Here is a 115,343-nt window from a genome sequence, read left to right as displayed (position 1 = left end):
GTGTTGTCTTTGGCCGGGCAGCATGGTTAGGTCAAGCACAGTCGTAAAAATAGAAAACGTTTTTTAGTAGTAAAATTATTAATTTTTTAGAATGGACACTTTAAGTTACAAGACTATTTCCGTAAACAAGGAAACAGCTAAGAAAGAGTGGGTCGTTATTGACGCGAGCGATCAGGTTGTAGGTCGCCTTTGCTCTAAAGTAGCTAAGCTTCTTCGCGGAAAGTACAAGCCAACTTTCACCCCACACGTAGATTGTGGTGACAACGTAATCATTATCAATGCAGCTAAGGTTGTATTCTCTGGTAAGAAGGAGACTGATAAGGTTTACACACGTTATACTGGTTACCCTGGTGGTCAGCGTTTCAACACACCTGCACAGCTTCGTACTCGTAAGAACGGTATTGACAAGATGATTCGTCATGCTGTTAAGGGTATGTTACCAAAGGGTCCTTTAGGTCGTCATCTGTTGGATAACCTCTATGTTATCGAAGGTACAGAGCTCAACGGTCTCGAGGCACAGAAGCCAAAGGCAATTGATATTAACCAGTATAAATAATAAGGAGAAAGATGGAAGTAATTAATGCAATTGGTCGCCGTAAGAGCGCTGTAGCGCGTGTTTACCTCTCAGAGGGCACCGGTAAGATCACAATCAACAAGAAAGATTTAACTGAATTCTTCCCATCAGCTATCCTGCAGTACGTGGTTAAGCAGCCACTGCAGTTGCTCGGTGTAGAAGGTCAGTATGACATTAAGGCCAACCTCGATGGTGGTGGCTTTACTGGTCAGAGCCAGGCACTGCGTCTTGCTATCGCTCGTGCATTGGTTAAGGTTAACGCTGAAGATAAGAAAGCACTTAAGGACCAGGGATTCCTGACACGCGACAGCCGTACTGTTGAGCGTAAGAAGCCAGGTCAGCCAAAGGCTCGTGCTCACTTCCAGTTCAGTAAGCGTTAATATTTTCCTTTGGAACTTGGAACTTGGAACTTTGACCATTGAAGTTGGAACATTGAACAGTTGACATTGAACATTGAACTTGGAACATTGAACTTTATGATATGTTTTGTTTGATAAAAGAATAAAACGAAGCAGAAAGGTAAAAGTTCAAACAGAAAGCTGAAAGGCTAAAGCTCAAATTTCAAAGCTCAAAGTTCAAAGGAAAAGGGTTTAGTATCTAAACTGACGCGATTCCTTATCGGGGGACTACCCGTCAGTTGATTCTAACAAAGCGTGGTGAAGCTCATTCGCCAAGAAAGAATTAAAAAGAAAGTAAACAAGTAAAAACAAACAAAATGTCAAGAACAAATTTTGACCAGTTATTGGAGGCAGGATGTCACTTTGGCCACCTCCGTCGCAAGTGGAATCCAGCTATGGCTCCTTACATCTTCATGGAGCGCAATGGTATCCACATCATCGATCTTCACAAGACTGTAGCTAAGATAGACGAGGCAGCAGAGGCACTCAAGGGTATCGCTAAGAGTGGTAAGAAGATCTTGTTCGTCGCTACTAAAAAACAGGCTAAGGAAGTTGTAGCTGAGAAGGCTGCAGCTGTTAACATGCCATACGTAAACGAGCGTTGGGCTGGCGGTATGCTGACCAACTTCCCAACTATCCGTAAGGCTGTGAAGAAAATGACGAACATCGACAAGTTGATGAACGACGGAACATTCTCTAACCTCTCTAAGCGTGAGCTTTTGCAGATTTCACGTCAGCGTGCTAAGCTCGAGAAGAACCTCGGTTCTATCTCAGATTTGACTCGTTTGCCATCTGCACTCTTCGTTGTAGACGTAATGAAGGAGCACATCGCTGTTAAGGAGGCTAACCGTCTCGGCATTCCTGTATTCGGTATCGTTGATACCAACTCTGATCCAAAGAACATCGACTATGTTATTCCAGCTAATGACGATGCTAAGGATTCAGTAGAGGCTATCCTCGCTGCTTGCTGCGGTGCTATTGCAGAGGGTCTTGAGGAGCGTAAGGCTGAGAAGGCTGACGAGAAGGCTGCTGCAGAGCAGGCTGAAGAGGCTGCTGAGGCTAAGCCAAAGCGTGCTGCTCGTAAGGCAGAAGAAGCTCCAAAGGCAGAGAACGAAGCACCAGCTGCTGAGTAATTAAAAGAAACATAGTGGGCGCTGGTGAGTGCTAATGAGCTTCTATATTATTTATAATACGTGAAGTTTATTATCCCTCATCAACGCCCACAATATTTAATAATATTAGAAAGGAAAACAAAAAATGGCTATATCTATTGAAGATATCAAGAAGCTCCGCGCTATGACTGGCGCAGGTCTGGCTGACGTAAAGAAGGCACTCACAGAGGCTGAAGGCGATTACGAAAAGGCAAAGGAATTGATCCGTGAGCGTGGTTTGGCTATCGCTGCTAAGCGTTCTGACCGTGAGACATCAAACGGTTGTGTACTCGTTAAGCAGGTAGATGGTTTTGCTGCTATGGTTGCTATCAAGTGTGAGACAGACTTCGTTGCTAATGGTCAGGACTTCATCGCCCTCGTTCAGGAGATTCTGGACGCTGCTGTTGCTAACAAGTGCAAGAGCCTTGATGAGGTTAAGACACTTAAGCTCGCTAATGGCGAGGATGCTGCTACAGCAGTTCAGCAGCGTTCTGGTGTTACTGGTGAGAAGATGGAGCTCGACGGCTACAACTTCCTTGAGGGTGAGAACTTGTCTGTTTATGACCATATGAACAAGCACACTCTCGCAACTATCGTTCAGCTCAATGAGAACAACGAGGAGGCTGGTCACAAGGTAGCTATGCAGGTTGCAGCTATGAAGCCAGTAGCTCTTGACGAGGCATCTATTCCACAGTCTGTTAAGGACGAGGAGTTCAAGGTTGCTGTTGAGAAGACTAAGGAAGAGCAGATTGAGAAGGCTGTTGTTGCTGCTATCAAGAAGGCAGGTATCAACGCTAACCTCGTTGACAGTGAAGACCACATCGAGTCTAACATCAAGAAGGGTTGGTTGACACGTGAGGAGGCTGACAAGGCTATCGAGATTCGCAACACTGTTGCTGCTGAGAAGGCTGCAAACCTCAACGAGGATATGATTCAGAACATCGCTAAGGGTCGTCTGAACAAGTTCTTCAAGGAGAATTGTCTCGTTGATCAGGAGTTCCAGTTCGGTGATGGCGACAAGCAGAGCGTTAGCGAGTGGCTTAAGGCTCAGAGCAAGGATCTTAAGATTGTTGCTTACAAGCGCTTCACTCTCGCTGCAGAGTAATCACAGAGCTTCATTAGAAGAAAGATATGGGAGTTGCAGGATAGCCATTAGGCTCCTGCAACTCTCTTTTATTAGAAGTTAGGGCTTATTAGACTAATTGGGCTAATTGGACTAATAAGGCTAATAAGGCTAATTGGGCTAATAAGACTAATTGGGCCAATAAGCCCAATAATTTCCTAAAACTACCAACAATGAAAATCTTTGCAGTCGGCATGAATTATGCCGAACATAATAAATCGCTAAACGAAACGTTATCTAAAAAGGAAGGACCAGTAATCTTCACTAAGGCAGACTCTGCCCTACTGAAAGATAAAAAGCCTTTCTTCATTCCCGATGACCTGGGAACGATTGAATATGAAACGGAACTCGTGGTGCGTATCTGTCGATTGGGGAAGACCATCTCAGAGCGCTTCGCTCATAGATACTACGATGCTGTGACAGTTGGTATTGACTTCACAGCTCGCGAATTACAACAAAAGCTAAGAGCGCAAGGACTACCATGGGACCTCTGCAAAGGATTTGATGGTTCGGCTGCTTTAGGCGAATGGATATCAAAGGATAAATTCCTTGATGTACAACGACTCCGCTTCCACCTTGACATCAATGGACAGACGGTTCAGGAAGGATGTACAACTGACATGCTATACAAAGTAGATGAAATCATCAGTTACATTAGTCGCTACTTTACCCTCAAGACTGGCGACATCATCTATACAGGCTGTCCATCAGGTTGTGGACTTGTACATATCAATGACCATATGGAAGGATACATTGAAGAGAGAAAGGTTCTCGACTTTAATTGCAAGTAAAATAAGGAGAGTAAGTGAAAGACTTCTAAACGATTACAACATAGATTTCTATACTCTCCAATTAAGGAACTCAAATAATCAACCGAACAGAGGGAATAACTGACAAAAAGACTTAAGAAGGAATACATCAATAAAATGACGAAAGGAATCAACAAGCTGTTAATGAAACGTTCAGCAATACTCTGCCTTATACTTCTGTTGGGTTGTATAAAACTATCAGCTCAACAGCAAAGATTTTTCAACCTAACGGTTCAAGATGTGACAATAGACTCGCTATTGCCACTTTTCCGTTATGCTATCCCTGTTGGTGAACAGTACGCTGATTCTATCTACGAATTGGAGATACGCTATCCTGAGTTTATGGACATGAGCAAGGCAGACATTGAACGCTACAATGCATTGACAAGTGTTGTCCCTCCTGCATTACCAGAGATACATCAGCAGATGACTGTGGAACGTAAGCGTGGTGTATTAGAGATATCTCTAATGCCTATCGTTCAGCGCAATGGAAAGAAGCAGTTCCTCGTCAGTTTCATGATAGCGCTTACATCTCGTCCTAAGAAAACAACGACGAAGAAGACAAAAGGTATTGAGACTCGTACCGGTGGCATATCGGTATCTACTGTCTCAAATCGCTACGCTGCACATTCCGTTCTTGCAAGTGGTAAGTGGGCAAAGATACGTGTTCCTGCTAATGGTGTCTATCAGTTGACCAATGATCTAATCCGTCGTGCCGGCTTCTCTAATATTGACAAAGTCAAAATCTATGGCTATGGTGGAAACTTGCAGAAGGAGGTTCTTACAGCTGACGACATCACTTCATTTGATGATTTAAAAGAGGTACCAACCTATAATAGTAATGGTAGACGGCTCTTCTATGCACGTGGACCTGTTAGTTGGGAAAGCAACACATCGGTAAAGAGAATCCGCAACCCTTATTCTAACTATGGTTATTACTTCCTAACAGAAGACAACAACAGTGCTCCTGCAACTGTTTCAGATAGCACAACCTTCCTCAACAGTTTCTATCCATCAGCAGGTGACTATCATAGTCTGCATGAGGTAGATAACTTCAGTTGGTATCACGGAGGTCGAAACCTCTTTGAAGAGACTCCATTAAAACTGAACGAAGGTAAGGTGTTCACCTTGGCAAACAAAGCACGTGCTACAAGTGCAAAACTAACGGTAGCCGTAACAACAGGTACCTATACTTCAGTTGTAAAGGTAGAAGCAAATGGTCAATATCTTGGCGACATAAGAGTCACACCACAAGAATCCTTTGACAAAGGATATGAAGAAGTAAGAACCTATACCCTCAACACCCTCCATGCAGTTGATAGCATCAAACTGACAACCCTATCTGGTGGTCCAGCACGTCTTGACTACCTCATCATGACTTACTCTACTCCTGCGCCAGCACCTTCTTTGAAGGCTTCTTTCCCTGCCCCAGAGTATGTTTACAACATAACCAATCAAGACCATCATGCTGACGAACCTGTCAACATGGTGATTATCATCCCTACAAGTCAGAAGTTATTAGCCCAGGCAGAACGATTAGCCGACTTCCATCGTACACACGATAATATTTCTGTACGTATTGTCCCAGCAGACGAACTCTATAATGAATTCTCCAGTGGGACACCTGATGCAATGGCTTACCGCCGTTATATGAAGATGCTTTACGACCGTGCTACCAGTAACAATCTCCCACAGTCGCTCCTACTCTTTGGCGACTGCGTATGGGACAACCGTATGGTTACCAGTGCTTGTCGTAACCTTAACCCTGATGACTATCTTCTTGCCTACGAGAGTGAAAACTCATTCAGCGAGACCGACTGCTATGTCAATGATGGTTGGTTTACGTTGATGGATGATGGAGAAGGTGGAGACTTGTTAAGACGCGACAAAGAAGACCTTGGAGTTGGGCGCTTTCCTGTGACAGAGATATCAGATGCAAAGGTATTAGTTGATAAGACAATCGGATATGCTGAGAACAAGAATGGCGGAAGTTGGGAGAATATTATCATGTTCATGGGTGATGATGGAAACAATAATCTCCACATGCACGATGTCAATGAGACCGCAGAAACCATTATGTCGACCTATCCTGACTATCAAGTAAAGAAGGTGATGTGGGATGCTTACACCCGTATATCGTCTGCAACTGGTAACACCTACCCTGAGGTAAGTGCTATTATCAAGCAGCAACAGGCACAAGGTGCACTTATCATGGATTATGCTGGTCACGGAAAGGAAGACCAGATCTCTCATGAAGCAGTACTCCGCCTCAACGACTATGCCAACTTTACCAACGCTAATCTACCACTTTGGATTACCGCCAGCTGTGATATTATGCCATACGATGGTACTATCCCAACTATCGGTGAAGCAGCAATGCTAAACAAGAAGGGTGGCTCTGTTGCTTTCTGGGGTACTACTCGTACGGTATATGCTTACTATAACAAGGCAATCAATACCGCCTTCCTCAAGCATGTACTTAGCTTTACAAATGGTAAACCAACCACATTGGGCGAAGCACAGCGTTTAGCTAAATGTGAGTTGATTAATTCTAACAGCGACCTCACACCAAATAAACTGCAATATGCTTTATTAGGCGACCCTGCTCTCTCACTGAACCTCCCAACATTAGAGGTAAAAGTGGAGACAATCAATGGACAAACACCAAGTACGACAGGTTCTGTTGTACTCAAAGGTGGCTCCGTTGTAACTGTCAAAGGTTACATTGCAAAGAATGGTAGTAAGCAAGGTGACTTCAAGGGGCTACTCACTGCTACCGTACGTGACACAAAAGAACTTATTACCTGTAAGAAGCAAGAGGATACATCCGCAAGTGCGTTCCAATATTACGATCGACAGAAAGTGCTATACAATGGTACAGACAGTATCAAGAATGGTGAGTTTACATTCACCTTCGCCGTACCACGTGACATCAACTATGCAGCAGGAACAGGCTTGATGAACCTATCTGCCATTAACGACAACCACACCCTCATGGCACAAGGACATGAAGATGGCTTCACGATTGATGGTTCAGAGATTGTATACAACGACTCTATTGGTCCATCAATCTATGCTTATCTCAATTCTCCTTCTTTTGTCAATGGTGGTGAGGTCAATAGTACTCCTTACTTCTTTGCACAGATAACGGATAAAGATGGTATCAACGCTTCTGGTAATGGTATCGGACATGACATGCAGTTGACCATCGACGGCAAGTTGACGCAAACCTATATTCTGAATGATAACTTCCGATATGACTTCGGTAGCTATACATCAGGAACAACAGGCTTTAGTCTGCCTGAGCTTTCTGAGGGACCACACACTCTGCAGTTCCGTGCGTGGGACATACAGAACAACCCTTCAACCGTTACATTACAGTTCAAGGTTGTAAAAGGACTGGCACCAGAAATCTATAGTGTCAATGCTTCTAAGAATCCTGCCACGACAGAGACGACATTCATTGTTACGCACAACTATATTGGTTCAGATGTCGATATTGACATTGAAGTATTCGATATGAGCGGTCGCCTCCTATGGCACCGCAGTGAGACTGGTGTTGCATCGGGCAATGCCATTACAGCCAACTGGGACCTTACCGTTGAGAGTGGAGCAAGACTCAAGACAGGTGTCTACCTCTATCGAGTACGCCTCAGCAGTAATGGTGCGACAAAGGTATCGAAAGCTAAGAAACTAATTATCTTAGACAATAAATAACACAGAACGAACGTTTCAATCCATATAGCAACATTTAATAAGCAATCCAATTAAAATAGAATGATTAATAAGCTTCGTATAGCCATCCTCTCACTGACGGTATTTGCCTCATCTACCGTTTTCGCTCAGGATAAGAAAGACATTTTTAATCCAGTCAACACATCTGTTACCTCACAGACTATCGCTCCTGATGCACGTGCTGCAGGTATGGGTGACGTTGGTGCTGCTACCGACCCAGATGTGAATTCACAGTATTGGAACCCTGCAAAATATCCTTTTAATATTTCTCGTGCGGGTGTTTCACTAAACTACACTCCTTGGCTTCGCCAGTTGGTGAGTGACATCGACTTGGCTTATCTTTCTGGTTACTATCGTATCGGTGATTACAGTGCAGTCTCAGCTTCTATGCGCTACTTCTCTTTGGGTGAAGTACAGATGACTGACGGATCTAACATGACCATTAACCCTTATGAGATGTCAATGGACGTAGCCTACTCTCTGATGTTGAGTGAGCATTTCTCATTAGGTGCGGCTGTACGTTGGATATACTCTGACCTTACCTATAACTATACCGATGATACCGCGCCAGGTTCTGCCTTTGCAGCCGACTTGTCTTGCTATTATCAGAACTATATCAATATCGGTGAGCGTGAGTGCCAGTTGGGCTTAGGTATGAATATTTCAAACATCGGTTCAAAGATTACCTTCGGTGGTGATAATCGCTCTGAGTTCATCCCAACCAACCTTCGTTTAGGTGCTTCGTTGATGATTCCTATCGATGAATTCAACCGTTTTACCATTGCTGCTGATGCTAATAAGTTATTAGTCCCTACCTATCCAAAGCGCAAGGCTGATGAAACACAGGTAGACTATGATAACCGTCTTCAGAAGGAATATTATGACGTATCTTCTATCTCTGGTATCTTCAAGAGCTTCGGTGATGCACCTAATGGTGCTTCTGAAGAGTTACAGGAGATTCAGTGGAGCTTAGGTGCTGAATATACTTATAATGATAAGTTCTCACTCCGTGCTGGTTACCACCACGAAAGCGAAAACAAAGGTAACCGCAAGTACTTCACTGTCGGTGCAGGCTTCAAGATGAATGTCTTCTCACTGGATGCCGGATATGTTATTGCAACAGCTAAGAACAACCCACTTGATCAGACCCTCCGTTTCTCTTTATCATTTGACATGGATGGTATAAAAGATTTGTTTAAGAGGAGGTAAAGACCTCCCCCAGCCCCTCCGAAGGAGGGGAGAACCTAATGGGAAACTATTAGAGCAGACTTAGTTATCCGCTTCTTACCTTATTCATTAATTATTTAGCATTAACTCTCAACCAACCTTCTGCTTATCTATTTGTATAGACATCCCCCTCCTTTGCAGGGTAACAGGAAGGTTCTCCTTATATAAGAATATGACCAATTCTACCCTATCCATCCCATCTTTCCGTGTCGGAATGGGATACGACGTACACAAACTCGTTGAAGGACGCGACCTATATTTAGGTGGTATCAAAATTGAGCATACCCTTGGACTCCTTGGACACAGTGATGCTGACGTACTCATTCACGCTATCTGTGATGCCCTACTCGGTGCTGCTAATATGCGCGATATTGGTTATCATTTCCCCGACACCTCTGCTGACACACTCGATATGGACTCAAAGGTCATTCTTCGCAAGACCATTGACCTCTTGGCAACAAAGGGTTATCGAGTAGGAAACATCGATGCTACGGTATGTGCCGAGCGTCCAAAGATAAACCCACATATCCCTGCTATGTGCAAATGTCTGTCTGATATCATCGGTTGTGACATCGACGCCGTATCTATCAAGGCTACCACTTCCGAGCGCATGGGCTTCGTTGGTCGTGAAGATGGTATGGCTGCATACGCAGTTTGTATGATTGTAAAGGCATGAGATAATTGAAGCATAGTATTTTAGCATTATCCTCATCATATAGGAAAAGACATAAACATCTAAGCATACTATCATCTCTCATTGATAATAAAGACTAAAGGCTGAAATCCTTCATTGGGTTTCAGCCTTTTTTTTAAAACCCAAATCAATCAAGATAGAGCTTTTTACTTCTAATTATAACGGCATTTTTTAATTATAACACGCTTTTCTATTATGATGCAGGTGCCCAGCACATATTGTGCAGATCGTTAACACCAATGGTGCAAACGCCTCGCACCAGACGAAATGTTAATATGATAGAGGCAATTCATACTTAGATCTAAGAGCATTATATACACAAGTTCGGAATAAGAAAAAGCTTGTAAAAGTGTAGAGACAACCATTGACCAAGCGTACTGGGGATACTAACAGCTTTAGAGGTTAGTGTATGACGTGTAAAAACATGAAATAAAAGTTGCTGTCACTCCTGTCACTCCAATAACTCTTGCATATGATTACTTAACAAGAGGTTACGAGAAGTGTTAAAAGTGACAGCAAACTAAATAAAAAAGAAATTAGGTTATTGAGATAGAGATTCTATATCAATAACCTAATTTCTTTATGCCAAAGTATTCTCAGCTTAGCTCATAGAAGATTCATGTCTGATTCTTATAACAAACGCTCAATCTCCTGCTCAAGATTCTTAATCTGTGATGGGTTCTTCACAATATTGTTACCTCTATCAATGAGATAGATGATTGGAACCGTCTGTGCAGGAGCTGTATAAGCTTGACTGATACCAGTATCATCATAGACATTAATCCATGGCAGATTAGCCACCTGCTCTTTCCAGAAATGAGCATTATCGTCTAATGAAACCATATAGATTTCGAAGCCACGGTCATGGTACTTATTGTAAAGTTCGCGCAGTTGCATAATATATTCTGTAGAACCCTTTGCTGCAAAGACATGGAAGTCGAGCAGAACGACCTTACCTTTCAAATCAGTAAGATGGCGTTCTACACCACGGTTGTCACGTAATGGAAGGTCGACAACACCTAATTCCTTAGCTTCTATCTCCACTGGCTTATTCTGTGCCTTCACAATGCGCTCATCCTTCATACCCTTAATCGTGATATTATGGAGATTCTGCGTACGCTCTGAACCCGGATAATAGGTATCCCAACTGGTTGCAACAGCACCGAACACCTTATTGTCAGCTACGTCTCTTGATGGATCAAATATCAAATGTGCTTGATTACCTATTACAATATACTGGAACAAAGCAAAATAGCTATAGGCACGCATTGGCTCCTTGAAGATATAGTTGCGTGATACATCCTGCTTATAGTCGCTCATCAATACTGTGATAATTGAATCAGCAAGGTCAGGACGTTCTGCAAGAATAGACTGGCAACGTGCTTGTAAGTCAATTTGCTTCAGTGCCAATTCCTTGATTTTCTCATTCTCATAGGAACCCTTCACACTATAATCGGTAGCCATCTGCGGATAAGTAGCCTTCACATCAACTGTCTCTGTAGAATCAATACCAATATTGATAATCTGTCCAGCAATGCGAAGTCGATAGAACTCTGGATTATCCACCTTATCACCTGAGAACGAAAAATCGCCCTTTTCATCGAGTTTAACAGAGTCAACAGTAGAAAATCCATTGAGTCCGTTATGCTCAAAATAGAGCAAAGAGTCCTTGGCATTTGCAATAGAACCTGTCACATGGAACTTTTCTCCCGCACAACTTGCCAGTGCAGCGAGTCCAACAATCGCAAAGCCTGCCGCCAAAATGTTTCCGATTTTATGCTTCATTGTTTAATAGATATTACGTTTTTATCTTATCTTCCTTGCAAAGGTAACGTAAAATGATAAAACTGCAAAGCAAATATCGTCAAATATTATCAAATTCACTATACTTAAACAAAACTTCCTCCAGCCACTAAAAAGAGATAACATTGATTACTTATAGCCGTATCTTAAACCCAAATCTACTTTTTAAAGAAACACTGAGATATATGTGCATAGAGGGCTGAGCAGACTATTATTTCATCTCTTTTTGATAAAAATTTATCGATTTCATCGAGATTAATCAAATAAGAGTAACACTTATAAACCAAGTGACTTTATAAATAATTGGATGCAAAAAGGGCTTATATCAAATGACAACATTGATACAAGCCCCTTATATATTTTTGTATTCATCTACCCTCTTTCACGATATTATCAACATTTGGTAATTACAATGTAACAGCCTATTTGATGTATAACATCAGGGTTTCAGAATACTTTTCTAACGTAGCAAGATAATCCATAGTACCATGTTATAGATACCTTGCTCGTAGTTTTGTTATCTACTAATTTATTTTACCAGAACCTTCTTACCATTAATAATGTAGATTCCTGGATTTAATTTCCCTTTATCGTTCGCATCTCTTACTTTCATTCCATTGATAGAATAGACAGTACCATCATTTTGATTCGCGGAGTCTATCTTGTCTATAGCAATACCTGTAACAGTGTTATTTGACGTATGACTCGTACCTATAATGTTAACACTACGCAAGTAGTACCCCAGTCCAGTTACCACCAAGCCATTCTGTTTTAACTCTTCGATAACCTTAGGTTCGAGGTCAAGACTATAGGTCTTTTCATCTTTCCCACTATCCAAGTTGATAATACTACCATATTGTGCGCTAAACGAGAACTTAGGTCTTTTTGAATCAGTAGGATTCTTTTTATTCTGGCGTAAGAAAATCTTTCCACCTGGATTAACATCTCTCACCACAAACTCAAGTTTTTGTCCTTCTCCTAAATTCGCAAACAACTCTGCTGGGATAATTGTTTCACCCCACTGGATTTCTTTGAAGCCACTCCATATAGCATCCTTCTTTGATGAATGACAAACGGTGTATAAACGGATGTTCTCACATTTCAGTACACAGCCTTCACTCTTTAGTAACTTACTAAGTGCTTCTGTCACAACGAAAGTTACCTGTGCGTCATTCTTAGCAAGCTCTGGCTTAAGCGTTGTGATAGCTTTTCCACTTTTATTAAAGATATCAAGACTTGCTTTTTGATTAGGGTCGCAGACCTCAAGGTCCATTACCAACTGATCACCAGGCTTTATGTTAGTAAACTTCTCTTTTGCAAGTTCAAGACTTTTCTTCTGATTCTGTCTATATTCTGGTAAGTTTCCAATCCATAGTAGTTCATTTGCTCGTTTAAAAACGCGCAACCAGTCAATTTCTGTAACGAACTCCTTAGGGACCTTATTAATATCACCTCCATACTTCGGATTTAATTCCGGGTAGAGAGTTCCACCAAATCCTTCATATGGATACATACTTGGTAGTATTTCTGTATTAGCCTTCCATGCCTTACCACCTACTTGTCCTGTGATAGCAACGTCCCAAACACGGTCCTCTCCATACTTTGAAAGGTTTTGTGCTAAGAGTGCATTATAACGATATGGATACTTCGAGTTTTTTGATTTATATCGATTATCCTTTGTACGGAAAACGGATCTAACTCTTCCATCTAAGAGGAAAGTTACGGCTAAGTGCATTGGATCACCTGGCTCTGGGTCAATCTGTGCGCCATAAACATGGAAATCTTTTCCTGGGTCGAAGTCAATTTCCCTTACACGATCTCCATAGTCATTATGGTTATAAGTATTATTGGGGTATCCGTTTTTCCAACCGGCATCGTAGTCCATTCCATGGGTAGTTTGATGCAGATAAAAGCCTTTCTCTTTCATTGCATCTTTTCTGTCCTCATTAACAAAGAACTCTTGTAAATCAATCTCAAATGTACTTGCTCCATTACAGTGACGGAGCCATAGTGCCATCCAAGTTCCGAACTCATATGGAATCTTAGCCTTTACCTCTATACGTGAGTAGAGAGGGTAGTAAGTTCCATGTTCTAACCCTTTAGCTTTCACCAAGTCTGCTCCGTTAGCATTACGACTGGAGAGTGCACCAGACCACCAACCGTATTTACCAAAGTCATGTTTAGGTTTAAAAGGTGGTTGTACCTTTACGCTGTAATCGGTCCCAGCAGGGTCTTTTTTAGCGTCAGGACGACGTCCTGTTAAAAGAGGTTCACGTGAAGCAGTAATATATGCCACACCATTCTTTACCTTAACCATATCGGCACGATAATACTGAACACCTCCTTGCCCTTCTGTATTACCGTAATCATCAAACTTGTAATTATACTTTGGATCACCATAGACGCCCCATTTAGATTCGTCAATCTTGTTTCCATTAAACTCATCGCCACCATAGTAATTCCAACCAGCCATGGACGGTACGGCGTTCTGTGTTACTTGTGCAGATAGGTTAGAGAAGCCTAAACACAATCCACAAAGTATTAGTCCTGTTGTTTTCATGTTGATTTTGTTTAAAAAGTAGCCCTATGCCACTCATGTTATTTAATTAGATAAAGGTAGCTTGATATTAAACAGGGATACTAAAACATCTTGTAAAGCTATCCTGTTATAATTCTTGAATCTAATCATTAGCTAACCTTCGGCTGCAAAATTACACTATTTACCGCATATTTACATGCTTTGTGGCTCAGGTAGAGTGCAAAATAACTGTAAGGTATTGTAAACGTATTCATTTTTTGTTGAAGAATATGAAATGAACACGCCTATTGTTTATTTATGTTTCGTTTTTATCTCAATGCGTCTCAACGAAATAATCCTTTGAAAAATAGTTACGTATTAAAAACAAATCTCTAAGTTTGCAATTCATGTTGCAAAATTAGAGATTCGGGTTAAAAGTCGTCTATATTCTTAATCTCTATATAATCATGGATTCTACCACGCATCATACCTTTTTCTTGTTGGTCATTCAGTAGGGCAATAAGACTATCCCAAAAGCCCTGCACGTTGACTAAGGTAACCTTCTTATGATGATAACCAATAGAAGCAGAGGCTGCAACAGTGAAAATTTCATCAATTGTTCCGATACCACCTGGTAAAGCATAGAACTCATCAGAGCGTTCCATGATGATTGCCTTGCGATCAGTAAGGTCCTCACAAGGAATCTCTACATCTACATAGTCGCTAACTCTACGTCCTTCCTCTAAGATGCGAGGGATAACTCCGATAGTACGTCCACCAGCTTCGTGTACAGCCTTACCAATACACTCCATCAATCCACTGTTGGCTCCACCATAAACGAGCGTATGCCCATTCTCTCCAATCCATCGTCCCAACTCTTCCGCAGCACGGAAGTAGTCGGGAGCAATGTTATTATTTGCAGAACAAAATACTGCTATATTCATTTTATTCTTCTAAAAGTTTTGCAGCCATTTCGCGTCCTAAGCGGTTGCACTCTTCCTTAATCTCTGGTGTGAGTGCCTGCTTCATCTCTACTGGCTCACCCACTTTTTCAAAGTGAAGATGGTTCTCATTCCATTCGCCAATGGCAGCAACAGCCTTTGAAGCCCAAGAGTAAGAACCAAACCAACCAATAAGATGGTTCTTGATATCGCGATTAGCAACCTCCTGCAAGAGTACATCCATCTCGTGATAGAGTCCTGCATTGTAGGTAGGAGCACCAACAATCAAGCCACGGAAGCGGAAGATGTCTTGGAGAATATAGCTGTGGTGTGTCTTAGAAACATTGTACAAACGAATATTCTTCACACCAGCAAGCGATGCTGCACGTGCAATCTGTTCTGCCATGCGCTCTGTATTGCCATACATTGTACCATAGCAAATCACCAGACCAGGCTCTGTTTCGTACTTAGACATACGGTCATAAAGTCCGATAACCTTGTCAACATACTTATGCCATACGGGTCCGTGAGTAGAGCAGATATAATCAATATGAATACCCGCAAGCTTCTTCAATGCGTTCTGAACAGGTGTTCCGTACTTTCCAACGATGTTAGAATAGTAGCGAACCATCTCTAACCAACACCAATCTGTATCAATCTCTTGATCGATGAGACCGCCATTTAATGCACCAAAACAGCCGAATGCATCACCTGTAAAGAGGTGGCTGACCTCACCTTTACAGAGTGTCATCATTGTCTCTGGCCAATGAACCATTGGAGTCATAAAGAACTGTAAGGTATGATTACCTAAGCTCAACTCCTCACCATTCTTAACCTCTAACGTATTATCCTTGACACCATAGAATCCTGACATCATATCAAAGGTTTTCTTATTACCGATAACTTGGATATTAGGATAATATTTACGCAGCAAACCTATTGAACCAGAGTGGTCAGGCTCCATGTGGTTGATGACTAAGTAATCAATCTGTCGGTCGCCCAACACCTCACGAAGTCTCTCAATAAACTGTGTAAAGAAGTCTACTTCTACTGTATCAATAAGGCAAACCTTCTCATCATCAATGAGATAAGAATTGTAGGTAACACCATAAGGCAGTGGCCATAATCCTTCAAAAAGGTTCTTATTACGATCGTTAACTCCTACGTAATAAACTTTATTGGCAATTTCTATCATTTTATTTTTGAATTTATGTAGTTTCTTTTGTTAGCTTATTGGGCTTATTAAGCTAATAAGGCTTATTACAAAGCCTCCTCCTTCATCTTCTCACCAAAGTCCTTACTTACATAGTTGAAGATGTCCTTGCAGCAGTCTGCAGAGAACGCCAAGGCATAGTTGATAAGTTTGTCCCATTGCTCTTCTGTCAGCCCTCTTTCGAGATCAGCACGAGTGATACCATGCTTCAACATACCGAAGATGAAACCTGCATTAAAGTTGTCACCGGCTCCGATTGTACTGACAACATTCGTGTCGAGAACAGGATAGGACTTCTTCAATTCCTTACCACTGCGCACTTCAACAGGCTGACTTCCCTGTGTATAGATAAACTGCTTGCAATAAAAAGAAATCTCCGCATTATAGACCTTATCGGCATCTTCTTTTTTATAAATCGTTGCGAAGTCCTCCAAACTACCACGTACGATATCCGCATAATCAAGATTTTCTATCAGATTAGGGGTAATCTTAATAACATCATCCTTATGTGCAGGACGGAAGTTAACATCGTAGTAGATGATTGCACCACGTGAACGTGCATAATCAAGTAGTCCTACCACCTGCGGCCGAATCACCGGATTCACCGCATAGAAGGAACTAAAAAGCACGATATCATCGGGTTGTATATCAGGGAATGTGAAATCTAATTGAACGTGTGGGTGATCTTTATAGAAGATATACTCAGCATCATTCTTTTCATTGAGGAAAGCGAGTGATACAGGCGACTTAGAATCAGGGAAGGTTGAAATGTTATCAGCATTCACACCATTGTCCTTCAAGAAGTCGATAATATATTTTCCAACATGGTCATTACCCGCCTCAGAGATAAATGATGTGTTGACTCCGCAGCGTCCTAACGACGTAATGGCATTAAAGGTAGAACCACCTGGAACTGCCTCAACTGGTTTATTATCCTTAAAGATGATGTCTAAGACGGTTTCACCGATACCTATAACTTTCCGCATTTTATTGTGAATTATGTTGTTTCTCGCTTTAGTTGTGCAAATATACAGAAATTTAGGCGGAACACAAAATGAATCGAGTTCTTTTTTCTTTGTCTATTAAAGTCTATTAGTTTTCATTCTTTTTTCTTAATTTTGCACCCTATGACAAGATATCAGACTGCAGTCTTAGAGAATGGACTGCGCATCATTACCCTTCCAACGACCTCACCAGTGGTCTATTGTGGGTATCAACTCAACGTCGGGACAGCTAACGAGCTACCTGACGAGGAGGGTATTGCTCATTTCTGCGAGCATGTTACCTTCAAAGGTACTACTCGCCGAACAGCAATTGATGTTATTCAATGTCTTGAGCAAGTAGGAGGCGATCTCAATGCTTTCACCACCAAGACCGATACGGTTTATTATTCAGCTATTCTGAAGGACCATCTTCCCCGAGCGATAGACCTACTGACAGATATTGTTTTTCACAGTATCTATCCACAAAAAGAGATTAACAAGGAGGTAGAAGTTATTTGCGATGAAATCGAGTCTTATAACGATAGTCCAGCAGAGTTGATATATGATGAGTTTGAAAATATCATCTTCCGTGGACATCCTTTAGGACATAGTATCCTTGGTACGGCAGAGCGTGTCAGGAAGTTTACTACCGAGGATGCACTTCGTTTCACTCAGAAGCACTACCAACCGATGAATTCGGTGTTTTTTGCCTATGGTGATGTGGATTTTGATAATCTACTTAGCCTTTTAGAGAAGGAAAATCACTCGAAAGTAAGAATAAAGGGTGAAACTGAAAAGCCAATAGAAACGCCGCTTCCTGCATTGAGTGAATATCAGCCACAGACAGTTAAGATAGATAAGCATACTCACCAAGCCCACGTGATGATTGGTAATCGTGCCTATAGCATACATGATAAAAGACGTATGGCACTTTATCTACTTAATAACATCTTAGGTGGACCTGGTATGAGTGCCCGGTTGAATCTTGCACTTCGTGAACGTCGCGGACTCGTTTATACGGTAGAAAGCTCTATGGTGAGCTATTCTTTAACAGGTATTTGGAGCATTTACTTTGGCTGCGACGCAGATGATTTGGACGAATGTATGCGCCTTGTACGTGCAGAACTTGACCATTTCATCGACATTCCATTAACAGATGACGAGTTGTCTATAGCTAAACAGCAGATTAAAGGACAGATAGGCATAGCTTGTGACAACCGAGAGAACCTTGCTTTAGACTTCGGTAAAGGTTTTCTCCACTATGGTTGGAAGAAAGATATATCAGCACTTTATCGCAATATTGACGCTACCACTGCTGAAGAGGTGCAAGCTGTTGCACGCGAACTCTTCCCAGAAGAACGACTTACAAAACTGATTTATATATAAACGGAATAACTTTTCCCTTAGCAAAGAATACCTCTGGCACGATTTTCTCTGTAAGAAAGAAAAGGAAGTAGACATATAAAAGAAAACAAACATAAATAAAAGCAGGATAATGAAAGCAAACATTGAACACACTGACAAAAAAAGAATCGTTATTGTTGGTGGTGGATTAGGAGGTTTGGAATTGGCCTTCAAATTAGTAGACGATGACTATCAAGTAGTATTAATAGATAAGAATAACTATCACCAGTTCCCTCCATTGATTTATCAGGTGGCTTCGGGTGGTCTTGAACCAAGTAGTATCTCTTTTCCTTTCCGTCGACTCTTCCAAGGTAAAAAGGACTTTTTCTTCCGTATGGCAAAGGTAGAGTCGGTGAATACGGATAAAAAGATAATCAATACGACTGTAGGTGAGATAGATTACGACTATCTTGTAATGGCGTTTGGCGCAAAGACAAACTTCTTTGGTAATAAGGATATCGAAGCAACGACCCTCCCGATGAAATCGGTTAGTGAGGCTATGAGACTTCGTAACACTATTCTCCGTAATCTTGAACTTGCTCTAACAGAAGAAGACCCAGCACGCAAACAAGCTTTAATGAATATTGTCGTTGTTGGTGGTGGTGCTTCAGGTGTAGAGATTGCAGGTGCTGTGGCAGAAATGAAGAAGAACATTATTGCTCGTGATTACCCCGACCTTGACTCTTCACAGATGCATATCTACCTTGTAAACGCTGCTGACCGTCTGCTATCAGCTATGGACCCAGTATCATCAAAGCGAGCAGAACGTGATTTAAAGGAGTTGCATGTTCATATCCGTCAGCCTCAGTTTGCTACTGAATACAAAGATGGTATTCTGAAAACCAGTGCTGGCTTAGAGATTCCTACACAGACCGTTATCTGGGTGAGTGGAATCTGTGCAAACACCGTCGAGGGTTTTCCTGCAGAAAGTATTGGTCATGCTGGTAGGTTCTTAACCGATCGTTTTTGTCGTGTGAAAGGTGTAAAAGATGTCTATGCTATTGGTGATGTGAGTCTTGTCGAGGGTGATGAGGAATATCCACTCGGTCATCCACAGTTAGCGCAGGTTGCTATGCAGCAAGCAAAGACAGTAGCAAAGAACTTTAAAGCAATGTCGAAAGGGAAAGAACTAAAGCCTTTCAAATACAAAAATCTCGGTGTAATGGCAACTATTGGTCGTAATCATGCCGTAGCCGAAATCTCTGGAAAGAAGTTTGGAGGTTTCCCTGCTTGGGCGTTGTGGCTCGTTGTTCACCTTCGCTCTATCCTTGGTGTAAAGAATAAGACGTTTATTCTGCTCAACTGGGTATGGAACTATATTAATTATAAGCAAAGCCTCCGTTTGATTTTGAAGGCAAAATAAAACATTCAGTTCCCTACTCTTGAGAACTAAATGTATTCCCTTCCCCTATTGGTTCGTAGCTATTCGAGCAATAGGGGAAGCTCTTTTTATTCATAAAAATAGACTATTATTATATTGTTTATAAGTTATTATTATCATTATTCTTTATTACCCCCTCTTCAGTTCACTCTCTTTCTTATCCTAATTTATCACTAATCCTCGACTTCTTGTCGTGAAAACAATTTGAAACTACTTCTTTAAAAGGGAAAAACCGGATTCAAAATGACAATTAGATGATGTTAAAGCACAATAGAAGGGCACAATAGAAAGAATTGTAAGTATCGAACACAAACATAACAAAGACTATCAGCCGTCTACCCTTTTATCATCTTCTGCCATAGAATCCCTTTTCTTTTTAATACTTCAAAAACACAAAAAAGACCATGAAAATTCATTACATGAATTCGAATAAAACATCTGAAAACAAAGATAAAAACCCGTGTAAAAAGTAGGTTCGTAACCAACAGGAAATCAATTTGTTATGAAGTAGCAAAGTGAAAGGTGCTTTATTGGACTTCAAAAGGGCGTTACTTAGACCTCAAAAGGGCACCTTTTGCAAGTCAATTAGGCGTCTTTTAGAAGCCCAAAGAGCATGTATTGGTTTTGTACTATGCGAAAATAGTTTACAAACACATCCTAATAAAGGAATAAGTTGTTTGTAGAAGACGAATAGACATCGTAGCTATTTCCCCTTTCTACATTTCAGCTTACAATTTATCCGCCTTTGTAAGACCATCTAATTTGGGGAGACTAATACTATATAAGTGTATAAGACTTTATTCTATTTTCAATATATGACCTTAAAGAAGGACTTTAAGAAGACTTAGGACTCACTTACTTATCTCCTAATAAAACATTTTACCCCCAATCAGTCATTAGTAACTTACCCTTCACAGGCAGTGAACGTTACTAATAACCAATTGGGGGTAATACTGAATCAGGGGCTAATTACTTCTTTACCAGTTTCTTTCCTTTATGGATATATATCCCTTTCACAGGATGATCAACCTTAATACCAGACACGGTATAATAATCATCACGTCCGTTATCAATTACATTAGCAATCCCTGCGGTAACAGGAACTAAAGGTAATGACGGCTGCAAAGTTTTTCCTATAGTAGCAGGAAAAGAGAGATAAGCCTCTCCTGCTGGCACAGTATTATTAGATGCCTCTTGAAAAGATTCGCCATGAAGAACATAGTTTCGAACCTCTGATGCACTATTATCCAGCTTATTACCATGCTCTACTACAACCATAGTCCAATACTCCAGAGAAGGAAGAGTAAATGTTACCTTACCATTATTCTGCTTAAAAACAACTTCTTGTGGGGCACCACCAAAACAATCAGGACTTGCTACCCATATACGTGACACAGAAGTAGCATCATCAAGAACTATCTTCTTATTAAGCAAGACATTAGGCTCTGGCATTGTCTCCTTCAAATCACGAACATTAAAGTTGTCTCTTGACACATTACTATAATTAAGTAACTGGATAGCTGTCACGTTTCCTTTCTTAGTACTGTAGGTATTCACACAATAAGGCTTTGGTCCAATCGTCTGATTTGCAGCATCTGCAATACTTGGATTAGGATCAGACAAGTCCCATGCAGCCACGTTAACACCATCCATTGTCATATTAACAGAGGTTTCAGCATTGCCATCTCGCAAGTAGTTTTCATAGGCAACAAGGAAGTCATAATAGTGAATGATTGACTTTTGCAACTTGTCTGACATTTTTCGAGCATCATCAGGGAAGTACTCTGTAAATAACATGTGGTCACCACTCAACTCAATACGAGAACCACCAAGTGCGAAAATAGTAGCATTGCCAAACAACGCACTGCTTGTATGGAACTGACCACCATTTCCATTGCGACAGTGTAGATAAGCTGCAAAGACAGTATTAAAAGTATTCTTGCCATTATTACGACGGTTGTCCTGTATAATCTTACGATAGTTCCACAGATAATCGTCGTCACCCCACATCTCATTATAGCCGAATTCAACGTTCTTTGTACCAACGATTTTGGAACCTCCGAAGGTTGAGACAGCATTCATAACAAGGCTCTTATTATGATTGTCAGCCTTCATACGATTGATGAAATTGGCAAAGTAGCCTTCAAAGTCATGTGTATCACGGCGGTCACCATCAGTATACACTTTCTGACCATTTACCTTCTTACTCTTCAAGTTGACGTAATAAGCATCACGCTGGTGACCTAACTGATCGATATGAAAACCATCGAAGGCAAGGTTCTGATAGACCTTATTGATAGAACCAGAAAGATAGTTAACCCAGTCCTGATTACCAGGATTCATCACATAAATGCTTGGCCAATCACCAAGAGGATACTGCACCTGACGAAGATCATAGCCACCACCTTTCTTTTCATGCAAGTCTATCCAACCCCAATCACTACTAATACCGTCATGCCCATCAAAGTTATCAACTGTTTCAGGCTTACCATTAACCACTCTTCCAGTCACACCATACACTAAGTCATAGAACATACACTTACTTCCTACGACATGTAACTGATTAATGTAGTTCTCTATTGACGACTTATAGACATCACGCAAACCAATATCTTTCCACTTTGTAGAGTCCTGAGGGAATGGTATATGATGCTTCCACTGCCAGTCATAGAACTGAATACCAGTCATATGGTAACGATTAAGCATATCTACTTCCTTTTTAACCTGTTCAGGTGTCTTATCAGAGCCATAGTGTGAGACGAAACCATAACGTGGGAAACGACCCCATTCGGTAGAAACATCCACACCGATTGTAGCGAGAGTCTGCTCGGCAATACCATCAGCAACATAGATTTCAGCCATATATCCGGTGAAATTATCTGCTGGTACTTTCCAATCCCAACGCTGTTTTCCACCGATTTCATCGGTATTCACGACAGTATTACCATGTAAGTAACGCACCTTTGCATTGGCTGGGAGAACATTCTTTGATGTAAAAACAACTGTGTTTCCAGGCTCATAACGCACCTTATCCGTTGTCAGTTCTACAGGAGCATAGAGATAAGTTATATCTTCTTTTAACTTTAATGTTGTTGCACCAACGGTTTCTCCTGTTGAAACACGAAGAGCATTATCATCATAATAAACTGCATTATCAGCCAAACGGAGCTGATAAATAGTGTTAGGAACAGCCTCTATAATAAGACCTGTTCCTGCACTTACAGCAGTCACAGGTGCTAAAGCAACAGAAGTTCTCCCATTACTTTCCTTTGCAATATAAGCTTTCAGCCCTGTAGCAGATGTAAAATCTACATCAAAAGGACGAGAGAAAGTGGTGTACTTACTAACTTGCTGATAAGGAAAACTATCCTTTACCTTGTCAGAAACATAGGCTATTCCTTGCAAAGCAGACAGAACTGATGGCTTTACATAGAAACCAAAAGTATCGGAAACATCGGCAAAAGTGTTCTGACCAAGGCTTGGACAACTGCTGCCTAAGTAATAAACAGCAGACAAATTACGACATCCATTGAAGGTTCTGTCGTTGAAATTCGTAACGGAGGCTGGTATAACAACTGACTCAAGGGCTAAACATGCATAGAAGGCACCCGTCCCTAAGGTTGTTACAGATTGAGGGATTTGCACCGTCTTCAGGCTCTTACAACCCTCAAAAGACCATTCGCCAACCTCCTTTATCCCCTCAGGAAGTTCTAAAGAAGCCAAGCCACTATTCTTAAAAGCATGGTCCTTTATAGTCTGAAGACCTTTATTAAACTCTACGTTTGTTAGTTGGAGACAATCTTGAAAAGCCTCACCACCAATCTCCTTCACGCTTGCTGGTAAGACAAGACGTGTCAAAGCGGTACCTGCAAAAGAGCGATAGCCAATCTTTTGTAGCGTTCCAGATAAGGTTACGGAAGTTAGATTTGAACAATCAGTGTACTCAAAGCCTTGCATCTCGGTGACACGTGAGGCGTCCATCACTCGTCGCAAGCCCTTACAACTATTGAATGCACTGTAGCCAATGGTACTAACCGAACTTGGAATTGTCACAGCAGTAATAGCATTGTTGCCTTCAAAGGCATTGTGTTCAATGGAAGTAACGACATAAACTTTGTTTTTGTTGCGAACGTCAAAAGGGATAATTACCTCCCCACTCGCCCTCTTTCCATCTACTACAGTCACCGAATTGTCGGAGTTTGTAGTATACTTAAGGTTGTCATAAACAAAGTCATCAGCAAATAACATCGATGCTGACGACAGCGTTACACACAAAATAAGCAATCGTTTTAATCTCATGGTTTTTAATTTTATTGGTTAATATTAATGTGCCTTATACGGCTACTTTATTCTTTAGGTTAATATGGTTAGGCATTACCACAGTCAGACTTTCTCAAGCCAAGACTTGGCAATGCCATCGTTGTAAACAATATTAGTAGTTATTCATCCCAAAGTGAGTTCATACCAATACCAATCTCACCGTTAGATGTAACACTCAACGCATCATCAGCCTCATCGTCTGAGGTATCTCCACAAAACTCAACCTCATTCTCTGTTGAATTTTGTGATACGAACTTCTGAATACTAAACAATATACCACCATCAATAAACAAATTTGCTTTTCGAACTTGATCATTGATCTGATTCTGAGCAAAAGTAGCAATCGAGGTGAATGCAAGTAATACTAAAAGTAAATTTCGCTTCATTTTTTTATTTATTTGATTCGAACAATATATGGTAGACTACTTGACAATTGCTTCGGAGTAAATAGTTATCCTTTCATTCTTTGTCTCTTCGTCATCCTTAAATGCACTATTGTTTTCTGATTTGCTTTATGAAATAAAAGTTATATCTTAGTTTCAAACATCAAATAGGAAAACAATTGCAAAGATAAACAAATAAATTGCTCATTAGACTTATAAAATGACAAATACAAGTTATCAAAAAGTCTATTAAACACAGTAACAACAAGTTATACAAACTCCAACAAACTATAATACAAACAAAATATAATGCAAAATGAAGTTTATCAAAGAATAGTCAAACTAACAAGATACACTTATCTGAAACTCGTCACACTCTTTGATAAAACAAAATTATACCGATAGAACCGTCAATATTATAAATAAGAGCTGTAAAACAAAGACTGGCACAGAAAAGTATTAGTTATATATCAAACGATTTCAACTGAGAAACAATCATTTTTAGCGATTACCAAAGAGAAAGTTATAAAGCTTACCAAAGTCAGAGGTTCTTCAATGTGAGAAACGAAAGTACTCAAAGAATTCTATCTCTACCTTACGCTTAAAGAAAAAGAATCAGTCATCACCTTGCAAAAATATAACCTTATCACTATCATAACTTTAAATTCAGTTTGCTGTCACTTTTAACACTTTCAACAAACAAACTGTAAAACAAACTGTTAGAAATTTATATCGAATGATGGCAGTGACAGGAAATCTTATTTTCAACATAAAGAGGGTGTGTCAAAGTAAACGCTTTACCATAGAAGACAGAGATTTAAAATGAAAATAACATAGCATATTACATCACAAATACATTCTTTGAAGAAGTATCAAGCAGTCGTATCCACATTAAGTTCATACCTTAAATCCATTTTCTCCATATAAGACATAGAATCAAAGTAAATCTTGCTAACTATTCCTTATCAACGTATAGAGGCTTAGCACACATTGTGCGAAGGCCCAACACCAATGGTGCTGAGCGTAAATACTAATCAGTTTAAAGATTTATAACCATACAAATAGCCTACTACACTTAAACAGGAAAGGGTATTAAACGTGAGAATAAGCCACAGTTCTTATGACTGTAAATAATAAAAAATAAAACGTGCGACAACTCTATGTATAAGAACATTGAATTGTCGCACGTGGATAGTTTTGTAGTCGGTAAATTATAGATAGTACACAGACAACTATATTTTTAATACCATTTCATCGAATTTATCAGGATCAATAGACTTTAGACGCACACGAGAACGGTAAGCATAGACCGTTGCCTTTGAGCAGCGAAGGAAGGAACAGATAAGCTCATTCTCACTTACACCGAGACGAATGAGTGCAAAGATGCGAAGATCAGTAGAGAGATGCCCCGCTTGTTTAGGAATAATCCTCTCTTCTGGTTTGAGTAATGCGTTGAAATCTTCTACAAAGTTAGGGAAAAGACCAAGGAAGGTTTCATCAAAACTTGAATAGAAAGAATCCAACTCACGGTCGATTATCTCCTGTGATTTCAATGTGTTCAGCAGTTCTGTACGTTTGTTAGCTGTAACAAGACGATAAATCTGTTTACGATAGCTGTCGAGTTTGTCGATGTAAGCAGAACACTCGCTAAGGAAGCGAGTGATATACTCATCCTTAATATTATTTGATTCTTTCAGCAATTCGTTTGTGTTAGAAAGACGCGCACGAATAGCACGCAATTCTACAACACGACGACGCGTATAGATAATCATAACCAACAAGAAGACAGATAAGAGACTTATCAGCACAAGAGCGGCTGTAAGTTTGAGTGTACGACTCTTTGTTTCACGCTCATGTGACTTTTCTATTGCCGGCCAAACGTCAGCCATAGCAATTGTACGCTGACGTGCATTACAGAATACGGCATCGTTCATAGCGTGGTCCATATAGGCATAAGCGCGTTTTGTATCACCCTCTTCAAAAAGGATCATAGCCAATTGCTGCAGGGCAAGGTATTCCTTTACCGAGTTGCGTATATCAGAGATAGCAGCTGCAATAAGGTATTGCTTTTGGGCCTCCACATTCTTCTCCCTACCATAAATATCAGCAAGCGAGATTGACACAAATGCTGTTTGGCGGTCACCAGGTTTCAAGTGGTGATAGGCATCAAGGAGAATTTTCTTTGCTTGTTCATACTGTTGGCGATTAACAAGCTGTTCAGCACGTGACCAAATGTCGGGAGATTGGTTATTATCTACGACAGAATCGTTACAAAGTTTCTCCATTTGCTTGTATTGCTTCCTCTGCGAAGGGATTAAAGCGGCATCAGCAAGTGTACGATAGAGCGTCTTTCGCGTTGAGAAATAATAGAAAGACAAGTCTTGGTTTATCTCACTTCGAGGAATGGAGTTAATAATATCGCTTGCCTCCTTGAGTTCTCCACCCCTTATCAGGAGGTAGGCAAGATTAAGTTTTGCATCATTTACCTTACTCTGATTGCCCATTGCCTTTGCTATTTTCTGCTTTTCCATAGCATAGACAATAGCAGAGTCCACAGAATAAGATGTGTAAAGATTGAATAGTTTGTCGGATAATTCGCAACGAGCCTTCAAGGTCTTAGCGGCATGAAGTTGCTTCTTTACACTGCGTATAACATTTTCATATTGTTTGTCATACTGAGATGACATGGCTATCTCATGGTCGAGATCGTCAAGTGTTGGTATTTGGGTCTGTGCATTAATAAGTAATGGCGTACATAAAATTACACAGATGATTGCAATTCTTTTCATTTGCTTTATTCTTATTTGGGGACATGATATCATCTCTTATGTAACGTTACAATTAATGGTTTTAGTATGTAGTAATGTAAGTAAGTAAGACGCTTCGTGTAAGAGATAGAATATCCGCAGAGAAACGTAGCCATCTTTCAAAGAATATAACCCTTTGATTTTCTGAGTAATCACGCTTCTCTGCGGCACTTCTATCTTATATTATGTTGATATCGGTTAATACCGAAAACAATTAATGGCTTAAAGTGCTTTCAAGCTGATGGCAAAACCACCTCCACGAACCTGCTGAAGCTTGAGAACATCACCCTTCTTAACAGTGCGCTTAGTAATGGTGTAAGCCTTTGGATTCTTCTCGTAATCAGCATCTTTAGCATCTGCGTAGATGGTTGCCTCATACTTACGACCCTTATCAAGGAAGTCGAGTTTGAGAACACTAAGGTGTGGTGCAAGACCTGTCTTTCCTCCTACGAACCAGTTGTTAGTGCCTTTTGCCTTACGAGCAACTGTGATATAACGTGCTGGCTCTGCCTCAAGATAACGACTATCATCCCAGTCGCAAGCAACATCCTTAATAAACTGGAAGGCATCGTTATACTTCTGATAGTTCTCAGGAAGGTCGGCAGCCATCTGAAGTGGACTATACATCGTTAAATAAAGTGCAAGCTGACCCACGAGAGTTGTATGTACATAGCTCTTATTATCACACCATGTTGAGAGCTGAGTCTCAAGAATACCAGGGGTATAATCCATTGGTCCACCCTGAAGACGAGTAAATGGAAGGATAACAGTGTGGTTAGGATCACTACCACCGAATGCTTCATACTCTGTTCCACGTGCTGACTCGTTACCAACAAGGTTAGGCCATGTACGACAAAGACCCGTAGGACGAGTTGCTTCATGTCCATTCACCATTATATGATGCTTAGCAGCTTCCTTTATAACATGGAGATAATGGTTGTTCATTGACTGTGAATAGTGGTGGTCACCACGTGGGATAATGTCACCCACATAACCAGTCTTCACAGCGTCATAACCATACTTATTCATCAAATTAAAGGCATCTTCCATGTGACGCTCATAGTTCTGTGTACTTGAAGAAGTCTCATGATGCATCATCAACTTAACACCCTTAGAGTGTGCATACTCATTCAAGCCTTTCAAATCAAAGTCTGGATAAGGAGTAACGAAATCGAATACATAGTCTTTCCAGTGACCAAACCAGTCTTCCCAACCGATGTTCCAACCTTCTACCAACACTTGATCTAAGCCGTTAGCAGCAGCAAAGTCGATGTATTTCTTCACATTTGCGGTGTTAGCAGGGTGATGTCCGTTAGGCTTTGCATGTGCATAATCAGTCTGACCAAGCTTCACTGAACTAAATTCATCAGTATAAGCCCAAGACTTACCACCTGCAATCATCTCCCACCAAACGCCACAGTACTTGGTTGGATGAATCCATGACGTGTCTTCAATCTTACAAGGTTCGTTAAGATTGAGGATAAGGTTATTAGCAAGCATATCACGTGCATCATCGCTAACCATCACCGTACGCCAAGGAGTTTCGCAAGGAGTCTGCATGAATCCCTTCAAACCAGTAGCGTCAGGAGTAAGCCATGACTCGAAGGTCATTGTTTTGTCGTCCAGATTCAAGTGCATTGTAGCATAATTTGCACATGCTGCCTCATGAATATTAATGTACAAGCCATCATTAGACTTCATCTGTAAAGAGGTCTGAACACCCGTCTCTGAGAATACAGAAACAGATGAGTTGTCCCAGTTTACAGCATCGTGGAAACGCTTACGGATTTCAGAAAGCTTTGATTCCTGTGTCTCCTGCTCCTGTGTATCATAGTCTCCAGGAAGCCACCAAGCTGTATGATCGCCAGCCATAGCAAACTGTGTATGCTCATCCTTTATAACAAAGTAGTTCAGTTCTGGCTGTTGTGGGAATTCGTAACGAAGGCCCATTCCATCGTCATAAACACGGAAACGGATAACAATGTTACGCTTGCTGCTTGGCTGATTAAGGTCTACTTCCAACTCATTGTAGTGGTTACGAATGGTAGCAGTCTCACCCCAAACAGGCTTCCAAGTCTCATCGAAAGTTGTAGTCTTGGTAGCTGTCTTCTCGAAACCATCCATAAGACTGGTTTCGTTCATGCCCTTGCTGGCATGTTTGTTCTTAGCTAATTCCAAACCTAAGTGCGAAGGCTTTACAACAGCCTTACCCTTATAAGTCATCTCATAAGTAGGCACTCCATTCCCTGTTAATGAGAAAGTAACTGCAACATTACCGTTAGGAGACTTTACAGTCTGCGCATTCGCAATGCTTGCCCACCCCATTAGTAGCCCAATAAGGGCAATATTGGTTTTCTTCATTGTTTTGTTAAAGTATAAAAATGATTATAATTTCTATTTAAAGATTGTAAGAGTAATTATTTGATTTTATGCAAAGATAGTAAAAAAGAGTTGAAGTAACTACCGATAGTAGTACTCAAGTAGATGAAGCTATGTTGTTATTAATTATAAACAACTTATTATCAACATTTTAAATAATAATAATAATTTATTGAAGTAGATGTCCTCTATTTCCAAGTAAAGTATTATCTTTGTACTCATTAGTAATTAAACGATGAAAAGAAGCTTATTATATATACTCTTCTTGCTACTGCCAACGACATTATCTGCTGGTAGTAAGACACAACAGCTACGACAAAAGTTAGACAATTTGTTGGAGCAACGCAATGCACTTATCGATAATAAGAATAAAGATATCAACCGACTAAAGAAGAATCTCACAACCAGCGAGAATACGCTTAAACGTCTACAGACCTACGAACAGCTATTTGAAGAATACTATGTCTTCCAATTTGACTCTGCGATGACATACCTAAACGAAGGTATCAAACTTGCAAAAGAGACGCAGAACACCTACTATTACAATAGTAATACCATCAGTAAGGCAGAGCTATTATCCATTGGTGGCTTATATAATGAGGCTATTCATGAAATAGAACAGGTGGACACAACCGTTCTTGACAAGGCACAACACTTTGAATATTACTTCTCTCTCTTCCGTATTCACACCTATTGGGCAGACTTCTGTAACGATAAGACCTATACGCCTACACACCGATTAAAGGCGCAAGAGTATCTTAAGAAGGCTATGCCTTTTTGCGATGAAACCGATAAAACTTACGAGTATTACCTCGGTGAATACGCTGTTTTTGTATTGAATAATCCACAAACAGCACGTGCTCATTACATCAAAGCCATAAAGCAGTTACCCCAAAATTCCCGATTCTATGCCATGTCGTGCTTTGCTCTCTCTGGTAGTTATGGCAACGAGGGAAATACAGAAAAGCAAGAAGAGTTCCTTTTATTGTCGAGTATTGCAGATATAGAGAACTGTACGATGGAGAACTTTGCCCTCCAAAACCTTGCAATGTACATCTTTGAACACAACAAAGATGAGCTTGACCTTGCACAACAATATATTCAGACAGCACTCGAGGATGCTCATTTCTATAATAACAGACTCCGCATTATTGAGATATCAAGCAAGTTACCAGTGATTGTAAGTAGCTATCAGCAGACGCTTAACCAGCGCAACAAAGTGCAGATGACAGCCATCATCGTTATCTCGCTACTTCTACTCTTCCTGCTTTCTGCAGTCTTTTATATCGTTAAACAGACCAAACGCCTTAGTCTTCAGCAACAGGAATTGCAAAAGAATAACAACCAACTCTCTGAACTGAACAGACAACAAAAAGAGTTGAATACGCAGCTACACGCCCTTAATGCGTTACTTGTTGATACCAACAGCAAACGCGAAAGATTAGCAAAATTGTATATCGACCTTTGTGCAAAGTATATTGCCCGACTCAAGAAACAACAGACATTGGTTAAAAGAAAGATCAAAGCCAATCAGACAACTGAATTGCTTAGTCAGCTTTCATCAGAACGATTATCAGAAGAAGACGCAGCCACTTTCCTCTCTCGCTTTGACAAGGCGTTCCTCGATCTCTATCCAGACTTTACTGAGGAGTTAAACAGCCTACTCTTACCAGAAGGGCAGATTCAGAACAAAAGCACCGATGAACTCACAACAGAACAGCGCATTATGGCACTCATCCGATTAGGCGTAAAGGAAAGTGCCGAGATAGCCGACCTGCTGTTCTACTCTCCACAGACCATCTATAACTATCGTTCTGTCCTAAAGGGGAAAGCCATTAACAAAGAAACCTTCGAGGAAGAAGTGATGAAGCTCTGTCGAGTAATTGGTAAATCAACCTCCACACAATCTAAATCCGAATAGGTTATTTGACCACAATATGTATTGTTTTTATAACTATGAAATTGTTCCCTAACATCTTTTATTTTCTTATCGCCATCTTGTCTATCTTTTTAACTTGACGTAACCCGCTACGCCTACGCCCTAAAGACAGCCAATCTGATCGATAATAAAACAAAATATGTTTAGGCTCTAATAACCGACTCGGGTTTAAATAAGCGTTAACAAAAGCGTTTGTTATGTCAAAAACATTAACTTATCAAGTTAAAAACACCAAACATTCAATATCATAAAATAAAATTATTTCTTAATAAAAATAAGAGTGTTATTTTTGTAGACATAAATTAAACCGCTTAGTAATAATAGATTAATATTCACCAAATAAACTAATTTGAAAGTTATGAAAACAAAAGGAATCAAGTCTATGGTTGCCCTCTTGCTTGGCGCAACACTCATGAGCTCATGTGTAGGTTCATTTGCTTTATTCAACAAACTTGCAAAGTGGAACAAGCACGCTACAAAGTCTAAGTTCCTCAATGAGATTATCTTCCTCGTAATTTCTCCTGCCTACGCATTCTGTAGTGCTGCAGATGCACTCGTACTCAACAGTATTGAGTTCTGGACAGGCAATAACCCTGTAGCTAACCGCGTTGGTAAGACTCGCAACATCAAGGGTGACGATGGTTTGATTTATGCTGTAAAGTATCTCGAGAATGGTTATCAGATTACAAAGCCAGATGGTAGCGTATTCTACTTCACTTACAACAAGCAGGAGAACACATGGTACATGAATGCTGAGGGTAAGGAACAGAAGATTATTCACTTCAATGGTGATGGTTCTGTAAAGGCTTTCCTCAACAATGGTTTGACAGCAGACGTTACACTTGATGCAAATGGTGTATACGAGGTTCGTCAGATGCAGGCTGGTACAAGCTTCTTCATGGCAAGAAGATAAGATTCATTCTTGCTACATTACAATATCAAATAGGGGCACAGACGTGTCCCTATTTTTGTTTCTATAAGGAGTTTCAGCAGTCATATAAAGCGTTTTATGCAGTCTTGATAAGTATCATTCGCTGTCCAATCATTAGTGTTTTCTCTGGAAATATACGACGAGAAAGCATCAATATTCTCATCGTCACCATTCGTGTTAACGCTCCGCACCAATAGTGCGGAGGCTTAGCACACATCGTGCGGAGCATGAACACCTATAGTGCGAAAGCCTAAACACACTTCTATCTATTCTTATAATAAACACTACATACTATTAGAAAAGAGCCATACAATCGAAGAGAAGCATTCATTACATGATAAAGACTATTCATCCCTACCCTACAGAAAAAGGGCTTGCACAAGGTATAATCCCTTGGCAAGCCCTTTTATATTAATGTTTTGTTTACAGATTCTTCTTACTTCAACTTCAAGTCGTAGTTCATATCCTTTGTATTTACTGCTGGCTCCTCGAAGTCAGAGTTAACAAGACGAAGTGTAGAATCGTTTACTACGAGGAAGTTGGTCTTGTTGTCCTTACCCAACTCGAACTGGTAGTAAGTATTTTTCTTACCCTTAACGTCCTTCTCTACAACCTGATATTTACCTGTATAGTTGTAAACAGTATCAGTCTCAGAAGCAGACTTCATGTAAGACTCAGATACGCTGAAACCATTTGATGAATCCTTTGCCAAAGCAACACGATACTTGATACCAGCAACATCAGCTGCAGGTGTCAAACCCTCGTAAACAGCAGAGTCGCCAGCAGCAGCTGAATCCTGAACTGCAGAATCTGCACCCTCGTTGTTTGCAGTAGTCTTGCCATTGTTACAAGCTACCATAGCTGCACAAGCAGCTACCAAAAACATAATCTTTTTCATAATCATTTTAGTTTTATATTGTAAACTCTATTTTAACTCTCGCGGTGCAAAGATATTGTATTTAGAATTAAAAACAAGAATGTTTTAACCTTTATTTATCTTTATCGTACAAGTTTTATTTTATTTTTATGGCTATCATACGTAAATCTAATCCACCAATAATAAAACAAAATATGTTTAGCCTCTAATGACTGATTTAGGTTAAAAAGGCAGGAATACACGTGGTATCCCTGCCTATACCTATATAAACGATGCGCTTATTATCAAAGAATCTTCATTCCCTTTGCTTATGGAAGATGAATGATATTGGTGTAATAAGACATATCACGGTAGCGTTCTGGTCTATTCCCACTTCCACCATCTTTATAATCCACGAATGGTATGAACCTACTATCATAATCATTAAAAGTTCCAAGGAAGTTTAATCCACTTGTTTCTATTGGCATATAATACCATCCCTTTGGATTAAATCCATTATAAGGAGCATTAAAAGGTGTCTCTTTTGAACGAATAAAATCCCTCTCTCCTAAATAATAATTATAATAAAAACCATTGCTGCCATTCAACAAATAGGCTACTTCAACACCAAAATTGTCTACTATATTATTGTTAGGGTCTTTCAAATCGATGTTCCAACCGTCTTTACAAATATACTTTGAATAGTGTACACCACCCGTAACAGCTGACGGAGTAGACACTCCAGACCCTGTATTAATAACCTGATAAGCCTTATTCTTAGCAACAACTTCTGCATAACCTGTGCCCGCAGCTAAGCAAATAGACTTTCCTGCAGGTATCGATGTTGTTGAGTTTCCTGGCATACCAACACTACTGCTTCCTCGGCTCAATGCTTTGAGGTCAGTCAGATTAGCGACATATAATGCTCTATAAGGTTCCACATTCCATGGGTTTGGACTCACAAGATAATATCCTTTCAACGATACAGTCTCTCTTGAAGCATTTGTTATCTCAATCCAACTGTTCTCTCCATTTTGTGCAGAAGAATGGTAATACTCTGTTATCATCAATGCTCCACGTGTCTCTTTCAGACTTGCATTAATACTAAAGTTATACGTATCACCATCTTTGAAGTTTACAATATCTTTCGCTTCACGATAGAATCGATTACGCATAGACAAGAAATCAATCTGTGGAGCTACTGCTCCTGTCTTGCTATCAGCCTCACTGCGGAGGATAACTCTTGCTTTTGTCGTACTGGTTGCGCCTGGTGTAGCCTTTACCCAGATATAGAAAGGCTTGGTATACTTGGTTGTTCCTGCTCCATCAGCCTCACCACCAATAGCGAAATTATTAACTCTAATCGTGTCACACTCGTCCACTATCGTATTATGGCGAGCATTGAAACTGATCCTGTATTTGTCTGCTTCCCATACAGGAGAAGCTTTTGACAGATCGAATTTTCCATCCATGTGGAGCACGTCAGACTTCAAAGCAATAGAATAAACATTGCTCTTGTAATACATATCCGACTTTGCTCTAACGCCAATCCAGCTTCCTAACATTAAAAACTGAACTTTAGCATGCTTTGTAGCAGGGTCTACTTTCGTTAACTTCGAATAAAGTGGGATGTTATAATCGTATGAACTTGCATCTATAGCCTTTGGTCCAAAAACTCTCATGACACCATCATAGCCTATACCTATTGTCCATGCACCATTTTCTACACCGTCTTCCTTACCCGTAGCCGATGCCACTTGCAGTTTAGACAAGTCAAAATAGGATGGTACAGAGAATGTAAAGTAACCCTTATGGGCTGAGATAACCTGCAAACCTTTGTCAAGTTTGTAACTTTTTTTGTATTTTCCATCAGTGATATAGACGAATAAAGGAATCGTACTACCAACCCGCCAGTTATAAGTCAATGACCCTTGCTTATCGTAAGTAATAGGAGTACGGGTCGTAGCAGGCTGTTCAGTATCCCATACATTTGTCATCTGCTTTGCGTTCACCATATCCTCTACATTCTTGTCTAATGTAACATCAACGGTGAAAGTAATTTCTTCTTTTGCTTTCTGTCGCTCAGTTGAATTGATATCTTCCTGCGAGCAGGCAACAAGTCCAAGTGCTATTGTTGCGTAAATGAATGCTCTTACAATGTAATTCATAATTTCAGTTATTTCAAGATAAGATTGATTTATGTTTAGCTGGGACACTGGGAGTAGCTGGAGGGTCCACCTCATACTCCTCGTCTTCATCATCCACGCTATGCCCTTCGGAACCTTCAGGGAGATTACCAGTGGCTGAATATAAGATAGAAAGTTCCTCTATGATTGGTATTACAACCATAGCGGGGGAAAGATAATCTTTCTTCATTTTAGTGTTAATTGTTTGGTTAAATTAAAAATAGGTTCTATGCTATCTCACTCGATGCAAGATAGATGTGGTTTTTACCATTTAGGCTATATGGTTTGTACAGTCAGGTAGAATTGGGTTTGTAGTCTACTTGGCTTTGTAGATAGAGAAATAAATCCCCCAGCAAGCTTATAGGCTGCTTCTGGGGGATTATAGTATTATAACAAACGATTAATCGTTGTTCTCAAATTCATTGTTCTCACGACGTGGACGACGCTCATCAAAGCGACGCTCACCGTCACGACGTGGACGACGATCACCACGTGGACGACGCTGTGGCTCAACATATCCCTCTGGTTTCTCAAGCAAAACGCGACGTGAAAGTTTGTACTTACCTGTCTTAGGATCAATCTCGAGGAGTTTAACCTTAATCTTATCGCCTTCCTTGATACCTGCCTCTTCAACAGTTTCAAGACGCTTCCAGTCAATTTCTGAGATGTGAAGTAAGCCGTCCTTACCTGGTAGAATCTCTACGAAGCAGCCATATGGCATGATAGAACGTACTGTACCCTCGTAAACCTCACCAATCTCTGGAACTGCAACGATAGCCTTGATCTTACCCAAAGCAGCGTCGATTGAATCCTTATTAGGTGCAGAAACCTGTACTTTACCAACACCATCAGTCTCCTCGATAGTGATAGTAGCACCTGTTTCCTCCTGCATCTGCTGGATAATCTTACCACCAGGACCGATAACAGCACCGATGAACTCCTTAGGAATCTCCAACTGAACGATACGTGGAACCTGTGGTTTCATCTCAGCACGTGGCTCTGCAATAGTCTCAGTCATGATGTTGAGGATGTGCTCACGAGCAGCCTTTGCCTGCATAAGCGCCTTCTCAAGAATCTCGAATGACAAACCATCACACTTGATATCCATCTGAGTTGCGGTCAAACCGTCCTTTGTACCGGTTGTCTTGAAGTCCATATCGCCCAAGTGGTCCTCATCACCGAGGATGTCACTCAGTACAGCATACTTATCTTCTCCTGGGTTCTTGATAAGACCCATAGCGATACCTGACACTGGTTTCTTCATTGGAACACCTGCATCCATCAATGCAAGTGTACCTGCACATACGGTTGCCATAGAAGAAGAACCATTAGATTCGAGAATCTGACTTACCAAACGAACAGTGTAAGGGAAGTCAGCAGGAATCTGACCCTTCAAACCACGCCATGCAAGATGACCATGACCAATCTCGCGACGGCCTACACCACGCTGAGCCTTAGCCTCACCTGTACAGAATGGAGGGAAGTTATAGTGAAGGAGGAAGCGCTGGTAGCTCTTCTCCAAAACGTTATCAACCATCTTCTCATCCATCTTTGTACCAAGAGTACAAGTAGAGAGAGACATTGTTTCACCACGCTGGAAGAGAGAACTTCCGTGTGGCATTGGTAGTGTATCAATCTCGCACCAAATAGGACGAATCTCATCTGTTGCACGACCGTCCATACGCTTACCCGTATCAAGTACGCTACGGCGCATTGAGTCACGCTGAACATCAGCAAAGTAACGGTCAATAAGAGTGTGTTTTTCTTCGAGGTCGTCTTCTGAAAGGTCTGTGTGAGCTGCGTCATAAGCCTCAGTGAAATCAGACTTAATCTTGTCATAAGTCTCCTCACGGTGCTTCTTATCATCGTCACCGCTCTGAGCCTGAGCGTAGCAAGCGTCGTATGTAGCCTTACGGAGCTCCTCACGCAACTCCTCATCATTGACTTCATCTTCGTATGCACGCTTAACATCTGTACCGCAAGCCTTTGAAAGCTCTTCCTGCATTTCACACATAGGCTTGATTGCCTCGTGTGCAGCCTTCAAAGCACCGATGAGATCCTGCTCAGAAACCTCGTCCATCTCACCCTCTACCATCATGATATTGTCCTTGGTAGCACCAACCATGAGGTCCATATCAGCTTCCTTCATCTGCTCGAAAGTTGGGTTGATAACGTACTCGCCGTTAACACGTGCAACACGAACCTCTGAAGTAGTATGCTCGATTGGAATATCTGAAGCTGCAAGCGCTGCAGAAGCTGCCAAACCAGCAAGTGCGTCAGGCTGATCAACGCCGTCAGCAGACAGCAACATTACCTGTACATAAACTTCACAGTGATAATCTGATGGGAAAAGTGGACGAAGAACACGGTCCACAAGGCGTGATGTTAGGATTTCGTCGTCATTGGCTTTGCCTTCGCGCTTGGTGAAACCACCTGGGTAACGACCTGCGGCAGCATACTGCTCGCGATAATCAACTTGCAAAGGCATGAAGTCTGTTCCCGGAACTGCCTCTTTAGCTGCACAAACAGTGGCAAGAAGTACTGTGTTACCCATGCGGAGAACTGCTGCACCATCGGCCTGCTTTGCAACCTTTCCGGTTTCAATTGAGATGGTTCTTCCATCTGGCAATTGAACTGTTTTCGTAATTACGTTCATCTAAAATTTTAAAATACTTATTGTTTTGACCAACATCTTTGGGAACCAAAGTGGTAACTCTTTATAGGCTCGAATGCCTTGACGTTTACCTTCTCACGCGTCCCGAAAAAATTAATCCGTGCAAATTTACCTATTATATATGTAACACCCAAATAAAAACGAATTTATTTTAGGTCTGCTAATTATCAGATGTTAAATCGCTTAACTTGCTTTTCTTTTCCTTTTAATCCCCTTTTATCATTTTTGGAGGTCATTTTCCGTTCAATGTGTAGATTGTACTTCGTATAGTCTTAACGGAAGAAATGAAGTTACTCATTAAACAAACAACATAGCTAAGACGTTCAGCTAACTATTCTATGGTTATCTTCTGCCATAGAAAACTCCTTCAGTTTAATACTGCAAAATCACAGACAACGCGCAGAAAAATCATTACAAAACTTCAAGTAAAAAAGCTATAAATAACGATAAAAATATGAATAAAAGACAATCTTATAACCAACAGGAAATCAATTGGTTATAAAATAGCAAAGTAAAAGGTGCTTAATTGGACTTCAAAAGGGCGTTAGTAAGGGTCTTAAAGGGCACCTTTTGCAAGTCAATTAAGCGTCTTTTAGAAGCCCAAAGAGCATGTATTGGATTTGAGCCACATGAAAATAATTTACATACAGCTATAAAGTGAGAATAAGATATTTGAAGATTACGGATAGCGATAATATCAAATTGCATATTATCTTGCAGTTTTTCCATTTGTAAAACCATCTAATTTGAGCATATCCACACCACGCCAATGCGTAAGCTTTGACACTATTTCCAACCCATGCATTTAACAGAAGCCGCCTCTTTACATATAGAATAAAAGAAGAAAGGCTTCGCATCACTGCGAAGCCTTTCGTTTAACATCAAACTTACTCACGTAAGTTTTGTGTCCTTGTACTAACTCAAATAATTAACTTTAATAACGACTATTTTTCTATTTGACATTGCAAAGTTACAAAAAAAACACATAAAAAAAATGTAATTCACGAATATTCGATGACACTTTTAGACTTTATAACAGTACAGGTGTTTTCGTAGTATTTTTTTAATAGCTTATGATAAAATACTTAAATCTATCAACTTTTTTTTAGAATTCTCATCGCCTCCTCTGTGCTCTATCCGTTCTTTTTCTTCCATTCCATTGATTTATAAGAGGTTTTATTTGCTCATCTCAACTTCTTAACGTACCTTTGCAGCCAATTAAAGGTAACATACCACCTGAGAGTCTGCGTACTGACTGGTTGAAGCCCGTCGCAGGCAAGTGTCTTTTTAGTGGGTTCGTTTGGTGGTGAGCTTACCTTTTATATAGGATAATAAATAATAAACAAACGAATTTGAAGACATTTGAAGAGTTAGGTGTGAGCGAAGAGATTCGTCGCGCCATTAGTGAGCTTGGATTTGAACATCCAATGCCTGTACAGGAAGAAGTAATCCCTTATTTACTTGGTAATCGTAACGACGTCATCGCACTGGCACAGACTGGTACGGGTAAGACGGCTGCATTCGGTTTGCCTTTGCTGCAACGTATTGATACAAGCAGCAAGGAGACGCAGGCTATCGTACTTAGTCCTACGCGTGAACTTTGTTTGCAGATTGCCGATGACCTAAAGGAATTCAGTAAGTATATCCCTCATTTGCATATCGCAGCTGTCTATGGTGGTGCATCTATCGACACACAGATTCGCCAGTTGCGTCATGGTGTACAGATTATCGTGGCTACACCGGGCCGACTGATTGACCTTATGCACCGTGGTAAGGCTCGTCTTGACAAGGTTAGAAACGTTGTTTTGGACGAGGCTGACGAGATGTTGAACATGGGTTTCCAAGAGAGTATCACTGAGATATTGACCGGTGTACCTGAAGATCGTAACACATTGTTATTCTCGGCTACGATGAGTCGTGAGGTAGAGCGTGTTGCAAAGGGTTATCTACATGACTATAAAGAGATTGTAGTGGGCAGCCGTAACGAGGGTGCTGAGAGTGTAAACCATATTTATTATATGGTGAATGCACGCGACAAGTACCTTGCCTTGAAGCGATTGGTTGACTTCTATCCAAAGATTTATGCGATTGTATTCTGCCGTACAAAGGTTGAGACACAGGAGATTGCTGACAAGTTGATTAAGGACGGATACAATGCCGAGGCGTTGCATGGCGACCTCTCGCAGCAGCAGCGTGACCTCACGATGCAGAAGTTCCGCTCACATCTCACACAGATTCTCGTCGCTACAGACGTTGCAGCACGTGGATTGGATGTGAACGACTTGACACACGTTATCAACTATGGTCTCCCTGATGATATCGAGAACTACACCCACCGTTCTGGCCGTACGGGTCGTGCAGGAAAGAAGGGTACTTCTATCTCGATTATTCACTCACGCGAGAAGTATAAGGTACGTAATATTGAACGCGAAATCAGTAAGGACTTTGTTGACGGAACACTGCCTTCACCAGAGGAAATCTGCAAAAAGCAGCTGTTTAAGACAATGGATGACATCCTGAAGACAGACGTTGATGAGGACCAGATTGCACCTTATATGAAGGATATCAACCGCCAATTCGAGTATATCGATAAGGAGGTTGTCATCAAGAAGATTGTTTCTGCAACCTTCGGTCGCTTCCTTGACTATTATAAGAATGCTCAGGAGATTGAGAAGCCATCATCACGTAGTGCACGTGAAGATAGCCGTGGCGCAAGAGGTGAAGGCAGAGGAAGCCGCAGCCGTGGTCCACGTAAGGCGGAGAGTGGTTATAAGCGACTCTTTATCAATCTCGGTAAGGCAGATGGTTTCTATCCGGGTGAGGTGATGCAGTTTGTCAATAAGAACGTGCATGGTAAGCAGGCAGTAGGACATATCGACCTCCTTGCTAAGCAGAGCTACATCGAAGTGCCAGAGCAGGACGCACAGAAGGTGATGCAATCGCTGGACGGTGCAACCTATAAAGGTCGTAAGGTGCGTTGTAACGATGCCGAAGAAGGTGGTCATGGTCGTTCGTCTAATAGCCGTTCAGCAGGTGGCAACAGTCGCTCTGCGGGTGGACGTGGCGGTTACGGCAGCCGTGGCGAAGGCCGTCAAGAGTCTCGTGAGCGCAAGGGCCGTGGTCGTCGCCAGTATGATGATAATCCTTTCGGAGGACAGCATAAGTTCAAGAAAGATGATTGGAAGGAACTTATGAAAGGTGGTCCTGCTAAGTTGAAAGGCGAAGAGCCTGACTTTTCTGAGGAAGGATGGGCAAGACGCAGACCAAAGAAGTAAATACCCCACCCCGACCCTCCCCAAAGGGGAGGGAGACTTAGCGTATAACATTGGAGAGGTTTTCGATAAATTGGCTATACATCAATCATATATTGTATAGCGCATTACTATCTTCATGAGTGGTGTTAAGCCTCAGCACCATTCGTGCGGAGCATCAGCACGAGTAGTGCGGAGCCGCAACACGACAGCTAAAGGGGGAAAGAGAGAAGGCTATTACCGGTATCTTATATCGTGAGGTATCACTCATACGAAAGCAGTTTCTCAGTTTACCAGCAATAACTATGTACAAAATCATAGCCAGTTTATACCGTTTTAATATGAGAGGGGCTAACAGAAGCATTCCTTATTTTGCTACCTTGACAAACCTTCTCGCACTGTTTATACTTTGTTTATTTATAATAATTGGTTTATTAAATATGCAGAGTGTATTAAAATTTTGGCATACAGGCTCAAAAGGAGGGGATTACCTGATAGGTGCAGTTATTGTCGTTCCCTTATACCTCTTAATGTTTCGTATGTTTCCCGAACGAAAGATGAAAGAACAAGAGGCATTACTGACAAAGAAAGAATATCAGTTGGGACTGTTTTCTTATGTATTCTTGGTAATAATATTAATGATTACCCTTTTCGTTATTATCTAAATAAAAATGTAGTATGCTTACAGTAAAAGCCAATAAGCTGATAATATACCCATAAAGATACTACTTTTCAAAAGAAAAATAGGTATGCTCATTCTTGAACATACCTATTTTAATATATTAGGAGTAACCCTTACTGTGGGTTAATTTCCTGCAGTAGGCGGTCAGCATGACCCCACTTATCCATCAGGTAGAGGACGAAACGGATGTCAACACCAATACAACGTGCGAGCTTGCGATCGAAGTTGATATCGCTTGAAAGGCTATCCCAGTTACCGTCGAAAGCAAGACCAATAAGGCGACCCTTACCATCGAACATTGGAGAACCTGAGTTACCACCAGTGATATCATTGTTAGTAAGGAAGCAAAGCTGCATCTTACCAGTTGTCTTATCAGCATAACGACCAAAGTTCTTAGCACTCATAAGGTCCATCATAATAGGCTCAACCTTGTAATCCTCAAGTTTCTTACCTAACTTCATCTTCTCAACAAGACTCTCAGCAGTTGTGTAGTAGTTGCTGTCAAAGCCACCAATCATATAACCACCTACCTGACCATAAGACATACGCATCGTGAAGTTAGCGTCACTGTAATGTGGCATATCCATCTCCATCTGTACCTTTGCCTCGCAAAGTTTCTTCTCTTCCTGCTCGATAGCTTCTATCTTGCTAACATAGTTGGTCATAACTTGCTGATAGAGCATCACGAGTTCTACTCCAAGCTGTATACCTGGGTCGTTGAGTGTGTTCTCATCATTATAGAACTTATGGTCCTTAACAAGTAATTTACTATTTGCATAGAGCCAGTCAGTGTACTTCTTATAATTGTTACCGAACTTTGTTTTGATAACATTAAATACTTCTGGACGATACGCAGCAGGTACGTGTTCAGCATAGTTCTTCAACATAGCGGCTGTCATTTCCTTATCAAGGGCTAAGTTCCAGTCGCTACTATTGTCCTTAAACTGTACATACTGTGCTGATTCATCATCCTTAGGGCCCTGTGGTTCGATAGCACCACGGGTGATATCAATAGCTCTCTGAATCAATTCAGACACCTTCCAGAATGACTCGTTCCAGTAAGCTTGAACCAGAGCAGGCTCAGCACTCTCCTTATAAAGGTTGCTTAACTTCTTGAGATCAACATTTACAGTAGGGTCCTTCACGGTCTTTTCATCCAACCATCTCTGTATCTTAGCCTCATATTCAGCCTTCTGACGAATCAAACCGATGGAATCAATACATTTATTCATACCAATAGAGTTCTTCCAGTAGTTAGCTGATGTAACGTACTTGTTCTCATATTGGAGACGAGTCTTCTCGTTCTTATCCATGTACTTCTTCATAATAGCGAGCTTGATATCACGAACTTGTACCTGAACGGTGTTCTCGATGTCTCTACGCTGCTGTATACCGAACGAAGACAAGTAACGATTAGTAGAGCCAGGATAGCCAATTGTCATTGCAAAATCCTTATCCTTATAACCCTCAAGACTTACAGGAGCCCAGTTAGCTGGCTTATAAGGCACATTATCCTTTGAGTAGGCAGCTGGTCCGTTGGTCTTAGGATCGGCATAAATACGGAACACAGAGAAGTCACTTGTCTGTCGTGGCCACATCCAGTTGTCTGTTTCACCACCGAACTTACCCATACTCTTTGGTACTGTGAACACCAAACGTACGTCTTGGAAGTCCTGATATGTAGTGGCATAATACTTATTTCCCTCGTAGAAAGCATCAACACTGATATGCAAAGTCTTATCAATGGTCTTGATAGAGTCGGTCAAATGATTTGTAAGAGAATCGATAATCGCCTCTGTCTGTTCAGCATTCTTACCTGCAATAAGCTTATTAACACGAGGAGTAATATCCTCCTGCTTCTTCATAAAGGACACAAACAAGTCCTTGCTTGGGAGTTCCTCTGCATAGCTTTTTGCATAGAAACCATCCTTCATATAATCATGTTCAACGGTGGAAAGGGCATTAATTGCGCTGAATCCACAGTGATGATTAGTGAAGACAAGACCATTTGGTGATACAACAACACCTGAGCAGAAGCCAGAGAAGTTGATAACAGAATTGCTAATAGCGTTAGGTGCGCCATAAAGCATGTTGCGTGGCAACTGGAATCCCTCAGCTACCATTTGTTCGTAGACGGCATCTGGCAAGTTATAGAGCGTCCACATACCCTCGTCGGCGTGCATGGATGTACTACCCAATGCGAGAAGTCCGGCAATAAGTAAAGTCGATTTCTTCATAATGATATAATTGATTAAATGATACTTGTTTATTTCTTTGCAAACCGACTGCGTAATTTTTGCAGTGGAAAGTCGTGATAAAGCACATGAGCTATAAAGAGAATGATAACCAATGTATTGATTCCCAAGGCTGCAGGAACAGGAAGATTGGCGTTAGTATAGGTGATAACGGCAAAGAAGAAACCAGCTATCAGAAGATAAACAAAGATACTCTTCAGTGGATAGTTTATCGGATACTTACGCTGACCGACAAGATAAGAGAGCACCATTGCCGTTGCATTACCCATGAAACCTGCCCAAGCACAAGCGATATAACCATATTTTGGTACGAAAATCACGTTGATTCCGATGATTACAGCACATCCAATGCCTGAGAAATAGGCACCCCAAATCGTCTTATCAATGAGTTTATACCAGAAACTAAGGTTGAAGTAAACACCTGTCATGATACCTCCTGCCATCACGATAGGTACCACCTTCAATCCTACCCAGTAGTCACGACCGATGATATGGCGAAGAATATCCATATAACCCATTACCACCAAGAAGGCAAGAAGCGTAAAGATAATAAAGAACTTCATAGCCCTCGCATAGGTTTCCTTATTGTCTTTGTCGCGTGCCTTACCAAAGACGAATGGCTCGTAGGCATAGCGGAAAGCCTGCGTAATCATCGACATAATCATTGCTATCTTACTTGCAGCACCGAAGATACCCAATTGTGTATGTGCATCATTGTCCTTGTAGACGTATGGGAAGATGATATAACCTGCCGTCTGATTAAGAATACCAGCTATACCAAGGAAAAGTATTGGCCAAGTATACGACAACATCTTCTTTGCCAAAGGCATATCAAGCAGCTTACCGCCTGCAAAGAAGCCATCTTTTAGCTCTTTCCAGAAACAGAAGGTGATAGTCGTTGTACATACAAGGTTGATATAGAAGGCATAACCCACCTCATGTCCGTCAAGGATTAGATAGTAAACAAGATTCAAAATGATGTTCAAAGCAATGAATAACAGTTTGAAAGTAGCAAACTTAATTGGGCGTTTCTTGTATCTGAGATAGGCAAAAGGAATAGCCTGAAAGGCATCAATCGCTACCGTGACAGCCATAACCCACACATATGAAGGATGTTCCGAATAACCCATAAAGTCGCAAATAGGCTGCAGGAAGACGAAGACCATTGCTATAAATAGCAGTGAAGAAAGCCCTACCAAAGACAAAGTAGTAGAGTAAACCTTCTTCGGATCTTGGTCAGTCTTATTGGCATAACGGAAGAAAGTCGTCTCCATTCCATAAGTCAAAACGACCAACAGCAACGCAGTATAGGCATAGATGTTTGTGATAACACCATAGCCACCGCTCGCCGCACTAATTTTCGCTGTATAGAGGGGTACAAGAAGGTAGTTTAAGAACCTTCCGATGATACTGCTCATTCCGTAGATAGCAGTGTCTTTTGCAAGTGATTTTAAATTTGCCATTGTTGTATTGTAGTTTAGCTTATTTGCCTTATTAGGCTAATAAGGCTTATAGGGCTAATAGCCCAATAGCTTAATAGATTCAATGATCTCCTAAAAGAATATATAGCAGATTGCGATTGCGGCAATTACACCAACCAAATCGGCTAATAATCCACAAGCTAATGCATGACGTGTATACCTTATGCCGATGCTTCCGAAGTAAACCGCTAAGATATAGAAAGTCGTATCTGTTGAACCTTGGAAGATACAACTCAATCTGCCAACGAATGAGTCAACACCAAAAGTTTTCATTGATTCCAACATAAGACCACGTGCACCACTACCAGAAAGCGGCTTCATAAACGCCGTTGGGAGTGCATCTACGAATCTTGTGTCAAGTCCGCACTGCTCCACACACCACTTAATTCCCTGTATCAAAAGGTCCATTGCCCCCGAAGCACGGAACACTCCTACAGCCACAAGGATAGCTACTAAATAAGGAATGATACGTACTGCAGTTTGGAATCCGTCCTTCGCTCCTTCGATGAAAGCGTCATAAACGTTCACTTTCCGTAACAACGCCACAATGATGAAAAGCATGATTATCGACATGACAATCAAGTTAGAGGCAACAGATGACACCGTATTCGTCATCTGCTTATCCATATGTCCGAATCCCCAAATTAACAATCCGACAAAGCCAATAATACCAACAAGTCCCAAGAACAATGTCGGTTGGAAGATATTGATACGCTGCCAAGTTGCCGTAATGAGGATACCAGCAATCGTAGCTACCGTTGTTGCCAACAGAATTGGAATAAACACATCCATAGGTTGTGCTGCACCGTTCATGCTTCGATAGCCAAGAATAGTCGTAGGGATGAGCGTCAGACCCGAAGTATTCAATACTAAGAACATTATCATCGGGTTAGTTGCCGTGTCTTTCTTTGTGTTCAACTCTTGCATCTGCGCCATCGCCTTCAATCCTGTAGGCGTAGCTGCATTGTCAAGTCCTAACATGTTCGATGCTATATTCATAAAGATAGAACCCATAACAGGGTGATTCTTAGGAATATCAGGGAAGAGTTTTGAGAAGAAAGGGCTGAGCATACGTGCAAGAACATTGACAACACCAGCCTTTTCACCAATCTTCATGATTCCTAACCACAGTGTCAAGACTCCTGTCAAGCCTATTGATGTTGTAAAGGCATTCTTAGATGAATCAAAGGTAGAGTTCATCATCTTCTCGAATATCGTTGTATCGCCCATCAACAGAGAGATAATTCCGAAGACAAATGCTATTACGAAGAATCCTATCCAAATATAGTTCAGTGCCATTTATCGCTTTTTATAACTGTTTTAATATGTCTGTTATGAATCAGAAGTGGGGACAGACAGCCCCACAATGGCACCATTCTTTCCCAATGCAAAGATAAACATTTCTGTGTGAACCTACAGCATAATAAACTAAAAAGATGTTGTTAGCCTCCGTGTTTCTAACTGTTTTGTCGATAATAAGCTGTAGGATATTTTCGAAAGCACTACCAAAACAACATTTATTAAGCCCCGTTTTTAGATGTTTTATCGATGATTAAACCGATTTGTATATACAGTTTAGTCTTTTTAACATACGTAATTGTGTTTATGTTGTACGAAGTTTTTATCTTTGCAAACGTCTTTTTGGGATAGAATTTTATCTATTTCCGATTACTTTTATTACATAATTAGTCACTTTGCGAATAAAGATAGTAACAGCAAGACTATATGGGTATATTCGATTTCTTTAACAAGAATAAGCGTAAGGATCAGCAAAATGAACAATGTCTCTTAGATGAAGAAGGGACAGGGGAGGCTGACCTATGGTCGAAGGCTTATGTGGCAGAGCCACAATGTTATGAAAAAGAGGGAAAAGAAAAGCTTTTGAATTTTGTTATAACAGAGGGAGTTAATACCATTCTACCAATGTATCCCAATGAGTTATATAAAAACGAAAAAGAAAACTTCTCTGACATTCGTCTTACATTTGTAAGTACGACAAAGAAAGGAGAGGTGGTTGACTTACCTTTCTTTCATTGTGTACCCGCTTTATCCAACTACGCTGTGGAGTATAGAGAGCCTAACGTCTTAATTAGAGGACTGAATGCTGCGGAAATGGGCTTGCTTATCTCTGGCGTTAAACAGTCGTTAAAGCGTATCTAAACGTCTGGAATAGGATTCACAATATCAATCCAAATAAATTCCGATTATGGTTGCAAGAGTTTCTTCCCATAATCGGATTCATCTTTTCACGACCGCTTTTTGTAAACTATTTTCATGCACTTCACTTCCAATACATGCTCTTTTGGCTTCTTAAAGACGCCCAATTGGCTTGCAAAAGGTGCCCTTTAGCAACGTTACTAACGCCCTTTTGAAGTCCAATTAAGCACCTTTTAAATTGCTCCGTTATAACAAACTGATTTCCTGTTGGTTACAAACCCGCTTCTTATTCGTATTTTTGCCGTTATTTATAGATGTTTTATTTGAAATTATATAATTATTTTTCAAAACCTTATCCATACTTTTGAAGTTATAAAACAAAAAACACTTTGTGCGGAATAGTACGCTTTCTATTTTTCTATATCAGGGTTAGAGCGTCAAAAAGAGGGTCTTCAGTATTTTGGAGTGATAATAATGCACCTAAGCTTAGGTCTCTGATGAAATGTCACACAGAGGAACGGAGAGTACGGAGGGATATCAAAACAAGCACTGGTAGGCACGGAGGTACCGTCGGTACGTGGAGCGACGGAGATTGTTTGCCAATTCTGTTAGCAATTTATATACAAAGCGTTCATACCAAAAGAATCATTAGAAATCTGTACGCTATACCTCCGTCGCTCTTTGTGCCGTCGGCACCTCCGTGACATTGCCTTTATCTCCGTCCTCTCCGTAGCTCTGTGTGCCTTATTATATAAGCGTTTTAATTTATCACTCCATATTTCGGAAGAACCCAAAAAGGAACAAAAACAAAAAAGAGGATGTATCTATTTTGGACACATCCTCTTTATATGAGACTTTATATTTTACAGCGTATACAATACCTGTATGACGGTCTGACCAACTGCTAACAACGTATTCTTATCGATATGTTCCATAGTGTCATTGACTGTATGCCATGTTGGACCGAAAGAGCTTTGCTGACAATCAGGATAGTAAGGAATGATATCAATAGTAGGAATACCTGCAAACTGGTTCACTGGAACATGGTCGTCAGTAACCATTCCACCGATAGCATCAGGGAAATAAGAGCCGAAACCTGCTCCCTTTGCAGCCTCCCAAACACGGTTTACGACATCAGAAGCAAACTGAATAGACATTCCCTCGCGATAGAATTGTGCACCTTCGCCTCCTACCATATCTAACAAAATACCGAATTCAGGCTTAACAGCTGTCGGGAAGTTCTTTGCATAGTATTGTGCACCCAATGCCCAAGAGTCGTCAGCATTCGGATATCGAGTCTCCCAACGTGGTACTCCCCAGTCTTCAGCATCAAAGCAAACAAAGTCAACACCTACTTTTAACTTCTTATCAGCCTGCAACTGACGAGCCAACTCAAGCATTACAGCCACTCCACTGGCACCATCATTCGCAGCCATAACAGGCTTCTTGTGGTTAGTAGAGTCTGGATCATTGTCTGCCCAAGGACGACTATCCCAGTGCGCACAGATTAAGATACGCTTCTTTGCTTCTGGATTAAAACGTGCAATGATATTAGTTGACTTCAAGACCGTACCGTCATAGGCTTTTAGATCGGCTTTCTGCTCCTGTACATCACAGCCATACTCCTTAAATTTCTCTACTATCCACTTGCCACACTTATCATGTGCTGCAGAGTTCATCACACGTGGTCCGAAGTCACACTGTGCTGCTGTAAAGGCGTATGCAGAGTCGGCATTAAACGTAGGTCCGACCGGTTTTGCTGTAGCTACTGTGTCAGCACCATTATCACTGTTGCTTGCTTTCCCTTTACAGCCGTATGCTACGGTTGCGAGGGACACTGCCAAGAGGCAGCCGAAAATGATTTTTATATTCGTCTTCATTGTTGATTGTTTTCTTATTCTCTCCCACTCTATCCTAAAGAGTAGGTAAGAAACCTTCTTTCTACTTATTTTCTAACGCTCTGTACCTGCGCCATTACACGCAGCCAGTTGCCTCCCCATATCTTTTCAATATCTCTTTCGCTATATTTACGACGCAAAAGATGAAGGGTGAAGTTTATCATTTCGCTCGCATCAGCCATACCGCGTACGGTTCCGTCACCATCAAAGTCGGTTCCAATACCTACATGGTCGATACCCATAATGTTGATAGCATGCTCAAGATGGGCTATCGCATCCATCACTGTTGCCTCACTACCCTTCTTCAAGAAGCCTTGGTACATTGTGATATGTGCCACACCACCCTTCTTTGCCAATGCTCGCATCTGATCATCGGTAAGGTTGCGAGGAACGTCACAGAGTACTTTGCTATTAGAATGACTACATACGATTGGCATCGTACTAATCTCCAACGCATCATAAAAACTCTTCTCTCCGCCGTGGCTTAAGTCGACCATAATACCGTTACGGTTCATCTCCTTGATGACCTCTTCGCCAAACTTACTTACTCCTCCGTGGGTGTTGCAGCCTCGTGCAGAGTCGCAAATATCGTTATCACCATTGTGACAAAGGGTTATATAGGTCACACCACGCTGTGCAAAGTGCTTTACATTCTCAAGCTTATGTTCCAAAGCAAGACCGTTCTCAATAGCAAACATAATGCTCTTACGTCCCTTGCGCTTATCTTCGTAAAGGTCGGAAGGTGTACGAGCAATACTGATATAGCGTTGGTTCTGCTTAACAATTTCCTCTATTTTGTCGAAGATAAGGTTGGCATAGACAGCTGGTGAGAGATGATTCAATGTCTCAACGAGGTGAGGATTATAGCGTTTCAACCCTTCAACATCAATCTTTGACGAGAAAGACTCGCCTATCTTCGGTTGTGGAAGGTAAGCAGCCATCGTCACAGCATCCTGTCTTCCCTCCGTCATCTTATGGAGATCGTAGAGAATACGTGAGTCACGCTGATCGAAGTTGACACCTTGTGGGAAGAACATAGGCGTATCACAGTGTGTATCAAGCGTCAAGATGCGCTGATGAAGTTGCTTAGCAAGGTAGAAGTTATTAGACTGTCCGACCAGCCACTGGAAGATTTTTCCTCCCTCTTCACCCATCCATTCGGGATGCCATTGCACTCCCATGATAGGCTTGAACTCGCTACTCTCAATGGCTTCAATCACTCCATCAGGCGAAAGTGCCGTCACACGGAAGTGCTTTCCAGCATCTTTCACTGCCTGATGGTGGAAGCTATTGACCATAAGACGCTCTTCCTTATAGAGCGCATAGAGGACAGATGACTTGTTAAGGGTCACGCTATGCGTAGCTTCACAGCGTTCAGCATCCTGTGAATGCTTTAATGTAGCAGCATGATAGGTTGTTACCGTTTTGTCTTTGCTCAGTTTCTTTTCAACCGTTTCCTCCTCTCTTATATATTCATCATAGATATCTTGCTGTATCTTTCCACCCAAAGCGACAGCAAGGGCTTGCGCTCCACGGCAGATACCAAGGATAGGCAACTGACGATTAAACGCCAAACGGATAAGCATCAGTTCGGGTAAATCACGCTCAGCATTGATATTATGAAGTTTGGGAGAAGGCTCCTCGCCAAGCCACAGAGGATTGATATCAGCACCACCTGTAAGGAGAAGACCATCAAGATGGTCAAGGGTGTTAATAAGCACATCCTTATCAGCCACAGGAGGAATAAGCATTGGGACTCCGCCCGCAGCTACCACCTGCTTATAATAGACATTCCTTAACGCTGCATCACCATTCATATAATTGGTAGTGATACCAATTATAGGCTTACGCTTTGCTTCAGGGAAAGTTGAATACACCTTATCGAGATGTGACTGAAGATCGTATTGCATTCTTATTCTTTTTTAAAAGATTGGTTTGTCATTGACTTCTTTAGAGCAATTCTTCTGCTATAGGTATCTCACGTTTGATACTTTGCTCAAGAGAAATAAGTGTTTCGGTTGATACGACACCTGAGATACCTTGCAACTGATTGTTAAGAAGGTCCATCAACTGCTCGTTGTCTTTTGCATAAAGCTTCACAAGCATTGTATAAGGACCCGTTGTAAAATGACACTCAACCACCTCTGGAATAGCACTGATACGTTCAACAACCTTCTTATACATAGAGCCACGCTCGAGGTTTAGTCCCACATAAGTGCAGGTTGTATAGCCTAAACTCTTAGGATTAACGTCGAAACCACTACCTGTTATGACTCCATTCTCTATGAGATGTTGTACGCGCTGGTGAATAGCAGCACGTGAAACGCCACACTGGGCAGCAACATCTTTAAAAGGCATACGAGCATTCTGCGAGAGGATACCCAATATTTTCTTGTCCAAACGATCTACTTTTTCCATGTTCTACGGTTGATATTATTTCTTAATTCTATGTTTCTAAAGCTTTAATTGATGACGAGCAAAAGTAGGGAATAATTATGGAACAGACAACAAAATGACATAAAAAATGCGCCACTTGGGCGCATTTTGTTTTTATTTTAAGCAAGAGAACAGTATTTCACTGCTTTTATCTTACTTTTTTACATTCTTCTTTGTCTTCTGAGCAGGAGCCTTCTTGGCTGGAACGAGCTTTGCAGCATCAATCGTCTTTGACTCCTTTTCAGGTGCTGCCTCAATGCCTTTCAACTCAAGGGTGAAGATAAGTGTTGAGAAAGGAGCGATGTCACGACCTGCACCACGCTCACCATAGGCAAGGTTTTGTGGGATAACAATCTCCCACTTTGAGCCTACAGGCATCATCTGCAACGCCTCTGTCCAACCCTTGATGAGTCCACCAACATTGAAGGTATCGAACTCTACGCCATGACGTGAAGTTGCATCGAATACCTTTCCATCAATGGTCTTACCCTCATAGATAACCTGAACGCGGTCAGCTGCTGTTGGTATAGGTCCATCACCCTTCTTAATGATACGATACTGAAGCCCATCAGCTAATGTTACAACACCCTCCTTCTTCTTGTTCTCAGCCAAGTAAGCCTCGTTCTTAGCCTTCATCTCAGCATCTTTCTGTGCTTTCAACTCTACTTCTTTCTTCTCGAAAATTTGCTCAGCAGTAGCCTGCTTGAGGACAGTAGAATCCTTTGCCAAAGCTGCAACAAAGCCCTTATAAAGCAAATCTGGGTTAATTGGAGCCGATGTGCCTTCGAACTTAGATGCAATATTAGGCAACATGGTCTTGTCTACCTGTGAACTGATGAGCAATCCGGCTACATAAGCAGCAAAAGCAGAGTCTTTGCGATTAGCAATACCCTGACGCAAGCCACGCAGGAAGTCTGGCATCTGTGCTGGAGTAACACCAAACTGATTTGCAAGATAGTCGTCCAAACCACGTGTCATAGACATACCTGCAGCATAGCTCAATGTATCAGAAGGTGAAGTCAGTACTACTGCGCCTTCTTTACATTCTACAGAACACTTCGCATTCTGCTTTCCTTTCTTCTTACTCTGCGCACTTGCAGTATTAAAGACTGAACCTGCTGCAACGAGCAGAGCCAGCATTAAAAGTTTCTTCATTGTTTTGTCGTTTTTAAAGAACAGGTTTTTCTATATTAAAAGGATGTAGATTCGATGATTACCAAGCTTTAAGAAGTATATTACTAAGCTTTAAGAAGTATGTATGTGTCTTCCTTTCCTATAAGACAAGAGTATCATTACTGAATTATTCTCATGAAAATAAAGAATTACTTTCATGAGAATAAATATTTATTTTCACGACAATAAAGATTTTCTTTCATGAAAATAATTCGTCATCATCGTGAAAATGGATTACAGCTGATGCTCTTCCATATAAGAAAGGAAGACTCATCGAACCATTATCAAGCTTTAGTTGATTACATACCTGGCTTACCCTGTGGCATACCTGACATACCCTGAGGCATACCTGGCTGACCCTCTGGAGCCTTCTCGATACCGAGTAACTCAACAGTAAAGATAAGTGTTGAGAATGGCTTAAGGTCTGGACTTGGCTGCTCAGCACCGTAACCAGCTGTATAAGGAATTGTAATCTCCCACTTAGAACCAACAGGCATCTTAGTCAAAGCCTCAGTGAAACCTGGGATAACACCACCTACAGGCATTGTTGCACCATCACGCTGGTCGAAAACCTTACCATCGATAGTCTTACCAACATAGTTAATCTTAACAACATCAGAAGCCTTTGGTGTAGCACCAGAGCCAGCCTTGAGTTCCTTAACCTGTACACCCTGACCGATAGTCTTCACACCTTCCTTCTTAGCATTGGCTGCCATGTAAGCGTCACTCTTCTTCTTATTAGCACCATAAGTCTTCTCAGCGGCCTTCATCTGAATAGTCTTTGAAGTCTTCTGCTCAACCTCACGAGCCTGCTCTACAGTCATCTTCTGACCATGACCCTTTGCACTTGCTGCAAAACCAGCGAGGAAATTAGCCAAAGAAACAGACTTTGTAGAGTCTTCACCAAAGATCTGACGGTTGATCTGATTCTTGATAATCATGTTCATCTGCATACCTACGCCGATACCAGCATTGTAAGCAGCACGCTTCTTATCATCAGCATTCTGCGCACCATCGTTCATACCCTTGATAAACTCATCGATGTAAGCTGTATCAATCTGCATCTGCTGGAGATACTGCTTAACACTCTGACCCTGATCAATACCGAAAGCATAGCTCAAAGAGTCAACATCAGACTTCAAATCCTCCTTTGGAGCTGAGTTACCACAAGCTGTGAAGCCTGCAGCTGCGATAGCCATAGCGGCTAAAAAATAAATTTTCTTCATTATTTTAATTGTTTAGTTTCTTAAGCAATATTATTAGAGTAGGCGATGATGGACGTATATTGCAGTCTATTATCGCCTACATACCTTTCTTACTTTACCTCAATCAACTCTACGTCGAAGACGAGAGCAGCGAATGGAGGTATCTGTGCACCAGCACCACGCTCACCATATGCAAGGTCATAAGGGATGAAGAAGCGATACTTAGCACCTTCCTGCATAAGCTGCACACCCTCAGTCCAACCTGCGATAACCTGATTCAAGCCGAAAGTAGCTGGTTGGTTACGCTGATAAGAACTGTCAAAAACAGTACCATCAATCAGTGTTCCCTCATAATGACATACTACTTGGTCTGTAGCTGAAGGCTTCTTACCGTCGCCTTCCTTCAACACCTGATACTGCAAACCAGATGGTAAGGTTACAACACCATCCTTCTTACCGTTCTCAGCAAGGAAAGCCTCACCAGCAACCTTTGCTGCCTTACCAGCCTCAGCGGCTGCAGCCTGCTGCTTAGCCTCCTGCTCTTGGAAGAAGTTTTGTACGAGAGTCTGTGCTTCTGCATTGTCAACTTTCAGCTCTGAACCTGAAATAACATCCTTGATAGCCTGTGCGAAGTCGTCAATATTCAGTTCCTTTGCGCCCATTCCTGCGAGCTGTGAACCGATACCGATTCCCAGTGCATAGCTTAATTTATCCATTATCGTTCTTAATATTATTAATAATTAATGTGCAAAGATACTATTTTTAAGGTATAGTTTTGCATTAATCGGATTAAAATTACTAAATTTGTCAAAGAGAATGGAGGATTACTGTGCAAGTTAAAGGTATCGACAAAAAACAAGAAGTATATTATTAGTACTTCATTTGTCCAAAACTCTATTTGCAAGTGTTTTGAAATTAATGCCTATAACCTCGTCTATCTCCTTCAAGCCTCAACTCATAAAAGACAGACGTATGAAGAAAATCGTATTCTTAACAGGTGCTGGAATGTCCGTAGAGAGTGGCTTCAAGACCTTTCGCGGCAATGATGGATTATGGGAGGATTATCCTGTAGAACAGGTAGCAACGCACGAAGGCTGGATAGCCAACCCCACACTCGTCAACAACTTCTACAACAATCTACGCAAAAAACTCTATGCGGCCAAGCCTAACGAGGGTCATCGCCTTATCAAGGAACTTGAGAAAGACTATGATGTGACGGTGATTACGCAAAATGTTGACGACCTTCACGAGAAAGCAGGGTCTTTAAAGGTTATCCATCTACATGGAGAACTGACAAAGGTATGCTCAAGTAAGACTCCTTACGACAGCCGCTACATACAAGAACTACCTAAAGACAACTGCGAAGTAGTCCCTGGAGCATTGGCTGAAGACGGTAGTCTATTGCGTCCTTTCATTGTTTTTTTTGGTGAATCAGTCCCAATGATTGAACCTGCTGCAGAGGTTGTGGCACAAGCTGACATACTTGTTATCATCGGAACGTCGCTGGTTGTTTACCCTGCTGCGGGTCTTGTGCAATACACCCGACCAGGAACTCCTATCTATCTGATTGACCCTGACGATACGCCCGCACATGCTTCTGGACGATTAACGCATATAAAAAAGGGTGCAAGCGAAGGTATGAAAGAGTTGATTAAGCTATTGTAAAAAACTGATTATAGCATCATAAGGAACTGATTACATCGCATTCCCACACAGAAATAAAATCCTATTCCTAATAAACAGAGAGCATATAAACTACCAAGTTTTCATTCCCTAAATTCTCATAGGGGCAAAAACGAAAGCATATATCAATAAAGAAACAAATGAAGAAACTATTTTCACTCCTCTTCTTAGCCCTCATGACATTGCCAATCATGGCTCAGAAGAATGTTTACAAGTTTAGTGTAAAGGACGGAAACGAGCATACCGTCAAATTGAAGGACTATAAGGGTAAGGTTCTGCTCATCGTTAATACAGCGACAAAATGTGGATTTACACCACAGTATGAGGCATTACAAAAACTCTATGAAACCTATAAGAACCAAGGACTTGTCATCCTTGACTTCCCTTGTAATCAGTTTGGCGCACAGGCTCCGGGCTCTTTCCGTGATATTCACACTTTCTGTACAGGCAACTATGGTACGACTTTCCCACAGTTTGCAAAGATTAATGTCAATGGTCGTAACGAATCACCGCTTTACACTTACCTAAAGGCTCAACAGCCATTCAAGGGCTTTGACATGAATAACAACATCGGTAAGTTTCTCGATGAGAAGTTCCGCGCAGAGAACCCTGACTACGCCAAAGATCCAAGTATCAAATGGAACTTCACAAAGTTCCTCATAGACCGACAGGGACACGTCATCGATCGCTTTGAGCCAACAGCTGATATGAAAGACGTTGAGGCTGGTATCAAGGCGGCACTAAAGATGAAGTAAAAGCTAAGAGAGCAATAAGCCTTATTGGGCTAATAAGCCTTATAAGGCTAATAAAGTAATAAGCCTTATTGGACTAATGAGCCTTATTGGGCCAATAAGCCCAATACCCACAAAGCAAAGCCGGCTAACACGCAACCACGTGTCAGCCGGCTTTGTTATCTTTATTGCTTAGGCAGATTAGTAGCCTTCGGCTTATTCTTATTAGGTGACTTCTTCTTCACCTTAAACTTATCAAATCCCTTACCAAAGACACCCATTACCTGACTCTGTGTTACGAAGGCATCTGGGTCGATATCATCAATCATACGATAGACATATGACGCTTCACGTTGGCGAGTTACTACAATAACAATCTTTATATCGCTACCCGTATAATAGCCCTTTGCATCGATTATCGTACTGGTACGATGGGGTTGGTCTTGCGATATCATATCACAAATCTCTTTATAACGCTCCGAAATGATAAGGAACTGCACCGAACGACGACTGGAGTTGATAACTTGGTCGAGTACAAAAGAGGTGATAATCAAGTTTACATAACCATAGATAACCTGCTCCCAACTACGTAGAACAAGGTAACTTCCCGTTACGATGGTCATATCCACTAATAAGATAACACGCCCAAGAGAAATATCACGATATTTATTGACTATCGCTGCGACGATATCCGAGCCACCAGAGCTACCATTATAGGAGAGTCCAAAAGCTAAACCAACACCACAAAACGATGCACCGATGATTGCTGCCATAAAAGGTTGCCCATGTAAGAGTCCCGGATGAGGAAATACAGTACCCATAACCTTTGTGATAACTGTCAGCATCACAACGCCATAGATAGTACGGATACAGAACTTTAAGCCTAAAACCTTCAGTGCAATGGCTAATAGAATTGCGTTTAGGATAAAATAAGTGTTAGCAACAGGGATTCCTTGACCCCAATTCAAAATAGAAGCAAGACCAGCTACGCCACCATTACCGATGTGATTAGGTAGTAGAAAAACCATCCAGCCGATAGCATAGGACAGCATACCTACGGCTATCATTACATAGTCTAAGATTTCCCGATAAAGGACCTTCTTATTAATCTTGTTAATCATACGTTTAAGGATATGAGTGAAATGACGCTACAAATTTAGATAAATTTTCCGAAACAAAGCACTTGCACAGAAAAAATAGAGTACCTTTGCAGAAAATAATATATACCTTGAGCGTGTAGAAGAAGAGTCGTAGACGGCAATTCATAGGGAAGCACAACACATATATCCATAAAAGAATGCATTTGACGGATATATTAACCATGTGCAAAGACATTATCTACACACTCTTCCACTTGCATCTTTTTGCAGAAAATTAGCAATATGCCAGAAGATTTTGACATACATGAAGAAAGGCTGAACTCGGTTGAGAAGGATTTCGAAAACGCTCTACGCCCTCTGAAATTTAATGATTTCAGCGGACAGTCGAAGGTGGTCGAAAACCTCAGCGTCTTTGTTGAAGCCGCTAAGTTCCGTGGCGAACCGCTCGACCACACCCTTTTGCACGGTCCTCCGGGATTGGGTAAGACAACGTTGAGCAATATTATCGCTAACGAATTGGGCGTTGGTTTCAAGATTACCTCAGGTCCGGTACTCGACAAGCCGGGCGACCTTGCGGGCATCCTCACCTCTTTAGAGCCTAACGACGTCTTGTTTATTGACGAGATACACCGCCTTTCTCCTGTCGTAGAGGAGTATCTTTACTCTGCGATGGAGGACTACCGTATTGACATTATGATTGATAAGGGACCGTCTGCACGTTCTATCCAGATTGACCTCAACCCATTCACACTCGTTGGTGCAACGACACGAAGCGGACTGCTCACAGCTCCTCTCCGTGCTCGCTTTGGTATTAATCTCCATTTGGAGTATTATGACCCAGAGACTTTGAAGCGCATTATCAAGCGTTCGGCTGCCCTATTAAAAGTGCCTATCGTGGACGAAGCTGCGGATGAAATTGCGCGTCGCTCACGCGGTACACCACGTATCTGTAACGCCCTACTCCGCCGTGTACGAGACTTCGCACAGGTGAAGGGTAATGGTACTATCACACCCGAAATCGCTACGATGTCACTACAGTCGTTGAACATTGACAAATATGGTTTGGACGAGATAGATAACAAAATTCTACTCACCATTATCGATAAGTTCCGTGGCGGTCCAGTAGGTGTCTCAACCATTGCCACCGCTATCGGTGAGGATTCTGGTACGGTAGAAGAGGTTTACGAACCATTCCTCATCATGGAAGGTTTTATCAAACGAACCCCTCGTGGACGTGTGGCAACACAGCTTGCCTACGACCATCTCGGACGAAATGCATATCAAGACAATCCTCTACAACCGGGATTATTCGATTAAAAGATACTCCATTGCAAACGTTCACAACGAACAATGCAATGGAGTTTTTCTTTTATTCGTTCCTTTATGCACTGATGTTTGTAAACTATTTTCGTGCAGTTCAAAAACAATACATGCTCTTTTGGCTTCTTAAAGACGCCTAATTGACTTGCAAAAGACGCCCTTTAAGACCCTTACTAACGCCCTTTTGGAGTCCAATTAAGCACCTTTTACTTTACTACTTTATAACTAACTGATTTACCGATGATTACAAACTCACATTTTACACGTGTTTTTATCCTTGTTTATTGATGTTTTACCCGATTTTATGTAATGATTTTTCAAAACCTTATCTATGGATTTTCAAGGTTTTAAAAAGAAAAGGTTTTCTGTGTCAAAAGAGGATTATAAATTGCTAACACATATCAAACCGCGATTTTTAAGAGGCTAATTATTCTTTTACAACTACATCTTTTTGAAGTGTCCTACTAATTTCCTAACTTTGTCGCCATGATTATTCAAATGCATAAACCGAAGGCAAGAATGGAAGAACTGGACTTTCTCAAGTTCGTCTTCATCACGTTGATGATTGCCTTCCACCTTACCTATATCGGCGACACCTACCCTGTTGCTAAAAAGTTGGTCTATACTTTCCACATGCCGGGCTTCCTGTTAGTGTCGGGTTATCTGTTTAATGTGAATAAGTCGTGGGCTGCTTTGGGAAAAACTATGCTTTGGATTTTCATCCCTTACACAGTGATGGAAATCGGCTATACCCTAATGGCTTCGCTACTCCCTATCCGTGAACACATTGATTATCTAACCGCAGGAGTACTGATTGACCATATCTTCCTTCATCCGATGGGACCTTATTGGTACTTACATACCTTGATGATTTGCGGTATCTTCTATTATATCGCATTCAGAAAACCTAAAGGGCGTTTTTCATCAGTATTGAAACAAGAGAAACCACTGCTGCCTCTCAAAATGCTGAGTTTGGAGAATCAGGTGCTGTTAGGTAGGTTTATCCTTCTTGCCCTATTCATTTGGTTGCTCTCACACGGCTGCGGACTACTCTCAATAGCCAATGCAGCCTACTTCCTTGTAGGTGCTATCATACGTCAAGCAGTGGGCAATTTTCGTCTGGCTTTCCCTGCACGTTGGTGGACAATAGGACTTTTAGTAGTATGGTGTATCGACCCAACCCATTACGATAAGGCTTCTTTTGCAGGTGCATGTTTGGTGTTTTTAGTTATCGGTTCGCTGTTGTGGGTTTATCAGTTAGGGATTCCACAACCTCTGCGCGACCTCTTTCTCTTTATCGGGCGTAACACTTTACCCCTCTTACTCTTCTCTCCTATCTTCACAATTCTTGCCAAATTCTATCAGCCGTTGCTGCTTCGTGTGGAGCCGACGGGAATGTTCTTCCTTGTGGTCAGTATGGTATTTGCCGTTGCAGGCTCGTTTGGCATAACATGGTTGATGGATGTCACGGGCATCTCAAAGCTATTCTTTGGAAAGAAAGGGCTGATATAAGGAGGGGATTAGGTGGTTATTGTTTATTAGGCTTATTAGCCCTATTAGCCTAATTAGCCCAATAAGGCTAATTAGGCTAATAACTTCTCCCTAAATTCTTTCCTGCTTTAGTGGTGTTCCGTCAAGCGTGTAAGCTGTGAAGACACCATGCTCATAGGTCATGAAGGTAGCAACATTTCCACCTTTTGGGAAAGTGATAGAGCCGAGATTGCAAACAAGCGTACCCTCCTGCTGGGTGAGTTCCCAAAGATGTGTATGCCCATAGACAATCGCATCGAAATGACCTTTTGGCATTGTGGATTTGTTATAGATATGTCCATGTGTTAGGAAAATCTTTCGTCCCTCATCAACTAACATCAAATAGTCGGACATCATAGGGAAATCAAGTAGCATTTGATCAACTTCTGCATCACAGTTTCCACGTACTGCTACGATGTTATTTGCACGTTTATTTAGTGCTTCCACTATCCCCTTAGCATCTATTCCCTCTGGGATAGAGTTGCGTGGACCATAATTAAGTATGTCTCCAAGTATGCAAAGCATGTCACAATGCTCACGATCAAAGAATTGTAGCACCTTCTCCAGTGCTGGCAGACATCCGTGGATATCTGATACCAATAGATATTTCATATCACCTTGATTGTTTGTTTCTATGGCAAAGGTAATGTTATTTTCTCATATAACCTTTAATTTAACCCAAATCGATTATTAGAGTCTCAACATATTTTGCTTTATTATCGAACAATAAGACTAAAGAATAAAATACATTTCAATGGAAACAATCTCTTATTAACCTTGTAAAAAGATGACATCCACGTCTAATAGTTTCCTTGTAAGAATAACACTTACAAACCTAAAGAACACCAAATGTTATTTTTTTCAATTATTTCCATGATTTTATTTGATTGTTTGAAACTTTTAGTTATATTTGCGACATAATTATCTATTACATACAACCTTACTTGAAAATAACATAAAGACCTGCCTTATGAATACGAAAAGACTCTTATTTTCTACCTTATTTATGCTGTCGGCAATCGTCAGCTTTGCCCAACAAGTATTCACTGCTTCGGGTGTTGTTGTCGACGAAACAGGTGAAACGATTATCGGTGCAACGGTTCAGGTAGTCGGTGACAGCAAACTGATTACAGCAACAGACATGGATGGTAAGTTTACACTTGCCAATATCAAGCCTGGTGCTAAGTTGGAAGTATCTTATGTCGGTATGAAAACCTTCACTGGTCCTGCCAAACCGACAATGAAGATTACGATGATTAACGACAACTCTGCGTTGGACGAGGTGGTTGTAACTGCCTTCGGTGAACAAAAGCGTTCGGCTTTTACAGGCTCTGCTGCCATTGTTGACTCTAAAAAGATTGAACATAAGCAGGTCAATAACGTAATGAGTAGTTTGAAAGGTGAGGCTGCTGGTGTTCAGATTATAGACAACAGCGGAGAGCCTGGTTCAACCCCTTCTATCCGTGTACGTGGCTTTAGTAGTATTAGCGCAGGACAAAGCCCTCTAATTATAGTAGATGGTGCGCCTTACGATGGCGGTTGGAACAACCTTAACCCTGCCGATGTGGCTTCTGTAACCGTATTGAAAGATGCGTCTTCTACTGCACTCTATGGAGCACGAGGAGCCAATGGCGTTATCATGGTGACAACAAAACATGCACAAGTTGGTAATGCACATATTTCTGTTGATATGAGATGGGGTACGAATAGTCGTATTAAACGCTACTATGAGACTATCGATGATCCTGTTAAATACTATGAGGTTTACTATAATGCATTGTATAATTATCAACTGAAAGGACTCGGATTGACTCCTGCTCAAGCTACTATTGAGGCTAACAAACAACTCGTTGCACCTGGTGCAGCAGGTGGATTGGGATATCCAATATTTACTGTTCCAAACGGAGAACAGCTCATTGGGGAAGATGGTCATATGAATCCACATGCCACATTAGGACGTGTTATTGAGCATAATGGTAAACGTTATACTATCCTACCTGACGATTGGAAGAGACTTGCCTTTCGTAACGGATTACGCAAAGAGTATGATATAAACCTAACTGGAGGTAGCGATAAGATGCAATACTACCTTTCTTTGGGTTACTTAAACAATGAAGGTGTGGCATATCATTCGGACTTTGAACGTATTACCGTTCGTGCCAAAGCGGACTATGAAGCACGCAAATGGTTGAAGGTGGGTACGAACATGAACTTCTCTCGGGCTAAATACCATGTGATACCATCGGATGATAATGGTCTTTTCTATCAGTTGAATAATGTCGCACCTATCTATCCTGCCTTCATTCGTGATGAGCAAGGGAACATCATGACAGATGATAATGGACAGATGTATGACTATGGTAATGGTGCTGTTATTGGACTAAGACGTCCTACGTTACCTAACATCAACCCATTACAAGAGAATGCGTTGAATACGAATAGTTCGAAAGTTAATATGTATTCGCTCTATGGCTATGCGAATATCATGCCTCTTGAGGGATTGAAGATTACCCTTAATGGTACGGTGACCGTCAACAACTCACGTGCAACTGAGACGAAACAGCCTTTCTATGGATACAGTCATACGACTTATCCAACGGGTGTTGTGACCAGAACAAGTGATCAAACCTTCTCTTATAACTTCCAACAACTCGTGAATTACAATCATGACTTTGGTCATCATCACATGGAATTGCTCCTTGGTCATGAGTTCTATCGCTACAACTACGAAAGCTTGTGGGGTACAAAACTTGGTATGGCATCCTACTTTACCAACCAAACGCTTGCTGGAGCAATAAAGATGGATAACACAGGAGAGTCTGGTAATAGCGAATATGAGTCTGAAGGCTTCTTCTTCCGTGGGCAATACGACTACGATCAGAAGTACTTTGGAAGTCTTTCTTTCCGTCGTGACGCTTCCAGTCGCTTTGATCCTAATCATCGTTGGGGTAACTTCTACTCCTTTGGTGGTGCTTGGACTATTACGAAAGAGCCTTTCATGAAGCCTTTCAAATGGTTGAATATGTTGAAACTAAAGGCTTCTTTCGGTCAGCAAGGTAATGATAATATTGGTGATTTCCACTATCTTGATACGTATAGTATCGTAAACACGAACAATAAGGTTGGATTAGTTCTGTCTGAAAAGGGTAACCCTAATATTACTTGGGAGACCAATAACAACTTCAATGCAGGCTTCGATTTTGAATTATTCAATAGCCGTTTGCGTGGTAGTATTGAGTATTTCTATAAGAAAACAACTGATATGCTCTGCTTTGTCTTTGCTCCTTACTCTGCTGGTTACAAAGGAACGTATGACAATATTGGTGATATGACGAACAAAGGTGTGGAGGTTGACCTCGCTGCTACTGTCTTAAAGACTAAAAATATCTCATGGGATGTCAACGTGAATGCAACTACTTACAAGAATGAAATCATCAAACTCGCTGACGTCCTCAAAGCTGATCTCGTTGTAGATGGGCACCCTGGCTATAGTAGTGGCGAACGAATCTATGCCGAGGGACTCCCTATTTACGAGTGGTATATGCCTCGTTATGCTGGTGTTTCTAATGAAGGAAAGGCTATGTGGTACTACACGGATACCGATGGAACACTTAAGACGACAGATGTCTATGGTAATGCGAGTTATTACTCATGTGGAAGTCCACACCCAGACCTCTATGGTGGCTTTGGAACAACGCTGAATGCGTATGGTTTCGACTTCTCTATCTCCTTCGCTTATTCGTTAGGAGGACTTTCATACGACGGTGGTTACGCAGGTTTTATGGGTCCACCGAGTGGTACCTTAGGAGGAACAACTATCCATAAAGACGTTCTCAACTCTTGGTCAGCAAGTAATCCGACCAGTAATATACCTCGTTGGCAATATGACGATCCAAGTGTCAGTGCTCAATGCGACCGTTTCCTCATCAGCGGTAGCTATCTAAGCTTACAGAATATCAACCTTGGCTACACCCTACCTAAGCTATGGGTAAGCAAGATTGGATTGGAGAATGTACGCATATATGTGGCTGCTGACAACGTATACTTTTGGAGTAAGCGTAAGGGATTCGACCCACGTGGTTCCTTCTCAGGAGGTAGTAGTACATCCATCTATAGCCCAACGAGAACCATCTCTGGTGGTATTAAACTAACATTCTAACCATCTTCTTACATTAATAGTACGTCATTATGAAACGCTTAATATCAAATCACATCATAACGTTGGCTATCGTTGCTATTACCTTTGGCTTTACTTCTTGTATCGATAGCATTGAACCGTCGGAAGTATTAACTTCTGACCAAGTAAGAAAGATGCCTTCTTCACAAGAAGGACTTATCAATGGTATCCTTTCTTATATGATAACCTTTGACTCTTGGGGTTCTGGTGACCCTCTCAACGACTGGGGTTATCCTTGTCAGATGCACTATAGGGATGTCTTAGGAAGTGATTTCCCTGTTTATAGTAGTAACTATAGCTATTGGACGACAGTGGAAAGCGGTGTCAACACCCGTTTCAAGGCTTATTACACCTATCGTTTTTACTACGATTTCATTGCTACCTGTAACAATGTAACAAGTGTAGTAGATCCTGCCACAGCCTCACCAACCTCTAAAAACTACTTAGGTATAGCTCTGGCTTATCGTGCAATGGCTTATCTTGACATAGCTCGTCAGTTCGAATTCAAGAAGACTGGCATTGCAAGTTTGGATGATAAGGCGACAAAAAATGGGATATGGGGGCTCACAGTTCCTATCGTTACCGAAAAGACAACGAAAGAAATGCAACGTCACAATCCACGTGCTCCGTTCTATAAGATGTATCGCTTCATCCTTACTGACCTCAACCATGCCGAGGAGTATCTGGCTAATTATACACGTCCCGACAAGAACTTGCCTAACCTTAGTGTAGTCTATGGACTCAAGGCACGCCTTTGGATGGAAATGGCAAGTCGTTTTGATCAGAGTAGTGCAGACCTTAACACAGCCATAGCAGCAGAAGATTCTGCAAGCATTGAGTATGATAAGTTAGGTATCACCACAGCTCGCGAGTGCTATGAGAAGGCACGTACCTATGCTCGTAAGGCTGCCAGTGGTTATAGTCCTGTTACCGAAGCACAGTGGCATAGTACACAAGACGGCTTTAACAAGGAAAACCAAGCATGGATGTGGAAGTTAGGCTATACCACACGTGAGCAAATCAGCTATATCTACTATACCTTCACCAGCACCATGTCATCAGAAACTACTTGGGGACTTGCTGGCGCATACGGTGCTACTCGTATGATTGGTAGTGCGCTCTATGATAAGATGCCAGAAGGTGACTGGCGCCATTATTCATGGATTGATCCGACCGCTGCAGGTACACATGAGGGTTACGAGAAATATGACTCTATCACCATTGGCACTAAGAAGGAGAGACTTTCCCTCTTAGATGAGGAGACTTGGAAGCAGCTACCAGCCTATGCTAACATCAAGTTCCGTCCTGCAAAGGGTAATATCACTGATACTTACGAGGGACAATTCATCAGTCTTCCTTTGATGCGCATGGAAGAAATGGTATTTATCGACATTGAAGCTACAGCCCACCTTGATGGTGTTGCAGCAGGTGTTACGGCACTGAAAGACTTTATGAACACCTATCGTTATACCGACAACTCCTATCAGGCAAATAATGTCACCACTATGGAGGACTTCATAAAAGAACTGATGGTACAGAAACGCATAGAGTTCTGGGGCGAGGGAATCACGTACTTCGACTATAAACGACTTGCGCTTCAGATTCGCAGAAAGGACAATACCAATTATGAACCATCTGCACGAATCAATTCTAAGGAAGGTTATGTATGCCCATGGATGAACTTCTTCATCCTTGAATACGAGACACATAACAATGTGGCTTGTAAACCAAATCCTGATACATCTGGAAGTTTGACGGTCACAAATCAGTAATAACTGAGGTTGAAAAGGAAAATTATTAAATAAAAAGCAGACGCTAAAAGACGAACCAGTTGTTTCGGCTTTGGCGTCTGCTTTCTTTAATTTTGGGAAGATGGAGATAAGAGACATCTTTATGCTGCGCAAGCAGGGACGTACGGAGGAGGCATACGCTGCCATTCTACCGATGTATGCTGTACACAAGGGACATTACACGACCATAGCTATGTTCTGGGTAGGTGTAGACATGATGAAGCTTCGCTATCAACAACGTCAGTTAGAAGAGGCATATAAGATATTCAAGAGTTTGCTAAGACTCTATCCGACGATGGACGACAAGGACCTTAAGGGACAAAGCGCCTTAATGCGTGCCTCACTATTGGTCTTCGACCACCATCCAGGATTCTCTATGCTCGACTTTATCTCACAATGGGGTATCACCCGACTAACAGATGAAGACTGGACAATGGAGCAAGGCAACGGCCATCCTATTCCCTCAATAGGAATGCGTATCGTAGGAAAAGTATTTAAGGAAGTGGAAAGTAAGCCTACTGTTGACATGGCTTTAAAGGCTGCACCGATATTAGCTGAAGCTCTGAAGCATAGTCCTTACAATATGCATAACCAACGTTACAAAGCGATGGTCTATCGGATTATGGGCAAAAAAGATAAGGCAATCAATATTTATACCCATCTTATCAAGAGCCACCGACAGTCCTATCTCTATCACGAGCTATCAGAACTCCTTGATGACGAACGCTACAAGATTGCACTTCTCTGTAAAGCTATCTCCGCACAACGAGAGGAAAAGTTCCGCCAACGTATGCGTTTCACCCTTGCAGGCTTACTCTTTAGAAAGGATAAAAGCCGAGCCCGCTACGAATTAGATAAATGTATTGCCATGCGTAAGCAGTTAGGCTATTCCATTACATGGGAGATGCAGAACCTTGCAGCGAGTTTAGAGGAGATTAACCCCGTATCAGAAGCCGATGAAAAGAGCTTTTATAGAGAACAAGAAGTGGTATTAAAAGAACTTGTTAGGTAGGTTTTCTGCATATCTAACTATTTATCTTTATCTTTGTAGCACATTTTATTGAATAATTAAATCTACCTTATGAAACATTTATTTCTATCAGCTTTAATACTCTTGGGACTCTCATCATGCCAAATTGCAGGCTTAACCTCTGGCTATTCCCATCTATCAGATGCACAAAAGGAGAGAGTTATAACACTTGAAGAAAACATTGACGATATTCATGACTTCTCAAAAGTATATAAAGTCAGCCTTAATCAGGTAAAACAATATATCGAAACGCACGATAAAGTATTGCTATATAATTATACTCCTTTCTGTCATTCTACCTATTGTGTGTCGCCTGCAGCCTTAGTATCTCAGTGCAAAGACAAGGGAATTAACGTCCTTGTCATCTCGAATATATATGATGACATATTCAAACAAAAGCATACTACGTTCCCCATACTGATGATTGATACAAAGCAGTTCCCGACTAAATGGAGGGCAAAATACCTTGATCTTTTCTATTCACCTTTGACTGGACATACAGACAAGGAACTGAACTACGCAATTTTCCATTACTTTGAGAAAGGGAAGTATGTCAAGAGTTACAAGAACTCAAATGATATTTGATGTTCCTATCATGGTAGAATAAAAACACCGTAATCTCTGATTCCGTCTGAAACTTACATAAAAAAGGAAAGAAATATATTGACAAAATATTCAAAGAAAAGGTAGGAAAACAGCTTAAAAACGAGTTATTTCATCCCTTTTGCAAGTCGTTTATTATCAAATAGTTGCAAAGATGCATTTTAAAAGGTGCTTAATAAGGGTTCAAAAGGGCGTTAGTTAGACCTCTAAAGGGCATCTTTTGCAAGCCAAAAGGGCGTTAATTGCAAGCTATTTGCTGGTCTTTTAAAATTCGACTTGTGAAAAATTCGGACAAATATAACATGATTAAGCTCCACAATAAAGGCTCATAAAAAGTAGGATTCTCCACGTCTACTTCTTTTTTTCAGTATGAAAGAATTGTCAAAACATATCTATCAAAGGAAAAGGGAGAATAGAACGCAGTGGTTTTAGACTGTAGAGAACATCTTGTCAGTGGGATATTAGGCAATTACCACAGCCACCATAAAAAGAAAGATGCCATATCCAACGTGTGGATACAGCATCTTCATTATAGTTAGTATGCGAAAAGCAGCTTTTTACTGCTTATCAACACGAACATAAAAAGCTTTTTTACTTTATTCTTGCCTCTGGTGCAAGCATATGCTCTGGTGACAAGATAGCATCAAGTTTCTCCTTAGAGAGCAACTTATGTTCAAGTACAAGGTCATAAACAGAGCCACCTGTTGCAAGGGCTTCCTTAGCAATCTTCGTGCTATTCTTATATCCGATGTATGGATTGAGTGCTGTAACAATACCGATAGAGTGTTTCACCATCTCAAGACAGCGGTCCTTATTCACCGTGATACCGTCAATACACTTCTCACGCAGTGTGTCCATGGCATTTGGTAACCAAGTAAGGTCCTCAATAAGACACTCTGTAATGATTGGCTCCATTACATTCAGCTGCAACTGTCCAGCCTCAGCAGCAATCATAACAGTTGTATCATTACCGATAACCTTGAAACAAGTCTGGTTTGTTACTTCTGGAATAACTGGGTTCACCTTACCAGGCATGATACTTGAACCCGGTGCCATCGGTGGAAGATTGATTTCATTCAGACCGCAACGAGGACCAGAAGCCAACAGACGAAGGTCGTTACAAATCTTAGAAAGTTTAACAGCTAAGCGTTTCAAAGCACTTGAATAGCTTACATAAGCACCTGTATCAGGTGTAGCCTCGACAAGGTCGGCACCTGCAATGAAGTCCATACCAGTCAATTCGCTTAGCTTTTCAGCACAAATCTTTGGGAAGCCAGGAGCAGCGTTCAGACCCGTTCCGATAGCAGTACCACCCATATTGATTTCATGCAAGAGAGCAGCATTACGATTAAGGTTGGCAATCTCTTCTTCCAATGTATTGGCAAAGGCATTAAACTCCTGTCCACTTGTCATAGGGACAGCATCTTGAAGCTGTGTACGACCCATCTTAATAACATGCTTAAACTCCTCACCCTTTCTACGGAAAGCAGCAATGAGTTCACTCAAAGAAGCCACAAGTTTCTTATTCAGTAGGATAAGTGTCAGACGAATGGTAGTTGGATAAACATCATTCGTTGACTGACCGCAGTTAGCATGATCGTTAGGAGAGCAGTACTGGAACTCACCTTTCTTGTGACCCATAATCTCACAAGCACGGTTGGCAATCACCTCATTGGCATTCATGTTGACAGATGTGCCCGCACCTCCTTGTACCATATCGGTCACAAAGTTCTCGTGCATCTTACCATCAATAAGTTCACGGCATGCTTGTGCCATCGCATCAGCCACTTCATCACTGATTTCACCGAGCTGACGGTTGGTTTCTACAGCAGCCAATTTGACGTAAGCAATAGCAACAACATAGTCTGGATAATCACACATACGCTTGCGTGAAATGTGATAGTTGTTGATGGCACGCTGTGTCTGCACACCATAATAAGCCTCTTCTGGAACTTGAAGCTCACCCAAGAGGTCGCTTTCTACACGAAATTTCTTTTCTTCCATGATTCTATTTTGATAAAGTTAGCGTTGATCTCTTTCACTAACGAGAAGAGAATGATTTATTTCTTTTATGTATTAGGATGTTTCAAAACACTGATTCAAGAGATTTCTACGACAACTATTTGGCTTTTCTAACCAACTTATAGTGTGTATACTTACTTCTTTTTCGTGAAGAGTTCCAACCCTTCCTACACCTCTCAGTATCTTTCTTATCCTTTTCTTTTCCTACTTTTAATAAGCTTTGATTCTGTACTTAAAGCCCAACTCGATGCGATTAGTATTATACTTATCCAAGCCAACACCCTCCTTATAAGTAACTTTCTTACCCACATAGGCTAAGAAGATACGCAGGTCTTGCCCCTTAATAGGATAATACTCCACACTACCTACATAGCCATAGCTCTTACGGAAGTCCTTAAAACGGTCAATCTTTGTGACACTTGCCGTCTCATACATACCCTTCAACATCAGATTCCAACGTGGAACAAACTGCCAGTTGAGCTTTGTTATAAATGAATTATAATGTATATCACTCATCCACACATCATTTCCACTACTTGGGAAAAAGCCCCTCAACTCGTCTGACGCTAAGCCTAAGCGGTCGACGCCATCGTTCTGCAACATATAATCGAAATACCATTGCAGTCGTTCTAAGTTCAATTTCTGTCCAAGAATGAGCATACGACTATACTTATGCCGTGTCTCAGACTCTATTCCCCATGACCATCGAGTAAGGATTTTATCGTTTAAGAACCTACCATTCCAAGCCAAACTATAACCAAGTGGAATACGCGACTTCTCTAACCTCCTACTATGTGTACCATCACCTTCGATTGCTATGGAATTATCACCATATACATCAGCAAACTTATCATTATGCGCATTCGTCACACCTACAACAAACTCTTGAGTCGGAATAGGCTTATAAGCAACTATAGCGCCCCCTAAATAGCACTCCATACCCCCCGTCAAGTCAGAGAACTCATAGATATAGACAGGATTTTCATCCACTTCAAAACCTCCAAAAGGCTGAAAGATCTTACCAGCTTCAACCGAAAGCTTATCAGAGAACTTATAACCCATCATCATAACGTCAGTTGATTGCGCAAAGTTATCTTCACTACTTGCTACATTTGACTTATTCAAACGATAGCAGAAACGGTAGTAGAGTTTATCTGTTAGGTTACCCTTGACTTCAAGACGAAGGTGTTTATTCTTAAAGCCTGCACTCCATTCATGTCCTTCATCCGATACAGCCTGTACACTGGCAGCATAGTTGATATAGACATTAAACATATCGTTGCTTTTCTTTAAGTGTGCCACCTCTTCTGCAAGTGACTTAAACTGACTGTCGTCTGCCCCATACCCATGGTTATCTTGCGCCTGTACACCCAAAGAAAGTGCAAATAGGCAGCTACATAGTAGTGTCTTCTTCATCATGATATATGTTTTATTTCGTTCTTTTTTAAGGATAAACTCTAACGATAAAATAAACTGACACAGAATGTAGTCACACTCCTGAAACTTCACGTTACAGGTTAAACCGAAGTAAACCAGCTATAACGGGCGTAATAAACCGCTTCCGTAAGTGTTGTGTTCTGCGCTATGGTTTGTTTCACAAAAGTAGAAAAAATATTGATAGCTTTTACAAATACCCTACATAAATATAAGGCGTTTAACTTTCTTTAGCGTCATAAAGCAAGCTAAAGAAAGGAGTATATGAAATCAAGATGATATAAAGCTGACATATTGATATATAAAAGAATAGGATAAGTCCTATAAACACGACAAAAAGTATAGTTTTCTATCCTATCTCATAACCCAAAGATAGTCATGGAGTAGTTGCCTTTATCGGGACTAAAATCAATATATAAAGACAATTAATGAGGGCAAATGACAAATTATTATGAATTTCCTAACACACTTCAGAAATAATCGCTACTTTTGCAGAAAATAAACTGTACCCAACGAGAAGTTGGATTATGAATCAGTTATGAGTAAACGATTGCTTTTCACACTTGGAACGCTACTATTGCTTTCTACAGCTGCAACAGCGCAAGACCATATCAACCCCGAGGATCGTGTGGTAGATATGGACTCTCCGACGTTTGTGCCTATGGTTCACATCGGTAAGGCAAAGGTTGGCGCTGACAGCATTCAATATGTCAGAACGAGCAAGGTTTACGTCTTTCCACCGCTCGAATTCAAGAATAAATCGCAGGAAACAGCCTACTATCGATTGGTTTATAACATTAAAAAGGTACTTCCAATCGCCAAGGAGTGTAACCAGATTATTCTGGAAACAGGTGCTTATCTTGAGACTATTCCTACTAAGAAAGAGCGTGACGAACACATGAAGAAGGTGGAGAAAGAAATCTGGAACACCTATAAGCCACGTATGAAGAAGCTAACATTCACCCAAGGTAAGTTGCTTATCAAGCTTATCGACCGAGAGTGTAATTCGACTTCCTACGAACTGGTACAGGCTTTCCTCGGTCCTGTGCGAGCAGGTTTCTATCAAGCCTTTGCTTGGGCTTTCGGTAGTAGTTTGAAGAAACGCTACGAGCCAAATGGAGCTGACAGACTTGTAGAGCGCATTGTCTTGCAGGTTGAGGCTGGACAGTTATAATCCAAGCTCCCCTCTATTTTGTTTTAAGAAGGTACAAAATAAAACGCTGAAAAGGCTAAAAACAAAAGGCGTAGAGCTGTTATAAGACAACAACTCTACGCCTTTTTCGAATTATTTTCATGAAAATAAATATTTTTCTTCATGAAAATAAATATTTCTTTTCACGTAAATAATTTCTTTTTTTCATGAAAATAATTCTCAAGACATACCTTTTAAAGAATTGAGAAGAGAGATAAAAGGCGATTATTACAGCCTAAAAACACTACGTTAACAGCCTCTTATAAGTAAAGTACACTCTCATTACCCTCGTTGAAAAGCAAGTCAAGGATACTAAGGTTGGGCAGGAAGCCAAACTTCTGTTGATAAACTTGATAATAACGACGAGAAATGAAGTCGCTGTCAACACCCGGATGCTTCGGACGAATTATCTCTCTAAAATCAACGATTCCATCGGGAATATCCTTCAGATAGGCATCTGTGCGACGCATACAAGGCATAATGTCGATGAGTTCGCACATTTTCAGCGTTATCTCCCAGTTGAAATCATAGAGATACGTCCATTTTCGCTCGAAGAATGGACGTATATCGTCTTCATAATATTCAAAGAACGGACTCTCACCATAAGACGACAGCAATGCGTTCCAGTGCTGGTGACGCCAGTTATCGTGGTCGCTGATACGCACATCCTTCATCGGACACTTCAGACTCTCAAACTTCTCGACAGGAATAGAGAGGGCTTGTGGACCATTTGCAGAAGCGATTACACAACGATTACGATAGGTCTGCTTAACAAAGTTATCGTGTTGCTCTATCAGACAGCCGTCATAGCGATTCAGTTTCTGATACCATTGAATGGGCGCAAAGTAAGCAGAGGAGAGCAAGACCTCCCCAAGCCCCTCCGAAGGAGGGGATGTTAAGTTACTAATGTTGCTATTATTAGAACTGAAGATGTTGTTATTGTCAGAATATGCCATAACAGTTTTACGTATAATATGATTGAACAATGACAAAAAAGGAGGGGATGTGTAACGTTTACCAAACACAGGTAACTTGCACATCCCCTCCTTTGGAGGGGCTTGGGGAGGTCCTTTAGGGGACCTACTTTATATTATCAACCCAGTTAAACAGTCTGTGCCAACGGATTCCTCCAAAGCCTTTGCGGTCTGGATCACTTGACCACCAGATGAAGATTGGCTTACCAACGACATGATCCTCTGGCACAAAGCCCCAAAAACGGCTGTCGGCAGAGTTATGACGGTTATCACCCATCATCCAGTAATAGTCCATCTTAAAGGTGTAGCTATTAGATAGTTTACCGTTGATATATATCTTTCCGTTCTTAACCTGCAAGTCATTGCCCTCATATACCTTGATACAACGCTCATAAACAGGGAGGTTCTCTAATGTCAAATTAATCGACTTGCCCTTTGCTGGAATCCAAATAGGACCATAGTTATCGCGTGTCCAACCAGTAAAACCATTGAGCGGATAATACGGACCAGAGTAGAGATCTCTATCTGTTACTGGACGGATAGACTGTACAAGCCCCTGACGCTTCAGCTCAGCAACGGCTCGTTTTGTCAATGGCATATAACCATCATAAGACAGAATATCCTTATTAAGCACTTTACCTTGGCTCAAGTCATATCCTTTCAGAAGGCTGAGCGTCTGTACATCCTCATCACTGATTTCTAAATCCTTACGAAGTTCGTCGTAACGTTCTCCTATGAAATCAGAAACAGCGATGTTTTTAAACTTAATAAAATAGGTATATTCGACTTTCTCTGGCTCTTTATTTGCCTTTCCGTCAATATAAACGATCTTGTCCTTAATCTGCAAGGTCTGTCCAGGAAGACCTACACAACGCTTCACATAGTTCTCACGACGGTCAGTAGGACGCCAATCCAACGCTCCGTAGGTGCCTACATTTCTCACAATATAAGCTCTACCCGTAGCGTATGCCTTATCAAAGAAAGCACGCTGTTGGAGTGTGTTCATCGCCGACAGATTGATATTAGGATTCTGTTGTGCGAGGAAGTTTGTACCCAATGTATAGACATCATGGTAGTAGTCATTGCCCTGATAAGCAGGCTCACTCATGATAGTATCACCTGCAGGGAAGTTGAACACAACGATATCATTGAGCTGTACCTTACCCAAACCCTTCACGCGACGGTAGTCCCAATGTGGCCAAGATATATAGCTCTTAGTATTGATAATTGGTAAAGTGTGCTGTGTCAGCGGCATTGTCAATGGTGTCTCAGGAATACGAGGACCATAACTTACCTTCGAAACAAAGAGGTAATCGCCCGTAAGGAGCGACTTCTCAAGGGAAGAAGAAGGAATAACGTAGTTCTGGAAGAAGAACAGATTGATGAAATACACTGCTACCAATGCAAATACCAGTGCATCTACCCATCCCATAATGAAGCGGATAGGACCCTCAGAATCCTCCCACCACTTCCAACGAATCTTCTTTGTGATATATACGTCATAGATAAATGGAACGACTAATAATCCCCACCAACTCTTTACCCAGAACAGGAAAAGGAGGTAGAGAACAAGAACACAAATAAACTTTGCCCATTGCTTCTTAGGATTCAGGGCTGCTTTCTCTTTGTCTATCATACTATATATTGAGGTGATAAATGTTGAATAATGAATTATGTCGGTATGTTTGTTATTAAATATCAGTTGGTGAAAGGGTGTTAAGAAGAACAGTCTCCTCTATTGTGCGTTACTTTTAGCTTTATGATAAAGCATTATCAGTAATCATCAACACCCAACAACCATCACTTAACACCCAACATTAAAACTTAAATAAATCGCTTGTAGTAAGCAAGCCGGTATGCTCTTTGGTATATTCAGCTGCTAAGACGGCACCCAATGCAAAGCCTTTACGGCTGTGAGCATCGTGAGTAATGGTAATCTTGTCTGCCTCAGAGTCGTAACTGATGCTATGAATACCAGGCACTTCATCACGTCGAATAGAGGCAATAGGAAGTTCGTTAGGAGCAACCTTGTTACTGCCTGACTCCGTACCATCGGCAGCGTGTTGGAAGCCTTTAACCCACTTATCTTTCCGATCGAGGTCGTTGATAATCTCTTCTGCAAGGGTTATGGCTGTTCCAGATGGTGCATCGAGTTTGTGAACATGGTGTACCTCCTCCATCTCAACGTTATACTGTGGGAAACCATTCATTATCTTTGCCAAGTAACGGTTGACAGCTGAGAAAATAGCAACGCCAATAGAGAAGTTACTTGCCCAGAACAAGGTCTGCCCACCTTCCGTACACATACGCTCAACCTCTGCCTTATGGTCCTGCATCCAGCCCGTAGAGCCACTAACAACCTTCACATTGTGTGCAAAGGCACGCTGATAATTGGCAAAAGCAGCCGTAGGATTCGTAAATTCAATAGCTACATCAGCCGATGCAAATGCAGGAGAATCGAAGTCCTCTATATTGTCTACATCAATAATACTTACGATTTCGTGGCCACGCTCAAGGGCTATCTGTTCTATCATATGCCCCATCTTGCCATAGCCTATCAATGCTATTTTCATAATTAATCTGAATTAAAACATTGCAAAGGTAGCTGATTTGCGGCATAAAACAAAATAAGTTTACGTATTTTTAAATAAGGTATTGACAAGTCAAGGGATGACCTTTACATATAGAGTAATTGGTAAGATTGAACCGTTCTTCTCATTTTCTATCGACGTGTTGACGCCCCGCACATCTGGTGCGGAGGCTTAGCACCAATGGTGCGAAGGCTTAACACCAATGGTGCGAAGGCTTAACACCACTGGTGCGGAGTACTAAGAACTGAGAAACTGTAGTACGAAATAATAAGAAAAATACATAGATAATACTATTAGTTTTATCATTTTCTTTGTATATTTGCGTACTGTTACAAACCAAGAATCTTTTATGGAACAACTCATCCACTACGTATGGAAACACAAGCTGTTTCCGTTGACAGGGCTTAAAACCACTGACGGACAAGAGGTGGAGGTCATTGACACTGGACTACATAATCACAACGCTGGGCCTGACTTCTTCAATGCAAAGGTGAAGATAGGCGGTACGCTGTGGGTGGGGAATGTGGAGATACACGACCGTGCCTCCGATTGGTTTCTACACAGACACGACCGCGACCCGAACTATAACAATGTTATCCTGCACGTGGCTGAGTCTATCGACGTTGATGTTAAGACACGAAGGGGCGATTATCCGCCACAGATGCGACTGCAAGTGCCAACGGCTGTGCGAGAACATTACGAAGAACTACTCACAACAGACGAATATCCGGCTTGTTATCGTATCATTCCGAGTCTTTCAAAACTAATGGTTCATTCGTGGATGAGTGCCTTACAGACTGAAAGGTTGGAACAGAAGACAGAGGCGATAGCCCAACGAGTGAAGGACTGTGACGGCTCTTGGGAAGCAGCCTACTTCGTTACACTTGCCCGCAACTATGGTTTCGGCATCAATGGGGACGCTTTCGAGACATGGGCTAAGCTAATTCCTTTGCAGGGCGTGGCACATCATCGGGACAATCTCATGCAGATTGAAGCTTTCTTCTTGGGGCAAGCTGGATTGTTAGATATAGCAGCTATCCCCGAAAGATATCAACAGCAGGCACTGAACGACAGCTATTTCACAGAGCTGAAAAGCGAATATCAGTACTTAGCACATAAGTTTGGACTACAAGCAATGGATGCCAATCAATGGCGATTCCTCCGCCTACGGCCGCAGAACTTTCCGCATATCCGTATCGCACAGCTCGCTCACCTCTACTATGAACAGCGGGCTGGATTGTCTCAGTTGTTGGAGTGTGAGAGCGTTAAGCAGGTGAGAGAGCTATTGGCAACACAGGTAACTCGCTATTGGGAAACGCATTATGTCTTTGGTGAAAAGAGCGTAAAGAGCGAGAAGAAACTATCAGCAGCATCATTAAATCTGCAGATTATCAATACCGTTGCGCCTATCCTCTTCGCATACGGCAAACATAAGAACTCGGAGAAGTACTGTGAACGTGCCTTCGACTTCCTCGAAACCTTGAAAGCAGAGGAGAATCACATCGTTAGAATGTGGAAGGAAGTGGGGCTAATGGTAGAGACTGCGGGTGATTCGCAAGCCCTTATACAACTAAAGAAGGAGTATTGTGACCGAAAAGATTGCCTCCGCTGTAGGATTGGTTATGAGTATCTGAAGGGGAGTTCATCATTAAAGGGTTAGGAGAATTGGGATAATTAGGCTACTAAGGCTAATAGGCCTAATAAGGCTAATAAGCCCAATAAAATCCTAAAAACAACATAGATTATGGAAAAGAAGAAATACATCTTTGAGACAAGACTGGATGTTCGCGACTATGAGTGCGACATCCAAGGTATCGTTAACAATGCAAACTACCTGCATTACACCGAGCATACACGCCATAGATTCCTCAAATCATTGGGCGTTAGCTTCTCTGAACTTCACGAGAAAGGCGTTGATGCCGTTGTAGCACGTATGCAACTCACTTATAAAGTGCCATTTACCTGCGACGACGAGATTATCTCACGCATGTCATTAAAGAAGAATGGACTACGCTGGGTGTTCTCTCACGACCTCTTCCGTGCCAGTGACGAACGCCTCTGTTTCCATGCAGATGTTGACCTTGTGACACTCATCAATGGTAGATTGGGCAGTAGCAAGGAATACGACGAAGCGTTTGCAAGAGTATTGTAAAAGTCTATCTACTCCCTAAACCTTCCTCTCTTCTAAGGAAGGTAGGGAGCTACTACTGATCATTACCTACACCATGGAATCCTTAAACTCAATCTTACTAACCCGACTTACTCGTTTTAACCTCAGTGAATTGGCTGAACTTTACAAGCGAGCTGGCTCTGCCACGGCTGTCATAGAACATAAAAGAGACATCAGAGAGATTCTTCCTGAAGCCTCAACGCATCTCATACAAGCCTTGAAAGACATTGATAGCCTGAGAGAATGGGCTGAACAAGAATTGGAATACGACCGTCTGCATAACATTGAGCCTATCTGTATGAATGATGAACGCTATCCACAGCGGCTCAAGGAGTGTCCAGATGCTCCTATCCTACTCTATTATCTCGGTAATGCAGACCTTAACAATCGGCACGTTATCAATATTATCGGTACACGACACTGCACCACTTATGGGCAGGATATTATCCGTTCGTTTGTCAGAGAACTAAAAGTACTTTGCCCAGATGTACTCATCCTCAGTGGACTGGCTTACGGAGTAGATATCCATGCACACCGAGCTGCCTTGGAGAATGGCTTTGAAACGGTAGGAGTATTGGCTCATGGACTCGATGATATCTACCCTCGTGGACACAGAGATACAGCTTTAAAGATGATTAAACAAGGTGGATTACTGTCGGAATATACCACGCATACGCAGCCCGTTGCCCGCAACTTCGTACAACGTAACCGTATCGTGGCAGGTTGTGCAGATGCAACTATCCTCGTAGAATCGGCTGCGAAGGGTGGAGGACTTATCACCTGCAGTATCGCTCGTAGCTATGGACGGGAAGTATTTGCCTTCCCCGGCGCTGTTCATTCGGATTATAGCGAGGGCTGTAATAACCTTATTCGTGACAATGGTGCGGCTCTCATCACATCAGCAACAGACTTTGTGAAGGCGATGGGATGGGATGATGCTATCAAATTGGGGCAGGCACAACAACGAGGAATTGAACGAACGCTTTTCCCTGATTTGTCTTCAGAAGAGGAAGCTATCGTTCGCGTGCTCGCTAAAAACAATGACTTGCAGATTAATCTCTTGTCGATTCAAGCGAATATTCCTATCTCGAGGCTCACAGGAATCCTCTTTACGCTGGAAATGAAAGGGGTTATTAGAGCGATGGCTGGCGGTTGTTATCATCTTTTAGCATAGGATCTTAATACCATAAAAGTAGCTAATACTGAAAAAAAAGACATTTCTTTGCCACAAATCTGTCCTATCTTCCGTCTTTATAGATGTGAACGGAAACTGAATCACCAACCTAATTAATTATCAAGACAATGAGAACAACAATCTTTACTATCGCATTCGCAGTAGCTGTTCTATGCTCAAGCTGCACCGTAAAAGCCAACCCAACGAGTCTCATCATACAGCCTACGAATGATGAGGTAGAGTCTATTATCAAAGAGTTTAAGAGTGGAAACAACGTCACTTACGTCAACTTGCCTAAGACACTCATAAAGCTTGGACTTAAAGCTGCCGACGACGAGACCGCTAATGCACTCGCTGAGCAAATCGACGGACTGCAAATTTTAACTTTCGAGAAGGCTAATCAAAAGATTAAAGACGGCTTATACAACCGTATCAGTAAGCTGGAAACACAGGGATATGAACCTATGGTGAAGGCAAATGAGGACGGCGAAAAGGTCAGAATCTTCATTAAAGGCAACGAAAAGGAAGTGCAGAGCCTTGTTGTCTTCGCTATGGACAAAGAAGACTGCTCACTCATCAATATCGTAGGACATATCAATCCTTCTAATATTGATGATGTCGTAAAGTCACAAACCAAGTAAACAAAGACACATTATGAAACGGTTTATCATCATAGGCATCCTTGCTCTCAGTACATTATCAGCCTCAGCGCAGAGCGTAAAAGGGCTGATTGAGCAATATAGGCACGAGAAAAACGTTATTCACCTTCATATAACACCAGCCTTAATGTCATTCTTAAAGGTGCTTACTAAAAGCCATTCGGACAATTCCAAGGCTCTGAAAGCGGTGTCATCCTTTCGTATACTTGTCTTTGACGACTGTGATTCGATTGTAAAAAGTCGTTTTAGAAACACCGTTCAGACCTTCCATCCTAAGGGATATACGCCAATCATCTACAATAAGCAGGCAGATGAGACTAATTATGTTTACCTCAAAGAAAAGAAAGGGTGCATTCGTGAAATGCTCATCCTTGCTATTGACAAACAAGATGGCGCCATTGTGCGGATTAAGGGTAAGATAAGTCCTAACGATGTCGACTCTGTTGTGAAAGAAAGTACCAACAAGAAGAATCTGAAAAGCTATAAGTTATAGGGCGGACAACCTTACATCATAGCCGATTATTGTCTAAAGCGCACATCTGCCTATGCAAGCAAGCGATTTTAAACAGCTATTCCTACCCTGCCATCGGAAACTCTTTTCGGTGGCATATAGGCTGATGAGCAACGCTCAAGCTGCTGAGGATATGGTGCAAGAAACCTTCTTAAAACTCTGGATGCAGCGTGATAAGATGGAAAAGGTTGACAATCCAGAGGCTTATAGCATAACAGTACTACGCCGAATCTTCTATGACAAGATGAGAGCAGGACACCTTCAAGAAGTCGACAAAGATGTGGGAAGTCTGCAAGTAAGCTCCTCACAGAACATAAGTAAGCAATTAGAGGAAGTTGACGAATACCAACGCGTAAGACAGTTAATTACCCATCTGCCCGAACCACAGGCAAGAATCATGCTGATGCGCGACATAGAAGACCGTAGTTTTGAGGAAATCAGCACCGAAACAGAGCTTACGGAGGTGAATATAAGAAGTATTCTCAGCCGTGCCCGAAAGAAGATTAGAGAACAGATAAAAGCAATGAGATATGATAAAGACTGAAGAAATAAAGCGTTTACTTAACCGATACTACGATGGAATGACCACCGAAGAGGAGGAGAAGGCGCTGCACACCTACTTCAACGGCAGTGATATCGATGCCAGTTTGACGGAGGAGCGCATCTTCTTCACGGCTCTTCAGTCATCAGAATGCTCTACACCAGCAGGGATGGAAGAGCGACTCAGTCGACAGATTAGCCAGTGGAACACCTTAGAAGTCACTAATCGTCGTGCGATAAGGCATATCAACCTGCGCTGGGTAGTAGGGATAGCAGCCAGTTTGTTGCTTCTCTTTGCTACTGGAGCTATCGTTTACCAAAACGAGAATAAGTCTCCACAAACTGAACAGGATACCTATACTAACGCTAAAGACGCTTACGCCGAAACGTCAAAAGCACTGATGAAATTCTCAAAGACGCTCAATAAGGGTATTGACGCTACCGAGAACATCACTAATAAAACAAGGGATTAGATTATGAAGAGAATTATTTTAACGCTTTGTATGACTATGATAGCCTGTATAACGGCATTTGCCCAAAAGGCATTGTTCGAAAAATACAGCGAAACAGATGGTGTCTCCACTGTCTACATATCACGTAATATGATGCGAATGATGGGCAATGTGAAAGCAGGTAACAAGGATATCAGCAAGATTGCCAGCCGACTCGACTATCTGCAGATACTCTCCTGCGAACGTCCTTCACTGATTCCTTCTATCAAGAAGTCAGCCCAAAGTATCTTCAATCAACAAAAGTATTCGATTGTAATGCAAGTCAATGAGGGAGGCAAACATACTACTATCTACGAGCGGCATTATCCAAATGGAAAGAATGAGTTTTCCCTACTCGCCATAGAACGCAATGAAATTACAATTATCAACCTACTTGGTAATATCTCGTTACAGGATATTCAAGGAATAGCTGGTGGGAAATAATCCCCCAGCTTTTTTTGGATATATAATAGAAATGAAGTACTTTTGCAGAAAATAATCAAATGAAAATAGGTATATTCGTTGGAAGCTTTGATCCATTTACAATAGGGCACGACGCTATTGTACGCCGCTCCTTGCCCCTCTTTGACAAGGTTGTGATTGGTGTTGGTATCAATGAGCGGAAGAAGTATATGCTCAGTACGGAGGAACGAACCGAGCGTATAGCACGACTCTATGCTGACGAGCCAAAGATTGAAGTAAAGGCATACAGCGACCTTACCATAGACTTTGCTCGAAGAGAGGGAGCCGAATATATCATTAAGGGTGTACGTAGCGTAAAAGACTTTGAATATGAACGCGAACAAGCTGATATCAACCGACGCTTGAGCTCTATTGAAACCATCTTTTTCTACGCTGAACCACAATTTGAAAGTATCAGTTCAAGCGTTGTAAGAGAACTGAAAAACTTTGGAAAAGACATCACTGAGTTCTTGCCAAAGGGATATTAACGATTAGACAGAGGCGCACAAGCCTCATCGATAAAACATAGACACGATGATAACATATAGTGCTGAAGGCGTTAAGATGCCTAAAATCAAGAAACGAGAGATTTCTCGTTGGATTAAAGCTGTTGCTGCAACGCATGGTAGAAAGGTTGGAGAAATTGGTTATATGTTTGTAGATGATGAGAAGATTCTCGAAGTAAACAACGAGTATCTTGGACATGATTACTACACGGACATCATTACTTTCGACTATGATGAGGATGATGTGCTCAATGGCGACCTTGTTATCTCACTTGACACAGTCCGCTCTAATGCCGAACTTTTCAAGAAGTCGTATGAGGACGAGCTTAATCGGGTTATCATTCATGGTATCCTTCACCTCTGTGGTATCAATGACAAGGGTCCTGGAGAGCGTGAGATTATGGAAGAAAACGAGAACAAAGCACTCGCACTATTAAAGGAGATGAGTGGCGAATAACGGTGGACTTCAACCTAATTCGGTTGATGCTCCCATAAACGAGATTGAAGGGCTGGAATCCTACCTTAGGTTTCAGCCCTTATTATTTGCCCTCATTTCTCTGCTTACGGATTGTAGATAGACTGCAGAAGAATTAGTATTCGGAATAAGAATAAAGGTTTATAAAATGTTTTAAGACCGTATCACTTATTCCCATTTCACCTTACATTTGTAAACTATTTTCACTTACCTCGAAACCAACACATGCTCTTTTAGCTTCTAAAAGACCCCTAATTGACTTGCAAAAGGTGCCCTTTAAGACCCTTACTAACGCCCTTTTGAAGTCCAACTAAGCACCTTTCCTTACGCAACTTCATAACTAACTGATTGACTGATGGTTACAAACACGCCTTTTATACGTATTTTTTCCTTTGTTTATAGCCATTTTACTCGAAAGTATGTAATTATTTTTCAAACCTTCATCTATGAATTTTCAACCTAATAACATGCCAAGGTTTATGTGTCGGAATAAGCGTAGTCGCTAATGACTGATTGGGTTTAACAAAAGAACTGAATAAGAAAAGGTGCCTAATTGGAGTTCAATTAAGCACCTTTTCTTATTCAGTTTGCCCTATAATGTCAGGTTATAAAACTCTTAAGAATTATGTTACCCTACTTTTCTACTTGCCCGTAGCCAATGCAACAGCCTTATTGACAATGTCACTCTGAGTATTCCACACTCGGAAATACTCGTTCATATCCCATATATCACGGGCTGTAAGCGCTTTTATCTGTAGTGCAATATTAGGAAGAGTAGCCTTTAACTCGGCCGCATCCTTGGGTTCTATCTTCTCTTTCTTGCCCTCTGCCACGATTTCATCGAGCAATGACTGTGGTACCACATAACCCTTATTGAACGCGTCAAATGAGCTGTATTGCGCCTTTAAAGCCTGACGATTCGCATCAGCATACTTCAAATAAGCATTGATGATAATACTCTTTGCGGCTAACATACGATGATAGCGAGTGAATTTTGTTGTATCAAGTGGGACAAAGTTATCAGGCATAATACCACCGCCACCATAGACAACCCGATGCTTGCGGATCGTGTAATACTTCAAAGAATCTGAGAATTGAATACTATCTGGATTGGTCAACTCGCCATGCTTAAATCTCTTTTCAATATCCATTTCATATTCCTTTAGGTCGCCCTTTGTATAAGGTTTCTGAATACAACGACCGCTTGGCGTATAGTAATGGGCTATTGTCAGACGAATCATACTACCATCAGGAAGGTCGAGCGGACGCTGTACAAGTCCCTTACCAAAGGTTCTACGGCCCACAACCGTTCCACGATCATTATCTTGAATAGCACCAGTAACAATCTCTGCAGCCGAAGCCGAGAGTTCGTTTACCAATACATAAACCTTCACATCCTGCAGTCGTCCGTTGCCAATTGCCTTAAAATTTTGGCGACGAGCGCGTCGTCCTTCGGTGTAAACAATCATGTCATTGTTCTTGAGGAACTCATTTGATATCTGAACAGCCGACTGAAGGTAACCGCCACCATTGTCTTGTAGGTCGAGAAGGAGGGTCTTCATGCCTTTCTTTTTCAGTGAATCAACAGCCGACATGAACTCGTCATGGGTCTTCATACCGAAGCTTTCGATTCGAATATAGCCCACATTAGGACGAATCATATAAGAGGCATTGATAGTATGAACTGGTATCTTAGCACGTGTAACGACAAAGGTCAAAACACCTTTCACACCACGGCGTACAACACCCAACTTCACTTTCGTACCCTTCTTACCACGAAGCATCTTCATGATATCGATACGTGCCATCTTCACACCAGCGATAGTAGAGTCGTTCACACTGACGATACGGTCGCCAGCAAGGATTCCCACCTTCTGAGATGGTCCGTTGACAACAGGCTGGATAACGACAAGTGTATCTTCAATCATATTGAACTGCACACCAATACCCTCAAAGTCACCCTGCAATGGTTCGTTCATCGCTTTGGTTTCCTTTGCATCGGTGTACGTAGAATGTGGATCGAGCTTCTCGAGCATCCCCCTAATACCATCCTCTACTAACTTCTGCTCGTTCACAGAGTCCACATAGAAGTTCTTAATTGCCATCTCTGCCAACTGCAACTTCCGTAAAGGAGAGTCATTACCCTGCTGCGCCGACAAAGGTAAAAAGGTAAAAAGGTAAAAAAGTAAAAGACAAATATACTTTCTCATATCCTAATTTTATGTTTTAATAGTTTTGTTATATGCTTGAAGAAAGCAATAAAAAGCCCCTTTAAAAACAGCCTTTTGCTCTTCAATTTTATTTATTTTATTCACAGATGTACCAACAATCGTACGGACATCATTTGGAAATTCTATCCCTTTTACCGACTTTCTTTATTATTCTTCCACGTCAGGAAGGTCCTCTTCTATAACGAGGTTGTCAATAATAAAGTTCTGACGTTCCATCGTGTTCTTACCCATATAATACTCCAAGAGCTTAGCTACCTGGTCATTCTTATGCAAAGTAACCTGTTCCAGACGCATATCTGGACCAATGAAATGGGCAAATTCGTCAGGAGAAATCTCACCAAGACCTTTGAATCGAGTGATTTCTGGGTCTGGACCAAGCTCGTTGATAGCTGCTACACGCTCCTCCTCAGAGTAACAATAACGTGTAATAAAGTCGTTCTTTTTCTCTCCTTTCACACGACGAGCGTCCGCTTCGGCAATCACCTCTTTGTTCTTTATCTTTGTTCGACGGTTACGAACACGGAAAAGCGGTGTCTGAAGGACATATACATGTCCTTTCTTTATCAGCTCTGGGAAGAACTGAAGGAAGAAGGTGATTATCAATAAGCGGATATGCATACCATCGACATCGGCATCCGTTGCCACTATCACCTTGTTATATCTGAGTGAATCGAGTCCGTCTTCAATGTCGAGTGCAGCCTGAAGGAGGTTGAACTCTTCATTCTCATACACTACTTTCTTTGTCAATCCAAAGCAGTTAAGCGGCTTTCCACGCAATGAGAAGACAGCTTGTGTGTTGACATCACGACTCTTAGTAATACTTCCGCTGGCTGAATCTCCCTCTGTTATGAAGATAGAACTCTCCTCCTTTCGATCGTTCTTTACGTCACAATAGTGTACACGACAGTCACGCAATTTACGGTTATGGAGGTTAGCTTTCTTCGCTCTCTCACGTGCTAACTTCGTTACACCAGCCATTGCCTTACGCTCTCGCTCAGTCTCCTTGATTTTATTCTCAAGTATATCGGTAAAGTCTTCTTTATGAATATGAAGGTAGTTGTCAACGTTTGTCTTGATAAAGTCGCCCACATACTTATTGATAGACTCACCATCAGGTGACATCTGTGTGGAACCTAACTTAATCTTTGTTTGTGATTCGAATACTGGCTCTTCAACGTTTATAGCGATAGCGGCCACTAATCCGTTACGAATGTCACCATACTCATACTTGCCGAAGAACTCTTTTATTGTCTTGGCAATATGCTCCTTGAAGGCTGTCTGGTGCGTACCGCCCTGCGTTGTATGCTGACCATTCACGAAGGAGTAGTACTCCTCGCCATATTGATTGGTGTGTGTGAAAGCAATCTCAATATCCTCTCCCTTCATGTGAACAATAGGATACAATGGATCAACAGTCATATTATCAGTCAAAAGGTCCTTCAAACCATGTCGACTAAGTATGCGACGACCATTGTACATGATGGTCAATCCTGTATTCAGGTAGGTATAGTTACGGAGCATCTCCTCCACAATATCATCATGGAAGCTATAATGCTTGAAAAGAGTTGCGTCTGGTTCAAAGTAGATATAGGTACCATTCTCGTCCGCAGACTTCTTTGTTTTGTCGCTTTGGAGGTTACCTTTCTCAAACGATAGTTCACGCACCTTACCGTCGCGGAAACTCTTTACCTCGAAATGAGCACTCAATGCATTAACAGCTTTCACGCCGACACCATTCAAACCAACACTCTTCTTAAATGCTTTAGAGTCATACTTACCACCCGTATTCAGTACAGACACAGCCTCAACAAGCTTTCCCTGTGGAATACCACGCCCATAGTCGCGCACACTAACACGCAGATTATCCTCCACATCAATCTCAATACGGTCACCAGCATTCATCTTAAACTCGTCAATAGAGTTATCAATTACCTCCTTCAAGAGTACATATATACCATCTTCAGGCAACTTTCCATCGCCCAAACGACCAATATACATACCCGGACGGGTACGCACATGCTCCATATCCGATAGGTGTCGGATATTATCGTCGGTGTAAGAAACGGGTGTTGAGGATTGAGGGTTGGTTGCTGTTGATTTATCCATGTGCTGGGTTATTGACTGTGAATGATTGGTTATTGAGGGTTAATTATTAGGTAATAAGGGCTTGACTATTTAATGATATTGAGTGTTCATTAATGAGTTATTAGGTGTTGAAATAGAAGAAACACGTGAAAATATAGAAAGAACACATGTTAAAGCTGTCCATCAACACCCAACACTCATCACCCATCACCCAATAGCTTTTCTATAGCATCTGCGCTTCTTGTGCATAGTTGGGTCTAATGGGCCCCACTGACTCTGTACGCTTTCGTTGGTTTCCATCTCCACGTGCGTTTCACCCCACTTGAAGCCGTACTTCACATAACGTGGAATGAGGTCAGCAAAAACAAGAGAATTAGCTCCCTTAGAACGATACTCTGGTAGGACACCAATAAGGAGAAGGTCTACAACCTCCGTCTTATGGAACTTTATAGCACGTAGCAAATGCCACCATCCGAATGGGAAAAGACGTCCACGGTGACACTTCTGCAAGGCACGTGTTAGTGATGGGATTGTGATAGCAAGACCAACTAACTGGTTATCCTTATTGCCATCCTCTACAACTGTAATGAGGTCGAGGTCGGCAAGTGGGAAGTACATCTTTACATACTGGTCTATCTGGCGTTCACTCAACTCAGAGAAGCCATAGAGATGAGAGTAAGTAACATTGATCAAATCAAAGAGTTTCTTACCATAACCACCCTCAAAGATTTCCTTCTTGGTCAGTTTACGCGCATGGAGATTATATCGTTTCTCCACCATCTCTGCAATCTTTGTGTATTTCTCTGGAGCTGTTTCTGGAACATCAAGACGGTATTCTACATAGTCATTATCCTTCTCCCAGCCACCAAGTTTCTCCATGTGCTTTGGATAATAATCGTAGTTATAGATAGTGGCCATTGTACCGAGCTGATCAAAGCCCCATGTCAACATACCCTCTGGGTCCATATCTGTGAAACCGAGTGGACCAACAACAGAGGTCATGCCCTTCTCTCTACCGTAGTCCTCAACAGCTTTCAACAGAGCTTTTGACACTTCTATATCGTCAATGAAGTCTATCCAACCGAAGCGAACATCCTTCTTGTCCCACTTTTCGTTTGCTTTATTATTGATGATGGCAGCTACACGCCCCACCACCTTTCCCTCCTTCAAGGCGAGAAAATACTCAGCTTCGCAGAAGTCAAAAGCAGCATTCTTGTCTTTTGACAACGTATTCAACTCATCGCTATAGAGGTTTGGGGCATCATATTGATTACCCTCGTAGAGGTCATAATGACACTCGATGAAAGCCTTAAGGTCTTTCTTCGTCTCTACTCTCTTTATCTGAACTGATGACATTTAGAATCTTTTAATTTCGTTATTTTCCTAATCTTAAACGTGCAAAAGTACTAAAAAAAAGGTAGATTGGCAAATTTACGCTCCTTTTTATTGACTATCACTACCCTACTACTCAGTCATAAGGACTCGTGTTAGGCGTCCGCACCATATGTGCTGAGCATCCGCACCATACGTGTCTGACGTCAACAGAAAAGTTGTTCAGCCTTATCAAAGGCTGCAAGATACTATCATTCGACCATTAAAAAAGGCTTCATAATCCCTTTTTCACAAAGAATTATGAAGCCATTTATTATCAATAACTTCGCTTATTATTCTGGATTATTTATCTCACAATAAACTTCTTACCACCACGGATATAGATACCAGGAGCGAGTTGTGCATCAGCTGGCATACGAACACCCTGCAAGTTATAAACAGCCTCATCAGTGGTTGTTACAGTCCATATGGTTCCTATTCCCGCTGTCTTGTCTTCTACATAGAGCATTGGATAGATTCCATTAGCTGAAGCTGGCTTATATGCACCAAATGACTTATATTTGGTATCATACTGAAGTACATGTCCCGTAGAAGATGTGATTGTGAATGTACCATCAGCCTTTGGCTCCAACGTCCACTCTACCGCCTTATCTTTAGTCACAAACTGAACGGTCTTGTACTTATCCTCCTGCCCGAAGTACTTGTCGTTAGCATCCTTGATATAGAAACCTGTTGTTCCCTGCTCCAAAGTAAGAACCGACTGGTCATCAGCAACATTCACCTTCTCATTATTATCAGTGATGCCCTTTGTTGGCAGATATCCATATGGCTTACCCTTCAAAGTAGATACTATAACAAAATTGCTGCCAGTTTTAGCTACAAGAACGTAACGTTTGCCTGCTACTGGGACTGTTGTTGTCTTCACGAAAGTCCCGCCCTGTGGTGTTACCTGCGGATTGTCTGGCGTTACAGGGTCTTCAGGAACAATCACGCTTGTGTATCTTGCATCATCCGAAGCTGTTGTTATAGAGCGATAAGGGTTAAACTCTACATCCATACTATCACCCCATACGTACTCAGCAAGGTTAGGATAGTCGATGAAAAGGTTGCGGTTATTCTGAATCTTGTAGATAGCTTCGTTGCGTTTGATTTCCATCTCATCTACACGGTCATTCTTGCTCCACTGGCGGAAGAGGTCTGATGACCACTTTTTCAGCGTTGGATAAGCACCTGTCTGCAATTGTTTGGCACCTTCTGAAACAAAGCTAAGATTCTGATAGGTAGTAGCCATATACATATAGCTGCGTGAGAATTCGCCCTTGAAACGGTCGCCCGGCTCCCACATCTTTACAAGCTGACCATCAGCATAGCCCATTCCAACCTTGTCATAGCCTGCACCAGCTTCTTCTTTAACGTTGACAACAACGCCCATAACAAAGTTACTCTTTGAGCTATTAGCCTTTGAGTCGGATGGATAAAGGTTATAGAGATCGCACCAAGCATCATTCTTCTCTTTTCCCCACCAGCTCTTTGGGAAAGAATGTTCAATGTTCATACCACCAATAGCTCTACCAGTATTTGTGCTTTCAAAGTAAAACTTCTTGTCACTATAACGATTATAGCACTCGTTTGTCTGCGGATCACGGTCTGAATACCAGAATCCCCACCACGTTCCTTTACCACCTCCGCCGTATGGTAAGACCTTCTTCTTGTCCATCAGCTTGTATAAAGCTGCCTTTAACTGCTCTTTCTTCAGTCCTTGTAACGAAGAAGCGTACTGCGCTAATGTCTTACGATCGATCGCATTAGCCGATGTTGTTACACCAATCAACGCTGTAGCGATGACCATTTTGAAATACCTGTTCATTGTTTTAATAGGTTTTATCGGTAATTATTTATCATATATTTCTATTTAAAAGTCGTTATGCTATTAATCAAACAGTGTCTGACCAGCCACATTCAGCGGACAAAAAACATAGCTTTTGTTACGCAACGAAAAGACTACAAAGTTAGGTAAATTTATTGAGAGTCACAAGTTGGTTTCGCTGTTTTCTTGCAAACGAAAAGCAGGTGATTGCTTTCTGCATCAGTAGTAGCAAAAAGGTAGATATCTCCACCCTCTTTTATCTTCAGCCGTTTGCGCAAATCCGCAACACTCATAGGGAAGTTGCGCACGGAAAGATTAGCTTTGTCTATCCCCGAAAGACTACGTCGTAACTCTTTCTTATTGAACGATGAAACCGCTGTTATCTCAAACTGACGACCTGGGAAATCATTAATAGCCTCCTCAGAGACAAAAAGATGAGAATTAAAACTGAGTGCTGAAAGTGGATAACGGGCAGTAAGCAAAGCAAAACAGCCTGCTTTCATCAATGAAGCATTGGGCTCATAGAGATACTGACCAGCTTTGGGAACAGCCGAAAGAAGTCGCTGTGATACGCTTAAAGCCTCATCAAGAGAATAAGAAACGATGTTATTATCATTCACACAGAAGACCTTCAAGGCTTTTTCCGTAGCCGTCTTGTCATCTTTTTCACCTTTCGTTTTCCGCAATACCAGCAACAATTCCTTACATTCATTGCGTACAGAGACGATATGTACCTCACGAACAACATTGCCCAAGCGATTGAGTTCGTCCACAGCACGATGCCAATCGAGCATTGGCGATAGCTTTATAACAACAGAATCAGCCTTCACTAAGAGTTCTTCTTCCAATGCCAAGACATCGGGTGCACAATCACTTATCAGCACCGTCTTACCTCCTTGTTCATTACGACGCGCAGGATCGAGGAATAACACAGACACATGGTCGAGCTGATGGAGGTAGGCTGTACCGTCGGCATTAACCACTTCAGCATGTGTCAAGCCTAAGGCGTGGAAGTTATGACGTGCCAATTCGCACAAGTTCTCCTGCTGTTCGACATAAATAGCACGTTTAAAGCTGCGTGCTATAAAGGAGAAATCAACGCCAAAGCCGCCTGTTAGGTCGCAGAACGACCCTTCAAAACTGTTCCAAACATGATTTTCTTGCTGCTTTGGAGTAGTTTTTTCTCCAACAGAAGGTCTGCTACAATCGTTATTAAGGTCATAAGAAGCTATGTTCTCCAGCCCTACAAGGCGTGCAACCAATCGTGCCTTATATTCCGCAGTCTGCTCACTTGAACACTGTTCCATCGATAGATGCGGTGGGTAAATGATATCCTCCTTCGCTGCCCACGACGGCAGTTTCGTGCGTGCAGTTTGCCATCCTGCCAACTGGTCGAGCAGGAAGGCCATGTCAATATCGGGGTAGCGGTGGGATTGGAGGGCTAAGACAGAAAGACTACCGAGCAGCCCCTCCCCCTTACCCCTCCCCCAAAGGGAGGGGAGTGAAATGTTATGTTTGCTCAAAACTTCCTGCACATATCGTGGCAAAGGAAATTCCTCTTGCTTAATTTTATCCGTTTTATCCATCTTATCTGCCTATACTTTTATCCTATTAAATACTCCAACTCCTTACCTAAAGAATCTTATATCTTGTTTAAGGATTCTTGCATATAACCTTCTTACCTGTTCACACTACCCTTCCTCATATCTTCTTGCTTTCCATTTAACATCGGGGTATCTCGGTATTCACTCCCCTCCCTTTGGGGGAGGGGCAAGGGGGAGGGGCTACTTGGTAGAGTAAGCGAGCGGTGGTTTTTCTTCCTTTTTTACCTCACCACCCTCAAATTCTGCTTTGCCCAAGCCCTTGTACAAAGGTTGAAGTGCCACCACTCGGTACGTAAAGGCATGAAACCGGCAGCACTCATCACCTCACGAAGGAGTCTGCGGTTAGCTAATGCCTCACGAGAGATAAGACGACGGGCAATGAGGTCATTTTCTTTATCAATATGACTGGCTATCCCCATGTGGTCTACCTTCACACCCATTGGAATCGTATCTATCAAGCAACGTGTGGCACCATCACGCCATGTAGCATCATTCCATGAGGCCTTGCAGATACTGATGTCTACAGCCATCCCATAGTTATGCATACCTCCTCCGTGCGCAGGATTAGACACATAGAAATACTTTGGGGTATCTTTCACTGTATTCCACATCGTCTGCTGTACGCTCATCGGTCGTGTGGCATCGAAGATACAAAGGCTCAAATCAGGACGACGACGCTTCAACTCCGCCTGCGCTTTACGCAATGCTTCTGCACAAGCGGGCAGCACGTAGGCATCACGAAGGTCATGATAGAGTACACGATTACAGAAGTTATCTGTACGAGCATACATCAAAGCCACCTTGATAGAAGGTACAACATGCTTTATATTTACCAACCCCTGCTGCTCCATTGACCGACCAGCAGCCTGCCGACGACTCATCGTTGGTGTCTGTGCGTGCATACTACCAGCAAAGAATATGGCTGCAAATAGCAGATAAAAGACTCGTTTCATTCTTTTTATTCATTACATATTCTACAGCCAGACACGAATAGCAGCTGTAGAAATTATCAATCATTCGTTAATTAAAACACTTAAACCGACCAACGAAAGCTAACAAGGGCAGACACTGTCTTCCTCTCACGCCCTCTCAAGGTTCTGAAAGAAAGCACAGCCTCTGCCCCTGCCTTCTGTAAACACTATCACTGAGTAAGTCAAACATCATATCTACATGACTTAGTCCTTACCTATATAGTGTTTGTATCTTATTAGTTTAATGCAGCCTTCTTCTGCTTAACATAATCGCCAAATACGCGATCTACCTCAGCACGCTGCTCATTGTCGAGTGTATCGTTAGCTTGAATCAATCCACGATAATAGGTTTTGATAGCCTTTGTCAACTTTGCTTTATCTGCAGAGTTCTTCTCAAAGATATTGTCAAGGTCCTTGTAAAGGGCTGGCTTCATCCTATTCATAAAGGCAAGCTTACCTGTTGCAGGAGCCTCAGCTTCAGTAGAAAGACTATCAGATTGCTCTGCTGTATTCACCTTCACTGTATCTTCTGGAGCCGTTTCAGCATCAGAACTAAAGACAGATGACACATCAATCTTACCTACTTGGTCAATCAATGCACCGCCATAGTTATAAAGCAACGCACCGACTCCAATAACAACAGCAATTATCAAGCCTAAGACAACAGTACCTTTACCAATCTTTGGCATACTGAACGAAGAGCCTTCATTGTTCAAATCAGCAAAGAGCTCATCAATATTGCTATAACGATCGCTTCGCTTGAAAGCACAACAACGCTTGATTACCTCGCTGTAAGCTAACGTCAAGCCCATCACTTTCATAATAGTACCGAGCGAATAGATGTCGGCTGTAGCGTCTGCTGTCAACGTCTCGTCCTTCATCTCTGGTGCCATAAAGCGAGTTGTATCAGCTGTAGGCTTAACATCTTCAGGTGAAAGAACACTGAAATCAATGAGTTTTACATAATCACCCTGTGTTGTAACAAGCACATTTGAAGGCTTCAAATTACGATGAATAACCCCTTGCTGATGTGCATAACGCAGTGCATCAGCAATCTGATTGATGATAGCAATCTTCTCATCGTCAGTATGATTTTCCTTGAGATAAGCCTGCAAAGTACGTCCTTCAACATACTCTTCCTCTATACAAAGTCCGTAACCATCAACCTCAACCAACCCTTGATAGCGAATAATACCAGAGTGATTGAGTCGTTGACATTGCTTAAACTCACGCTTCAATGCATTACGAAGCAACACACGCTCACGATATTCTTCCTTTAGAGTCTTCAATACGACTGTCTGGTCGCCCTTGCGACACTTCACAATCATACAATATCCCTGTGATGGAATAACTTTATATTCAGTATAACTGGCCTTTACTGGAGCATCGGCAGTCTGTGCCTGTTCGTTAGTGGAAAGTTTGTTCTCACTCATTGATATTCGTAGGTTTTAATTGTCTTTACGTCTTTTGTGTACAAAAGTAGTAAAAAAAAACGAGATAATACAGATATTCAAGGGTAAAAGAGTAAAAAGGTAAAATGCTGAAGCATAGCTTTGAAAGGGAAAAAGAGTAAAAGAAGAATAAGAGGAAAAGCATTAACCCTATTACTTTCGATACTTTATTCTCGTGTCACCCTGTCTACAAGCCGTTCTACTCCACTTCAAAATGTCTTCTTTATAGGCAACAAAGCATGTCTTATTCTATGCTTAACAATACTCTCACAGCGACAAAACATGTATTTTCAGAACTACTTTCACAAAGAAAATAGGTTCTTACGTTAAACCCAAATCGGTCATTAGACCACAATATGTATAATTTTTATTACTATAGTATTGTTTCCTAACATCTTTTATTTTCTTATCGGCATCTTGTCCGTCTTTGTAACTTGACGTAGCCCGCTACGCCTGCGTAACAAAGCCAAACAATCTGCTCGATAATAAAACAAAATATGTTTAGGCTCTAATGACCGAATTGGGTTAAATAAATAGATTGAAATAGAATAAAGATTTATATACTTGTATGGTATGATTATCCTAAATTAGATGGTCTTACAAAGAGGGATAAAATACAAAACAAGATGCGAATTGATATGATTTCTATCCGTCTTCTACAAACAGCATACTTCCACACTACCGATACTTGTAAATAATTTTCAAACAACTCAAAACCAAGACATGCTCTTTTAGCTCCTAAAAGACGCCTAATTGACTTGCAAAAGGTGCCCTTTTGAAGGCTAACTAACGCCCTTTTGAAGTCCAATTAAGCACCTTTTATTTTACTACTTGATAACTAATTGATTCTCTGTTGATTGCAAACTTTCTTTTTATATGTGTTTTTTTCGTTATTTATAGAGGTTTTACTCGATACAATGTAATTATTTTTCAAATCCTTATCTATTAAATTAGCTGTTATTTATCGCTACAAATAATAAGTATACTCATCAACTTCTAAACTCGCAAACTATCGATCTGTGACTACTGATTAAACGAATTACGTTGCGATAAGGATTCGAGTAATTAGCGTAATTCGTAGTCGGTGAAAGTAAAATCATAAAGTTCAAAGGTCAAACCTCAAAGGTCAAAGGATATAAAAGAGGTTCAAATCATAAAGTATCGCATACTAACTTAACTGGGACATATAAACAAAAATCCCATAACTCATATATCAGAGCTATGGGATTTCCTATGATTGAATAAGCTTGGTAGTAGTCTATAGGGCTACTGCCTGTTGCTTATGATTAATCAGCAAACTTTGCCTTGATGAACTCACGGTTCAAACGAGCGATGTTAGCAATCTTCTCGTTCTTAGGACAAACAGCCTCGCAAGCACGTGTGTTAGTACAGTTACCGAAGCCAACCTCATCCATCTTAGCAACCATTGCCTTAGCACGCTTAGCAGCCTCAGGCTTACCCTGTGGCAAGAGAGCCAACTGGCTTACCTTAGATGAAACGAAGAGCATTGCAGAACCATTCTTACATGCAGCAACACAAGCACCACAACCGATACATGTTGCACAGTCCATAGCCTCATCAGCATTGTCCTTAGAGATAAGAATAGCGTTAGCATCCTGTGCCTGACCGGTACGGATTGTTGTGTAACCACCAGCCTGAATAATCTTATCGAATGCTGTACGGTCTACCATACAGTCCTTGATTACTGGAAAACCAGCTGAACGCCATGGCTCAACAGTGATAACATCACCATCGTTGAAACGGCGCATATAAAGCTGACAGGTTGTTGCACCGCGTTCAGTCTTACCGTGTGGAGTACCGTTGATATAGAGTGAACACATACCGCAGATACCTTCGCGGCAGTCGTGGTCGAAGACGAATGGTTCATCACCAGCAGCAATCAACTCCTCATTAAGGATGTCAAGCATCTCAAGGAATGAGGTGTCATCTGGGATATTCTTCATCTCATGTGTATCGAAATGACCCTGATCCTGTGGACCATTCTGCTTCCAATACTTAATTGTGAATGATATATTCTTTGCCATTTTAGTTCTTGTAATTACGTGTTTGTACCTTGATTGCCTCATACTCGAGAGGTTCCTTGATGAGTTCTGGGGTCTTGGTGTCATCGCCCTGATACTCCCAGCAGCCAACATAGAAGAAGTTCTCGTCGTCACGCTTAGCCTCACCTTCCTCAGTCTGGTGCTCCTCACGGAAGTGACCACCACAACTCTCCTCACGATGCAATGCATCATAAGCTACGAGCTCACCCATAAGGATGAAGTCACGGAGGTGAATTGCCTTGTCAAGCTCAACATTCAAGCCTTCCTTCTTACCAGGAATAAAGAGGTTAGAGTTGAACTCCTCACGAAGAGCCTTCAACTGCTTAAGACCTTCCTCAAGACCTTCCTTGGTACGACCCATACCTACATACTCCCACATAATGTGACCGAGTTCCTTGTGGAGTGAGTCAACAGAACGCTTACCCTGGATACCCATCAAACGATCTGTCTCAGCCATAACAGCCTTCTCAGCCTCATCAAACTCAGGACGGTCGATTGGAACCTTTGCCCAGAGTGCCTGATCAGCAAGGTAGTTCTGAATAGTATATGGCAATACGAAGTAACCATCAGCAAGACCCTGCATCAAAGCAGAAGCACCAAGACGGTTAGCACCATGGTCAGAGAAGTTACACTCACCAATAGCAAACAGACCTGGAACGGTTGTCATCAGCTCATAGTCAACCCAGATACCACCCATTGTGTAGTGGATAGCAGGGAAGATCATCATTGGATTATAGTACTTCACGCCGTTAATCTCATTAGCGAGTTCGCCTGGATTAACGTCTGTAATCTCCTCATACATATCGAAGAGGTTACCATAACGCTGAAGAATTGTATCGATACCAAGGCGGTTGATAGACTCAGAGAAGTCGAGGAACACAGCAAGACCAGTGTTGTTAACACCGAAACCATGGTCGCAACGCTCCTTAGCAGCACGTGATGCAACGTCACGAGGTACGAGGTTACCGAATGCTGGGTAACGACGCTCCAAGTAGTAGTCGCGATCTTCCTCTGGAATATCAGATCCCTTCTTCGTTCCTGCCTGCAATGCCTTAGCATCTTCGAGCTTCTTAGGAACCCAGATACGGCCATCATTACGCAGAGACTCTGACATAAGGGTCAGCTTAGACTGCTTATCACCGTGTACAGGGATACAAGTTGGGTGAATCTGAACGTAAGATGGGTTAGCCATATAAGCACCCTTACGGTAGCACTGGATAGCAGCTGTACAGTTACAACCCATAGCGTTGGTTGAAAGGAAGTATGCGTTACCATAACCACCAGTAGCGATAACAACAGCATTAGCTGTGAAACGCTCCAACTTACCAGTCACAAGGTTCTTAGCAATGATACCACGAGCGTGACCGTCAACGATAACTACGTCCTCCATCTCATAACGAGTATAGAGCTTTACCTTACCTGTAGCAACCTGTGCACTCAATGAAGAGTAAGCACCGAGCAACAACTGCTGACCGGTCTGACCCTTTGCATAGAAAGTACGGCTTACCTGTGCACCACCGAAAGAACGGTTAGCAAGCATACCACCATACTCACGAGCGAATGGAACTCCCTGTGCAACGCACTGGTCGATAATGTCGTTTGACACCTCAGCCAAACGATAAACGTTAGCTTCACGAGCACGATAGTCACCACCCTTTACAGTATCGTAGAAAAGACGGTAAACTGAGTCACCATCATTCTGATAGTTCTTTGCAGCATTGATACCACCCTGTGCAGCGATAGAGTGTGCACGACGTGGTGAGTCTTGGATGCAGAAGTTATATACGTTGAAGCCCATCTCACCGAGAGAAGCGGCAGCACTGGCACCAGCCAGACCTGTACCAACAACGATAACATCCAGTTTCAGTTTATTCTTTGGGTTAACCAAACGCTGATGTGCCTTGTAGTTAGTCCACTTCTCGGCTACAGGACCTGCTGGTATTTTGGAATCTAATATCTTTGTCATGATTGTTTTTGAATTAAATTTTCAACTTAGATACTTAAATTATGCAGCACAGCAAAGGCTTGGTGCACAATGGAAAGCAAATGCAAGAACTACAATGAGGAAGCCAAGCATCAACAGAGTAACATAGATGTTACCAATGGTCTTCCAACGGTTGAACCATACTTTACCATTGATACCAACTGTCTGCATAGCACTCCAGAAACCGTGAGAGAGGTGGAACCACAATGCAGCAATCCAGATTACATAAAGAACTACGTACACAGGCTTAGAGAAAGTGTACTGAATGTAAGAAAAACCATCAGCTGGGTGGAAAGGTACATCGATATGTGTGAGCTCTGCAAACATCATGTTGTACCAGAAGTTAAAGAAGTGAAGTCCAAGACCAAGCAACACAATAATACCGAGAACAAGCATGTTCTGGCTTGCCCACTCTACAGTTGCAGGCTTCTCTGTAACAGCATAACGATTGTCACCACGTGCACGGCGGTTTTGCGCTGTAAGAATGAACGCATAAACGATGTGACAAACTGCCAATGCGCCAAGACCAGCAGTAGCTGCTACTGCATACCAGTTGGCACCCAACAGCTCACAAATCATGTTGTATGCCTCTCCTGAGAAGAGCGCAACAAGATTCATACAGCAGTGGAACGTCATGAATAGGATCAGGGCCATGCCAGTAACTGACATAATCACCTTTCTACCAATAGATGAATTGATTAACCACATAAATGTTTTGATTTTAAATATTTAAATTGTTAGAATTATTATTCCTAAATGAATGTAGCGAGAAGACTGTATTCAGCCTCCCACTCATAATTATTGTTCATTAAATTAGATACCAAGATGTTGGTATGCGTACATACATAATGCGATGCAAAAATACTATATTTTAATGATTTATCAAAGTATTTTAAACAAAATGTATAGTATTTAGACTTAAAATAAGGAGGCTTTGCCTATCCTAATAAATGAGGATAGTTTTAGAAGACGCACAAACCTCGAAAGTTAAACAAAAACTTTCGGTGTTGTATAGTTATTTTAATTCATCAGTGAAGTGGAGCAAAAAGATTAGTAATGGCTGATAAACCCTTCCCATATTAGTGATTTATTAGCATATTACTATGTGTTATTAAGACCCTTTCTTCCCGTCCTTAGCCGATGTGTTAGTACTCAGCACATGCCGTGCGATTGGTAAGCACCAATGGTGCGGAGCGTTAGCACCAATGGTGCGGAGGGCTAAATATCTTGCTGTATGTTAGAGAAGTGGAGACAACTTGTTGTTAGAAAGTACCGAAAACGAAGTCAACCTATCTAAAATCTATCCAACGTTTGTTTATTTAAAAACTATTATCTACATTTGCAGCAATATCAATGCTACTTTACAAGAACAGCAACAAAACAGCTACTATTCGCAAACAAAAACAACGAAAAACATTTATTGAATTCAAACATTCACAGAATTCTAATGAAAGAATGTATCAACATTAAAGAATTAAGCAATGAAAAAGATTATTTTAAGCTTATTACTTGTATTGTCCTGCATAGCTACCAACGCACAAGATAACAATCTGGATTACATGAGCAGACCAGCTTTTTTGAATTCAATGTTCAACAAATGTGGAACCAAAAAGCGTCTACCTATGAACGCTTATGCCAACCTCCATATCGTTGTGGGTAAGACAATAGTAGTCAAGGGGAAAGCCTCAAAATCACACTTCACTATTGAACCTGACGAAGATGACGTGTGCGACAAATCCTATAAGGTTTACAACGCTCATTTTAACGGCGTAAGCGTACAATACAGTACCTATGCTTATGCAGACGTATTATATCTGACTATCAATAAAGAAGATTATCATATAAACGATTATGATGGTGCATGTGATTCGCATATCAAAAACTTAAGGCATCAATATAAGAAGACTAAGACCGGAGAAATCCTAACGTTGACTTGCACCAAAGACATTCCTTTGTTTAGTGACAATTCCAATCGAAGGGTTATCTTGAAGAAAGGTTCAGCGTTAACCTTTAACGTAAAGAAATAAATTCGGGCTTATTCACCTCATTTCTTAGATTATCATTCACTCGAACCTATTACAAACAATAGGGACAGACGCCATCGTCTGTCCCTATTTCTATTTATTTGTTGTCTTTTAACAAGCAACTTGTCTACTTGTAGACTCGTCAACCAATGTCTTACTTCTTTGGAATAATCTCGAACACTTCTGCCTTGCCAATCAACTCCATACGTGTTACTTTCTTTGCCACATCAACAGTGAAGAAAGGCTCATTAGAAGTGAATTCAGCCTTCAGCTTGTTGCGCTTATCATACTGGCAAACGCGAACAGAACCACCCTCTGGCAATGAAAGCATGAAGGTGTAAGAAGTCATACCACTTGGTACCTCGAACGAAACAGCACCTGTATTCTTGAAAGATGTACCAGGCTGATGATCGAACGCAAGAAGAACATCGCTTGATCCAGCCTTAGAATTCTCAAACTCAAGCGAAGCTGCACCAGCAGGTACCACTACGAACGAACGAATAGAAGCCCAGTTCTTACGGTCTGAGTCGAGACGACGCAAGCGAATATAACGTGCTTGCACTGGATCGCCCTGCCAAAGGATATCATACTGGTTCTTCATATCGCCCAACATGGTATTCCATGTCTTGCCGTCAACAGAATACTCAAGTGCTGCATGGTCATAGAAGTCGCAATCATCAGTAGAGTTACGACCCTGAAGGATATGCACCTCACGTACTGCCATTGGTTCAGGGAGGGCTACACCCATCCAGTCACCAGCCTTCTGAGCCTCACCAGAGGTGTAATGTGTTATGCTATCGCCATCGAACATCAAACCAGCTTGGGTAGTCTTAAGATTCTTATAAGAACCGATACCACGTAGTGTGAATGCCTTTTCACCTGAAAGCTTCTCATAGAAGGCATCACCAAGGTCGTCCATTGCGAAGTCGTAGAATGGCTGCAACTTCATAGTTCCCGACTTATGAGCCTCGTAAGCTTTCTTATCTTCTGCAGACATACGGCTCTTAACATACTTACTCCAGAACTTCAAGTTGTCACCACTACGATAGAGGTCCATCAATTCAATAGCGCTCTTACCACGCTCACCTACCTTACCAAACTCAACAAGCCATGGTTTCAACTCCTTGATGAGCTGCTCGTTGGTACAACCAGCCTCAAACTCAGCAGGTACCTTAGCCACACGTACAAACTCCTCGTAGAGTTTATCACGCTTCTGCTGTGTGTAATCAGCAAGACGGAAGGTCTCAGTCTCCCAAGACTCGTCACGACGATAACCTGTTTCAGTATCAGCAGAATGGATGGCGAAGGTGCGATAAGCCTCCTTTGCACGTGGCATCATTACCTCCAAGCCACGCTCCCAGCTGTCGATTGGGTTATAAACAGATGGATTCCATGTATAATCAGCTACACTATAGAGAGAGAGTTTTGAAGCTTCTCCATGCTCCATTGGGTTGCTGACGAGTCCACACATATCCTTATCGGTGAGTGAAGTGTCTAAACCATAAACAGGACCCTGCAATACAAGGTTGCGAACATAGTCTGTTACGGCATAGTTCCACCAGAAGAAAGCAGGACGCTTGATGCGACTATCCACCCAATCGAGTGTACTCTTTGTCACATCGCTACAAACAACATCGCCTGTCCAGAACACACGAACAGAAGGGTCGAGGGTCTTACCATAGATGCTCAAAGGCCCATTCTCATCTGCCTTTGCCCACAACTTAGAATAGTCTGTAGGACAAATAATCAGCGGAGCAACGTCGCCCTTCGCCTTTACAAACTCCTTTGTCAAACGATTCAACAGCTCAACTTGTCGGTTAGGGTTGGTTCCCTCGCCTGAAATATCATCAAAGAAGATAGCAAATGACTTCACACCAGCTTGATACATGAGGTCAAGTTTGTGCATAAGATTCTGATAGTCTTCCTCATTCCATTTGATATCCTTACCTGGATGAATAGCCCAAACGAAGTCTACACGGTTCTTCTTGCAGGCTGCAACAAGTTCCTTGATGTCCTTCATCTCATTCTCTGGATAAGGCAGACGCCAGTTAGGAGAACTGTGATAAGGGTCATCCTTTGGTCCATAGATATAAGTATTCATCTTGTACTTACCGTAGAAGTCAATCAATGACAGGCGTACTGCGTGCGACCATGGTGTACCATAGAAACCCTCCACAACACCACGATAGGCAAATACTGGTGCATCGCCGATTTCCAAACAAGGAAGTTTCTTACCGCCTTCTACGGATGGGTTCTCCATAATCTGGCGCAAAGTCTGTATACCATAGAATACTCCTAAGTCATAAGCAGCCAGAAGTGTGATTCCCTTCTTAGTAATTTTCAGTGTGTAGGCACCGTCAGTAGTAGCATCACTCTGACCGATCTTATCCAGAACCACTGGTATCTTTACTAATTGTATCTTCATTGGAAGACCCTTATCAGCACGAGAAAGGAAGTTAAGGTCAGTCCAATAGTCCCAACTCTGCTTACGAGCAGGCTGCGGTTGGTCAAGTTTAACACCACCACTGATGTCTACTGTTCCCTCGCCTGTCAGTTTCACGTAACGTGGTGTAGGATTAATAACGAGTCCCTGATGGTCAATCTTCTTACCAGGAACAGGATTAACTAACTGCACTTCCGAACGCTGACTGCCTAAATCGAAGTCATTATCCTGTGCATGAGCTGCCGTAAGGGCACACATACCCAATACGAAGGTCACTAAAAGTTTCTTTTGTTTCATGTAGGTTTTTAATATTTGGCATCCGACCTGCCATATACTTCCGCATAAGACAAGTCGATTATAAAATAGTAATATGATTGCTTCCCTTTCTAAGGAAAAGGAATTCTACTTGCAAAGATAAGGAATTAAAATGAATTTCACCCATCAACTGATAGCAAAAAGCAAGGAATAGGGATTTCTTTAACTAAGGTATGGATTTCTAATTATAGTCTTTCCTAACTGCTCTTTGTCTTTTTCATTACCTAAATATAGCCCTCCATTACGCATAAAACAACTTTATTAATGGTAAGACTATAATCATCCATGTGGCTTACTCACGCTTCATCTTTGGCAAATAGACGGCTATAATACCTAACAATGGGAGCAATGTGCTTACCTTAAAGACGAAGAGAATACTCGTCTGATCGGCTAACCAACCAAAGAAGGTACTTCCAAGACCACCAAGACCAAATGAAAGTCCATAGAAGATACCGGCTATTGTACCTACATGATTAGGCATAAGGTCGGTTGCATAAACCAATATTGCTGAAAAGGCTGATGCTATAATGAGTCCGATGATGGCTGATAAAATGATTGTTCCAGCAAGACTACCTACGTATGGGAGCATGATTGTAAATGGCGCTGCCCCAAAGATAGAGAACCATATCACGTATTTACGTCCGTAGCGATCGCCTATCCAGCCTCCAAGAAGGGTTCCAACAACTTCTGCTGCTAAGAAAACAAATAGGCAGAGTTGGGATGTTTGAATAGATACCCCGAACTTCTCTATCAGAAAGAAAGTAAAATAGCTGACCATACTCTCTGTATAAAAGTTCTTGGAGAACATCAATACGAAGAGGATAAACACAAAACCATAAATCTGATTACGTGTATATGTTTTCGCTGTTGTCCATCGTGCCCTACTGCGTTTACGAACGACCTTTAATTGTTTTACATGCCATTTTCCTATATAAATCAGTATGACGGCTAAAAGAAGGGCTATAAACGCAAACCAGCGTACACCACTCAAGCCGACTGGTATCACTATCAGGGCTGCAAACAATGGTCCTGCTGCAAAGCCACCATTGCCTCCTACCTGGAAAATACTCTGTGCTAAACCATTGCGTCCACCAGAGGCTTGCTGTGCCACTTGCGAACCTTGCGGATGGAATATAGAAGAGCCTAAGCCGAACAATGATACAGATAATAAGATGACGAGGAAACTATCGGCATACGAAAGCATAAAGATTCCTATAAGCGTGAACACCATACTCACAGGCAATTGCCACCAACCATGATGCTTATCGGCATAGAGTCCTACAAAAGGTTGGATGATGGAAGAGGTTAGCTGTAGTACTAACGTTATGATTCCAACTTGAAAGAAGGATAATCCAAACTCATCTTTCAACATCGGGTAAATTGCTGGGAGCATCGAATGCATTGTGTCATCTAAGAGGTGACAAAAACTTATCGTGAGCAGAATGCCTAAGGCTGTACGTTCTTCGTTTCCTTCTTCTATCGTATTATTTAGCTTCATATGTTGATTATTATCTCCGAACATGCAAAGGTACATATTATCTTTATAAACAAAGAATGCAAACCTGTATAACTATGAAGCATCAACTGCTTTTTACAAGTTGAATTTCATCCATCGAAACGAGCCTCTCTTTATAGGGTGCGGAGCCTCCGCACCACACGTGCGAGGCGTTAGCACATCATGTGCGGAGTATCAGTACGACAATAGAAAGGGGTGGAATGAGTAGCTATCAGTCGTAAAAAAGATAGCAAAACGCCATTGATTTTCACAGATAAGGAAGACTTTAACCATAAAATACGCATTTTCAAACGATTAATGCGTATCTTTGTAGCTGATATAACATTCCCCTATAGAAAGATGAGGGTAAAAAGATAAGATTACGAATAGGGGACTGTAATCCACATTAAAACAAACAACAACATTATTAGAAAGAAAGAAGACTATGATAGCCTATCTTAGAAGTGGTTTAAAAAGAACTTTATGTTTATCTCTCCTTACGTTCGTCTCTGCACATTCAATGGCACAAGACACTGATGATTTCTCTCCAGATGCCCCTGTGCTACGACTGGTGTCGGGATCATGAAACCAGGAAAGAATGATTGGGAAACTGGTATCGTACTTGAATGGGACAGAAGAAACGGTGGACACGCACGTACTTTCACTATCAACACATCTTTGTTTCGTCTTGGACTGACTCCACAAGCGGAGGTAAGACTACAGATACACGAATGTATAACCCATACACCTGAAGGGAATTTTGGGGCATTGCGAATGCCGCTATTGGTACGAAAATCAAGGTTTATGAGGGCGGAAAGGTGTTTCCAAAGGTTTCCTTTATGGGTACAATACTCATTCCTGGTGGTAGTAACGCACACTATCTGCCCAAGAATTTGGGCATTCAAGCCCACCTCCTGTTCGAAAATGAGCTGAGTAGTAAGTTCACCTTAGGCTATGATTTGGGAGCTGAATGGGATGGTGACACAGAGAGTCCTGACCTTTTCTTTGGTGCTAACCTCACGTATCAGCCTACTGACAAGTGGAGCTTCTTCGTAGAAAGCTATAACCGATACAACTCAAAGCGACAGGACGACTGGGCAAAACCAGGACATGACAGCCACTTCAACTTTATGAGTGAAGTCGGAATGGATTATAAGGTTTCACCACGACTGCACCTAAACACTTACTACGACATATCTTTCAACGAGTTCTCACGATATAGTAACATTGGGTTGGGCATCACTTGGCTACTAAACTAAGAGAAAAGGGAAATTAAGAGAGGAACTTTTCTTTCTATTATATAGGTATAATTCGATTTTATTTCTTAATTTTGTGTCGGTATAAATTAGGGGTATTATGCCCCTATACTTTTGTAAAAAGACGATGAAATTCAAGTATGATGTACTTGTTATCGGTGGTGGACACGCTGGTTGTGAGGCTGCTACAGCAGCTGCCAACTTGGGTGCGAACACTTGTTTGGTAACAATGGATATGAATAAAATCGGTCAGATGAGCTGTAATCCTGCCGTCGGAGGTATAGCCAAAGGTCAGATAGTCAGAGAGGTAGACGCTCTTGGAGGCTATATGGGACTGGTAACCGATGCTACAGCGATTCAGTTTCGTATGCTGAACCGATCAAAGGGACCTGCTGTTTGGAGTCCACGAGCACAGTGTGACCGTGGTAAATTTATCTGGGAATGGCGCACAATACTCGACCATACGGACAATCTCGACATCTTTCAGGATCAAGCCGACGAGCTGTTGGTAGAGAATGGTAAGGTGTTGGGTATCAAAACGATATGGGGTATTGATATCTATGCACGTACAGTGATTATCACTGCGGGAACCTTCCTTAACGGACTGATGCATATCGGTAAGCGAAAGGTGGAGGGTGGACGATGTGCAGAGCCTGCTGTTCACAACTTTACAGAGAGCATCACGCGCCATGGGATTCGTGCTGATCGCATGAAGACGGGTACCCCTGTGCGCATTGACCGCCGTTCGGTACACTTTGATGAGATGGAACCACAACCGGGAGAAACCGACTATCATCAGTTCTCTTTCTATGGTCCGCATCGTCATCTACCACAGTTGCCTTGCTGGACGTGTAACACGAACGAGGAAGCACATGAGGTTTTGAGACGTGGAGTGGCTGACTCTCCCCTATTCAATGGGCAGATTCAGAGTACAGGACCACGCTATTGTCCTTCGATTGAGACGAAACTCGTCACCTTCCCTGACAAGAGTAGCCATCCTCTCTTCCTCGAACCAGAGGGCGTTGATACGAATGAGATGTATCTGAATGGCTTTTCTTCAAGTATGCCTTGGGAGGTACAGTTGGATGCTATACATAAGATTCCTGCGCTGCGTGACGCTAAAATCTATCGTCCTGGCTATGCTATCGAGTATGATTACTTTGATCCAACACAGCTAAAACAGTCTTTGGAGTCGAAAGTAATCGAAGGTTTGTTCTTTGCTGGGCAGGTGAACGGTACGACAGGATACGAGGAAGCTGGCGGACAAGGCTTAGTGGCGGGTATCAATGCTGCCCTACTCTGCGCAGGTAAGGATCCTTTCGTGATGAATAGAGACGAGAGTTATATCGGTGTGTTGATTGATGACCTTACTACAAAGGGCGTTGATGAACCTTATCGTATGTTTACTTCGCGTGCAGAATACCGTATTCTCTTACGCCAAGACGATGCAGATGCGCGACTGACGGAGCGTGCTTATAATATAGGTATAGCTAAACAGGACCGTTATGACTGGTGGATGCAAAAGAAGGAGCATATCAATCGTATTCTTGACTTCTGTAACAACACTTCTGTTAAGCCTGAAGTTGTAAACGGTTTCTTGGAGCATTTGGGTACTTCTCCTATCAAGGGAGCAACGAAGATAGTAGACCTTGTTGCACGTCCACAGGTCAACTTTGAGAACCTTTCGGCTGTAATTCCAAGCCTTAAAGAGGCTATCGAGGCTTCGCCCAACCGTAAAGAAGAGATTGCTGAGGCTGCTGAAATCAAGCTAAAGTACAAAGGCTATATCGATCGTGAGCGTGTATTTGCTGAGAAAATGCGACGTCTTGAAGACATTAAAATCAAAGGACACTTCAAGTATAGTGAACTACACGACCTCTCGACAGAGTGCCGACAGAAGTTAGAACAGATTCAACCGGAGACGCTCGCACAAGCAAGTCGTATTCCAGGAGTGAGCCCAAGCGACATTAATGTACTGCTTGTCCTCATGGGAAGATAACTTTCTTTGGACAAATAAGTCCTAACACGTGGATGAAAGGAACACCCCTAAAGGTTAAAAAGACACCTGTTTCACGTGAAACAATAGTATAAAACAAAACTATATAACAAACTGAAAATGAATAAAAAACTATTATTAGACAACCTGAGATGTATCCCGGATTGGCCTATTAAGGGTGTTAACTTCCGTGATGTGACTACCCTATTCAAGTCACCTGAAGCTCTTCAGGAAATTACTGATGAGATGGTTGATCTCTACAAAGGTAAGGGTGTAACCAAGATTGTGGGTATCGAGAGTCGTGGCTTCGTCATGTCTTCTGCCGTTGCCACTCGTTTGGGTGCTGGTATCGTACTTTGCCGTAAGCCTGGTAAGCTTCCTTGTGAGACCATTCAGGAAAGTTATCAGAAGGAATATGGCGTAGACACAATCGAGATTCATAAGGATGCTATCAACGAGAATGACGTTGTTTTGCTCCATGATGACCTCCTTGCAACTGGCGGAACGATGAAGGCTGCATGTGACCTTGTTAAGAAGTTTAATCCTAAAAAGGTGTATTGCAACTTCATTATCGAACTCCATTCGGAATTTCCTAACAGTCGTGACCAGTTCGATAAGGATATTGAAATTACTTCTTTACTCCAATTCTAACCAGCAAGACTGTGACAAAAATCTTTCCTCCCCACCCTTTTTATATGGAAAAGAGGAAACGAAATGAAAATAAAAAGAAGAGGAGTAACCCACACAAAGGGTCGCTCCTCTTTTCTTTAAAAGTACATTATCGAGGCTTGTAAACCATCACTACGACACCAAGATTTGGTCACGAACTATCGTGCCAAGCCTTAGCACCATATGTGCTAACGTGAAGCACCACATGTGCCAACGTGAAGCACCGTTCGTGTTCCACGTGAAACAAAACACTTTAAAAGCCCTTTATACAAAGGAGTTACGCAAAATGAATAAAGAAGATAACTTGAAGCGAACTGCATATCTTAAGAACATTGTACTCAATATGCCTGAGAAACCAGGCACATATCAGTTCTATGATAATGAGAAAACAATCATCTATGTTGGCAAGGCGAAGAACCTTAAAAGACGTGTATCTTCCTATTTCCATAAAGAGGTTGACCGTTTTAAAACAAAGGTATTGGTTTCTAAGATTCATGACATTTCATATTCTGTGGTCAAAACAGAAGAAGATGCACTTCTTATAGAGAATCAACTTATCAAGCAATACAAGCCTAAATACAACGTATTGCTGAAAGATGGTAAGACTTACCCAAGTATTTGCGTAACGAATGAGTATTTCCCACGTATATTCAAAACACGTACTATCAATAAACGTTATGGTACTTTTTATGGCCCATATAGCCATATTGGAAGTATGTATGCGATTCTTGATATCATTAAGAAGGTATACAAACCGCGCACTTGTCGCTTCCCTATTACGAAAGAAGGTATCGAACAGGGTAAATATAAGCCTTGCTTAGAGTATCATTTACATAACTGTGGAGCACCATGTATCAATAAACAGAGTTATGAAGATTATCAAGAAGCCATAAAACAAGCACGAGAAGTATTAAAAGGGAATACTCGTGATGTGCAGAAACTCCTAAAAAAGAAAATGGAGAAATATGCGGAGGAATTGCGATTTGAGGAAGCTGAATTATGTAAACAGCGTTATTTAGCGCTCGATAACTTCGCAGCAAAGAGCGAAATCGTAAGCCATACGATTACAGATGTTGATGTTTTCACTATTGTAAGTGATGACACAAGAAAGAATGCGTTTATTAACTATATCCATGTAACTAATGGTGCAATCAATCAAAGCTTTACTTATGAATACAAAAGAAAGCTCGATGAATCCGATGAAGAGTTGCTAAATGAGGCCATTCCAGAGATACGTGAACGCTTTAATAGTACCGCAAAAGAGATTATCGTACCTTTTGAACTTGATTTTAAAGTAAAGGGTGCTGAATTCTTCATACCACAACGTGGTGATAAACATCATCTATTAGAACTCTCTGAGATGAATGCTAAACAGTATAAGTTCGACCGATTAAAACAGACTGAAAAGCTAAATCCAGAACAAAAACAGACACGCTTAATGCGAGAACTCCAAGATAAGCTGAAGTTATCGAAGCTTCCTTACCACATAGAGTGCTTCGATAATTCAAATATCTCAGGTTCTGACGCTGTTGCTGGCTGCATAGTATATAAAGGAATGAAGCCGTCTAAGAAGGATTATCGCAAATACAACATCAAGACTGTTGTAGGTCCTGATGACTATGCATCCATGCAGGAGGTTGTAAGACGACGTTACAGCCGTATGCAAGAAGAAGGAACTCCTCTACCCGATCTCATCATTACCGACGGTGGAAAAGGTCAAATGGAGGTTGTAAGAGAAGTTGTTGAAGACGAACTCCACCTCAATATTCCGATTGCAGGACTTGCCAAAGACGACCGTCACCGCACAAACGAGCTTCTTTTCGGCTTCCCACAGCAGACAATAGCACTCGACATCAAGGGCGAACTCTTCAAAGTTCTTACCCAGATACAGGACGAAGTGCACCGTTATGCTATATCTTTCCATCGAGACAAACGTTCTAAAGCACAGCTACACAGCGAGTTAGACGATATAAAGGGTATCGGACCAAAGACAAAGGATGCACTTTTAAAGAAGCTGAAGACAGTAAAACGCATAAAAGAAGCTGATTTACAAGAACTTACAGAAGTAATAGGAGCAAGCAAAGCAACTATTGTCTATAATTATTTCCACGCTAATCAGTAACTAATTAAAATAAATATTGTACATTTGCGATATGAGAATTGTAATACAACGTGTTAGCCATGCCTCTGTTACTATCAATCAGCAAGTAAAGTCTTCTATTGGTATGGGATTCCTTATCCTATTAGGTATTGGTAAAGACGATACTGAAGAAGATATCAACTGGTTGGTAAAGAAGATTATAGGTTTGCGTATTTTCGACGATGAAATGGGCGTAATGAACCGAAGCATCATGGATATTAATGGCGAAATTCTCGTTGTTTCACAGTTTACACTGATGGCAAGCTATAAGAAAGGGAACCGTCCAAGCTGGATTCATGCAGCCCCACACGAACTCTCTATTCCACTCTATAATCGTTTCTGTGACGCTCTAAGCGAAGCTATGGGGAAACCAGTAGGCACAGGAGAGTTCGGTGCAGATATGAAAGTAGAACTGTTAAATGATGGTCCTGTAACAATCTGTATGGATACAAAGAATAAGGAATAGACGACATAACGTTCATATCAATCATCCTTACAGAACACTTTTAAAGTACTTAGAAACCTGATAAACAGCCAAAAATAGCGATTAAATCGATGATATTTTATCATTAAAGCTATCAGAGCCTATAACCATATATAGGCTTTTTAGCTGCAAATAACCTACGTTTAACATGTAACAATCAAATGAGGAAAACGGAAACAATGACAATAGAAGAAGCACAACAAGCCGTTGACAAATGGATAAAAGAAAACGGTGTACGCTATTTTAGCGAATTAACCAACATGGCTTGCCTCACAGAAGAGGTAGGAGAATTAGCTCGTGTAATGGCTCGTACTTACGGAGACCAGAGCTTTAAGGAGGGTGAGAAAGCCAATTTAGGAGAAGAAATGGCTGATGTCCTATGGGTTCTACTCTGCCTTGCCAACCAAACTGGCGTCAATCTCACAGATGAACTACAGAAGAGTTTTGACAAGAAAACCAAGCGCGACAAGGATAGACACAAGAACAATCCTAAATTAAAATAAGACTATTTAATATTACAAAATAGTCTATAATATTCAAACAAAAGATATTTTGGAGGAAAATAGAGGGTAAAATGACAGCAGAAAAAGACCATGCTTCACACTTAGAAATAGTCAACAGAAGTGGCAAGAATAAAAGTATGCTCCTCCCCTACCCTCACTCTACAAAGAAATAAAAACAAACAATATAATAAAAACAAATCATGGGAACAATTAAAGACACTGTTTCAAAAGACATCCAGGCACAAAAAGCCGTTGGAATCGTCGAAAAAAGCGAGTACGAACAAGCCTTATCACAGTACAATCTCAACATCACTGACGAGGAAGTTAAGGCTGCCGTAACAAAGATTATTGCGGAAAAAGTATCGGAGAACGACAACCTTGAAGTAAAGAAATTCCTCTTAGGCAGCGTTGAGCTTACTACGCTTAGCACAACAGACACAGAAGAAAAGGTATTAGAAATGGTTGAGAAAGTAAACCGTTTTGACTCTGAATACCCTGATTTACCACATGTTGCAGCTCTCTGTGCTTACCCATGCTTCACAAAGTTGATGGCAGACAGTCTTGAAGTAGACGGTGTTGACATTACAAATGTAACAGGCAACTTCCCTTCTTCACAGACTTTCTTGGAGGTGAAAACCATCGAGACAGCACTTGCAATCAAGGACGGAGCTACTCATATTGACATCGTTATGCCTGTAGGTAAGTTCCTTTCAGGCGATTACGAAGGCGTATGTGACACCATCAACGAACTTAAACAAGTGTGTGGAGACGTTCCTATGAAGGTGATTCTTGAGACTGGCGATCTTGGCAATGCAAGTGCTATCAAGACCGCATCCCTGCTCTCTATGTACGCAGGAGCCGACTATATAAAGACAAGTACAGGTAAGGAGAAGATTAGTGCAACACCAGAGTCTGTATATGTTATGTGTCAAGCTATCAAGGAATACTATGAGAAAACAGGTATACAGATAGGTTTAAAGCCTGCTGGCGGCATCAATACTGTCATGGATGCAGTAATCTACTATACCATTGTTAAAGAGGTCTTAGGCGAGAAATGGCTCACAAACTACTGGTTCCGCATGGGTACAAGCCGTCTTACCAACCTCTTGTTAAGTGAAATCATTGGTACAGAGACAAAGTTCTTCTAAACTCTTCTGTCATCAGTAACAAAAAATTAAAACGCTGAAACAGATAAAATAAAACAAAAGTAACCTATAAGGGGCATACACTTTGTATGTCCCTTTTTCCGCATCTGCACTTGAAACATCTCTCATTTGTTGTTCGTTAAAAGAAAGACAATTTTAAATAAATCTCATAATATAGACTATTTATGAATATTATATAGATTATATTTACAAAGCATCTCATTGAAAAGGCAGGAAAAGACAGCATCCAGAAACACAATAAACAGCAAGGAAAAAAGACAAATATAAATTAAATAAACACAGGAAATTATCTCTTGTAGTCATATAAAACTATAAGTACTCCAAAATAATAAGATAAACAGTATTTACATGGTATCTATCAATCAATCAACTTATAGTCAAAAGCCATCGTTATAAGGGCAAAAGATAACCTATAAGTAGTATTATTGTGAAGTAAAACACCATAAACACATATGGTGCGGGGCATCCGCACCATATGTGCGAACGCTCCGCACGATTGGTGCTAAGCCTTAACACGAGTAATATGTAACATAACAACGCATGCCATTGATAAAGAATAAGCCAATAAAAGACATAAAAAAAGAGTTTCTCCTTATGTGATGGATAAACCATCATCATAAAGAGAAACTGTCGTTATCATCACAAAAATTAATCAATCTCACGATGAAAAGGGAGTTTTTAGCACTAAACAAGTGCAATTACTTCTTCCTTTTAATTACATAATCAAGGTAAGTCTGGAGAGCAGAACGAATGCTCTCATCCTTAACATACTTATCAAGGAAAGTCTGTGCTTCAGCATGAAAGTCCCACATACGACGTTCAGCATATTCAATACCGCCACTTACCTTAGCAAATTCTACCAATTTATCGATATCTTCGCGGGTCACCTCGTGTGCTTTCACCTTATGAGCTAAGGCAAGCATCTCCTCATTTTTCGTCGAATTCAACGCATAAATGATTGGTAAAGTGAGCTTTCCTTCAGCCATATCGTTACCCGTTGGCTTACCAATTTCAGCCTCAGAGTCATAATAATCGAAGATATCATCACGAATCTGGAAGACAATTCCGAGGTGTTTACCAAAGAGTCTTGCCGCTTCTACCTCCTCATCGCTTGCATTAGCCGACTCTGCAC

At 41.6% G+C, this 115,343-nt stretch carries 84 protein-coding genes (1 of these 84 only partly in view); 42 read left to right on the top strand and 42 right to left on the bottom strand.

Annotation, left to right across the window (positions count from 1 at the left end; all coding sequences use genetic code 11):
• Positions 1–91: 91 nt before the first annotated feature.
• The 8 genes from rplM (at position 92) to ispF (ending at position 9,693) form a co-directional block, all read left to right on the top strand.
• Entirely contained in the window at positions 92–556 is a 465-nt protein-coding gene (gene rplM / locus HMPREF0659_RS00605) for a 50S ribosomal protein L13 (protein ID WP_004358787.1), read from the top strand.
• 11 nt (positions 557–567) lie between these two features.
• Positions 568–954, top strand: a complete 387-nt coding sequence (gene rpsI / locus HMPREF0659_RS00600; protein WP_004358788.1) for a 30S ribosomal protein S9 — start codon at positions 568–570, stop codon at positions 952–954.
• A 335-nt stretch (positions 955–1,289) separates the two neighbouring features.
• Positions 1,290–2,105, top strand: a complete 816-nt coding sequence (gene rpsB, locus HMPREF0659_RS00595; protein WP_013264106.1) for a 30S ribosomal protein S2 — start codon at positions 1,290–1,292, stop codon at positions 2,103–2,105.
• A 124-nt stretch (positions 2,106–2,229) separates the two neighbouring features.
• Entirely contained in the window at positions 2,230–3,228 is a 999-nt protein-coding gene (gene tsf, locus HMPREF0659_RS00590; RefSeq protein WP_013264695.1) for a translation elongation factor Ts, read from the top strand.
• Between the two features lie 191 nt (positions 3,229–3,419).
• Entirely contained in the window at positions 3,420–4,037 is a 618-nt protein-coding gene (locus HMPREF0659_RS00585; protein WP_013264380.1) for a fumarylacetoacetate hydrolase family protein, read from the top strand.
• 135 nt (positions 4,038–4,172) lie between these two features.
• Positions 4,173–7,772, top strand: a complete 3,600-nt coding sequence (porU, locus tag HMPREF0659_RS00580; RefSeq protein WP_013264080.1) for a type IX secretion system sortase PorU — start codon at positions 4,173–4,175, stop codon at positions 7,770–7,772.
• 60 nt (positions 7,773–7,832) lie between these two features.
• A complete protein-coding gene (gene porV / locus HMPREF0659_RS00575; RefSeq protein WP_013264283.1) occupies positions 7,833–8,999 on the top strand; it encodes a type IX secretion system outer membrane channel protein PorV in 1,167 nt (388 codons plus the stop codon).
• A gap of 190 nt (positions 9,000–9,189) precedes the next feature.
• Complete coding sequence (ispF, locus tag HMPREF0659_RS00570; protein ID WP_013264932.1) at positions 9,190–9,693, top strand: 2-C-methyl-D-erythritol 2,4-cyclodiphosphate synthase; 504 nt, start codon at positions 9,190–9,192, stop codon at positions 9,691–9,693.
• A 648-nt stretch (positions 9,694–10,341) separates the two neighbouring features.
• Here ispF and HMPREF0659_RS00565 read toward each other — a convergent pair.
• From HMPREF0659_RS00565 to HMPREF0659_RS00545, 5 genes are all read right to left on the bottom strand, one after another.
• Positions 10,342–11,496 (bottom strand): TlpA disulfide reductase family protein, encoded by a 1,155-nt coding sequence (locus HMPREF0659_RS00565; RefSeq protein ID WP_013264381.1) that lies wholly within the window; start codon positions 11,494–11,496, stop codon positions 10,342–10,344.
• A 547-nt stretch (positions 11,497–12,043) separates the two neighbouring features.
• Positions 12,044–14,074: a glycoside hydrolase family 16 protein gene (locus tag HMPREF0659_RS00560; protein ID WP_013264547.1), complete on the bottom strand. Its 2,031-nt coding sequence runs from the start codon at positions 14,072–14,074 to the stop codon at positions 12,044–12,046.
• A 389-nt stretch (positions 14,075–14,463) separates the two neighbouring features.
• On the bottom strand, positions 14,464–14,976 hold the full coding sequence (locus tag HMPREF0659_RS00555; RefSeq protein WP_013264316.1) for an LOG family protein: 513 nt from the start codon (positions 14,974–14,976) through the stop codon (positions 14,464–14,466).
• 1 nt (position 14,977) lies between these two features.
• On the bottom strand, positions 14,978–16,168 hold the full coding sequence (locus HMPREF0659_RS00550) for an FprA family A-type flavoprotein (RefSeq protein WP_013264592.1): 1,191 nt from the start codon (positions 16,166–16,168) through the stop codon (positions 14,978–14,980).
• A gap of 65 nt (positions 16,169–16,233) precedes the next feature.
• Positions 16,234–17,172, bottom strand: a complete 939-nt coding sequence (locus tag HMPREF0659_RS00545; RefSeq protein WP_004358807.1) for a carbohydrate kinase family protein — start codon at positions 17,170–17,172, stop codon at positions 16,234–16,236.
• Positions 17,173–17,313: 141 nt separating this feature from the next.
• Between HMPREF0659_RS00545 and HMPREF0659_RS00540 the strand changes: the two genes are divergently transcribed.
• Positions 17,314–18,555 (top strand): M16 family metallopeptidase, encoded by a 1,242-nt coding sequence (locus HMPREF0659_RS00540; protein ID WP_013264482.1) that lies wholly within the window; start codon positions 17,314–17,316, stop codon positions 18,553–18,555.
• A 109-nt stretch (positions 18,556–18,664) separates the two neighbouring features.
• Complete coding sequence (locus HMPREF0659_RS00535) at positions 18,665–19,936, top strand: NAD(P)/FAD-dependent oxidoreductase (protein ID WP_013264075.1); 1,272 nt, start codon at positions 18,665–18,667, stop codon at positions 19,934–19,936.
• Between the two features lie 987 nt (positions 19,937–20,923).
• On the opposite strand, the gene HMPREF0659_RS00530 is transcribed toward HMPREF0659_RS00535, so the two are convergent.
• The 4 genes from HMPREF0659_RS00530 to HMPREF0659_RS00515 form a co-directional block, all read right to left on the bottom strand.
• On the bottom strand, positions 20,924–24,253 hold the full coding sequence (locus tag HMPREF0659_RS00530; RefSeq protein WP_044045794.1) for a glycoside hydrolase family 66 protein: 3,330 nt from the start codon (positions 24,251–24,253) through the stop codon (positions 20,924–20,926).
• Between the two features lie 140 nt (positions 24,254–24,393).
• On the bottom strand, positions 24,394–24,660 hold the full coding sequence (locus tag HMPREF0659_RS00525) for a hypothetical protein (RefSeq protein ID WP_044045793.1): 267 nt from the start codon (positions 24,658–24,660) through the stop codon (positions 24,394–24,396).
• 1,229 nt (positions 24,661–25,889) lie between these two features.
• Entirely contained in the window at positions 25,890–27,446 is a 1,557-nt protein-coding gene (locus HMPREF0659_RS00520; protein ID WP_013264467.1) for a DUF6377 domain-containing protein, read from the bottom strand.
• Positions 27,447–27,686: 240 nt separating this feature from the next.
• A complete protein-coding gene (locus HMPREF0659_RS00515) occupies positions 27,687–29,825 on the bottom strand; it encodes a glycoside hydrolase family 97 protein (RefSeq protein WP_013263981.1) in 2,139 nt (712 codons plus the stop codon).
• 253 nt (positions 29,826–30,078) lie between these two features.
• Between HMPREF0659_RS00515 and HMPREF0659_RS00510 the strand changes: the two genes are divergently transcribed.
• A complete protein-coding gene (locus HMPREF0659_RS00510; RefSeq protein WP_013264827.1) occupies positions 30,079–31,764 on the top strand; it encodes a DUF6377 domain-containing protein in 1,686 nt (561 codons plus the stop codon).
• A 376-nt stretch (positions 31,765–32,140) separates the two neighbouring features.
• Entirely contained in the window at positions 32,141–32,695 is a 555-nt protein-coding gene (locus HMPREF0659_RS00505; protein ID WP_044045792.1) for a DUF3332 domain-containing protein, read from the top strand.
• 454 nt (positions 32,696–33,149) lie between these two features.
• Here HMPREF0659_RS00505 and HMPREF0659_RS00500 read toward each other — a convergent pair whose 3' ends face one another.
• The 4 genes from HMPREF0659_RS00500 to pnp form a co-directional block, all read right to left on the bottom strand.
• On the bottom strand, positions 33,150–33,611 hold the full coding sequence (locus HMPREF0659_RS00500; RefSeq protein WP_036921994.1) for a copper resistance protein NlpE N-terminal domain-containing protein: 462 nt from the start codon (positions 33,609–33,611) through the stop codon (positions 33,150–33,152).
• A gap of 287 nt (positions 33,612–33,898) precedes the next feature.
• The gene (locus tag HMPREF0659_RS00495; RefSeq protein ID WP_013264642.1) at positions 33,899–35,737 is read right to left on the bottom strand and encodes a lamin tail domain-containing protein; all 1,839 of its coding nucleotides are present in this window, start codon (positions 35,735–35,737) and stop codon (positions 33,899–33,901) included.
• Positions 35,738–35,750: 13 nt separating this feature from the next.
• The gene (locus HMPREF0659_RS00490; protein ID WP_044045791.1) at positions 35,751–35,945 is read right to left on the bottom strand and encodes a hypothetical protein; all 195 of its coding nucleotides are present in this window, start codon (positions 35,943–35,945) and stop codon (positions 35,751–35,753) included.
• A 210-nt stretch (positions 35,946–36,155) separates the two neighbouring features.
• Complete coding sequence (gene pnp / locus HMPREF0659_RS00485; RefSeq protein WP_044045790.1) at positions 36,156–38,411, bottom strand: polyribonucleotide nucleotidyltransferase; 2,256 nt, start codon at positions 38,409–38,411, stop codon at positions 36,156–36,158.
• A gap of 1,370 nt (positions 38,412–39,781) precedes the next feature.
• On the opposite strand from pnp, the gene HMPREF0659_RS00480 reads away from it, so the two are divergent.
• Both HMPREF0659_RS00480 and HMPREF0659_RS00475 read left to right on the top strand, forming a co-directional pair.
• Positions 39,782–41,704 carry a DEAD/DEAH box helicase gene (locus HMPREF0659_RS00480; RefSeq protein ID WP_013264721.1) on the top strand — a complete coding sequence of 641 codons (1,923 nt, stop codon included), beginning with the start codon at positions 39,782–39,784 and terminating at the stop codon, positions 41,702–41,704.
• A 281-nt stretch (positions 41,705–41,985) separates the two neighbouring features.
• Positions 41,986–42,345: a hypothetical protein gene (locus HMPREF0659_RS00475; RefSeq protein ID WP_044045789.1), complete on the top strand. Its 360-nt coding sequence runs from the start codon at positions 41,986–41,988 to the stop codon at positions 42,343–42,345.
• 130 nt (positions 42,346–42,475) lie between these two features.
• Here HMPREF0659_RS00475 and HMPREF0659_RS00470 read toward each other — a convergent pair whose 3' ends face one another.
• From HMPREF0659_RS00470 to HMPREF0659_RS00460, 3 genes are all read right to left on the bottom strand, one after another.
• A complete protein-coding gene (locus HMPREF0659_RS00470) occupies positions 42,476–44,599 on the bottom strand; it encodes a S46 family peptidase (RefSeq protein ID WP_013264588.1) in 2,124 nt (707 codons plus the stop codon).
• 29 nt (positions 44,600–44,628) lie between these two features.
• Positions 44,629–46,080, bottom strand: a complete 1,452-nt coding sequence (locus tag HMPREF0659_RS00465) for an oligosaccharide flippase family protein (protein WP_013263834.1) — start codon at positions 46,078–46,080, stop codon at positions 44,629–44,631.
• Positions 46,081–46,170: 90 nt separating this feature from the next.
• Positions 46,171–47,397, bottom strand: a complete 1,227-nt coding sequence (locus tag HMPREF0659_RS00460) for a nucleoside recognition domain-containing protein (protein ID WP_013264494.1) — start codon at positions 47,395–47,397, stop codon at positions 46,171–46,173.
• A gap of 426 nt (positions 47,398–47,823) precedes the next feature.
• On the opposite strand from HMPREF0659_RS00460, the gene HMPREF0659_RS00455 reads away from it, so the two are divergent.
• Positions 47,824–48,258 (top strand): hypothetical protein, encoded by a 435-nt coding sequence (locus HMPREF0659_RS00455; protein ID WP_013265031.1) that lies wholly within the window; start codon positions 47,824–47,826, stop codon positions 48,256–48,258.
• A gap of 860 nt (positions 48,259–49,118) precedes the next feature.
• On the opposite strand, the gene HMPREF0659_RS00450 is transcribed toward HMPREF0659_RS00455, so the two are convergent.
• The 6 genes from HMPREF0659_RS00450 to HMPREF0659_RS00425 all read right to left on the bottom strand — a co-directional run bounded on the left by HMPREF0659_RS00450 (position 49,119) and on the right by HMPREF0659_RS00425 (position 55,683).
• The gene (locus HMPREF0659_RS00450) at positions 49,119–50,135 is read right to left on the bottom strand and encodes a M28 family peptidase (RefSeq protein WP_013264611.1); all 1,017 of its coding nucleotides are present in this window, start codon (positions 50,133–50,135) and stop codon (positions 49,119–49,121) included.
• A gap of 65 nt (positions 50,136–50,200) precedes the next feature.
• Entirely contained in the window at positions 50,201–52,063 is a 1,863-nt protein-coding gene (locus tag HMPREF0659_RS00445) for a fused gamma-glutamyl-gamma-aminobutyrate hydrolase/peptidase (protein WP_013264659.1), read from the bottom strand.
• Positions 52,064–52,103: 40 nt separating this feature from the next.
• Positions 52,104–52,571, bottom strand: a complete 468-nt coding sequence (locus HMPREF0659_RS00440; protein WP_013264439.1) for an Lrp/AsnC family transcriptional regulator — start codon at positions 52,569–52,571, stop codon at positions 52,104–52,106.
• Between the two features lie 171 nt (positions 52,572–52,742).
• A complete protein-coding gene (locus HMPREF0659_RS00435) occupies positions 52,743–53,744 on the bottom strand; it encodes an FKBP-type peptidyl-prolyl cis-trans isomerase (RefSeq protein WP_044045788.1) in 1,002 nt (333 codons plus the stop codon).
• Positions 53,745–54,061: 317 nt separating this feature from the next.
• Positions 54,062–54,988, bottom strand: coding sequence for an FKBP-type peptidyl-prolyl cis-trans isomerase (locus tag HMPREF0659_RS00430; protein WP_013264865.1), 927 nt, complete (start codon positions 54,986–54,988; stop codon positions 54,062–54,064).
• Positions 54,989–55,077: 89 nt separating this feature from the next.
• Entirely contained in the window at positions 55,078–55,683 is a 606-nt protein-coding gene (locus HMPREF0659_RS00425) for an FKBP-type peptidyl-prolyl cis-trans isomerase (RefSeq protein WP_013264324.1), read from the bottom strand.
• A 256-nt stretch (positions 55,684–55,939) separates the two neighbouring features.
• On the opposite strand from HMPREF0659_RS00425, the gene HMPREF0659_RS00420 reads away from it, so the two are divergent.
• Together HMPREF0659_RS00420 and HMPREF0659_RS00415 are read left to right on the top strand one after the other, a co-directional pair.
• A complete protein-coding gene (locus tag HMPREF0659_RS00420; RefSeq protein WP_013264681.1) occupies positions 55,940–56,632 on the top strand; it encodes an SIR2 family NAD-dependent protein deacylase in 693 nt (230 codons plus the stop codon).
• 158 nt (positions 56,633–56,790) lie between these two features.
• Positions 56,791–57,405 carry a glutathione peroxidase gene (locus tag HMPREF0659_RS00415; RefSeq protein ID WP_013264146.1) on the top strand — a complete coding sequence of 205 codons (615 nt, stop codon included), beginning with the start codon at positions 56,791–56,793 and terminating at the stop codon, positions 57,403–57,405.
• A gap of 161 nt (positions 57,406–57,566) precedes the next feature.
• Here the strand turns inward: HMPREF0659_RS00415 and HMPREF0659_RS00410 are convergent, their stop codons facing one another.
• Positions 57,567–58,502: a YitT family protein gene (locus tag HMPREF0659_RS00410; RefSeq protein ID WP_013264573.1), complete on the bottom strand. Its 936-nt coding sequence runs from the start codon at positions 58,500–58,502 to the stop codon at positions 57,567–57,569.
• Between the two features lie 261 nt (positions 58,503–58,763).
• Here HMPREF0659_RS00410 and ruvB point away from each other — a divergent pair, with 261 nt between their 5' ends.
• Together ruvB and HMPREF0659_RS00400 are read left to right on the top strand one after the other, a co-directional pair.
• Entirely contained in the window at positions 58,764–59,798 is a 1,035-nt protein-coding gene (gene ruvB, locus HMPREF0659_RS00405) for a Holliday junction branch migration DNA helicase RuvB (protein WP_013263909.1), read from the top strand.
• 522 nt (positions 59,799–60,320) lie between these two features.
• Positions 60,321–61,313, top strand: a complete 993-nt coding sequence (locus HMPREF0659_RS00400; protein WP_013264635.1) for an acyltransferase family protein — start codon at positions 60,321–60,323, stop codon at positions 61,311–61,313.
• Between the two features lie 90 nt (positions 61,314–61,403).
• Here HMPREF0659_RS00400 and yfcE read toward each other — a convergent pair whose 3' ends face one another.
• Entirely contained in the window at positions 61,404–61,943 is a 540-nt protein-coding gene (yfcE, locus tag HMPREF0659_RS00395; protein WP_013263890.1) for a phosphodiesterase, read from the bottom strand.
• A 358-nt stretch (positions 61,944–62,301) separates the two neighbouring features.
• Here yfcE and HMPREF0659_RS00390 point away from each other — a divergent pair, with 358 nt between their 5' ends.
• From HMPREF0659_RS00390 to HMPREF0659_RS00375, 4 genes are all read left to right on the top strand, one after another.
• Positions 62,302–65,490 (top strand): SusC/RagA family TonB-linked outer membrane protein, encoded by a 3,189-nt coding sequence (locus tag HMPREF0659_RS00390; protein ID WP_013264777.1) that lies wholly within the window; start codon positions 62,302–62,304, stop codon positions 65,488–65,490.
• Positions 65,491–65,519: 29 nt separating this feature from the next.
• Complete coding sequence (locus HMPREF0659_RS00385; protein WP_044045786.1) at positions 65,520–67,280, top strand: RagB/SusD family nutrient uptake outer membrane protein; 1,761 nt, start codon at positions 65,520–65,522, stop codon at positions 67,278–67,280.
• Positions 67,281–67,380: 100 nt separating this feature from the next.
• A complete protein-coding gene (locus HMPREF0659_RS00380; RefSeq protein WP_044045946.1) occupies positions 67,381–68,310 on the top strand; it encodes a DUF7017 domain-containing protein in 930 nt (309 codons plus the stop codon).
• A 69-nt stretch (positions 68,311–68,379) separates the two neighbouring features.
• Positions 68,380–68,913, top strand: coding sequence for a hypothetical protein (locus HMPREF0659_RS00375; protein WP_044045785.1), 534 nt, complete (start codon positions 68,380–68,382; stop codon positions 68,911–68,913).
• A gap of 609 nt (positions 68,914–69,522) precedes the next feature.
• On the opposite strand, the gene aspA is transcribed toward HMPREF0659_RS00375, so the two are convergent.
• Together aspA and HMPREF0659_RS00365 are read right to left on the bottom strand one after the other, a co-directional pair.
• On the bottom strand, positions 69,523–70,935 hold the full coding sequence (aspA, locus tag HMPREF0659_RS00370) for an aspartate ammonia-lyase (protein ID WP_013264234.1): 1,413 nt from the start codon (positions 70,933–70,935) through the stop codon (positions 69,523–69,525).
• A 228-nt stretch (positions 70,936–71,163) separates the two neighbouring features.
• Positions 71,164–72,369, bottom strand: a complete 1,206-nt coding sequence (locus tag HMPREF0659_RS00365) for a porin (protein ID WP_044045945.1) — start codon at positions 72,367–72,369, stop codon at positions 71,164–71,166.
• Positions 72,370–72,925: 556 nt separating this feature from the next.
• Here HMPREF0659_RS00365 and HMPREF0659_RS00360 point away from each other — a divergent pair.
• Entirely contained in the window at positions 72,926–73,561 is a 636-nt protein-coding gene (locus HMPREF0659_RS00360) for a DUF4294 domain-containing protein (protein WP_013264107.1), read from the top strand.
• Positions 73,562–73,839: 278 nt separating this feature from the next.
• Here the strand turns inward: HMPREF0659_RS00360 and HMPREF0659_RS00355 are convergent, their stop codons facing one another.
• The 3 genes from HMPREF0659_RS00355 to dapB all read right to left on the bottom strand — a co-directional run bounded on the left by HMPREF0659_RS00355 (position 73,840) and on the right by dapB (position 77,126).
• Positions 73,840–74,535 carry a WbqC family protein gene (locus tag HMPREF0659_RS00355; protein ID WP_013264733.1) on the bottom strand — a complete coding sequence of 232 codons (696 nt, stop codon included), beginning with the start codon at positions 74,533–74,535 and terminating at the stop codon, positions 73,840–73,842.
• A gap of 124 nt (positions 74,536–74,659) precedes the next feature.
• Positions 74,660–76,189, bottom strand: a complete 1,530-nt coding sequence (locus HMPREF0659_RS00350; RefSeq protein WP_013264936.1) for a S26 family signal peptidase — start codon at positions 76,187–76,189, stop codon at positions 74,660–74,662.
• Between the two features lie 181 nt (positions 76,190–76,370).
• Entirely contained in the window at positions 76,371–77,126 is a 756-nt protein-coding gene (gene dapB, locus HMPREF0659_RS00345) for a 4-hydroxy-tetrahydrodipicolinate reductase (protein WP_013264574.1), read from the bottom strand.
• A gap of 367 nt (positions 77,127–77,493) precedes the next feature.
• Here dapB and HMPREF0659_RS00340 point away from each other — a divergent pair, with 367 nt between their 5' ends.
• From HMPREF0659_RS00340 to ybeY, 10 genes are all read left to right on the top strand, one after another.
• Positions 77,494–78,804: a DUF2851 family protein gene (locus tag HMPREF0659_RS00340; RefSeq protein ID WP_013264453.1), complete on the top strand. Its 1,311-nt coding sequence runs from the start codon at positions 77,494–77,496 to the stop codon at positions 78,802–78,804.
• An 84-nt stretch (positions 78,805–78,888) separates the two neighbouring features.
• Entirely contained in the window at positions 78,889–79,296 is a 408-nt protein-coding gene (locus HMPREF0659_RS00335) for an acyl-CoA thioesterase (protein WP_004358870.1), read from the top strand.
• Between the two features lie 73 nt (positions 79,297–79,369).
• Positions 79,370–80,488, top strand: coding sequence for a DNA-processing protein DprA (gene dprA, locus HMPREF0659_RS00330; RefSeq protein ID WP_044045784.1), 1,119 nt, complete (start codon positions 79,370–79,372; stop codon positions 80,486–80,488).
• 128 nt (positions 80,489–80,616) lie between these two features.
• The gene (locus HMPREF0659_RS00325) at positions 80,617–81,129 is read left to right on the top strand and encodes a DUF4252 domain-containing protein (protein ID WP_013263899.1); all 513 of its coding nucleotides are present in this window, start codon (positions 80,617–80,619) and stop codon (positions 81,127–81,129) included.
• 13 nt (positions 81,130–81,142) lie between these two features.
• The gene (locus tag HMPREF0659_RS00320; protein ID WP_013264566.1) at positions 81,143–81,640 is read left to right on the top strand and encodes a DUF4252 domain-containing protein; all 498 of its coding nucleotides are present in this window, start codon (positions 81,143–81,145) and stop codon (positions 81,638–81,640) included.
• Between the two features lie 52 nt (positions 81,641–81,692).
• Positions 81,693–82,202, top strand: a complete 510-nt coding sequence (locus tag HMPREF0659_RS00315; protein WP_013263816.1) for an RNA polymerase sigma factor — start codon at positions 81,693–81,695, stop codon at positions 82,200–82,202.
• The gene (locus tag HMPREF0659_RS00310) at positions 82,189–82,671 is read left to right on the top strand and encodes a hypothetical protein (protein ID WP_013264280.1); all 483 of its coding nucleotides are present in this window, start codon (positions 82,189–82,191) and stop codon (positions 82,669–82,671) included. Before HMPREF0659_RS00315 ends, HMPREF0659_RS00310 begins: the two co-directional genes overlap by 14 nt.
• A gap of 3 nt (positions 82,672–82,674) precedes the next feature.
• Entirely contained in the window at positions 82,675–83,133 is a 459-nt protein-coding gene (locus tag HMPREF0659_RS00305; RefSeq protein ID WP_044045783.1) for a DUF4252 domain-containing protein, read from the top strand.
• Between the two features lie 59 nt (positions 83,134–83,192).
• Positions 83,193–83,639 (top strand): pantetheine-phosphate adenylyltransferase, encoded by a 447-nt coding sequence (gene coaD / locus HMPREF0659_RS00300; protein WP_013264052.1) that lies wholly within the window; start codon positions 83,193–83,195, stop codon positions 83,637–83,639.
• Between the two features lie 46 nt (positions 83,640–83,685).
• Positions 83,686–84,114 (top strand): rRNA maturation RNase YbeY, encoded by a 429-nt coding sequence (gene ybeY / locus HMPREF0659_RS00295; RefSeq protein ID WP_013264386.1) that lies wholly within the window; start codon positions 83,686–83,688, stop codon positions 84,112–84,114.
• A 659-nt stretch (positions 84,115–84,773) separates the two neighbouring features.
• On the opposite strand, the gene HMPREF0659_RS00290 is transcribed toward ybeY, so the two are convergent.
• From HMPREF0659_RS00290 to HMPREF0659_RS00245, 10 genes are all read right to left on the bottom strand, one after another.
• The gene (locus tag HMPREF0659_RS00290; protein WP_013264872.1) at positions 84,774–86,342 is read right to left on the bottom strand and encodes a S41 family peptidase; all 1,569 of its coding nucleotides are present in this window, start codon (positions 86,340–86,342) and stop codon (positions 84,774–84,776) included.
• A gap of 168 nt (positions 86,343–86,510) precedes the next feature.
• The gene (locus HMPREF0659_RS00285; protein WP_013264180.1) at positions 86,511–88,469 is read right to left on the bottom strand and encodes a DNA topoisomerase IV subunit B; all 1,959 of its coding nucleotides are present in this window, start codon (positions 88,467–88,469) and stop codon (positions 86,511–86,513) included.
• A 186-nt stretch (positions 88,470–88,655) separates the two neighbouring features.
• Entirely contained in the window at positions 88,656–89,804 is a 1,149-nt protein-coding gene (locus HMPREF0659_RS00280; RefSeq protein WP_013264094.1) for a hypothetical protein, read from the bottom strand.
• A 322-nt stretch (positions 89,805–90,126) separates the two neighbouring features.
• A complete protein-coding gene (locus HMPREF0659_RS00275; RefSeq protein ID WP_108235540.1) occupies positions 90,127–91,647 on the bottom strand; it encodes an endonuclease I family protein in 1,521 nt (506 codons plus the stop codon).
• A gap of 152 nt (positions 91,648–91,799) precedes the next feature.
• Complete coding sequence (locus HMPREF0659_RS00270) at positions 91,800–93,233, bottom strand: THUMP-like domain-containing protein (protein ID WP_013264687.1); 1,434 nt, start codon at positions 93,231–93,233, stop codon at positions 91,800–91,802.
• Between the two features lie 239 nt (positions 93,234–93,472).
• Entirely contained in the window at positions 93,473–94,204 is a 732-nt protein-coding gene (locus HMPREF0659_RS00265; protein ID WP_013264996.1) for a M15 family metallopeptidase, read from the bottom strand.
• A 254-nt stretch (positions 94,205–94,458) separates the two neighbouring features.
• On the bottom strand, positions 94,459–95,655 hold the full coding sequence (locus tag HMPREF0659_RS00260) for a serine/threonine protein kinase (protein ID WP_013263877.1): 1,197 nt from the start codon (positions 95,653–95,655) through the stop codon (positions 94,459–94,461).
• Between the two features lie 1,304 nt (positions 95,656–96,959).
• A complete protein-coding gene (locus HMPREF0659_RS00255) occupies positions 96,960–97,718 on the bottom strand; it encodes a succinate dehydrogenase/fumarate reductase iron-sulfur subunit (protein WP_013264811.1) in 759 nt (252 codons plus the stop codon).
• Position 97,719: 1 nt separating this feature from the next.
• Positions 97,720–99,702 carry a fumarate reductase/succinate dehydrogenase flavoprotein subunit gene (locus HMPREF0659_RS00250; protein ID WP_013263945.1) on the bottom strand — a complete coding sequence of 661 codons (1,983 nt, stop codon included), beginning with the start codon at positions 99,700–99,702 and terminating at the stop codon, positions 97,720–97,722.
• 39 nt (positions 99,703–99,741) lie between these two features.
• A complete protein-coding gene (locus tag HMPREF0659_RS00245; RefSeq protein ID WP_013264540.1) occupies positions 99,742–100,428 on the bottom strand; it encodes a succinate dehydrogenase/fumarate reductase cytochrome b subunit in 687 nt (228 codons plus the stop codon).
• A 773-nt stretch (positions 100,429–101,201) separates the two neighbouring features.
• Here HMPREF0659_RS00245 and HMPREF0659_RS00240 point away from each other — a divergent pair.
• Positions 101,202–101,747 carry a hypothetical protein gene (locus HMPREF0659_RS00240; RefSeq protein WP_226893180.1) on the top strand — a complete coding sequence of 182 codons (546 nt, stop codon included), beginning with the start codon at positions 101,202–101,204 and terminating at the stop codon, positions 101,745–101,747.
• 151 nt (positions 101,748–101,898) lie between these two features.
• Here the strand turns inward: HMPREF0659_RS00240 and HMPREF0659_RS00235 are convergent, their stop codons facing one another.
• Positions 101,899–104,484, bottom strand: coding sequence for a beta-N-acetylglucosaminidase domain-containing protein (locus tag HMPREF0659_RS00235; protein ID WP_013264134.1), 2,586 nt, complete (start codon positions 104,482–104,484; stop codon positions 101,899–101,901).
• 310 nt (positions 104,485–104,794) lie between these two features.
• Positions 104,795–106,024, bottom strand: a complete 1,230-nt coding sequence (locus HMPREF0659_RS00230) for an MFS transporter (protein ID WP_394330197.1) — start codon at positions 106,022–106,024, stop codon at positions 104,795–104,797.
• Positions 106,025–106,815: 791 nt separating this feature from the next.
• On the opposite strand from HMPREF0659_RS00230, the gene HMPREF0659_RS12840 reads away from it, so the two are divergent.
• The 7 genes from HMPREF0659_RS12840 (at position 106,816) to deoC (ending at position 114,193) form a co-directional block, all read left to right on the top strand.
• Complete coding sequence (locus tag HMPREF0659_RS12840; RefSeq protein WP_233419245.1) at positions 106,816–107,256, top strand: transporter; 441 nt, start codon at positions 106,816–106,818, stop codon at positions 107,254–107,256.
• 124 nt (positions 107,257–107,380) lie between these two features.
• Complete coding sequence (gene mnmG, locus HMPREF0659_RS00220) at positions 107,381–109,252, top strand: tRNA uridine-5-carboxymethylaminomethyl(34) synthesis enzyme MnmG (protein ID WP_013264449.1); 1,872 nt, start codon at positions 107,381–107,383, stop codon at positions 109,250–109,252.
• Positions 109,253–109,369: 117 nt separating this feature from the next.
• Positions 109,370–109,900: an adenine phosphoribosyltransferase gene (locus tag HMPREF0659_RS00215; protein WP_013264907.1), complete on the top strand. Its 531-nt coding sequence runs from the start codon at positions 109,370–109,372 to the stop codon at positions 109,898–109,900.
• A gap of 304 nt (positions 109,901–110,204) precedes the next feature.
• A complete protein-coding gene (gene uvrC, locus HMPREF0659_RS00210) occupies positions 110,205–112,040 on the top strand; it encodes an excinuclease ABC subunit UvrC (protein ID WP_044045782.1) in 1,836 nt (611 codons plus the stop codon).
• Between the two features lie 31 nt (positions 112,041–112,071).
• Positions 112,072–112,524: a D-aminoacyl-tRNA deacylase gene (gene dtd, locus HMPREF0659_RS00205; RefSeq protein ID WP_013263920.1), complete on the top strand. Its 453-nt coding sequence runs from the start codon at positions 112,072–112,074 to the stop codon at positions 112,522–112,524.
• Between the two features lie 197 nt (positions 112,525–112,721).
• A complete protein-coding gene (locus HMPREF0659_RS00200) occupies positions 112,722–113,045 on the top strand; it encodes a nucleotide pyrophosphohydrolase (protein ID WP_044045781.1) in 324 nt (107 codons plus the stop codon).
• 200 nt (positions 113,046–113,245) lie between these two features.
• Positions 113,246–114,193 (top strand): deoxyribose-phosphate aldolase, encoded by a 948-nt coding sequence (deoC, locus tag HMPREF0659_RS00195; protein ID WP_013264991.1) that lies wholly within the window; start codon positions 113,246–113,248, stop codon positions 114,191–114,193.
• Between the two features lie 716 nt (positions 114,194–114,909).
• On the opposite strand, the gene HMPREF0659_RS00190 is transcribed toward deoC, so the two are convergent.
• Positions 114,910–115,343, bottom strand: partial view of a polyprenyl synthetase family protein gene (locus HMPREF0659_RS00190; protein WP_013264457.1) — the end only. It continues 547 nt past the right edge of the window; 434 of the gene's 981 nt are visible here — the last part of the coding sequence; its start codon lies off the right edge, out of view; the stop codon is at positions 114,910–114,912.

Origin of the sequence: Prevotella melaninogenica ATCC 25845, assembly GCF_000144405.1 — a bacterium.
GTDB classification, from domain to species: Bacteria; Bacteroidota; Bacteroidia; order Bacteroidales; family Bacteroidaceae; genus Prevotella; species Prevotella melaninogenica.
The sequence above is the reverse complement of the archived record's forward strand: the minus strand, read 5'-3'. Positions and strand labels throughout refer to the sequence as shown.

Coding starts and splice junctions, on each gene's coding strand:
- rplM (WP_004358787.1), top strand. CDS start 92: ATGGACACTTTAAGTTACAAGACTATTTCCGTAAACAAGGAAACAGCT.
- rpsI (WP_004358788.1), top strand. CDS start 568: ATGGAAGTAATTAATGCAATTGGTCGCCGTAAGAGCGCTGTAGCGCGT.
- rpsB (WP_013264106.1), top strand. CDS start 1,290: ATGTCAAGAACAAATTTTGACCAGTTATTGGAGGCAGGATGTCACTTT.
- tsf (WP_013264695.1), top strand. CDS start 2,230: ATGGCTATATCTATTGAAGATATCAAGAAGCTCCGCGCTATGACTGGC.
- HMPREF0659_RS00585 (WP_013264380.1), top strand. CDS start 3,420: ATGAAAATCTTTGCAGTCGGCATGAATTATGCCGAACATAATAAATCG.
- porU (WP_013264080.1), top strand. CDS start 4,173: ATGACGAAAGGAATCAACAAGCTGTTAATGAAACGTTCAGCAATACTC.
- porV (WP_013264283.1), top strand. CDS start 7,833: ATGATTAATAAGCTTCGTATAGCCATCCTCTCACTGACGGTATTTGCC.
- ispF (WP_013264932.1), top strand. CDS start 9,190: ATGACCAATTCTACCCTATCCATCCCATCTTTCCGTGTCGGAATGGGA.
- HMPREF0659_RS00565 (WP_013264381.1), bottom strand. CDS start 11,496: ATGAAGCATAAAATCGGAAACATTTTGGCGGCAGGCTTTGCGATTGTT.
- HMPREF0659_RS00560 (WP_013264547.1), bottom strand. CDS start 14,074: ATGAAAACAACAGGACTAATACTTTGTGGATTGTGTTTAGGCTTCTCT.
- HMPREF0659_RS00555 (WP_013264316.1), bottom strand. CDS start 14,976: ATGAATATAGCAGTATTTTGTTCTGCAAATAATAACATTGCTCCCGAC.
- HMPREF0659_RS00550 (WP_013264592.1), bottom strand. CDS start 16,168: ATGATAGAAATTGCCAATAAAGTTTATTACGTAGGAGTTAACGATCGT.
- HMPREF0659_RS00545 (WP_004358807.1), bottom strand. CDS start 17,172: ATGCGGAAAGTTATAGGTATCGGTGAAACCGTCTTAGACATCATCTTT.
- HMPREF0659_RS00540 (WP_013264482.1), top strand. CDS start 17,314: ATGACAAGATATCAGACTGCAGTCTTAGAGAATGGACTGCGCATCATT.
- HMPREF0659_RS00535 (WP_013264075.1), top strand. CDS start 18,665: ATGAAAGCAAACATTGAACACACTGACAAAAAAAGAATCGTTATTGTT.
- HMPREF0659_RS00530 (WP_044045794.1), bottom strand. CDS start 24,253: ATGAGATTAAAACGATTGCTTATTTTGTGTGTAACGCTGTCGTCAGCA.
- HMPREF0659_RS00525 (WP_044045793.1), bottom strand. CDS start 24,660: ATGAAGCGAAATTTACTTTTAGTATTACTTGCATTCACCTCGATTGCT.
- HMPREF0659_RS00520 (WP_013264467.1), bottom strand. CDS start 27,446: ATGAAAAGAATTGCAATCATCTGTGTAATTTTATGTACGCCATTACTT.
- HMPREF0659_RS00515 (WP_013263981.1), bottom strand. CDS start 29,825: ATGAAGAAAACCAATATTGCCCTTATTGGGCTACTAATGGGGTGGGCA.
- HMPREF0659_RS00510 (WP_013264827.1), top strand. CDS start 30,079: ATGAAAAGAAGCTTATTATATATACTCTTCTTGCTACTGCCAACGACA.
- HMPREF0659_RS00505 (WP_044045792.1), top strand. CDS start 32,141: ATGAAAACAAAAGGAATCAAGTCTATGGTTGCCCTCTTGCTTGGCGCA.
- HMPREF0659_RS00500 (WP_036921994.1), bottom strand. CDS start 33,611: ATGAAAAAGATTATGTTTTTGGTAGCTGCTTGTGCAGCTATGGTAGCT.
- HMPREF0659_RS00495 (WP_013264642.1), bottom strand. CDS start 35,737: ATGAATTACATTGTAAGAGCATTCATTTACGCAACAATAGCACTTGGA.
- HMPREF0659_RS00490 (WP_044045791.1), bottom strand. CDS start 35,945: ATGAAGAAAGATTATCTTTCCCCCGCTATGGTTGTAATACCAATCATA.
- pnp (WP_044045790.1), bottom strand. CDS start 38,411: ATGAACGTAATTACGAAAACAGTTCAATTGCCAGATGGAAGAACCATC.
- HMPREF0659_RS00475 (WP_044045789.1), top strand. CDS start 41,986: ATGTACAAAATCATAGCCAGTTTATACCGTTTTAATATGAGAGGGGCT.
- HMPREF0659_RS00470 (WP_013264588.1), bottom strand. CDS start 44,599: ATGAAGAAATCGACTTTACTTATTGCCGGACTTCTCGCATTGGGTAGT.
- HMPREF0659_RS00465 (WP_013263834.1), bottom strand. CDS start 46,080: ATGGCAAATTTAAAATCACTTGCAAAAGACACTGCTATCTACGGAATG.
- HMPREF0659_RS00460 (WP_013264494.1), bottom strand. CDS start 47,397: ATGGCACTGAACTATATTTGGATAGGATTCTTCGTAATAGCATTTGTC.
- HMPREF0659_RS00455 (WP_013265031.1), top strand. CDS start 47,824: ATGGGTATATTCGATTTCTTTAACAAGAATAAGCGTAAGGATCAGCAA.
- HMPREF0659_RS00450 (WP_013264611.1), bottom strand. CDS start 50,135: ATGAAGACGAATATAAAAATCATTTTCGGCTGCCTCTTGGCAGTGTCC.
- HMPREF0659_RS00445 (WP_013264659.1), bottom strand. CDS start 52,063: ATGCAATACGATCTTCAGTCACATCTCGATAAGGTGTATTCAACTTTC.
- HMPREF0659_RS00440 (WP_013264439.1), bottom strand. CDS start 52,571: ATGGAAAAAGTAGATCGTTTGGACAAGAAAATATTGGGTATCCTCTCG.
- HMPREF0659_RS00435 (WP_044045788.1), bottom strand. CDS start 53,744: ATGAAGAAACTTTTAATGCTGGCTCTGCTCGTTGCAGCAGGTTCAGTC.
- HMPREF0659_RS00430 (WP_013264865.1), bottom strand. CDS start 54,988: ATGAAGAAAATTTATTTTTTAGCCGCTATGGCTATCGCAGCTGCAGGC.
- HMPREF0659_RS00425 (WP_013264324.1), bottom strand. CDS start 55,683: ATGGATAAATTAAGCTATGCACTGGGAATCGGTATCGGTTCACAGCTC.
- HMPREF0659_RS00420 (WP_013264681.1), top strand. CDS start 55,940: ATGAAGAAAATCGTATTCTTAACAGGTGCTGGAATGTCCGTAGAGAGT.
- HMPREF0659_RS00415 (WP_013264146.1), top strand. CDS start 56,791: ATGAAGAAACTATTTTCACTCCTCTTCTTAGCCCTCATGACATTGCCA.
- HMPREF0659_RS00410 (WP_013264573.1), bottom strand. CDS start 58,502: ATGATTAACAAGATTAATAAGAAGGTCCTTTATCGGGAAATCTTAGAC.
- ruvB (WP_013263909.1), top strand. CDS start 58,764: ATGCCAGAAGATTTTGACATACATGAAGAAAGGCTGAACTCGGTTGAG.
- HMPREF0659_RS00400 (WP_013264635.1), top strand. CDS start 60,321: ATGGAAGAACTGGACTTTCTCAAGTTCGTCTTCATCACGTTGATGATT.
- yfcE (WP_013263890.1), bottom strand. CDS start 61,943: ATGAAATATCTATTGGTATCAGATATCCACGGATGTCTGCCAGCACTG.
- HMPREF0659_RS00390 (WP_013264777.1), top strand. CDS start 62,302: ATGAATACGAAAAGACTCTTATTTTCTACCTTATTTATGCTGTCGGCA.
- HMPREF0659_RS00385 (WP_044045786.1), top strand. CDS start 65,520: ATGAAACGCTTAATATCAAATCACATCATAACGTTGGCTATCGTTGCT.
- HMPREF0659_RS00380 (WP_044045946.1), top strand. CDS start 67,381: ATGGAGATAAGAGACATCTTTATGCTGCGCAAGCAGGGACGTACGGAG.
- HMPREF0659_RS00375 (WP_044045785.1), top strand. CDS start 68,380: ATGAAACATTTATTTCTATCAGCTTTAATACTCTTGGGACTCTCATCA.
- aspA (WP_013264234.1), bottom strand. CDS start 70,935: ATGGAAGAAAAGAAATTTCGTGTAGAAAGCGACCTCTTGGGTGAGCTT.
- HMPREF0659_RS00365 (WP_044045945.1), bottom strand. CDS start 72,369: ATGAAGAAGACACTACTATGTAGCTGCCTATTTGCACTTTCTTTGGGT.
- HMPREF0659_RS00360 (WP_013264107.1), top strand. CDS start 72,926: ATGAGTAAACGATTGCTTTTCACACTTGGAACGCTACTATTGCTTTCT.
- HMPREF0659_RS00355 (WP_013264733.1), bottom strand. CDS start 74,535: ATGGCATATTCTGACAATAACAACATCTTCAGTTCTAATAATAGCAAC.
- HMPREF0659_RS00350 (WP_013264936.1), bottom strand. CDS start 76,189: ATGATAGACAAAGAGAAAGCAGCCCTGAATCCTAAGAAGCAATGGGCA.
- dapB (WP_013264574.1), bottom strand. CDS start 77,126: ATGAAAATAGCATTGATAGGCTATGGCAAGATGGGGCATATGATAGAA.
- HMPREF0659_RS00340 (WP_013264453.1), top strand. CDS start 77,494: ATGGAACAACTCATCCACTACGTATGGAAACACAAGCTGTTTCCGTTG.
- HMPREF0659_RS00335 (WP_004358870.1), top strand. CDS start 78,889: ATGGAAAAGAAGAAATACATCTTTGAGACAAGACTGGATGTTCGCGAC.
- dprA (WP_044045784.1), top strand. CDS start 79,370: ATGGAATCCTTAAACTCAATCTTACTAACCCGACTTACTCGTTTTAAC.
- HMPREF0659_RS00325 (WP_013263899.1), top strand. CDS start 80,617: ATGAGAACAACAATCTTTACTATCGCATTCGCAGTAGCTGTTCTATGC.
- HMPREF0659_RS00320 (WP_013264566.1), top strand. CDS start 81,143: ATGAAACGGTTTATCATCATAGGCATCCTTGCTCTCAGTACATTATCA.
- HMPREF0659_RS00315 (WP_013263816.1), top strand. CDS start 81,693: ATGCAAGCAAGCGATTTTAAACAGCTATTCCTACCCTGCCATCGGAAA.
- HMPREF0659_RS00310 (WP_013264280.1), top strand. CDS start 82,189: ATGATAAAGACTGAAGAAATAAAGCGTTTACTTAACCGATACTACGAT.
- HMPREF0659_RS00305 (WP_044045783.1), top strand. CDS start 82,675: ATGAAGAGAATTATTTTAACGCTTTGTATGACTATGATAGCCTGTATA.
- coaD (WP_013264052.1), top strand. CDS start 83,193: ATGAAAATAGGTATATTCGTTGGAAGCTTTGATCCATTTACAATAGGG.
- ybeY (WP_013264386.1), top strand. CDS start 83,686: ATGATAACATATAGTGCTGAAGGCGTTAAGATGCCTAAAATCAAGAAA.
- HMPREF0659_RS00290 (WP_013264872.1), bottom strand. CDS start 86,342: ATGAGAAAGTATATTTGTCTTTTACTTTTTTACCTTTTTACCTTTTTA.
- HMPREF0659_RS00285 (WP_013264180.1), bottom strand. CDS start 88,469: ATGGATAAATCAACAGCAACCAACCCTCAATCCTCAACACCCGTTTCT.
- HMPREF0659_RS00280 (WP_013264094.1), bottom strand. CDS start 89,804: ATGTCATCAGTTCAGATAAAGAGAGTAGAGACGAAGAAAGACCTTAAG.
- HMPREF0659_RS00275 (WP_108235540.1), bottom strand. CDS start 91,647: ATGAACAGGTATTTCAAAATGGTCATCGCTACAGCGTTGATTGGTGTA.
- HMPREF0659_RS00270 (WP_013264687.1), bottom strand. CDS start 93,233: ATGGATAAAACGGATAAAATTAAGCAAGAGGAATTTCCTTTGCCACGA.
- HMPREF0659_RS00265 (WP_013264996.1), bottom strand. CDS start 94,204: ATGAAACGAGTCTTTTATCTGCTATTTGCAGCCATATTCTTTGCTGGT.
- HMPREF0659_RS00260 (WP_013263877.1), bottom strand. CDS start 95,655: ATGAGTGAGAACAAACTTTCCACTAACGAACAGGCACAGACTGCCGAT.
- HMPREF0659_RS00255 (WP_013264811.1), bottom strand. CDS start 97,718: ATGGCAAAGAATATATCATTCACAATTAAGTATTGGAAGCAGAATGGT.
- HMPREF0659_RS00250 (WP_013263945.1), bottom strand. CDS start 99,702: ATGACAAAGATATTAGATTCCAAAATACCAGCAGGTCCTGTAGCCGAG.
- HMPREF0659_RS00245 (WP_013264540.1), bottom strand. CDS start 100,428: ATGTGGTTAATCAATTCATCTATTGGTAGAAAGGTGATTATGTCAGTT.
- HMPREF0659_RS00240 (WP_226893180.1), top strand. CDS start 101,202: ATGAAAAAGATTATTTTAAGCTTATTACTTGTATTGTCCTGCATAGCT.
- HMPREF0659_RS00235 (WP_013264134.1), bottom strand. CDS start 104,484: ATGAAACAAAAGAAACTTTTAGTGACCTTCGTATTGGGTATGTGTGCC.
- HMPREF0659_RS00230 (WP_394330197.1), bottom strand. CDS start 106,024: ATGTTCGGAGATAATAATCAACATATGAAGCTAAATAATACGATAGAA.
- mnmG (WP_013264449.1), top strand. CDS start 107,381: ATGAAATTCAAGTATGATGTACTTGTTATCGGTGGTGGACACGCTGGT.
- HMPREF0659_RS00215 (WP_013264907.1), top strand. CDS start 109,370: ATGAATAAAAAACTATTATTAGACAACCTGAGATGTATCCCGGATTGG.
- uvrC (WP_044045782.1), top strand. CDS start 110,205: ATGAATAAAGAAGATAACTTGAAGCGAACTGCATATCTTAAGAACATT.
- dtd (WP_013263920.1), top strand. CDS start 112,072: ATGAGAATTGTAATACAACGTGTTAGCCATGCCTCTGTTACTATCAAT.
- HMPREF0659_RS00200 (WP_044045781.1), top strand. CDS start 112,722: ATGACAATAGAAGAAGCACAACAAGCCGTTGACAAATGGATAAAAGAA.
- deoC (WP_013264991.1), top strand. CDS start 113,246: ATGGGAACAATTAAAGACACTGTTTCAAAAGACATCCAGGCACAAAAA.